Origin of the sequence: Streptomyces verrucosisporus (assembly GCF_017114865.1) — a bacterium.
GTDB classification, from domain to species: Bacteria; Actinomycetota; Actinomycetes; order Streptomycetales; family Streptomycetaceae; genus Streptomyces; species Streptomyces fenghuangensis.
Genome location: NZ_JADEYH010000007.1, coordinates 112,164 through 204,314, shown reverse-complemented (window position 1 = coordinate 204,314; position 92,151 = coordinate 112,164). Strand labels below are relative to the sequence as shown.

Sequence of the window (92,151 nt, the reverse complement as noted above, 5' to 3'; positions counted from 1 at the left end):
TTCAGCGCCGATGGTACTGCATGGGGGACCGTGTGGGAGAGTAGGACGCCGCCGAACAATATTTGAAGGACCCTTGGTCCCAGCGTACATGCTGGGACCAAGGGTCCTTTTTCTGTTTGTGTGCAAGATCGAACGTGTATCACCCCAAGACAGGAGCCACATCAATGTCCAATTCCTCGGAGGAGCAGTCGGGCCGGCCCGAGCGCTCGGACAGGCCGCGTCGCCAGAGCGGTGACGAGAGGCGGGGTGGTTTTCGTCGTGATGATCGGCCGTCGTTCCGGCGTGATGACCGTCGGGAGGAGCGGCCGCGTGGTCCGCGCCGCGACGATGACCGGGTCCAGGGGCGTGGTGACCGTCGTGACGACCGTGGCGGTTTTCGTCGTGATGATCGGCCGTCGTTCCGGCGTGATGACCGTCGGGAGGAGCGGCCGCGTGGTCCGCGCCGCGACGATGACCGGGTCCAGGGGCGTGGTGACCGTCGTGACGACCGTGGTGGCTTCCGTCGTGATGATCGGCCGTCGTTCCGGCGTGACGATCGTCGGGAGGAGCGGCCGCGTGGTCCGCGCCGCGACGATGACCGGGTCCAGGGGCGTGGTGACCGTCGTGACGACCGTGGCGGTTTTCGTCGTGATGATCGGCCGTCGTTCCGGCGTGACGATCGTCGGGAGGAGCGGCCGCGTGGTCCGCGCCGCGACGACGAGCGGGGAAGGCGCCCGTACGGCCAGGACGGTGGCCGGGGCCGCGATGACCGTGGTGGGTTCCGCGGGCGGCGCGAGGGCGGAGGAGCCGGTTACCGGCGTGAGGAGCGTCCGCGCGACCGCGGTCAGGACAGGGAGCCCATCAAGCGGTTGCCGATCCCGGAGGACGTCACCGGACAGGAACTGGACAAGGACGTGCGGCAGGAGCTGATGAGCCTGCCCAAGACGCTCGCCGAGGATGTCGCCAGGAATCTGGTGATGGTGGCGAAGCTGCTGGACGAGGACGCCGAGCAGGCGTACGGCTATGCCAGGGTCGCGCTGCGGCTGGCCTCCCGTGTCGCCGCGGTGCGCGAGGCCGCGGGCTTCGCCGCCTACGGGGTGGGGAAGTACGCCGAGGCGCTGGCCGAGTTCCGGGCTGCCCGCCGGATGACCGGTTCTTCCCACCTGTGGCCTGTGATGGCCGACTGCGAGCGTGGCCTCGGTCGGCCGGAGAAGGCACTCGCCATGGCCGGTGAACCGGAAGTGCAGAAGCTCGACAAGGCCGGACAGGTGGAGATGCGTCTGGTCGCGGCGGGAGCACGGCGAGACATGGGGCAGGCCGAGGCAGCCGTGGTCACGCTCCAGAGCCCTGAGCTGGCGTCGAACTCCGTACAGCCGTGGACGGCCCGGCTGCGTTACGCGTACGCGGACGCGCTGCTGGCCGTGGGCCGTGAGGAGGAGGCCCGTGAGTGGTTCGCCAGGGCGCTGGAGGCGGACCAGAGCGGGATGACCGACGCGTCGGACCGGCTGGCCCAGCTGGACGGTGTGGAGTTCCTGGACGCGCTCGACCCGGAGGCGGACCTGGAGGGCGTGCCCGGGCCGGAGAAGGCGAGCGGGGAGCGCCCCGCCGAGGCTGCCGAGGCCGGCGGTGAGGACCGGGAGAGCGGGTACGGGAGCCGTGGCCGGGACAGTGACCGGAGCGGTGACCACCGGGGCGCGGAGGAAGAGCGCTGAGCGGCTTCTGAGGCGCGTCGTACGGCGAGGGCGGGACCTGTCCAAGGACAGGCCCCGCCCTCGCCGTACGGTCAGGCAGCCTCTTCCGACCGGCCGTCGAGGGCACGCAACACCAGGCCGGTGGCCGGTTTGGGGCCGAAGGACGTTGACTTTCGCGGCATGGTCACGCCCCGGAGGGCCAGCCCGCGTACGGTCTCCTCCGAGACCGCGCGCATCAGGACCGCCGAGCCGCCCAGGCGCTCGGCCTGCTCCACGGCCGCCGCCGCGTCGTGGAGGTAGCCGATCCCTGAGGAGTTGTCCGGTACGTGCCAGACGGCGGCCAGCAGGGCCGAGTGCAGGACCGTGGCGTCCAGCCGCCGCCACTCCTCGGGAAGGCCGTCGCGGACGGTGCGCGCGAGCAGGTCCGGGCCGGGATCGTGCAGCAGGTGGAAGGCACCGTCGCCGGTGAGCAGGAAGGCGTTGCCGGGGGTGGTCTCCAGAGTGCGCAGGGCGTGGGGGAGCGGGCCGTCGACGGTCCGTACGCGGAAGGCGCCCCCCAGCCGGGACAGGGCCTCGGTCACCGGCAGACGGGGCAGCACGCGGTGGATGGCCTGCACCCGCAGCGGGTAGCGGGCGGTGTCCACCAGCAGCACCAGGCCGTGGTCCCAGAAGCCGTGCCGGCCGGCGGACCCTCCGACGTGCTCGGAGCGCAGGCGCAGATAGGTGGCCCAGCGGTGGTGGCCGTCGGCGATGAGCGCCTGGCGGCGGGAGAGGTCGCGCCCTGCCTCGGCGATCTCCTGCTCGTCGGTGACCGCCCACAGCCGGTGCGAGAAGCCGTCCTCGGTGGTGGTGGAGAGCAGCGGGGGTCTGCCGGTGGCGCGCTCGATGACGGCGGTCGCGCCGGTGGCGGTGCCGTCGCCGCGGTAGGACAGCAGCAGTGGTTCGAGGTTGGCGGCGGTCTCGCGCATCAGGGCCGCGCGGTCCTCGACGACCTCCGGCATCACGTCCTCGTGGGGAAGTACGACGCCCTCGTCCGGCGGGGTCAGGCGCAGGGCGCCGATCAGGCCGCGCTGGAGCACGTCGCCCCGGCGCTGCTCGTAGACGTACAGGGCCGGCTCCGGGTCCCGCACGAGGACGCCCTGCGCCTCCCAGCGGCGCAGGGTCCGGGCGGCCTGCGGATGCCGGGCGGCCGGGTCGGCGGCCTCGGGGAGGATCAGCCGCACGATGTTGTGGGGGTCCGCGGTCTGCAGATGGTGCAGGCCGTCGGGCCGGACCACGACGTCGTAGGGGGGCGATGTCACGGCGGCCAGGCTGCCGACCCGGTCGGGGGCGTAGCGCAGGCCGCGGAAGGGGGCGAGGAGGAGGCCGCCCGAGGGGTGTTCGGGGCCCGGGGATCGCAGCATTGGTGCATGTTATGCCGGTGTGCCGGGTGGGAGATGATCGGGGGAGGAAGACCGCCGGCGCGAGGAGCGAGACGACGATGAACGGACACCACCGCCCGATACGCACCCGGCCGGAGGGCTGCGGAGCCCCGCCGAGCCGGGTGTACGACACCGCGCTGCTCGATCTGGACGGTGTGGTCTACGCGGGCGGCGAGGCGGTCGTCCACGCGGTCGAGTCGCTCGCGGCGGCCCGGGTGGCCGGGATGCGGCTGGCGTACGTGACGAACAACGCGGCGCGCACCCCCGGGACCGTCGCCGGGCACCTGACGCGGTTGGGGGTGCCCGCCGAGCCGGGTGAGGTGGTCACCTCGGCACAGGCGGTGGCGCGGATGATCTCCGAGGAGCTGCCGGCCGGCTCACGGGTGCTGTGCGTGGGCGCGGAGGGGCTGCGGGTGGCGCTGCGCGAGCGCGGTCTGGAACCGGTGGAGTCGGCGGACGACGGCCCGGCGGCGGTCGTGCAGGGGTACGGCGGGCCGGAGATGCCCTGGGGGCGGCTGGCGGAGGCGGCGATCGCGGTGGGGCGCGGACTGCCGTGGTTCGCCTCCAACGGGGATCTGACGATTCCCAGCGGCCGGGGCATCGCGCCGGGCAACGGCGCGGCCGTGGAGGTGGTGCGGATCGCGACGCGCTGGATGCGCCCGGCACCGGAGCCGAGGATGGCGGGCAAGCCTCTGCCGCCGATGCACCGCGAGACGATCCTGCGCACGGGCGCGCGGCGGCCGCTGGTGGTCGGGGACCGGCTGGACACCGACATCGAGGGCGCGTGCGCGGGGGGTGTGGACTCGCTGCTGGTGCTCACCGGTGTCACGGACGCGGCGCAGCTGCTGGCCGCTCCCCCCAAGCACCGGCCGACATATGTGGCCGCCGACCTGCGGGCGCTGCACCGGGCGCAGCCGGAGGTGGAAGAGCTGCGCGACGGGGGACGGAGCGGGTTCCTGTGCGGCGGCTGGACCGCTTCGGCGGAGGGCGGCGCGCTGCGGCTGGAGGGCAGTGGGGACGATCCGCTGGACGGGCTGCGGGCGCTGTGCGCGGTCGCGTGGACGCAGGCCGGGGAGGGCGTGTGCCGGGCCGGTGCGGACGGGGCGCTGGCGGCCCTCGGAATGTGATATCGGCCTCCGCGCCAGGGGCTCCGTAACCGCTCCCGCGCGGGCAGGAGGAGCCGGGCGCGGCCACGGGCCGTGGGCCCGGACACGGGGCGGTGCGGTCAGCGCAGGGCGACGCTCGCCGAGGCGGTGTAGGACTCCTCGACCGCACCGTCCGGGAAGAGCGCCGCCAGCCGCTCGCGTTCCTCGTCGAGGAAGGCGGCGGCGCGCTTCCCGCCGAGGACGAGGAAGTCGGAATGGCTGGCGAGGTTGGCCAGATGGGTCTCCAGCGGTACCTGCCGGGACCAGCGCACCTGTCGGCGGGTGAAGCCGGGGCCGGACGGCAGCGAGCGGGCCCGGGCCGCCTCCACCGTCTCCTGGTCGGCGCCGAAGAAGCGGCGCACCCGGGCGGCCTGGCCGGCGATCCAGCCGACGGACTCGTCGGAGTCGTTGCGCAGGACGGCGAGGGCGCCGCCGGGACGCAGGGCACGCATGGCCTCGGGCACCGACCGCCCCGGGTCGGTCCAGTGCCAAGCCTGGGCGTAGGTGACCAGGTCGAAGCGGCCGGAGGCCAGCGGCAGGCGGTCCCCGTCGCCGCGCACCAGGGGGACGCCGGGGAGGGCGCGGCGGAACTCGGCCGCCATGCCGTCACCGGGCTCGACGGCCATGGCGCGGGCGCCGCGGGCGGCCAGGAGCGCGGTGAGGATGCCGGTGCCGGCTCCGACGTCGGCGGCGCGGGCGCCGGTGATGGGGCGGCCCCAGAGTTCCTCGACGGCGTCCAGGAGGGCGGGCGGGTAGGAGGGGCGGTTCGCGGCGTACAGGGCCGCGGCGGAGTCGAAGGAGCGGGCGTGGGAGGCGGTGGTCATGCGGTCATCATCGCCGTCCGGGAACCCGCCCACACCCGGTTCCCGCGGCCTCCCGGCCGGTGCGTCCGGCCGGGAGGTCTCCGGACCGCTCAGAGCAGCGACCGCAGCCGCAGCAGGTCCCGCAGGCCCGCCTCCAGCCTGACGCGGCCCCGGGCCCAGGCCCGGGCGAAGTTCAGCCGTCCGTCCACCAGCGAGACCAGATCGTCGCTGGTCATGGCCAGTCTGATCTGGGCGCGCTCGGAGGGCGGGCCATGGACGGTGGTCATGTCCTCGATGCGGCCGTGGACGAGCCGGCCGGTGAAGGTGGTGTCCAGATCGGTGAGATGGCAGCTGACCGAGCGCTCCAGGGCGGCGGCGCTGCGCACGTCGTCGTCCGCGTCCGCGAGGTTCCTCGCCAGCCGCTCCAGCGCGGTCCGGCACTGCTGTGTGGTCGCCATCGCCTCACGACGGTACCGCAGGGCGAGTGCCCGTCGTCGCCCAGGACGCCGCGCACGGTAGCGTCGTGACCATGGACGAGCCGATGTCCGGCACCGCGCCGGAGACGGAACCAGCAGTACAGGGCCCGGTGGGCGCGGGAACGGCGCCGGGGGAGGAGATCCCGGCCGGGGACGGCGGGCCGAGGCCCCTGGGAGCGGGGGTGACCCCCACCGGGGACGCCGGTGTCGACGCCCGGCTGCGTCGCCTGGCGGACGCCGACCACCTCGCCGTCTCCGGGCATCTGGAGGTGTACGAGGATGTGCACCGCGGGCTGCGTGACACGCTGACCGCGCTCGACCAGCGACCCGGGCCGCCCGCACCGGGCGCGCCGCACAACCCCGGGAGCTGAACCGCACGTGGCAGCGTCACGAAACCAGCGCGGCCGGCGCAACCGGCTCGACGCGGAGCTGGTGCGCCGGGGCCTGGCCCGCTCGCGCGAGCACGCCGGCCGGCTCATCGCCGCGGGCCGGGTCGCCGTCGGCGGCGCCACCGCGACCAAACCCGCCACCCAGGTGGAGACCGGGGCGGCCGTCGTCGTGACCGAGGACGCGGCCGACCCCGACTACGTCTCGCGCGGAGGCCACAAGCTGGCCGGAGCCCTGGAGGCGTTCACCCCGCGCGGGCTGACCGTGGCCGGGCGGCGGGCGCTGGACGCCGGGGCGTCCACCGGCGGCTTCACCGATGTGCTGCTGCGCGCCGGCGCCGCGCGGGTGGTGGCCGTGGACGTCGGCTACGGGCAGCTCGCCTGGTCGCTGCAGAGCGACGAGCGGGTGCTGGTGCGCGACCGCACCAACGTCCGCGAGCTGACCCCGGAGCAGATCGGCGGTGAGCCGGTGGACATCGTGGTCGGCGATCTGTCCTTCATCCCGCTCGGCCTGGTGCTGCCGGCCCTCGCGCGCTGTGCGGCGCCCGGGGCCGATCTTGTGCTGATGGTCAAACCGCAGTTCGAGGTGGGGCGGGAGCGGCTGGGCAGCGGGGGTGTGGTGCGCAGTCCGGCCCTGCGGGCCGAGGCGGTCCGCACCGTCGCCGGCCAGGCCGCGGAACTGGGTTTCGGAGTGCTCGGAGTGACCGCCAGTCCTCTGCCGGGCCCCTCCGGTAATGTCGAGTACTTCCTGTGGCTGCGTGCCGGGGCACCCGAACTGGACCCGGCCGATGTCGACCGAGCCGTGGCGGAGGGCCCCCAGTGACCACGCAGAGCACGAAGCAGAGCACGACCGGACGGACCGCGCCGGCCGCCGGGAGCGCGGAGGACGCCGGACGGACCGTGTTCCTGATCACCCACACGGGCCGTCCGGCCGCTGTCCGCAGCGCCGAGCTCGTCGTCCAGGGGCTGCTGCGCAACGGCATCGGCGCGCGCGTCCTGGCCCAGGAGGCGGCCGACCTGACGCTGCCGCCGTCCGTGCGGACAGTGGCGGACGGCGAGCCCTGCGAGAAGGCCGTGGAGGGCTGCGAGCTGATCGTCGTGCTCGGCGGGGACGGGACGCTGCTGCGCGGCGCGGAGTTCGCCCGCGCCTCGGGGGTGCCGATGCTGGGGGTCAACCTCGGCCGGGTCGGCTTCCTGGCCGAGGCCGAGCGCGACGACCTGGACAAGGTCGTGCGGCGGGTGGTCGCGCGCTCCTACGAGGTGGAGGAGCGGATGACCGTCGACGTGCTCGTCCTCAACGACGGGGACGTCGTCCACCGAGACTGGGCGCTGAACGAGGCCTCGGTGGAGAAGGCCGCCCGCGAGCGGATGCTGGAGGTCGTCGCGGAGGTCGACGGCCGGCCGGTCTCCCGTTTCGGCTGCGACGGTGTGGTGTGCGCCACGCCCACCGGTTCGACGGCCTACGCCTTCTCCGCGGGCGGGCCGGTGGTCTGGCCGGAGGTCGAGGCACTGCTGCTGGTGCCCATCAGCGCTCACGCGCTGTTCGCCAAGCCCCTGGTGACCACGCCCGATTCGGTGCTGGCCGTCGAGGTGCAGCCGCAGACCCAGGGGGGCGTCCTGTGGTGCGACGGGAGGCGCACCGCCGAACTGCCCGCCGGGGCACGGGTGGAGGTGCGGCGCAGCGCGGTGCCGGTGCGGCTGGCGCGGCTGCACCACGCCTCCTTCACCGACCGTCTGGTGGCGAAGTTCGCCCTGCCGGTGGCCGGGTGGCGCGGGGCGCCGCACTGACCGCGCCGCGCCGGCCCGCTTGCCACGCCGACCGCACCCGCCGGGTCGGCCGTGTGTGCGCGCGGTGGGGAGGAGGGGGCGCGCGGGGCGTGTGGTGCGGACCGTGAGTGGGGATCCTGCCGTGGAACCTCGTATGGTCGTATCCGTGTTGGAGGAGATGCGGATTCGGGCCCTGGGCGTGATCGATGACGCCGTCGTCGAGCTGTCCCCCGGCTTCACCGCGGTGACCGGTGAGACCGGCGCGGGCAAGACCATGGTCGTCACCAGTCTGGGACTGCTGCTCGGCGGACGGGCGGACGCCGCCCTGGTGCGGGTGGGCGCCAAGGCCGCCGTGGTGGAGGGCCGGATCGTGCTGCCGCCCGGTGCGCCCGCGGCGCGGCGCGCCGAGGAGGCGGGCGCGGAGCTGGACGAGGGCGCACTGCTGGTCAGCCGGACGATCTCGGCCGAGGGGCGCTCGCGCGCCCATGTCGGCGGGCGCTCGGCGCCCGTCGGACTGCTGGCGGAGCTGGGCGAGGACCTGGTCGCGGTGCACGGCCAGACGGACCAGCAGGGCCTGCTGCGGCCCGCTCGGCAGCGCGAGGCGCTGGACCGGTACGCGGGCGAGGCGGTCTCCGTCCCGCTGGCCGAGTACGGCCGGGCCTACCGGCGGCTGCGCGCGGTCTCCGCCGAGCTGGCCGAGCTGACCACGCGTGCCCGCGAGCGCGCCCAGGAGGCCGATCTGCTGCGCTTCGGCCTGGAGGAGATCGCCGCGGCCGAGCCCCGGGCGGGCGAGGACGCCGAGCTGGCCGCCGAGGCCGAGCGGCTCGGCCACGCCGAGGCCCTGGCGTCGGCCGCGGCCACCGCCCACGGCGCGCTGGCCGGCGATCCGGCCGATCCGGAGTCGGTGGACGCGGGCGCGCTGGTCGCCGGAGCCCAGCGCGCACTGGAGGCCGTGCGGTCGCACGATCCGGCGCTGGCGGCGCTGGCCGACCGGCTGGGTGAGGTGGGCATCCTGCTGGCGGACGTGGCAGGGGAGCTGGCCGGGTACGCGGACGACCTGGACGCCGATCCGGCGCGGCTGGCCGCGGTCGAGGAGCGCCGGGCCGTCCTGTCCCACCTGACCCGCAAGTACGGCGAGGACACCGCCGCCGTCCTGGCCTGGGCCGAGGAGAGCGCCACCCGGCTGGCCGAGCTCGAGGGAGACGACGACCGGATCGGGGAACTGGCCGCCGAGCGGGATGTGCTCCGCGCCGAACTGGCCGCCCTCGCGCAGCGTTTGACCCAGGCTCGGACGGAGGCCGCCAAGCGGTTCGCCGACGCGGTCACCGCCGAGCTGGCCGAGCTCGCCATGCCGCACGCCCGCGTCACCGTGGAGCTGCGCCGGCACGAGACGGCCGACGAGGAGTCGGGGATCGAGGTGGACGGGCGGCCGGTCGCCTTCGGCCCCCACGGCGTGGACGAGGTGGAGCTGCTGCTGGCCCCGCACCCCGGCGCCCCGCCCCGCCCCATCGCCAAGGGCGCCTCCGGCGGTGAGCTGTCGCGGGTGATGCTCGCCGTCGAGGTCGTCTTCGCGGGCACCGCCCCGGTGCCGACCTATCTCTTCGACGAGGTGGACGCCGGTGTGGGCGGCCGGGCCGCCGTGGAGGTCGGGCGGCGGCTGGCGCGGCTGGCGAAGTCGGCGCAGGTCGTGGTCGTCACCCACCTCCCGCAGGTCGCGGCGTTCGCCGACCGGCATCTGGTGGTGGAGAAGACCTCCGACGGCTCGGTGACGCGCAGCGGTGTGAAGACCCTCCGGGGCGAGGACCGGGTGCGCGAGCTGTCCCGGATGCTGGCCGGGCAGGAGGACTCGGAACTCGCCCGCGCCCATGCCGAGGAACTGCTGGAGGCGGCCCGCTCCGGCATCTGACGCCGGGCTTCGGGCCCCGTTCCGGCCGCTGGTGTTTCACCCGTACGGCGTGGCGTCCCGCCGGGGCCGGGGTGGCATCCTGGAGGCGCCGCACCGCCTGTACGCCGTACGCTGCTGTGCGTGATCCGCGGCCCGGCGGGGCGGGCCCGCCGGTCCGAGCCGTCCGAATCCTTCGAGCCCTCACCCCAGGAGCCCCGGCACCCAGTGAAGACCACCCCGGTTCCACCGCACGGCAGGCCGCCGCTGCACGTCGTGCAGGTGATCGGCGGCGGCAGCGCCCGCGTCTGCGCACATGTGCGCTCCCTGACCGCCGGGCTGGTGGCGCGGGGGGTGCGGGTGACCGTCTGCGCGCCGCCGGGCACCGAACCCGACTACGGCTTCACCGGTCTTGGCGCCCACTTCGTTCCCCTGTCCTGCGGCACCGGTCCCGAGGCGGCCGCGGTGCTGCGCGCGGTGTGCGCGGACGCCGCTGTGGTGCACGCCCACGGGATGCGCGCCGGTGCGCCGGCCGCCCTGGCGCTGTGCGGACGGCGCCGGACACCGCTGGTGGTCACCTGGCACGCCCGGGTCCAGCCGGCGGGGGTGCGGGCCCGGCTGATGCGGCTGCTGGAGCGGCGGGTGGTGCGGGCCGCGCGGGTGGTGTTCGGCACGACCTCGGATCTGGTGGACCGGGCCCGCCGCCACGGTGCCCGCGACGCCCGGCTGGCTCCGGTGACCGTGGCCGTGACGGGCGAGAGGTACGGGGGATGGCCGGGCGGGAGGTACGGGGAGGGGCCGGGCGGGGCGGACGACGCGGCGCGGGAGAAGGCCCGGGCCGAACTGGGCGTCACCGGCCGTCCGCTGATCCTCGCCATCGGCCGGCTCGTCCCCCGTCAGGGGCACACCACCTTGCTGACCGCCTCCCGGGCCTGGCGCCGGCTGGAACCGCAGCCGCTGCTGGCCATCGCCGGTGAGGGGCCGACGCGCCCCGCGCTGCAGCGCCGCATCGAGGCCGAGGAACTGCCGGTACGGCTGCTGGGGCGGCGCGAGGACGCCCTGGAACTGCTCGCCGCCGCCGATGTCGCCGTGCTGCCCGCGCGCTGGGAGGGCAGGGCGGTGGTGGCGCAGGAGGCGCTGCGGGCCGGGGTGCCGCTGGTGGCGAGCGCGGTGGGCGGTCTGCCGGAACTGGTCGGCGACGCCGCGCTGCTGGTTCCCTACGGCGACGCGGACGCGCTGGCGGAGGCGGTCGCCGGACTGCTCGGCGACCCCGCCCGGCGCCGCGGGCTGGCCGAGGCCGGGCGCGCCCAGGCCGCCACCTGGCCGAGCGAGGACGACACGGTGGCCCAGGTGCTGAGCGTGTACGACGAGCTGGCACAGGGAAGCTGACCGCCCGGACCTCCGCCGTGTCCGGCCCCCGGCCGGGCTCCGTGCACGGCCGGGTCAGCTGGAGGCGCGGACGACCAGTTGCGCGGGGGTGACGACCGGGGCCGGCCGCTCGCCGCCGGAGGCGCCGCCCAGCCCGAGCCGCCGCAGCAGCAGCTCCGCCATCATCCGGCCCATCCCCTGGATGTCCTGGCGCACGGTGGTCAGCGCGGGCTCGGCCCAGGCGGCCTGCTCCAGATCGTCGTAGCCGACCACCGCCACGTCCTGCGGCACCCGCAGCCCGCGGGCGCGCAGCGTCCGCAGTGCGCCCGTGGCCGTCAGGTCGTTGCCCGCGAACACCGCGTCGGGAACGGGCGAGCGGTCCAGCAGCTCGGCCATGGCCCGCTCGCCGCCCTCGGCCGTGAAGTCGCCGTGGGCGACCAGGGCGGGGTCGGGCTCGGACAGGCCCAGGGCGTCGAGGTAGCCGTCGAGCCGGTCCAGGGCGGAGGTCTGGTCCAGCGGGCCGGTGATCACCGCGATCCGCCGCCGCCCCCGCTGAAGCAGGTGCTCCACCGCCTGCCGGGCGCCGCCCCGATTGTCGGTGTCCACGTACAGCAGCTCGGGGTCGTCCTCGGCGCCGGGCCAGCCCGGCCGCCCGCCGAAGACCGTGGGCAGGCCGGAGGCGTTCGCCATGGACGGCAGCGGGTCGTCCCGGTGCAGCGAGAACATCAGCGCGCCGTCCACGTGCCCGCCCGCCAGATAGCGGCCGATGCGGTCGTAGTCCGTGCGGCCCTCCAGCAGCATGAGCAGCAGTTGCGTGTCGCACGCCGCCAGCTCGCGGCTGATGCCGCGCAACTGCTGGGCGAAGAAGGGGTCGGAGAACACCCGGGTCTCCGGCTCGGCGATCACCACGGCGACGGCTCCGGTGCGTCGGGTGACCAGGCTGCGCGCCGCGCTGTTGGGGATGTAGCCCAGCTCCGCCACGGACGCCTGGACCCGGTCCCGCAGGGACTTGCGGACACCGGCGCCCCCGTTGACCACGCGCGAGACGGTGGCGCGGGAGACCCCGGCGTGGGCGGCGACCGCTTCGAGGGTGGGTCTGGGACCGTGCACGGGCGAACAACTCCTTCTCTCGCGGAATCCCGACGCTACCGCCGGACGCGGGGGGCCGGTCCACTCTGCGAGTGAGAGCGCTTTCACGACCCCGCCGTACGTTCTACAGCACCGTGGCGCGGCACCGCCCGGCGCGTCCGGGAGACGGACGTCACCGGGCGGTGCCGCGCGCGGTCGCGCGGGCGGGCGGGCCGTCAGCCCCCGTAGGCCCCCGAGGCCGTCAGCCGCAGGGCGGTGTCGATCAGCGGAACGTGGCTGAACGCCTGCGGGAAGTTGCCCACCTGGCGTCCCAGGCGGGAGTCCCACTCCTCCGCGAGCAGCCCCAGGTCGTTGCGGAGCGAGAGCAGCTTCTCGAAGAGCCGGCGCGCCTCCTCCACCCGGCCGATCATCGCCAGGTCGTCGGCCAGCCAGAAGGAGCAGGCCAGGAACGCGCCCTCGTCGCCCTCCAGCCCGTCCAGCCCCGCGTGCTCGCCCGAGGTCGGGTAGCGCAGCACGAAGCCGTCCGGCGTGGACAGCTCGCGCTGGATGGCCTCGATGGTGCCGATGACCCGCTTGTCGTCCGGCGGCAGGAAGCCCACCTGCGGGATCAGCAGCAGGGAGGCGTCCAGCTCCTTGGACCCGTAGGACTGGGTGAAGGTGTTCCGCTCGGGGTCGTAGCCCTTCTCGCAGACATCGCGGTGTATCTCGTCGCGCAGCGCGCGCCACCGCTCCAGCGGGCCGTCTGCCTCACCGGACTCGATCAGGCGGATCGTGCGGTCCACCGCCGTCCAGGCCATGACCTTGGAGTGCACGAAGTGGCGGCGCGGGCCGCGCACCTCCCATATCCCCTCGTCCGGCTCGTTCCAGTGGTCCTCCAGGTAGGTGATCAGCTTGATCTGCAGGAGGCTGGCGTAGTCGTTGCGCGCCAGACCGGTCATGTGCGCCAGGTGCAGGGCCTCGATGACCTCGCCGTAGACATCGAGCTGGAGCTGGGAGGCGGCGCCGTTGCCGACCCTCACCGGCTGGGAGTTCTCGTAGCCGGGGAGCCAGGAAAGCTCCGTCTCGCCCAGCTCGCGCTCGCCGGCGATGCCGTACATGATCTGCAGGTTCTCCGGATCGCCGGCGACCGCGCGCAGCAGCCACTCGCGCCAGGCCAGCGCCTCGCTGCGGTAGCCGGTGCGCAGCAGCGACGACAGCGTGATCGCCGCGTCGCGCAGCCAGGTGAAGCGGTAGTCCCAGTTGCGCACACCGCCGATGTGCTCGGGCAGCGAGGTGGTGGGGGCCGCGACGATGCCGCCGGTCGGGGCGTAGGTGAGCGCCTTGAGCGTGATCAGGGAGCGGACCACCGCCTCCCGGTAGGGGCCGTGGTACGTGCACTGGCGCACCCAGTCGCGCCAGAAGTCCTCGGTCGCCGCCAGGGACGCCTCCGGCTCCGCCGGCGCCGGGGGCTCCTTGTGGGAGGGCTGCCAGCTGATGGTCATCGCCACCCGGTCGCCCGGCGCGACGGTGAAGTCGGCGTAGGTGGTCAGGTCCTCGCCGTAGGTGTCGGCCTCGGAGTCCACCCACACGGAGTCGGGGCCGGCCACGGCGACGGTGCGGCCGTCCACCTTGTGCACCCACGGCACCACCCAGCCGTAGGAGAACCGCATCCGCAGCGCCGAGCGCATCGGCACACGGCCGCTGACCCCCTCCACGATGCGGATGAGCTGCGGCGCGTGGTGCTCGCGCGGCGGCATGAAGTCGATCACCCGCACCGTCCCGCGCGGGGTGTCCCACTCGGACTCCAGAACCAGGGAATCGCCCCGGTAGCGGCGGCGGCTGGCCGCCGGCGGCTCCTGGCCGGCGGGGTGGGCGGGACCCAGGCGCCAGAAGCCGTGCTCCTCGGTGCCCAGGAGCCCGGCGAAGACGGCGTGCGAGTCGAACCGGGGCAGGCACAGCCAGTCCACCGAACCGTCCCGGCATACCAGGGCGGCGGTCTGCATGTCCCCGATGAGTGCGTAATCCTCGATGCGCCCGGCCACGAGCATCTCCAGTCGAACAGTGGCTACGCCCCGTGGGACGTGCGGTCTTCCGTCCTGTCCGCACGGGCGGGCCCGCGCGGACAGTCTGAGCAGGATACGACGCGGCCAGATGTTCCGCGCCGAGGTCACCTTAGGGGTGATGGGGCCTTCCGGGTGACAACAATCCGGTGATTGACAACCGCGGTGTACGGCTTCGGCGACGACCGCCGGGACCGTCGCACAAGCGGGCGCCCTGCCAGCCGCCCCGGTAACTGTGCCATGGTCCGGGCCGGCGGTGGGCCGCGCCTCGGCAGCCCGGACGCGCCGCTGATACCCTGGTAGCCCGTGGAGCGGAGGGCACAACAACCCCCGAACCGCAGCGACGGCACCCCCGCCGGCCGAACCGGTCCGGCCGGGGCGGCCGCAGCGCACGTCACCTCGCGACCACGGGAGCCCCCTCTTGGCCATGCCGACTCGATCCTCGACATCCATGACGACCAAGCACCTCTTCGTCACCGGGGGTGTCGCCTCCTCGCTCGGCAAGGGCCTGACCGCCTCCAGCCTGGGCGCCCTGCTCAAGGCGCGGGGACTGCGGGTCACCATGCAGAAGCTCGACCCGTACCTCAACGTCGACCCCGGCACGATGAACCCCTTCCAGCACGGCGAGGTGTTCGTCACCAACGACGGCGCCGAGACCGACCTGGACATCGGCCACTACGAGCGGTTCCTCGACGTCGACCTCGACGGCTCCGCCAACGTCACCACCGGCCAGATCTACTCCACGGTCATCGCCAAGGAGCGGCGCGGCGAGTACCTGGGCGACACCGTGCAGGTCATCCCGCACATCACCAACGAGATCAAGCACCGCATCCGCCGGATGGCCACCGAGGACGTGGACGTGGTGATCACCGAGGTCGGCGGCACCGTCGGCGACATCGAGTCGCTGCCGTTCCTGGAGGCCGTGCGCCAGGTGCGGCACGAGGTCGGCCGCGACAACGTCTTCGTCGTCCACATCTCGCTGCTGCCCTACATCGGGCCCTCCGGCGAGCTGAAGACCAAGCCCACCCAGCACTCGGTCGCCGCCCTGCGCAACATCGGCATCCAGCCCGACGCCATCGTGCTGCGCGCCGACCGCGATGTGCCCGTCTCCATCAAGCGCAAGATCTCGCTGATGTGCGACGTGGACGAGGACGCGGTGGTGGCCTGCAAGGACGCCCCGTCGATCTACGACATCCCCAAGGTGCTGCACACCGAGGGCCTGGACGCCTACGTGGTGCGCCGGATGGGCCTGCCCTTCCGCGACGTGGACTGGACCCAGTGGGACGACCTGCTGCGCCGCGTCCACCAGCCCGACCACGAGGTGACCGTCGCGCTGGTCGGCAAGTACATCGACCTGCCCGACGCCTATCTGTCGGTCACCGAGGCACTGCGCGCCGGAGGCTTCGCCAACAACGCCCGCGTGAAGATCAAGTGGGTCACCTCCGACGACTGCCGCGTCCCCGGCGGGGCGAGGAAGCAGCTCGGCGACGTGGACGCGATCTGCATCCCCGGCGGTTTCGGCGAGCGCGGGGTGGAGGGCAAGGTCGCCGCGATCACCTACGCCCGCGAGAACGGCATCCCGCTGCTGGGCCTGTGCCTGGGCCTGCAGTGCATCGTCATCGAGGCCGCCCGCAACCTGGCCGGCATCGAGGGCGCCAACTCCACCGAGTTCGACCAGGCCGCGCCCCACCCGGTGGTCTCCACCATGGAGGAGCAGCTCGACATCGTCGCCGGTGAGGGTGACCTGGGCGGCACCATGCGGCTGGGGATGTACCCGGCCAAGCTCGCCGAGGGCTCGATCGTGCGCGAGGTCTACGGCGGCGAGCCGTACGTCGAGGAGCGCCACCGCCACCGTTACGAGGTCAACAACGCCTACCGGGCCGAGCTGGAGAAGACCGGTCTGGTGTTCTCCGGCACCTCCCCGGACAACAAGCTGGTGGAGTACGTCGAGTACCCGCGCGAGACCCACCCCTACCTGGTCGCGACCCAGGCCCACCCCGAGCTGCGCTCCCGGCCCACCCGCCCGCACCCGCTCTTCGCCGGCCTGGTCGGCGCGGCCGTGAAGCGGCAGATGGACTCCGGCGCGGCCCCCCGGGCCGCCTCCGCCGCGGCGGGCCGGGAGGCCTGAGCCGTGGTGGACAGGGACGGGAGGGCCGGAGGGCCCGCGGACGGACAGGCGCTGCGGGACGTCCCGCAGCAGTGGCGGGTCACCGCCTCCGAGACGCCCTTCGAGGGTGTCAAGACCAGCGTGCGCACCGACCGTGTGGTGATGCCGGACGGCTCCGTCGCCGCCCGCGACTACCAGGTCCACCCCGGCTCGGTGGCCGTCCTCGCCCTCGACGAGCAGGACCGGGTGCTGGTGATCAGCCAGTACCGGCACCCGGTGCGGCACAAGCTGTGGGAGATCCCCGCCGGCCTGCTCGACGTACCCGGTGAGAACCCGCTGGGCGCCGCCAGGCGCGAGCTGTACGAGGAGGCGCACGTCAAGGCCGAGGACTGGCGGGTGCTGATCGACGTCTACACCTCGCCCGGCGGCTGCGACGAGGCGGTGCGCGTCTTCCTGGCCCGCGGTCTGTTCGACGCCGAGGGCGAGCGCTTCGAGGTCAGCGACGAGGAGTCGGACATGGAGGTGGCCCGCGTACCCCTGGCGCAGCTGGTGCGCGGCGCGCTGGCGGGGGACCTGCACAACAACTGCCTGGTGACCGGTGTCCTGGCGCTGACCGCCGCACGGACCGAGGGCGGCCTGGATGCCCTGCGCCCGGCCGAGGCGCCCTGGCCCGCCAGGCCCTTCGAGGCATGAGGGGCCGGCCGTGACGGCCGGAATGTGAGCGTGCTCGGGGCGCGGAGCGGCCGCTCCGCGCCCCGAGCACGCGGCGCCGGTGCGGACCGTCCGCGGTGAACTACCCTTCCAGCCGTGACGGATCAGGCGGTGCACACCGGCGGGCCGGCCCCGTCCGCCGGAGCCGTGGACGGAGGCGGGGCGGCGGGCGGTCTCCTCGGACGGCGGCGCGAACTGGACCGGTTGCGCGCCGACGCCGAACACGCCGGGCCGGACACCCTCTCCGGCCGCCCTTCGGCCCGCTGCCGTGTCCTGCTCGTCGCGGGCCGGCCCGGCTCGGGCCGCACCGCGCTGGCGGAGGAGTTCGCGCGGCGGGTGGCCGCCGACTACCCCGACGGGATCCTGCGCGCCCGGCTCAGCGATCCGGACGGCACCCCCGTCCCCACCGAACGCACCGCCCGCGATCTGCTCCGCGCTCTGCCCGCCGTCCGCGGCACGGCCGGCGGGCCCGCGGCCGCGTCTGTCGCCGGGGCGGGGGACGCGGAGCTCGCCGAGGCGCTGCGCGCCGCCCTGGCGGACCGCCGCGTCCTGCTTGTGCTGGACGACGTGGCCGCTCCCGAGCAGCTTCACGGCCTGCTGCCCGACAGCCGGGGCTGCCTCGTGCTGGCCGTCTCCCGCGGCCCGATGACCGGCATTTCGGACGTGCGGCCCTGCACGCTGGAGGGGCTCGACACGGCCGCGGCCGTCGCCCTGCTGGAGCAGCGGGCCGGAGACACCCCGCGCATCACCGTCGACCCGCGTGCGGCGGAGGCCCTGGCCGAGGCCTGCGGCGGGCGTCCCGCGGCGCTCGCCCTGGTCGGGGGCTGGCTGGCGGCCCACCCCATGGCGTCCGTGGCCGAGGCGGCCCGGCGGTTCGCGGCCCTCCCCGACGACCTCCCCGGCGGTGCGGCGGACGACGCCCACGAACCCGAGGACGCGTCGGGACGGGTGCCCGGCGGCCATCCCCGCCGTCCTGCCGATGGCCCGCCCGGCCCCGCGCGAGCCGCCGTCCCCGGCCCCCGCACCCGTCCCGCTCCGGTCGCCCGGCCGCTGGCCCGCGCCTTCCACCTGGTCCACGGCTCGCTGCCGCCCTTCGCCGCGCGCTTCCTGCGCCTGCTGGCGCTCGCCCCGGCCGGACTCGCCGACGCCCACACCGCCGCGGCCCTCGCCGGCTGCCGGGCGGACGAGGCCGCGGCCACGCTGGAGGCCTTCACCGGACTCGGTCTGCTGCGCACCACCGCCACCCCGGGGCTGTACACCGTCCCGGGCTGCCTCGCCCCCTTCCTCGCGGCCGTGCTGGAGGAGCGGGAGCGCCCCCAGGACGTGAGACTGGCCCGGGCGCGGGTACTGGAGCGGTCGGTGCGGCTGCTGCGGTCCTGCCGGGCCGCGGCCGAGCCGCCCGGTTCACCGGCCCGCCGGGCGGCGGCCGGGCTGCCGCGCGCCCTGCGTTTCGAAAGCCGCGCCGCCGCTGCGGCCTGGCTCGGCCCCCGGCTGCCGGGCCTGCGCGCGGCCACCCGCACCGCCGTTGCGGACGGGGAACTGGACACCCTGGCCCGGCGGCTGGCCGCCGCCCTCGCCGGGGCCCTGACCGCGCACGCGGGACCCGAGTCGGCCGCCCCGGAGATGTACCGGCTCCACGAACTGCTGCTGCCGGTCACCGAGCGGCGCGGACTGCACGGCGAGCGCGCCGCGATCCTGCTCGACCTCGGCGACCTCGACGCCCATGCGGGCCGCCCGCACCGGGCGCTGACGCGCTACCGCGCCGCGCTGGAAGCGGCCCGGGCCGACGGCGGGCGCGGTGGCGACCGGAGCGCGGCGGCGGCCGCGCGTGCGCTGGAGTCCCTGGGCGACACCTACGCGCGCCTGGGGGACGACCGGCGCGCCGGCGACTGGTACGGCAGGGCGCTGGCGCTGTGCCAGACCCGCGGCGAGCCGGCCGACGAGGCCCGGCTGCACGGGCTGATCGGGGCCGCGTATCTGCGCGAGGGGCGCTGGGAGGAGGCCCTGCGGGCCTGGCGGGCCTGCGCCGCGGCCTGCCGGCGGCTGCGGGACGGCGAGTCGTACGCACGGGCGCTGGAGGAGGTGGCCAGGGTCCAGGAGTACGCGGGCCGCGCCGAGGAGGCCCGGCGCACTCGCCGCCGGGCCCTGAGGTGGGGGCGTCCGGGGACCGGGCACGGGGGCGGGGGAGACGGCGCCCGTTCGCGTCCCGCGGTGGCGCGGTGGATGCTGGAAGAAGCCCCGCGCGCCGCCGAGAGCGACAGTCGGCCTGCGAAATAGATAGCGATCCTCGCAAAAATTGACCCTTTGCAAGGCTGGACAGGGCGAAACCCTTCATTAAACTGGCCGAGCTGCGGCCGCTCGACCGCATCCGACATTTACCCCATGTACCGGTGCGGTGGGGTGGGCCCCGGTCCATTCCGCAACCATGACACCCCATGAGACAAGGACCGTGATCGACGTGAAGGTCGGCATCCCCCGCGAAGTCAAGAACAACGAGTTCCGCGTGGCCATCACCCCGGCCGGTGTGCACGAGCTCGTACGCAACGGGCACCAGGTCCACGTGGAGCGGAGCGCCGGTGAGGGCTCCTCCATCCCCGACCGGGAGTACGCCGAGGCCGGCGCCGTCATCCTGGACGGCGCCGACGAGGTGTGGGCCACCGCCGAACTGCTGCTGAAGGTCAAGGAGCCGGTCGCCGAGGAGTACCACCGGCTGCGCAAGGACCAGACGCTGTTCACCTACCTCCACCTGGCCGCTTCCCGCGAGTGCACCGACGCGCTGCTGCGCTCGGGCACCACCGCCATCGCCTACGAGACGGTGGAGACCGCCGACCGCGCGCTGCCGCTGCTGGCGCCCATGTCGGAGGTCGCGGGCCGGATCGCCCCGCAGGTGGGCGCCTACCACCTGATGCGCTCGGCCGGCGGCCGCGGAGTGCTGCCCGGCGGCGTGCCGGGTGTCGCGCCGAGCCGTGCGGTGGTCATAGGCGGCGGCGTCTCGGGCTGGAACGCCACCCAGATCGCCGTCGGCATGGGCTTCCACGTCACCCTGCTGGACAAGGACGTGCGCAAGCTGCGCGAGGCCGACCGGATCTTCGGCACACGGGTGCGGACGATCACCTCCAACGCGTACGAGCTGGAGAAGGCCGTCCTCGACGCCGACCTGGTCGTCGGCGCGGTGCTGATCCCGGGCGCCAAGGCGCCGAAGCTGGTCACCAACGAGCTGGTGTCGCGGATGAAGCCGGGCAGCGTCCTGGTGGACATCGCGATCGACCAGGGAGGCTGCTTCGAGGACTCGCGTCCCACCACCCACGCGGAGCCGACCTTCGCCGTCCACGACTCGGTCTTCTACTGCGTCGCCAACATGCCCGGCGCGGTGCCGAGCACCTCGACGTACGCGCTGACCAACGCCACGCTGCCGTACATCGTCGAGCTGGCCAACCTCGGCTGGCGCGACGCCCTGCGCCGCGACCCCGTGCTCGCCGGAGGCCTCAACGTCCACGACGGCGAGGTCACCTACGGCCCGGTCGCCGAGGCGCACGGGCTGCCGGCGCGCGAGCTGGCCTCGCTGCTCGGCTGACGGCCCGGCCGGCCGGCCGGCGGTCGGGCCGGTCGGCGGGCTGCCGACGGAGTAGACAAGTCGTCATATGAAGTGCCGGTGACGGTCAACGGTGTGCGTCAACACCACCCGTCAACACCGTCACCGCCGTTCCGCCGACCGGCACCCGGGCCTCCCGGGTGCCGGTCGGCGGTTTCCCTTGTATGACCGGAGTTCGACCCCGAGGCGGGGCCCGTGCCGGGCCGACACGGCGTCAACTCGCCGCGATCGTCGTACTTCGCCCCTTTCGCGCCCCCGGAAGGCCTCGCCCGCGCGGCTGTTACACCCTTGACAGACGGGTACATGGTTGCCGACACATCCGGCCGTCTGCGGCGGATTGTGTTGCTGCGGACGGCCGACACGCCATAGAGTCGCCAATCATCGGCATGGTGCCACGCTGACCTGTCTAGAAGTTTCCTGGTCACCAAGGAGGTAGGACGACTTGTGAATGAGTCGACATTTACTCCCCCAGGTGGACGACCGGGAATGCCTTCGCGGGGCGAAGCCCCCCCGGGACTCGAAGCCGTCGGCTCCGTCGCTGTCCAGACTTTCGCAGCCCACCAGAACCAGGCGAGCATGACAGCCAATCAGAGCATGGACGGCCACCGAGCGAACGCCATGGCCGCCGACCGCAGGGGCGGCGAGACCGGCCGGCCGGCCGACCACGCGGACCCCCACTACGAGGAACTCCCCGAGGGGCACTTCTACGACCCCGACGCGGAGTACGAACCCGACCCCGAGTACGCGGCCACCCTCGCGCCCGACGCCGCCCGCCAGCGCCGTGAGCGCATCGGGCCCACGGGCCGGCCGCTGCCGTACTTCCCGATCCCGGGCCCGGTCACCGAGCACGGCCCGGCGAAGATCATCGCGATGTGCAACCAGAAGGGCGGGGTGGGCAAGACCACCTCGACCATCAACCTGGGCGCCGCGCTCGCCGAGTACGGCCGCCGGGTGCTGCTGGTGGACTTCGACCCCCAGGGCGCCCTCTCCGTCGGCCTCGGCGTCAACCCGATGGAACTGGACCTGACCGTCTACAACCTGCTCATGGAGCGGGGTATGTCGGCGGACGAGGTGCTGCTGAAGACGGCCGTGGCGGGCATGGACCTGCTGCCCAGCAACATCGACCTGTCCGCGGCCGAGGTGCAGCTCGTCAGCGAGGTCGCCCGCGAGTCGACGCTCCAGCGCGCCCTGACGCCGCTGCTGCCCGACTACGACTTCATCGTCATCGACTGCCAGCCGTCCCTCGGCCTGCTCACCGTCAACGCGCTGACCGCGGCGCACAAGGTGATCGTGCCGCTGGAGTGCGAGTTCTTCGCGCTGCGCGGGGTGGCGCTGCTGACCGAGACGATCGAGAAGGTCCAGGAGCGACTCAACCCGGAACTGGAGCTCGACGGCATCCTGGCGACGATGTACGACTCGCGCACCGTGCACAGCAGAGAGGTGCTCGCGCGCGTGGTCGAGGCGTTCGACGACAACGTGTACCACACCGTCATCGGGCGCACGGTCCGCTTCCCGGAGACCACGGTCGCCGGCGAGCCGATCACCACCTACGCCTCCAACTCCGTCGGCGCCGCCGCCTACCGCCAGCTCGCCAGGGAGGTGCTCGCCCGGTGCCACGCCGAGTGAGTCTCCCGGCAGCCGACGAACTGTTCCGTTCCACCGGAGGGTCCCCGGTCCAGCCGTCGACCCCCCAGCAGCACACCGGCGGCGACGCATCCGCCGCCGCCCGGCTCCCCGCCCCGGCGGGCGAGCAGGGCACCGCGGCAGAGCCCGCCCCCACCGGCGACGGCGACGGCGACGGCCCGGAGCGTACGGCGGGCGCCGCCGGAGCCCCGGAGACCGGCGGCCGCGAACTCCGGCAGCCCCCGCTGCCCGGCCAGAACGCCGGGCGCGGCGGCCGCGACACGGCGGAGACCCGCCGGGGCGCCGGCCAGCCCCCGGCCCAGCCCGCCGCGGGCGCGGCCCGGGGCCAGGGCAGGGGCCGTACGGCCGTTGGCGCCGCGGCGCCCCGGCGCGGCAGGCCCGCGGCCCGGCGCCCCAGCGGGCGCGAGCGCCACGACGAGAAGATCACGGTCTACGTCTCCGCCGAGGAGCTGATGGACCTCGAGCACGCCCGGCTGGTGCTCCGCGGCGAGCACGGCCTGGCCGTGGACCGCGGCCGGATCGTCCGCGAGGCGGTCGCCGTGGTCCTCGCGGACCTGGAGGCACGCGGCGACGCGAGCATCCTGGTGCGCCGCCTGCGCGGCCGCTGACCCGCGGGGCGGTAGCCTGCCCGGCGATGCCGACCGCCGACGACCCCGCGCCGACCCCCCGGCGCTCCCGCCGCCCACTGGGCCGGGGGCCGGGGGCGGCGCCGGCCGCTCCGGTATCTCCCGCACCTCCGGTGGCCTCCGGGCCCGAGCCCCCGGGAGAGCCGGAACCGGCCGCTCCGCCCGGCCCGGCCCCCGCCGCCGGACCCGGGCCCGGCCCGCCGCGCGAGCCCGAGTCCGAGCACGTCTCCCCGCGCGGATCCGAGCCCGAGCCCGGACCGGAGGAAGTACGGCAGCCGCCGCCCGGTAAGAGCCCGGGGCACGGAGAGGACGGGGAGCCCGAGGCCCGGGAGGAAGAGGGCACGGACGGGGCCGCAGAACCCGGCGACGGCCGTTTCAAAGTGGTCCTGGACAACTTCGAAGGCCCCTTCGACCTCCTCCTCCAGCTCATCTCCCGGCACAAGCTGGACGTCACCGAGGTCGCCCTGTCGAAGGTCACCGACGAGTTCATGGCGCACATCCGCGCCATGGGCCCCGACTGGGACCTCGACCAGACCACCGAGTTCCTGGTCGTCGCCGCCACCCTGCTCGACCTGAAGGCCGCACGGCTGCTGCCCGCCGCCGAGGTCGAGGACGAGGCGGACCTCGCCCTGCTGGAGGCGCGCGATCTGCTCTTCGCCCGGCTGCTGCAGTACCGCGCGTACAAGCGGGTCGCCGAGATCTTCGACGGCCGCCTGGCCGCCGAGGCACGCCGCCACCCGCGTACGGTGGGACTGGAGCCGCACCACGCCGAGCTGCTGCCCGAGGTGGTCATCAGCATCGGTCCCGAGGGCTTCGCCCGACTCGCGGTCAAGGCGATGCAGCCCAGGCCGGAGCCGCAGGTCTACGTCGACCACATCCACGCCCCCCTGGTCAGCGTGCGCGAGCAGGCGGAGGTCCTGGTCGCCAGGCTGCGGGAGCTGGGCGAGGCGAGCTTCGCCTCGCTCACCGAGGACGCGGCCGACACACTCACCGTCGTCGCCCGCTTCCTGGCGCTGCTGGAGCTCTACCGCGAGCGCGCGGTCGTCCTCGAACAGCAGGAGGCGCTCGGCGGTCTCACCGTGCGCTGGAGCGGCGGGGAGGCGACGCGGCCGCTGGTCACCGACGAGTTCGACGCCGGCGACGGCGCGGGCAGGAGCACAGGCGACGACGGGAAGGACGGCCTCGGATGAGTACGGACACGGGAACGGACCCGGGCGCGGGCACGGAAGCGGCCGGGGAGCCCCACCCGCCGGCAGGCGCCTTCGCCGTCGCCGAGCTGGACCTCAAGCCCGCCCTGGAGGCGGTGCTGATGGTCGTCGACGAGCCGGCCACCGAGGAGCACCTGGCCAAGGTGCTCCGGCGCCCCCGCCGCGCGATCGCCGTGGCGCTGCGCGAACTGTCCGACGAGTACACCCGGCAGGGGCGCGGCTTCGACCTGCGGCTGGTCGCCGGAGGCTGGCGCTACTACACCCGCCCCGAGTACGCAGACGCCGTCGAGGGCTTCGTCCTGGACGGCCGGCAGGCCCGGCTGACCCAGGCCGCGCTGGAGACACTGGCCGTGGTCGCGTACCGTCAACCGGTCAGCCGCTCGCGGGTCTCGGCCGTGCGCGGTGTGAACTGCGACGGGGTCATGCGCACCCTCCTCCAGCGCGGGCTGATCGAGGAGGCGGGCACCGAACCCGAAACAGGTGCGATCCTGTACAGGACGACGAACTACTTCCTGGAGCGGATGGGCCTGCGCGGTCTGGACGAGCTTCCGGAACTGGCGCCCTTCCTCCCGGAGGCGGACGCGGTCGAGGCCGAGAGCCAGGAGGGCGTGCCGTCGTTCGACGTGGACGACAGCGGCGATTCCCAGACTTAGAGACAGTTAGACGGAAACCTTGATGCGAAGCAGCGGCAGGAACAGCAACCGGAACCACCGGGGCGCGGGCAACAGCCGCGACGACAGGCAGAAGCGCGCGGGCCGCCCCCGCCCGGAGGAGCGCCGTTACGACGCCGGCTCCGGCGGAAGGCCCGACAAGCCGGGCAGGCCGGGCGGGCCGGGCAAGTCCGCCAAGCCCGGCGGGGCCAAGGGCCAGGACCAGGGTCGGGAGGGCAGGCAGGGGCAGGGCCCCGGAGGCGCTTCCCGGGGCGGGCCGAAGGCGGGGGCCGGGACGGGAGGCCCCAGGGGCCCCAGGACCGGCTCCAGGCAGGGCCCCAAGACCGGTTCCGGGCAGGGAGGCAAGGGCGGAGCCCGCGGGCGCTCGGTCCCGGCGCGCCCCCGTGAGTACGACGCCCAGATCGAGGAGCGCAACCGCGAACGGCACGCCAAGCCGGCGCTGAAGCTCCCCAAGACCTTCGGCGAGGCGGAGGGCGAGAGGCTGCAGAAGGTCCTGGCCCGCGCCGGCATGGGCTCGCGCCGGGCCTGCGAGGAGCTGATCGACCAGCGCCGGGTCGAGGTCAACGGCGAGATCGTGGTCGAGCAGGGGCTGCGGGTGGACCCGGAGAAGGACGAGATCAAGGTCGACGGCCTGACGATCGCCACGCAGTCCTACCTGTTCTTCGCGCTCAACAAGCCCACCGGCGTCGTCTCCTCCATGGAGGACCCAGAAGGCCGCCAGTGCCTGGGCGACTACGTCACCAACCGCGAGACCCGGCTGTTCCACGTCGGCCGCCTCGACACCGAGACCGAGGGCCTGATCCTGCTCACCAACCACGGCGAGCTGGCCCACCGCCTCACCCACCCCCGCTACGGCGTGGCGAAGACCTACCTCGCCGCGATCCAGGGGCCCATCCCGCGCGACCTGGGCAAGCGGCTCAAGGACGGCGTGAAGCTGGAGGACGGCTACGCCCGCGCCGACCACTTCAAGGTCGTGGAGAACACCGGCAAGAACTACCTCGTCGAGGTCACCCTCCACGAGGGCCGCAAGCACATCGTCCGGCGCATGCTCGCCGAGGCCGGCTTCCCCGTCGACAAGCTGGTGCGCACCCGCTTCGGACCCATCGCGCTGGGCGACCAGAAGTCCGGCTGGCTGCGCCGGCTGACCAACACGGAGGTCGGCATGCTGATGCGGGAGGTCGACCTCTAGGCCGCCGCCCGCCGGATGCCGGCCCCGGCCGGGGAAACCCCTGGCCGGGGCCGGTGCGCACCCGCCAGGATGGGCGCATGACACATTCCGCGGACTCCGTGAGACGTCCGGCGACCGGAACCCTGCTCGGGCTGGCCATCGGGGACGCCATGGGCTTTCCCACCGAGTTCAACGACGTTCCCTCGATCCTCGCCAAATGCGGTCCCTGGCGGTCGATGGAACTGCCCCGGCCCGCTTTCGTCACCGACGACACCCAGATGACACTCGCCCTGGGGCGCGGCCTGCGCACGGCCGCCGAAGACGGCCCCCTCACACCCTCGCGCATGCTCCGCCCGGTGCGCGAGGAGTACGTGGCGTGGTGGCGCTCGCCCGAGAACAACCGGGCTCCCGGCCGCACCTGTCTGGTGGCCTGCGAGCGACTCGGCCACGCCGGACTGCCCTGGCAGGAGGCGAGCCAGCTGGGCTCCAAGGGCTGCGGCGCGAACATGCGGGTCGCGCCACTCGGGCTCGTGCCCGGACTCGACGACGGCCAAAGAGCCGGAGCCGCCCAGTTCCAGTCGGCGCTCACCCACGGCCACCCCACGGCTCTGGCCGCGAGCGACCTGACCGCGTACGCCGTCCACCTCACGGCCGGGGGGACACCGCCCGGCGAGCTGCCCGGCCTGCTGCGCGCCTACGCCCGCGAACAGCGCACCGTCTACCGGGAACAGTGGCTCGGCGACCTGTGGCGACTCGCCCACGACCCGTCCCCGCAGTTCTTCACGGCGCGCGGCTGGGACGAGTGCCTCGGCGTCCTCGACCGGCTGGACGCCGCCCTGCGCACACCCGACCCCGAGACCGACCCGTGCCTGACCACGGGCGAGGGCTGGATCGCCGAGGAGGCGCTGGCCACCGGCCTGCTGTGCTACCTCCTCTTCCCCGACGAACCGGTGATGGCGGTGCGGCGGGCCGCCTGCTCCTCCGGCGACTCCGACTCCATCGCCTGTCTGACCGGTGCCTTCGCCGGCGCCCGTCACGGTGCCGCGGCCTGGCCGCGGGAGTGGACCGAGCGGATCGAGTACCGGGAGGAGCTGCTGGCGCTCGGCGCCCTGTGGGACGGCGCCTGAACCCCGGCCGGGGCGCGGGGACCGGGTGACCGGCTCAGAGGTGGGCGCGGCGGACGCGGACCAGGAAGTCCTCCACCCGGGCGCGGTCCGGCCCGGCGGGCAGCGGGGTGCCGGCGGCGGCCCCGTCCACCTCCTCGCGGAGGCGGGCCAGCCAGGACTCCACCTCGGGCCAGGGCACCTCACCGCGCCGGACGGCCAGCAGACGGTCGCGGTACGGACCGGCGTCCAGGACGAGTTCCCCGGTGCGCAGCAGATCGCGGCAGGACAGCAGCAGCCGAACCAGGTGCATGGCCTGCTTCCAGCGCATCTCGCCGTGGCTTCGCAGCCATGCCCGCAGTCTGCGGTGCTGCCCCTCGGCGTACCCGGAGAAGGTGCGGTGCGCCTCCCGGGAGAGGAACGCGCCGCGCAGGGCCAGAAGCTCCCGGCCGGTTTCGTCCAGGCGCTCGACGACGGGGGAGTGCAGGCACTCCAGGATGTTCGGGTTCGCGGCCAGCGCCAGCGCCAGCGCGCAGAAGCGCTCCAGCTCCCGGGAGAACTCCTCCGGGCGCGGGCCCTCCACATGGGTCGGTGGCTTGTCCAGGCGCCAGAAGAGCGGGGTCGGCACGGCGTACACGCCGCGCCGGTCGGTGTCGCTGCCCTCGGTCGCCAGACCGAAGGCGCGCGAACCCGTCACGCAGGAGTAGACCGTGTGATCGCGTACCAGGTCGTGCGGGGCGGGTATGCCGGGCGCGGAGGACATGGCCGCGATTGTGGCACGCGGCCGTCTCGCAGGGCGGGCGCGGAGGCGGCGGTCGGAGCGGCGCCTCTACGCTGGTCGGGACAGCAGTACGGCCGCGGACGCAGGGGAGCGAGCAGGTGACGGTACGAGCGGTGCGGGGCGCCGTGCGGTTGGACCGGGGTGTGGTCGGGCGGGAGGCCGGACGCGGGGGCGAGCTGGTCCCGCGGCCGCTCACCGGGATTCCGGAGCGCGGCGTGCCGGCGGCCGGTGGTCCGGACGGTGCCCGGCCCACCGCCGCCTTCGGCCCGCGCGGCGGCTTCCCCGCCGCCCAGCGCAGGGGCGTCGCGCGGTGAGGACCGCACTCGTCATCGGCACCGGACTGATCGGCACCTCCATCGCCCTGGCGCTGGCCGGGCGCGGGGTGCGGGTGCATCTGGAGGACCACGACGCCGACCAGGCGCGTACCGCCGCGTCCCTGGGCGCGGGGACCGACCGGCCGCCGGAGGGGCCGGTGGACCTCGCCGTCGTGGCCGTTCCGCCCGCCCACATTCCCGCCGTCCTCGCCGCGGCCCAGCGCCGGAAGGCGGCACGCGGCTACCTGGACGTCGGCAGCGTCAAGGGCGGGCCGCGCAGGGAGGCCGGGGCACTGGGCTGCGACCCGGCCACCTACCTGGGCACGCACCCGATGTCCGGACGCGAGATCTCCGGCCCGCTGGCCGCCACCGCCGACCTCTTCGAGGGGCGGCCCTGGGTGCTGACCCCCACCCCGGAGACCGAGACCGAGGTGCTCAACCTCGCGCTGGAGCTGATCTCGCTCTGCCGCGCCGTCCCCGTGGTGATGGACGCCGACGCCCACGACCGGGCCGTCGCCCTGGTCTCGCACACCCCGCAACTGCTGTCCAGCCTGGTCGCGGCCCGCCTGGAGGGAGCCGACGAGACGGCCGTGCGCCTGTGCGGCCAGGGCATCCGCGACGTGACGCGGATCGCCGCCTCCGACCCGGGCATGTGGATCGACATCCTCTCCGCCAACCCCGGCCCCGTGGCCGACGTCCTGGCCGCGGTGGCCGACGACCTGGGGGAGACGGTGCGGGCGCTGCGCGCGCTGCAGTCGGCCGACGAGTCCGAGCGCACCGGCGGGGCGGCGGGCATCGAGGACGTGCTGCGCCGCGGCAACGGCGGGCGGGCCCGGATCCCGGGCAAGCACGGGCAGGCCCCGGCCGTCTACGAGACGGTGGCGGTGCTCATCAGCGACCGGCCGGGCGAGCTGGCCGGCATCTTCGCCGACGCCGGACGGGTCGGCGTCAACATCGAGGACGTCCGGATCGAGCACGCCACCGGCCAGCAGGCCGGCCATGTCCAGCTCATGGTCGAGCCGAGCGCCGCCCCCGTGCTGGCGGCGGCGCTGCGCGAGCGGGGCTGGGCCATCCGGCAGCAGTAGGGGTCCCCGGCCGACGGTAGCCTTGTGCCGGACGGGGAGGGCGTGCCGGCGTTCCCCTCGCCGGCGCCCCGCGCCCGCGTCCCGACCCGTGCTCCGAGCAGTTCGAGAAAGGTGCCCGACACCGTGGCAGCAACCTCCCGGCAGGCGTCCTCCGTGTCCCCGGACGCCCCGGCCCCCGTCATCGTCGCCATCGACGGCCCCTCCGGCACGGGCAAGTCGAGCACCTCCCGGGCCGTCGCGGCCAAGCTCGGCCTGAGCTACCTGGACACCGGCGCGCAGTACCGCGCGATCACCTGGTGGATGCTGACCCACGACATCGACGTGCGGGACGCCGAGGCCGTCGCCGCCGCGGCGGACCGCCCCGAGATCCTCTCCGGCACCGATCCGGCCGAGCCGACCATCACGGTGGACGGCTCGGACGCCTCCGGCCCGATCCGCACCCAGGAGGTCACCGGCGCGGTCAGCGCGGTCAGCGCGGTGCCCGCGGTGCGCGCCAGGATCACCGAGCTCCAGCGCGCCATCGCCGCGGGGGCACCCACCGGCATCGTCGTCGAGGGCCGTGACATCGGCACCACCGTCCTGCCCGACGCGGACCTGAAGATCTTCCTCACCGCCTCGCCCGAGGCCCGCGCGGCCCGGCGCGGCGGCGAGCTGAAGGGCGGCGGCGGCCGCCCGGTCGACCTGGACGCCACCCGCGAGGCCCTCCTGAAGAGGGACGCGGCCGACGCCGGCCGCAAGACCTCGCCGCTGCGCAAGGCGGACGACGCGGTCGAGGTGGACACCACGGAGCTGACCCTGGAGCAGGTCATCGAGTGCGTCGTCACCCTGGTCGAAGACAAGCAGCAGGCCAGGTGAGCGCGGAGGACAGGGACGGCGACCCGGCGCTGCCCAGCGCACGGGGCGCCGCGGTCGGGCGCCGCATCGGGATCGGCCTGATGTACGGGCTGTGGCGGCCCAGGGTGCTCGGCGCCTGGCGGGTCCCGGTGTCCGGACCGGTGATCCTCGCCGTCAACCACACGCACGCCGTGGACGGCCCGCTGCTGATGGGGACCGCGCCCCGCCCGGTGCACTTCCTGATCAAGAAGGAGGCCTTCACCGGCCCCCTCGACCCCTTCCTGACCGGCATCGGCCAGATCGAGGTGGACCGGAAGACCGCCGACCGCGTCGCGATCACCAGGGCGCTGGGAGTGCTGGGCGCCGGCGGCGTGCTGGGTATCTTCCCGGAGGGCACCCGGGGCGAGGGCGACTTCGCCTCGCTCCGCTCCGGCCTGGCCTACTTCGCCCTGCGGTCGGGAGCGCCCGTCGTGCCCGTCGCGGTGCTGGGGACGGCCGGGAGCCGGGGGCGTGCGGTACCCGCGCTGCCTCCGCTGCGGTCCCGCGTCGACATCGTGTTCGGCGAGCCCTTCGAGGCGGGCGACGGCAGCGGCAGGCGCACCCGGTCGGCGCTGGACGAGTCGACGGTGCGGATCGGCAAGCGGCTGACGGCCCACCTGTCCGACGCCCGGCGCATCACCGGGCGCGGTTAGGCGACACTGGACCTCTGCCCCCGCGGCACTTCCGCGCCCACCGCGCGCGGGGGCGCCGCGGTCCCGGACGGGGACGAGCCCACGGGGGCGCGCAGAGCCACGGACAACACGTACACACGAGGACAGGACTTCATGAACGAGCAGACCCACGTCGGCGACGAGCACGGGCACGGTGAGCTCGGCGACGCCGAGTACGCGGAGTTCATGGAGCTCGCCGCGCAGGAGGGGTTCGACGCCGAGGACGTCGAGGGGGCGCTCGGCGAGGCCGGGCACGGGCCGCTGCCGGTGCTGGCCGTCGTCGGCCGGCCGAACGTCGGTAAGTCGACCCTGGTCAACCGCATCCTCGGCCGCCGCGAGGCCGTCGTGGAGGACCGCCCCGGCGTCACCCGGGACCGGGTCACCTACGAGGCCGAGTGGGCGGGCCGCCGCTTCAAGGTGGTCGACACCGGCGGCTGGGAGCAGGACGTCCTGGGTATCGACGCCTCGGTGGCGGCCCAGGCGGAGTTCGCGATCGAGGCCGCCGACGCGGTGGTCTTCGTGGTGGACGCCACGGTCGGCGCGACCGACACCGACGAGGCGGTCGTCAGGCTGCTGCGCAAGGCGGGCAAGCCCGTGGTGCTGTGCGCCAACAAGGTCGACGGCCCCTCCGGCGAGGCGGACGCCGCCATGCTGTGGTCGCTCGGCCTCGGCGAGCCCCACCCGGTCTCCGCCCTGCACGGCCGGGGCACCGGCGACATGCTGGACGAGGTGCTCAAGGCGCTGCCCGAGGCGCCGCCGCAGACCTTCGGCGGCGGGATCGGCGGGCCGCGCCGGGTGGCGCTGATCGGCCGCCCCAACGTCGGCAAGTCCTCGCTGCTGAACAAGGTGGCGGGGGAGGACCGGGTGGTCGTGGACCAGCTTGCGGGCACCACCCGCGACCCGGTCGACGAGCTGATCGAACTCGGCGGGAAGACCTGGAAGTTCGTCGACACCGCCGGTATCCGGCGCCGGGTGCACCTGACCGAGGGCGCCGACTACTACGCCTCGCTGCGCACGGCCGCCGCCCTGGAGAAGGCCGAGGTCGCGGTCGTCCTCATCGACGTCAGCGAGCCGGTCAGCGTGCAGGACACCCGCATCATCACCATGGCGGTCGACGCCGGGCGCGCGCTGGTCCTCGCCTACAACAAGTGGGACACCCTGGATGAGGAGCGCCGCTACTACCTGGAGCGCGAGATCGAGACCGATCTCGGCCAGGTGAAGTGGGCGCCGCGGGTGAACGTCTCGGCGCGCACCGGCCGCCACATGGAGAAGCTGGTACCGGCGATCGAGACCGCGCTGGCGGGCTGGGAGACCCGGGTGCCGACCGGGCGGCTCAACGCCTTCCTCGGCGAACTGGTCGCCGCCCACCCCCATCCGATCCGCGGCGGCAAGCAGCCCCGCATCCTCTTCGGCACCCAGGCGGGCACCCGCCCGCCGCGCTTCGTGCTGTTCGCCTCCGGCTTCCTGGAGGCCGGCTACCGCCGGTTCATCGAGCGGAGGCTGCGCGAGGAGTTCGGTTTCGAGGGCACGCCCATCCACATCTCGGTGCGGGTGCGCGAGAAGCGCGGGCGCAAGAAGTGAGGTGAGGGGGCGGGGCGGGCGCCGGTGTCCGCCCCGCCCCCGGAAAGCCGGTGAGGACCGGGCCCGTCGCGGGGCACGGTCCTCACCGGTCGTAGGGGCGGCCGTCCCGCGGAGCGGGCGGCAGGACGGCGGGCGCCGGGCCGGCGGGGAGGAAGCCGCCGGCCCGGCGCCCGCCGTGCCAGTGGGCCGTTCCGGTGCCGAAGCCCGTGAACCGCAACTCCTCCTCGCCGCTCCGGTCCCCGGGCAGGGCCCGGAACAGGCGCCGGTACTCGGCGTACAGCGCGTCGTAGATCGGAGTGGCCGGGAAGTGGCCCGAAACGGGCTCGTGGGGGACGCGCATCCCCGGAATCCGGCTGCGGCTGAGATGCGCGTCGTGGGTGCGGGAAGGTTCGTAAGGCTGCACGTCAGTGCCAACGATCACGCCGCCCGGCGGATGCGGGCCCGGCGGGGGGAAACCCCTGTAGGGGGACGCGGGCCGTGGATTCCTCAGGTGCCCGCCAGCGGCATGGCCGCGGCCACCAGGAGGCCGCCCGCCGCGGCCTTCTCCAGTGCGTCGCGCAGCAGATCCTCGCGCGGCTGCTGTCCGATGGTGCCGACCGGCGCGGCGTAGACATGGACCGTCCGGCTCCGGTTGGCCGCCGTCCGCCAGTCGTCGGTGACGGGCAGCGGCTGGTGCGCCTGCCACCAGGAGGTGGGCTGCCCGCCGGCGGGGCCCGGCTGGAGGATGGCGTGGAGCCGGCCCATGGCCAGCAGGACGGACCAGCCGCCGACCGGGGCGGGAGCCCGGGCCACGTCGTTCACCGGCATGAAGCCCTGCTCGATGAGGAGCGGCAGGAAGTCGTCGCCAGGGCCGTCGGAGCCGGGGCGGGTGATGGGCGCGGTGGGTTCGACGACGAGGGCGGGGTGGAGCTGGTCGTCGATGAGCACCTGGCCGCAGGTCACGCCCAGCACCGCCTGGCGCGGGGCGGAGACGGGGGCGGGCCCGGCGGGGGGTGCGCCGGCCGGTGCGGGAGCGCCCCCGTCCTGCCCGCCGGTGATGGTGCGCACGGCGTCCTTGAGCTGCTCCTCGGAGACCGGGACGATCTGGGACGGGATGCAGGTCGCGTGGGCGAAGGCGAGCACGGCCGTCTCCTCGCCGAGGAAGAGCACGGTGCTGGTGCGCTCCTGCTCGGGGTCGCCGGGGGCGCGGCATGAGGTGCAGTCGTAGCTGCCGGGGGCACTGTCACCGGCGATCAGCCGGGCGGCTTCCTCCTCGCCGATCTCGGCGCGGACGTCGTCGCTGACATCGAGCATGGGGGACACGGGGAAACTCCTGGCGTTCGGTTCTGGTTCACATGCACAACGGGGGACCGAGTGCCGTGGTAACGCGCCGGGGGGAGCGCAGGTCGCACAGGCGGATGCGCGGTGCGCGGCGCGCGCCGGTTCGTTCCACTTCCCCCCGGAGGACCGGGAGGCGCGTGGGAGACGGCGTCGGCCAGGAGCCCCCCAGGCGCCCGGCACGCGGTCCGCCGACCGGGTGGGGCCCGGGCCCCGCGCTGGCGCGTTTGCGCCGGTCGTGAGCCTGTACGGCCCTAGCGTGGACAGGTGCCGCACACACGCCTCGGCCCCCGGGCCGCCCCCACCACCGCTTCGCCCCGCGCCGCTCCGCCGGTCCCGGCCGCTGCGCCGTGCCGGCCGAGCGGCCGCTTCGGGCCGGGCGCGGAAGCGGTACCGTCCGACCGCCGCCGGGGCCCCCGCGCCGGTGTGCCCGACAGGACGGAGCCGGCCGGGAGGGAGAACGGCGAGAACCGAGGGGAACTCCCGCGAGCGGAGACGCTTCCCGCACCGGCCCCGGGGCACCGCTTCCCGGCCGGGGCCTTCCGTACCGCCGCCTCACCGGGCGGGAGCCCCGCCGGGGGCGCGCGGACGGCGGAACGAGTCGTTCGGTTCCTGAAAAAGCCTCACAACAGATGAACTTTTCGGGTACAAGGCGATCAAGCGAGCCAACCCGCGGCGGCCTTCCGAGGTCTCTTCCCAAGAGACGCGGCATCAACAGGAGTGCGACACCGGGAAACACGGCGCCGGGACGCTTACCCGCGCGCTTTCGTGGGACATGGAGACGGATGCATATCTCTTTTCTGCTGCATCACGGGTACGGCATGGGCGGGACGATCCGGACCACCTTCAACCTCGCGTGCGCGCTCGCGCAGCAGCACGACGTCGAGATCGTCTCGGTCTTCAGGCACCGCGACCGTCCCGTCTTCGACCTGGACCCCGCGGTGCGCCTGCGCCATCTGGTGGACATGCGCAAGCACAGCCCCGACTACGACGGCGGCGACCCCGAGCACGCCCGTCCGTCCAGGCTGTTCCCGCGCACCGACGGCAACCACCGCAAGTACAGCGCGCTCACCGACCGCCGGATCACCGAGCACCTGGCCGGCGTCGAGGCGGACGTCGTGATCGGCACCCGCCCCGGCCTCAACACCATGCTCGCCATGCACACCAGGCCCGGTCCGGTGCGCATGGGGCAGGAGCACCTCACGCTCTCCACCCACTCGCGGGCCCTGCGGGCGACCCTGCGCGGCGCCTACCCGCGCCTGGACGCCCTCACCACCGTCACCGAGGCCGACGCGCGCGACTACCGGCGCATGATGCGCCTGCCCGGGGTACACGTGCAGGCGGTGCCCAACGGCGTCCCCGCGCCGGCGGTGGAACCATCCGACGGCACCGGGAAGTGGGTGATCGCCGCCGGCCGGCTGGCTCCGGCCAAACGCTACGACGTGCTGCTGAAAGCCTTCGCCAAGGTGGTCGAGCAGCGGCCCGACTGGCGGCTGAGGCTCTACGGGGCCGGACGCGAGGAGGGGAAGCTGCGGGCCATGGTGGAGGAACTCGGCCTGTACAACCACGCCTTCCTCATGGGGCCGGCCCACCCCATCGAGGCCGAGTGGGTCAAGGGCTCGGTCGCGGCCGTGACGTCGAGTCTGGAGTCCTTCGGAATGACGATCGTGGAGGCGATGCGCTGCGGTCTGCCGGTGGTGGCCACCACCTGCCCGCACGGGCCGGGGGAGATCATCGCCGACGGGGTGGACGGGCGGCTGGTGCCCACCGGCGACGTCGACGCCATCGCCGGGTCCCTGCTGGAACTGATCAACGACGACGAACTGCGCCGGAGGATGGGCCGCGCCGCGATCGCGGACGCCGCCCGCTACGACCCCGCGCGGATCGGCGAGATGTACTCCTCGCTCTGCACGGAGCTTGCCGCACGCGGCGGACGCAGCGGCATCGGCCGGCTGCGCTCCTCCCTTCACCGGACCCGGGGAGCCCTGCTGGGCGGGGCGTACGCCACCAAGGACGCCCTGGCACGCGCCCGCCGGGGCGCGCTGAGAAGAGGAAGGACCGCATGACCGCGACCACCAGCAGGCCCGCCGGCGCCCCCGGCGCCCCCGGCACCCCCGGGGAGACGGCACCGCGGGCCGACTGTACGGCGGACAGTGCGGGCGGCCTCAGCTTCGACATCACGCTGCCCGGCGTCGCGGAGCGCTGGGACGCCGCCCTGCTGCTGCGGCTGCGCGACTCCGATCCGGAGGAGTCGGTGCGCCTTCCGCTGGAGCCGCTCTCCGGCGACCCGGACGGCTCCGTGCTGCGCGCCGCCCTGCCCAGTACGGTCCCACTGGCGGAAGGCCGCTGGGACGCCTATCTGGTGATCGGCGAGGACGAGGCGCGGCGGCTGCTGCCCGGGTGCAGCGACCTGCGCCCGCTGGTCGACCGGGTGCCGCGCACCGACCGGACCTGGCTGGGCGTGCGCATCCCGTACGCCACCAAGTACGGCAACCTCTCGGTGTGCTCCTGGCTGCGCTGGCCGCACGCCGAGGCGGGTGACATCTGGCCCGCCGACGGCGGGCTGACCGTCCACGGGAGGCTGTACGGGGCCGAACTGACCCCCACCGCGCGGCTGGAGGCCCGTCCCCGCCGCGCCGCCGCTCCGGACGGCGGGCGGGAGCGGCCCGTCACCGCACCGGTCACCCCGGTCGACGCGCCTGCCGAGGGGCACGGTTTCACCGCGCGGCTGGCGTACGGCGATCTGGCCCGGGAGCCGGGCGCGGAGGGCGACTGGCAGCTGTGGCTGCGTCCCGGCGAGGACGCCGAACCGGTGCGCGTGGCCCGGATCCTGGACGACATCGTCGACAAGCACAGGATCCTGCGCTACCCGGCCCGGCCGGTCGCCGCGGACGGGGCGGACGGAGGCGGGGGGCTGACGGCCCGCCCGTACTACACCGGTGCCAATGATCTGGTCGTGCGGCTGGAGGGCACGGGGCCGGCCGGCTCCTGACCTTCCGAGGCTCGCGGGACCGGCCCGCCGGGGCGAGCCCGCCCGCTCCGGGGAGTTCCGGACGGGCGCGGTGCGCCCGGCGGGCATCGCGGACGATGACTGTCCTCAACGGGTGGCAGAATCGGCCGCATGATGGAGACATCGGCACGACTGCTGCGTCTGCTGTCCCTGCTCCAGGCCCACCGGGAGTGGTCCGGCGCCGAGCTGGCCGAGCGTCTCCGGGTGACCTCGCGGACGGTGCGCCGCGACGTGGAACGGCTGCGGACACTGGGTTACCCCGTCCACTCCACCACCGGAACCGCCGGAGGCTACCGGCTCGGCGCGGGCGCCGAGCTGCCGCCCCTGCTCCTGGACGACGACGAGGCGGTGGCCGTCGCGGTCGGACTGCGCACGGCCGCGCACAACGCGGTGCAGGGGATGGAGGAGTCCTCGGTGCGGGCCCTGGCCAAGCTGGAGCAGGTGCTGCCGGACCGGCTGCGCCGCAGGGTGAGCGCGCTCGCCGCCTTCACCGACCCGCTGGGCGGGCGGCGCGGCCCGGCGGTCGATGTGGAGACCATCACCGAACTGGTGAACGCCTGTCGCGACCGCCGGCAGCTGCGCTTCACCTACCGGGGGCACGACGGTTCCGGTTCACGCCGTACCGTCGACCCGTACCGCCTGGTGTGCAGCAGCCACCGCTGGTATCTGGTGGGCTGGGACGCCGGCCGCGCCGACTGGCGCACGTTCCGCGTCGACCGGCTCGCCCTCACCCCGCCGCACGGCCCCCGCTTCACTCCGCGGCGGCCGCCTGCCGGGGACTGGGCCGCCTACGTCTCCGAGGGCATCTCCACAGCCGCGTATCCACAGCGGGCGACCGTACTGCTGCACGCCCCGGCGGACCTGGTCGCGGAGCGGATCGCACCCACGGCCGGTGTGCTGGAACCGGTGGACGGGCGCACCTGCCTGCTGCGCACCGGCGCTCCCTCCCTGGACGAGATGGCCCTCCACATCCTGATGCTGGGCTTCGACTTCGAGGTGCGCGAACCGGCCGGACTGGGCGAACGGATAGAAGAGCTGGCGGACCGCCTCGGCCGGGCGGCGCGGGCGTGGCGGACGGACGGGGAGGAGCTGAGGGCGGGGCTGTCAGGGCCGTGAGGTCACCGGGCCTGGTCCGCCCCGTCCGTCCCGCCCGCCGGATCTCCGGGCCCGCCCTCACCGACGGCGGCCGCGCCGCCGCCGTCGATCTCGATGCCCAGGCTCACCGAGCGCTGATAATCCGCGAGATCCAGCCGTACGCGCCGGGCCTGGGCGTGCCAGAGGCGCGCCGCCCTCTCCAGCAGGTTCCGCGGGCGGTACTCCAGGACGACCAGCACCCGGGTCAGGTTCCCGGCCGTCTGGTGGAAGGTGGCCACGCCCCTGACCGCCGCCCTGGAGTCGCGGGCCTCCCATACGACGAGGTCGCCCGGGATCCGCTCGGTGACGCGCACCGCCCGGCCGCGCCCGGGCCACAGGATCCGCGCGCCGCGCGGGGCCTCCCCGCCTGGGCCGCTCTCCAGGAACTCCAGCCACCGGTCGTACGCCTCGCGGACCGGTACCCCGACCTCGACGCACTCGCCGACGGTCAGCGGCCGGGACGCGGCGCCGGCCCGTTCCCCCTCCCCGCCCGGCCCGCGGACGGCGGCGAGCAGCAGGTGCCGGGCCCGCACCGCGACCCGGCCGCCGGACGCCTCCTGGAGGCGTCCGGCGGCCGGAACGACGGCGGCGACGGCGGTCCGCCGGCGGTCGCCGACAGCGTCAGCCACGCTCGGAGCCTCCCGTGCGCTTGGCCGTACCGGTGGTCTTCCGGGCACTCCCGGCCGACTTGCCGGTCTGCTTGCCCGCCGAACCCGTGGACTTCCCGGCGGCGCCGGCCGGCTTGCGGGAGGCGGAGGCCGTCTTCTTGGCGGTCCGCGACGCGGTCTTCTTCGCCGGGGCACGCCGGGAGGCGCCCTGCCCGCTCTCCGCCGACTTACCGGAGCCTGCGGACTCCTTGCGCGAACCGCCGTTGCTCCGCGAGCCGTTCGCGTCCTTTCCGGACTTCCCCTCCGGCTTCCTCGCCGAAGCGCCAGAGCCGCCGGTGCTGCCGGAGCCGTCCTGGGCGTCCTCGGCATCCGAGGTGTCCTTGCCGCCGCTCTTCCACGGCGCCCTGCCGAGCTGCCCCCGTACGCCGCCGGTCAGCGCTTCCAGGCGTTCGGTCGGCAGCACGCCGGTGGCGGTCCTGCCGGCCTGCCTGACGTTGTTCCGCAGCCGGCCGGTGGCCTCCGCGAGCTGCGGGGTCCTCTCCCTGAACTGCTCGCCGAGGCGTCCGGGGTCCATCCCGAGCCGCCTGGCCAGCAGCGCCCCGCCCGTGCCGAGGGGCAGTTTGTTCCTGCTGCGCCCCGCCACGTAGCCCGTGGCGAAGGCCAGCGCCAGTGCCGACCGGTTCGTCATGTCAGTAGTCTCCTTGGTTGCGCCGTCCGTGCTCCTGCACGGCCTCCAGCCGGTCGAGTAGTTCGTCCTCCCGGCGGTCGAACTCCTCCTCGCCGATCAGGCCTTCGTCCAACTGCCTGGACAATTCGTGGAGTTCACGCTGGATCGCCGACGGGTCGTAGTACTGCCGCTCCGCCTCGGCGACCACCTGCCGCAGCACCCAGCCGGCGCCGTGGAACGGTGCCGCGGGCAGCTTCAGGAGCCCGCCGATCAGCCCCATGCCGGCTCACCCGGCGGGCGAGCCCGCGGCCTGGGCGGTCCGCCCGGCCTCGTCGGGCCGGCCCACGAAGCTGTACGGCGGAAGCGGGCCCGTGGCGCGGATGTCCAGGTGGGGGTTGGAGCGTCCCAGCTCCTCGACGGCGGCGGTGAACTCCCCGGACCTGTCGCGGCCGAGGAGGAAGGAGAGGTTCGCCAGCCAGCCTGAGCCCTCCGGGCCCGGCACGTACCGCTGTGCCAGGGGCGCGAGCGTCTCCTCGATCAGTCGGCCGTCCTCCGCCTCGCGCTCGCGTACGGCGTTGGCCACGAGCTCGCCCAGGCGCAGCTTGTCCTCCTGGGAGCCGCCGCCGGCGGCGCGGTTGCGCTCCGCCAGGCTCCGCGCCTCGGTGTCCTGCGAGAGCACCAGGCGCAGTACCTCGTCCTCGCGGTGCACGGCCTTGACGTTGTACTCGGAGCGGCCGTCCAGCTCCTCCAACTGCCGGATGTAGTGGGCGGCGTGGTCCGCGAGCACCCCGCGCACGGCCTCCTCGTCGTCGGAGAGGCTGCCGAAACGCAGCGGCAGGACCGGTCCCCTGGCGCCGACCTCGGTCAGCACCTGCTGGTGCGCCAGGAGATCGCGGCGCTTGGGCCGCAGGTCGTCCGGGCAGTCGCTGACGATCGCGGCGAGGTCTCCCTCACGGACGATCCGGACCTCGCGCGGCGGCTGGCCTACGCCGGGAGCCTTCTCGGGCAGCGCCGGGTGGCCCGAGTGCGCGATTCCGTAGACGTAGACGCTCACTCGGTCTCCTCCTTGCGGCGGGCGGAGGCCCGGCGCCTGCGGGGTGCCGACTCCTCCTCGTCGGAACCGCCCTGGCGGAAGGCGTCGGATATGCTCTCGGCGGCCCCGGCCAGGGCGCCCTTGGTCTTGCTGCTGGCGCCGCTCTCGGTGGCGTTCTCCAGCACCTCGGGCAGACCGGGCGACTTCCTGGGCCCGGATTCCAGGTCGAGGCGGTTGCACGCCTCGGCGAAACGCAGATACGTGTCGACGCTGGCGACCACGACGCGTACGTCGATCTTCAGGATCTCGATGCCGACCAGCGAGACGCGGACGAACGCGTCGATCACCAGTCCGCGGTCCAGGATGAGTTCCAGAACGTCGTAGAGGCCGCTGCTGCCGCCCCCACCTCCGGTGGAACGCTGTGCGGGAACTGCCGTAGTCATAGTACGGAGCCACTCCTCTCGGGTGTCGCAGCTCTCAGCCGCGGCGGGACGAATCGGCCCGGCCGCGCTCATAACGGCGGACGCGGCGGTAACCGGTGAGGTGGCCGGCCTCGTCGAGGGTCACCTCGTACGAGGCCATCAGGCTCATCGTGTCCGGAACCCGCTCGAGTTCCATGACCTCCACCTCCAGGGCCCAGCCGTCCCCGGTCCGTTCGAATCGGGAGACGCTCTCGGCGTGCAGGCCGGTGAGGTCGGTGAACTCCGCCCGGGCCGTGCGCATCGCCTCGCCGAGCGGTATGGGGCGGCCTTCGTCCTTCGCCGTCCGCTTGCTGTCGTCGCTTGTCTTCTTCTCTGTCATGGGGCTCCTCTCAACCCCGGATACCGCGAGAGGATTTCCGTAAACATGCCTGTTTTCCAGGGGAATTGAGAGGCTTTTTGAATTCCTCTTCCGGTCTTCCGCGGGGTGGGCCGCGGGATTCCCGCGGAAAGCCCCTCACAAGGCGCCCGGAGAACGGGGCGGGCGGAATCGGGAGCGGTGTGCGCGGGCCGTGCGAACGGCACGGCCGGACGGCGCCCGCGTCACGGGGAGTTGTGACACAGATGTGACGCCGCCATGATCCGGCCGGAACTTCCGGCCCTACCGCCGACGACGTACGGTGCTGCCATGGCACCGGCACCCGTGAATCCGCAGACACCGGACGACGACCCCGACACCTACGTCGGACTCGACGTGGCCACCGCCGAGCGGCGGGCCCGCGAACGCGGCTGGACCACCGTGCGGTCCCTTCCGCCGGACGCGGTCATCACCATGGAGTACCTGTCGGGACGGCTGAACTTCACGGTGGAGGACGGCTCGGTGGTCCGCTGCTGGAAGGGCTGACGCACGCGATGGCCCCGTCCCCCTCGGCCGAGGGGGACGGGGCCATCGCGTGCGCCGGGTTCCGCGGGGAGGGAGAAGGGTGCGTACCGTCCCGCCCCGAGGAGCCGGACCGGCGCTACGGCGCCGTCACTTGCGTGGTCCCATCGGCGCGGTCCGCGACACCGTGCGCTCGCCGTAAGGCCGGCGGCTGCCGGCGGGGGTGACGGGGGAGCGCTCCGAGCGGGCCGCGTGCTGCCGCGCGTGAACGGGGTGGTGGGTGCGCGGCTCCCCGGCCCGGGGCGGCAGGTCGGCGGGCGGTTCGGCGGACAGCGCCGCTTCGCACAGCGCCGCGTCCGCCGGCACCGTTTCGGACAGGACCGGTGCCGGCCTGGAGGCCGGATACACCCCGCCCGCGCCGGGCCGGACGGTGATCGCCGGGACGCGGGCCCCGGCGGGGCGCAGACGCGCCGACAGGGGCGCGACACCTTCCCGGAAGCGGTACCAGTGGCCCAGCAGATACGCCTCCGCGCGGGCGATGAGGGGCTCGAACCAGGGCAGCGCCAGCAGGATGAGCAACCCCGAGGCCCAGCCCAGGAGCACGTCGCTGACCCAGTGGGTGCCGATGTAGACGGTGGTGGTGCCGACGCCGAGTGCGAAGACCGCCGCGACGACCGACAGCCGGCGCCGGGCCCGCGGCGTGGTGGCCAGATAGGCCAGGATTCCCCAGGTGACCACCGCGTTCGCCGTGTGGCCGGAGGGGAATATGTCCCCCGTCAGGAACATCTCGTTGGCGCCTATGCGGTTCGCGTAGTGCGGACCCTCGCGCCCCATGCCGAGTTTCGCCGCCCCCACCGTCACGTTCAGCAACAGCAGGGAGGTGCCCAGGGCCAGCAGCGGGCGCAGCGTCCGCTGCCGCCAGGAGCGCCAGCCGAGCCAGGCGGCGACCAGCACCGCGGTGGGGCCGCGCTGGCCCAGGACCACGAAGTAGTCGAGGAAGGCGTGGAGTTCCGGCCACTGCTTGTAAGGGCGGAAGAGCATGACCTGCCAGTCCAGCCGGACCAGCCGGGAGGTGGTCAGCACCGCCGCCACGATGGCCGCGTAGAGGCCCAGCGTGGTGAGGAAGAGCGCCCTGCGGGTGCCGCTCATCCCCGGTGGAGGGGTGAGCGGCCGCGCTGGCTCCTGTTCCAGGCGGGCGAAGATCCGGTCGGTACGCACTCCAACGAGATTACAGGCGGTGACCGGCGGCACCGAACCGGCCACCTGCTTCGTAATGCCTATGTGATGTGCAACGGGCTTCCATTCGTACGCGGAGAGGCCGTTTTCCCACGTCCGGGAGAAGTCGGCGGATTTTCCGACCGGCGCGCCCCGGAGCTGTTATCGAAGTTGCGCCGTGTGTTCTTTTTCCCCGAGGACGGGTATGGTCCACCGGCCGTTAACCGGTGCGCCGCCGGACCGTGCCGGGGCGGGTCAGGGCGGGCCGGAGCCGTGCAGCCACACCGCCCCGTACACCGCGGCGCCGAACGCCGCCAGGGTCAGGACCGCCGCCGAGGCGGCCGTACGCCACCGCGCCAGGGCGGCCGCGACGGGCAGTAACAGCGGGAAGGCCGGCAGCAGCAGCCGCGGCTTGGAGCCGAAGTACCCCTTGGCGCACAGCGCGAGCACCACGACGGTCCCCGCGTACGCCAGCAGCGGCGGCGGCTGCCCCTGCCGCACGCACAGCACGTACAGCCACACCACCAGGGCCACCCCGGCGAGCAGCCCCACACCGCCGATCACCGATCCGGTGAGGTGCTCCCCGATGAACGCGGCGAAGGCCAGCCCGCCGTCGAAGCCGTTGCCCCACTGCCCCTGCACGTCGAGGTAGCCGACCGGGCTGCCGGTCCGCAGCCCCACCCAGCCCACGTAACCGGACCAGCCCAGCGGGGCGATGAGCACCCCGGCCGCCATACGCGGCTCCCACCGCCGCTCGCGGTGGAACCGCTCGGCGGCGGCCAGCCACACCGCCGCGACCACCGCGGCCCCCACCGGGCGGGTCAGCCCGGCGAAGGCCGCCAGCGTGCCCGCCCACACCCACCGGCCGGTCAGTACGGCGTACACCGCCCAGGCGGCCAGGGCCGTGAACAGCGACTCGCTGTAGGCCATCGACTGCACGATCCCGACGGGCAGCGCGGCCCACAGCACGACGAGCGTGACGCCGGCGCGTCCGCCGTGGAGGCGGTCGCCGATCGCGAACAGCGCGGCGGCGGCGGACAGCGAGGAGACGGCGCTGACGGCCAGACCGGCGTCGGGCACGCTCAGCGCCGACAGAGCGGACAGGGCCCGCTCCAGGGCGGGCAGCAGCGGGAAGAAGGCCAGGTCGGGATGGGTACCGCCGTCCGGCAGGCGGGCGGTGTAGCCGTAGCCGTCCTCGGCTATCCGGGCGTACCACAAGGAGTCCCAGCGCGCGGACAGCAGTGTGTGCGCGCTCTCGCCCTCCGCCGCCGCCCACCCGGCCAGCACCAGCAGGCCCAGCGCCCGCACCCCGGCGTAGACCAGCAGCGCGGGCGCCGCGTACCGCAGGGCCCGGCCGGCGTTCCGCACGGGTGGCGCGTTCCGCACGGGCGGTGCCGGAACCGCACGGCAGGGGCCGGGCTGGCGGCCGATGACGGCCGCCGGCGGGCCGTGCGGCGGGTTCTCGGACCCTCTCGGCGGGGGAGAGGAGGGCAGCAGATCGCTTGCGGGCACGAACGAGGAGGCTATAGGGCCGAGGCGAAGTGATGAGGTGAGTTTCGGACCGGCGTCAACGTGAGGCGCGCCACGTGACCGTCCGGAGGACTCGCGTACGCTGACGCACTACTCGACCCTCCACACCGGGCCGGACGCTCCCCCGGCGTCCCGGCATTCCCCCCGGCGGCGGTGCGAGCGCTACAGGAGGTGCGTACATGTCCGGGACGACCACGGCCGGAGCCACCAGGGCGGCGGACGTCCCCCGGCAGAGACCGCGACGGACGGGAACGGCCGGCCCCGGCGGCGGTTCCCCCGAACCGGGCGGCGGCGCGAGCCGCTGGACCGTGCTGGTCGTGCTGTGCGCCAGCCTGCTCCTGGTGGCCGTCGACGCGACGGTGCTGCACGTCGCCGTCCCCGCGGTCTCCCAGGCACTGCGGCCGGGCGCCATCGAGCTGCTGTGGATCGTCGACGCCTACCCGCTGGTCTGCGCCTCCCTGCTGATCCTCTTCGGCACCCTCGGCGACCGGGTCGGGCGGCGCAGGGTGCTGCTGTGCGGCTACGCCGTCTTCGGCGCGGCCTCGGCGCTGGCGGCGTACGCGCACACCCCCGAGGTGCTGATCGCGGCGCGCGCCCTGCTGGGGATCGGCGGCGCGATGATCATGCCCGCGACCCTGTCGATACTGCGCCAGGTCTTCCCGGACCGCCGTGAGCGGGCGCTGGCCATCGGCGTGTGGAGCGCGGTCGCCGCGGTCGGCGCCGCGGTGGGACCGCTGGTCGGCGGCCTCCTGCTGGAGCACTTCTGGTGGGGCTCGGTCTTCCTGGTCAACATCCCGCTGATGCTGCTGTGCATCCCGCTCGGACGCCGCCTGCTGCCGGAGTCCACCGGCGACCGCGACGGCCCCTGGGACGTGGTCGGCGCCCTGGTGGCCGCCGCCGGGCTGGGGGCGCTGATCCTGGGCGTGAAGCGGGCGGGCGGAGGTGAGGCGCTCCACCCGGGCACGCTGGTGCCGCTGGTGCTGGGCGCGGCCCTGCTCGCCCTCTTCGTACGCCGCCAGCTGCGCCGCCGCCACCCTCTGGTGGACTGCGCGACCCTGGCCCGCCCCGCCTTCGGCACGGCGGTGGCCTGCATCGTGCTGACGGTGCTGGCGCTGGTGGGGCTGGCGCTGATCGCGGCCCAGTACCTCCAGCTGGTCCTCGGGCTCACCCCCCTGCAGACCGGGCTGCGGCTGCTGCCGCTCAGCCTCGCCGCGATCGCCGCCGGGCTGGCCGGCTCCCGGATGCTGCGCCGGCTGGGGCCGCGCCTCATGGTGCTGACCGGCTTCCTGCTCACCGCCGCCGCGGTGCTGGCGCTGACCGGCGTCGGCCTGCGGGACGAGCCCGCCCTGCTCGTCTGCGGCTTCGTCGTGCTGGGCTTCGGACTGGAGACGACGCTGTTCGGCGCGTACGAGTCGATGCTCAGCGAGGCCCCGGCCCACCAGGCGGGCGGCGCCGCGGCGATCGGCGAGACCGCCTACCAGCTCGGCGCGGGGATGGGCATCGCGGTCCTGGGCACCGTCATGAACGCCGCCTACGCACCCGGGGTGCGGGGGGCGACCGGTGTGCCGGAGGCGGCCGGGGAGGACGCCGTCCACTCGCTGGGCGCGGCGTACGAGGTCGCCGAACGGCTCGGCGGGCCGGCCGGCCGGGCACTGCGCGAGGCGGCGCGGGAGTCGTTCGTCCACGGACTGCACGTGGCGCTGCTGGTCAGCGCGGGCCTTCTGCTGCTCGGCGCGCTGGCCGCGCTGCGGCTGCCGCGCGCGATGGGCGCCCCGGGACAGGACGGGGGCCTGGACAAGGCCCAGGACAGGGACCGGGCTCAGGACCGGGCTCAGGAGCAGGGCAGGGGCCCGGACGAGGGCTCCGGGGAGAGGCCGGCGAAGGAGCCGGACCGGACGGACCGGGACGGCGCCGCCCCGGCACGGGCCTGTGCGTCCCCCGGCCCCGCCGAGCTGCCCGGACAGCCGGGCGGCCCCCTCTTGTCCAGCGGGATTACCCGGCCGTAACGTCGGGCGCGACCCTCGAAGATCCCCAGCCGGAGGCCACCGTGTCCAGCTCCGCCCCGCCCCCCTTCGACCCCGCCGACCCCCTCGGCCTGGACGATCTGCTCGCCCCCGAGGAGAGGGCGGTCCGCGACACCGTCCGCTCCTGGGCCGCCGACCGGGTGATGCCGCACATCGCCGAGTGGTACGAGCGCGGCGAGCTGCCCGGCATCCGGGAGCTGGCCCGCGAGCTCGGCTCGATCGGAGCCCTGGGCATGTCGCTTCAGGGCTACGGCTGCGCGGGCGCGTCCGCCGTCCAGTACGGGCTGGCCTGCCTGGAGCTGGAGGCCGCCGACTCCGGCATCCGCTCGCTGGTCTCGGTGCAGGGTTCGCTGGCGATGTACGCCATCCACCGCTACGGCTCCGAGGAGCAGAAGCAGCGGTGGCTGCCGCGCATGGCCTCCGGCGAGGCCATCGGCTGCTTCGGGCTCACCGAGCCCGACCACGGCTCCGACCCGGCCGGGATGCGCACCCACGCCAAGCGGGACGGAGGCGACTGGGTGCTCAGCGGCCGCAAGATGTGGATCACCAACGGCTCGGTGGCCTCGGTCGCCGTCGTCTGGGCCCGCACTGACGAGGGCGTGCGCGGCTTCGTCGTGCCCACCGACACCCCCGGCTTCTCCGCGCCCGAGATCAGGCACAAGTGGTCCCTGCGCGCCTCGGTCACCAGCGAACTGGTCATGGACGGCGTGCGGCTGCCCGCCGACGCGGTGCTGCCGGAGGTCACCGGGCTGCGTGGCCCGCTGAGCTGCCTGAACCACGCCCGCTACGGCATCGTCTGGGGCGCGATGGGAGCGGCTCGCTCCAGTTTCGAGGCGGCCCTTGAGTACTCGCGCACCCGCGAGCAGTTCGGCCGGCCGATCGGCGGTTTCCAGCTCACCCAGGCCAAGCTCGCCGACATGGCGCTGGAACTGCACAAGGGTGTCCTGCTCGCCCACCACCTGGGGCGGCGGATGGACGCGGGCAGGCTCCGTCCCGAGCAGGTCAGCTTCGGCAAGCTCAACAACGTGCGCGAGGCGATCGAGATCTGCCGCACCTCCCGCACGATCCTGGGCGCCAACGGGATCTCCCTGGAGTACCCGGTGATGCGGCACGCCACGAACCTGGAGTCGGTGCTGACCTACGAGGGCACGGTGGAGATGCACCAGCTGGTACTGGGCAAGGCGCTCACCGGCGTCGACGCGTTCCGGTGAACGTCTCGTCCGGCGCCGGCGCCGGACGAGACGCCGGTCAGCTCTGGTTGAAGAAGCCGTCGGGGCTGCGGCGCTCCTGGCCGCTGATCACCTGGTAGTCGGGGGGCGTCAGAAGGAAGACGCGCGTGGCCACGCGCTCGATCGAACCGCGCAGGCCGAAGGTCAGGCCGGCCGCGAAGTCGACGACCCGCTTGGCGTCGGCGGGCTCCATGGCCGTGAGGTTCACGATCACCGGGACGCCCTCCCGGAAGAGCTCGCCGATGCCCCGGGCGTCCCGGAAGCCGTCGGGGGTGACCGTCGCGATCCGGGTGCCCTGGTCCTGGGCGGTCTCGGCGGTCACGCGCACCCGAGGGTCGGTGACCCAGGCGTCGCGGGCGTCCTCGGGCTCGGAACCCTCGGCGTACTCGTCGTCGTAGTAACGCATCTCGCTGTCGTCGACGAGGCCCAGCCAGGCACTCGCCTTGCGCACCGATCCCATGGACGCCTCCTCTCACATGCACGGTCCACCGTGTCTGGCAGCGCCTCCGCCGCGGGGCCCGCACCCCTATCGTCGTCCATGATGCTGACAACGCGCCAAACGGTTACCCGTTCCGCACGGGATTCGTGACGGTTCTGGTGCACAGGGCGCGCGTGGCGCGCCCCCGCGGCGAGGGCCGGGAGCCTGTAGGGGCGGTGACACGGCGCCGAGCCGGGCGCCCCCGCGGCGAGGGCCGGGAGCCTGTAGGGGCGGTGACACGGCGCCGAACCGGGCGGCCCCGCCGGACGAGTGGTCACCAAGGGCATACGGGTGAAGTGCCCGGTATCGTGACGCGCACTCATACATCAGGGGTAACGGGGGGAAACTTGTTCGGCATCATCAGGCCGTGCCGTCACCGGCTGGGCGAGCGGCTGCTGACCGCCTGGACCGCGCATCTGTGCGGCCTCTGCCTCGCGCTGCGCGGCGACCACGGCCAGTTCGCGCGCGTCGTCACCAACTACGACGGGACCGTCGTCTCCGCGCTGACCGAGGCGCAGACGCCGCGCCCGGCGGACGGCTCCGGCGCCCTGCGGCGCACCGCCGGCCCGTGCCCGCTGCGCGGTATGCGCACCGCCTCCGTGGCCCGCGGCGAGGGCGCCCGGCTGGCCGCGGCGGTGTCCCTGGTGCTGGCCTCCGTCAAGGTGCGCGACCACGTCGCCGACGGGGACGGGGCGATGGCGCGCCGCCCGGTCGCCGCGGCGGCCCGCAGGATCGCGGCCGGCTGGGACCGGGCGGGTGCGCGCACCGGGGCCGAACTGGGCTTCGACACCGCGGTGCTGACCGGGGCCGCGCTGCGGCAGCCGCTGGTGGAGGCCGCGGCGGGCCCGGGCGGTTCGCTGGTGGCTGTCACCGAGCCGACCGAGACCGCCACCGCCGCCGCCTTCGCCCACACCGCCCGCCTCGCCGGCCGGCCCCGCAACGCGGAGCCGCTGGCCGAGGCCGGGCGGCTCTTCGGACGGTTGGCGCATCTGCTGGACGCCGTCGAGGACCTGGCCGCCGACGAGGAGGCGGGCGCGTGGAACCCGATCGCCGTCACCGGCGCCCCCCTGCCTGAGGTGCGCAGGCTGTGCGACGACGCCGTCCACGGCATACGACTGGCCCTGTGGGACGTGGAGTTCGCCGACGAGGAGGGCGCCGAACTGGTGCGGGCGCTGCTGGGCCGCGAGGCGGGACACGCGGTGGACCGGGCCTTCGCGGCGGCGCGCGTCCATCCGCCGCGACCGGGGCGTCCCGGAACGCCGTTTCTCGGACCATCGCGCCGCCGGGGCGCGGTGGCCGGATGCATGGTGTGGACGGGGTTGTTCTGCACGGGGCAGGTTTGCTGCCGCAAGGAGTACGAGGACCCCTGGTCGGGGCGCAGGCGCGGAGGGCTGTGCCGTTCCTGCGACTGCTCCGGCTGCGCGGACTGCTGTGAGTGCTGCGGAAACTGCTGCAGGTGCTGCAACAGCTCGGGCGGGTCGGGGAGTTCCGGCGGATCGGGTGGTGGCGACGGAGGGTGCGACTGCAACTGCGGTTGTGGAGGCTGCGACTGACGGCGGTTCATGTCCGTTATATGGGGTGACCGGTGCGCTGAGCGATGCAACTTGGCGCAACGGCACCCTTGCGTGCACCGATCGAACGTGTGAATACTCCGTCCCGGTGCTTGTCAGGGACGCGTCGCACAGCGGGTCCCCGGCGACTCCATGCGCCCGTGCCCCATCGCGGGTTCCCCCCCATTTCCTTCACAGGAGGAACAGCCAGTGAAGACCGAGCGCACCTCTCCCAAGCGCGGCCGTATCCGCATGCTCGCCGCGGTCTCCGCCGTGGCCGCCGCCGCGGCCATGGCTCTGCCGACCTCGGCGAGCGCTGCCCCCGCCCCCTCGCCCGCCGCCCAGGTCGCCATGGCGGACAAGGCGATGAAGACCGCGGACGTCGCAGGGACCGCCTGGTACACCGACAAGGCGACCAACACCCTGGTCGTCACGGTGGACAGCACCGTCAGCAAGGCCGAGATAGCCAAGATCAAGAGGACCGCCGGCGCGGGTGCGGACGCCATTCGCATCGAGCGCACTTCCGGCAAGTTCAACAAGCTGATCTCCGGCGGTGACGCCATCTATCGCAGTGGCGGTGGGCGCTGCTCGCTGGGCTTCAACGTCCGCAGCAGCAACGGGACGGACTACTTCCTGACCGCCGGGCACTGCACCGACGGCTACCCGTCCTGGTCCTCCAGCGCCGGCTACCTCGGTCCGACGGTCGGCTCCAGCTTCCCGGGCAACGACTACGGCCTCGTCCGGCACGACAACTCGCAGTCCAAGCCGGGCACGGTCGGCAGCCAGGACATCACCAGGGCCGCCAACCCGTCCGTGGGTCAGCGTGTCTACCGTCGCGGCAGCACCACCGGCACCCACAGCGGCACCGTCACCGGCCTGAACGCCACCGTCAACTACGGCGGCGGCGATGTCGTCTACGGCATGATCCAGACCAACGTCTGCGCCGAGCCCGGCGACAGCGGCGGCCCGCTGTACTACGGCACCACCGCCTTCGGCCTGACCTCGGGCGGCAGCGGCAACTGCACCTGGGGTGGCACGACCTTCTACCAGCCGGTCGTGGAGGCGCTGAACGCGTACGGCGTGAGCGTTCACTGATCTCACCGCTCCTCGAGCCCCCGTCCGGCCGCGCCGGGCGGGGGCTCCGCCGTGCCCGCCGGACCGGGCGGACGGGCCCGAGGTGCCGGACGGCGCCGGTGCGGGGATGATGACGGAGGCGGTCGTCACCCTAAGGTGCGGCGCGAACACTTTTCGTGTGTGTCCCTGCCGGCCGAGGAGAGGATGACCGGGCCGGACATTACTCCGGGGCCGTTCCCCCCACATGCGGCCCCACCCCCCACGGGAGGCACAGTGCTCAGACACCGACGGACACTCACGCGGCGCATCGCCATCGCGGGCGCGGGCATGGCGGCGATGCTCTCCGTCCCCCTCGCCCCGGCGAGCGCGGACACCCCCACCCCCGTCGCGCCCAGACCGCTCACCCCCACCGCCGCGGGCCAGCTGGCCTCGACCCTCGCCGGAGACCTCAAGGACGACATGGCGGGCGCCTACTACGACGCCGAGGGACGCAAGCTGGTGGTCAACGTCCTCAGCGAGACGAGCGCGGAGAAGGTCCGGCAGGCCGGCGCCGAGCCCCGGATGGTCGAGCACTCCCTCGCACAGCTCGAAGCCGTGCGGAAGGACCTCACGGCCAAGAGCGTCCCCGGCACCGCGCGCGCCGTCGACCACCGGCTCAACAAGGTCGTCGTCACCGCCGACAGCACGGTCGGGGAGGAGGCGCTGGCCGGTCTGAGGAAGCAGGTGGCCGAGCGGGACGACATGGCGGTCCTCAGGCAGGCCGAGGGGGAGTTCACCCCCCTGGCCCTGGGCGGCGACGCGATCTGGCGCGGAGACGGCGCGCGCTGCTCGCTCGGCTTCAACGTGGTCAGGAACGGCATGCCGTACTTCCTCACCGCGGGCCACTGCGCCCGGCTCTTCGACCGCTGGTCCGCCACCCGTTCCGGGCGGAGCATCGGTATCACGGTGGCGAGCGAGTTCCCCCGCGACGACCACGCCCTGGTGCGGTACACCACCCGTACGGACCACCGGAGCCGGGTGAACCTGTACAACGGGTCCAGCCACGCCATCACCCGGGCCGCCGACCCCATCGTCGGCCAGCAGGTGCGGCGCAGCGGCAGCACCACGAAGGTCCACGAGGGCGAGGTCACGGCGGTGAACGTCTCCGTGACCTATCCGCAGGGCAGGGTCGACGGGCTGATCCAGACCGACGTCTGCGCCGAGCCCGGCGACAGCGGCGGCCCGCTGTTCTCCGGCGCCACCGGCCACGGTCTCACCTCCGGCGGGCGCGGGGACTGCTCGCGGGGAGGCGAGACCTTCTACCAGCCGCTGACCGAGGCGCTGCGAGACCATGGCGCCCGTATCGGCTGACGGTCCTCCACCTCCATGGTGACGGCCCGGTCCCGCTCCCCTCGGGGAGCGGGACCGGGCCGTCACCGGGCGGGGCCGCACACCGGGCGACGCCGACCGGTAGCTGTCGGCGGCCCTCCGGCGGCTAGCGGGACTCGGCCGCGACCAGCTCCGCGATCTGGACGGCGTTGAGCGCCGCGCCCTTGCGGAGGTTGTCGCCGGCGCAGAACAGGGCCAGACCGTGCTCGGCGGTCTCGTCGGCGCGGACGCGGCCCACGTAGGTCGGGTCCTGGCCGGCCGCCTGCTGCGGGGTGGGCACGTCGGAGAGGACCACGCCGGGGGCGCCCTCCAGCAGCTCCCGGGCGCGCTCGGGGCTGATCGGACGCTCGAAGCGGGCGTTGATCTGGAGCGAGTGACCGGTGAAGACCGGCACGCGCACACAGGTGCCCGAGACCTTCAGCTCCGGGATGCCCAGGATCTTGCGGCTCTCGTTGCGGAGCTTCTGCTCCTCGTCGGTCTCGCCCAGCCCGTCGTCCACGATGGAGCCGGCCATCGGCAGCACGTTGAAGGCGATGGGCCGCACGTACTTGTCGGGCTCGGGGAACTCGACCGCGGAGCCGTCGAAGGTCAGCCGGGTGGCGTCACCCTCGACCGCCTTGCGGGTCTGCTCGTCCAGCTCGGCGACACCGGCCAGACCGCTGCCGGACACCGCCTGGTAGGTGGCCACGACCAGGGCGGTCAGCCCGGCCTCTGCGTGCAGCGGCCGCAGCACCGGCATGGCGGCCATGGTGGTGCAGTTGGGGTTGGCGATGATGCCCTTGGGGCGCTCGGCGGCGGCCTGCGGGTTCACCTCGGAGACCACCAGCGGGACCTCGGGGTCCAGACGCCAGGCGGAGGAGTTGTCGATGACCACGGGCCCGGCCGCGGCCACCTTCGGGGCCAGGGCCTTCGAGGTCGAGCCGCCCGCGGAGAACAGCACGACGTCCAGCCCGGTGTAGTCGGCCGTGGCGGCGTCCTCGACGGTGATCTCGCCGCCCTTCCAGGGCAGCGTCCGTCCGGCCGAGCGAGCCGAGGCGAACAGCCGCAGCTGCTCCACCGGGAAGTCGCGCTCGGCCAGGATCTCGCGCATCACTGCGCCGACCTGGCCGGTGGCTCCGACGATGCCGATTCTCATGGGGCTCCTTCTGTCGTGCGTGTCCCGCTGCGTCAACCCTCTACCCTGCCCTGCCGGACGCACGTGCGCCAACTTCCTTTGGCGCACGTCACACCCCGGGCGGGCGCGGGGAGAGGTGGCGGAACGCACCGAGGCGGCGGCCGCCCGGGGGCGGCCGCCGCCTCGTCACCGGGCCCCGGCCGTCACTTCGGGGCCCGGCGCCGGCCCGGCGTCAGTGCGGGCAGTTGCCGCGGAACTCCTCGATCTGGAAGTCGGGCCGCGGCAGCGGGCACAGGAACTGCTCGTAGCGGTTGTCGTTGTCCACGAAGCGCTTCAGCCAGGAGATGCTGTACTTCGCGATCTCGGTGTCCGAGGTGTTCGGGGTGAAGTGCGTGGCGTTGTTGAGCTCCATGTACGCCCGGTCCGTGGAGGAGGGCAGGCTCTCGTAGAAGGGCTCGGCGTGGGAGCGCACCGAGGCGATGCTGTCGCCGTCGGCGCCGACGATGAAGGTCGGGACGGTGATCTCGCCCCAGGTCTTGTCGAGGTTCCACGGGGTGAGCGGGATCGCGGCCTTCAGGGAGGGCCGTTCCTTGGCGGCCTCCAGGCTGCCTCCGCCGCCCATGGAGTGGCCCATGACGGCCAGGCGGCTGCTGTCGACGCGGTCGCGGACCGAGCTGCGCTGGGTCAGGTAGTCCAGCGCGGCCAGCAGCTGGTCGCCGCGGCTGCCGGGCTGGTCGTAGCGGGTGATGGTGTCGATGGTGAAGACCACGAAGCCCTGCGAGGCCAGGCGGGGCCCGTACCAGGCCATGCTGGACTGGCTGGCGGTGTAGCCGGGCGAGATCGCGACCGCGCCGAAGGTGCCGTCGCTGGTGTCGGTCGGGTAGTAGATCGTCCCGCCGCCGAAACCGGACACCAGGGAGGAGACCCGGTCCTCGGAGACGGAGTAGGGGCCGCGGACGGCCTCGATGCTCCGCTCGGTCGGATCCGGGCCGCGCTCGTAGGGGTTCTCGGCGGTCTGGGCGGCGGCCGGAGCGGCGCCGGAGTCCTGGGTGGCCTGGGCGGTGGGGAGGGCGACGCCCACGCCGCCCAGGACCATGGCCAGGGCCACGCCCAGCTTCGTCAGGCGGCGGGGGGCGCGGCGGTGTCTGGCGGCCGTGCCCGGGGTCGTGTCGTGCTGCTGCGGCTCCATGCTGACCCTTTCCAGGTGTGTGAGGGGTGACCTTCTGGGGTCGGACGGATGCATCGTGGTGCCGGAGCACGCGGCTCCGCATCGGTGAAACCGCCGGTTCCGGCCGGGGCCGGGTGCTGACACGGCCGGCATCGCGGGCGCGGCGCCGGGGCCATTGACGTACCGGTCGGTATGCCGCGAGGATAAGCAAGCGCTTAGTCGTGGCTCGTGAAGGAGATCCCGTGCCCCCTGCGAACACCCCCGTGACAGACCCGGACGAACTGCGCCGACGCACCCAGGCGCTGCTCGCGGAGCACGATCCGGCCGTCACCGAACCACTCGACTTCCTCCGCGCCCGCTACGACGCGGGCCTGGCCTGGGTGCACTTCCCCCACGGCCACGGCGGACTCGACGCGCCCCGGGCCCTCCAGGCCGTCGTCGACGCCGAACTGGCCGCCGCCGGTGCACCCGGCAACGACCCCGGCCGCAACGGCATCGGCCTGGGCATGGCCGCGCCGACGATCCTGCGCTACGGCACCGAGGAGCAGAAGGAGCGCTTCCTGCGCCCGCTGTGGACCGGCGAGGAGGTGTGGTGCCAGCTGTTCAGTGAGCCCGGAGCCGGCTCCGACCTGGCGGCACTGGCCACCCGGGCGGTACGCGAGGGCGACTCCTGGGTGGTGGACGGCCAGAAGGTGTGGACCTCCAGCGCGCACAACGCCCGCTGGGCCATCCTGATCGCCCGCACCGACCCGGACGTCCCCAAGCACCGCGGCATCACCTACTTCGTCTGCGACATGACCGACCCCGGGGTCGAGGTGCGGCCGCTGCGCCAGATCACCGGCGAGGCGGAGTTCAACGAGGTCTTCCTCACCGGCGTCCGCGTCCCCGACGCCCACCGGCTCGGCGGGGCGGGGGAGGGGTGGAAGGTCGCCCAGACCACCCTCAACAACGAGCGCGTCGCCATCGGCGGCCAGCGCATGCCGCGTGAGAGCGGCATGATCGGCAAGGCCGCCGCCACCTGGCGCGAGCGCCCCGAACTGCGCACCCACGGTCTTCATCAGCGGCTGCTGTCGGGCTGGGTCGGCGCCGAGGTCGCCCGGCTCACCGGTGAACGGCTGCGCCAGCAGCTCACCGCGGGCCACCCCGGGCCCGAGGGGGCCGGGATGAAGCTCGCCTTCGCCCGGCTGGCGCAGGAGCTCAGCGGCCTGGAGGTCGAGCTGCTGGGCGAGGAGGGCCTGTCCTACGACGACTGGACCCTGCGCCGCCCCGAGACCGTGGACTTCACCGGCCGCGAGGCCGGCTACCGCTATCTGCGCGCCAAGGGCAACTCCATCGAGGGCGGCACCTCGGAGGTCCTGCGCAACATCATCGCCGAGCGGGTGCTGGGACTGCCCGCCGAGCCCCGCACCGACAAGGACCTCCCCTGGAAGGAGCTGGCCCGATGACGGACCTTCTCTACTCGGAGATCGAGGAGGAGTTGCGCGCCAGCGTCCGCGCGCTGCTGGCCGACCGCTGCCCGCCGGAGAACACCCTGGCCCGCTGCGAGACGGGCGAGCCCTACGACCGCGCGCTGTGGCAGACCCTCGCCCGCGACCTGGGCGCGGCCTCCCTGGCGGTGCCGGAGGAGGCGGGCGGCGCGGGGGCCTCGGTGCGCGAGGCGGCCGTGGTGCTGGAGGAGCTGGGCCGGGCGGCGGCGCCGACGCCGTACCTGGGCAGCGCCGTCCTGGCCACCACCGCACTGCTCGCCCTGGTGGAGGACGCGGACGGCGGCGACGGCGGAGCGGAGGCGGCGAAGCTGCTCGCCTCCATCGCCGCGGGCGAGCGCACCGCCGCACTGGTGGTGCCGCTCTCCGCGATGCCGGGGACCGGGGCCTTCCCCCCGGCCGTACGGGCCGACAGCGCGGGCACCCTGACCGGAACGGTCACCTCGGTCGCCGACGCCGCGGCCGCCGACGTCCTGATCGTCCCGGCCGAGGGCCGGGACGGGCCGGGGCTGTACGCGGTGGAGGCCACCGCCGCCGCCCTGGCCGTCGTACCGCGCACCTCCCTGGACCTCACCCGCCCGGTGGCCGACGTGGCGTTCACCGGCACCGCCGCCCGGCGGCTGGCCGGTGCGGAGCAGGCGCCCGCCGCACTGGAGCGGGCGCTGCTGACCGGCGCCGGACTGCTCGCCTCCGAGCAGCTCGGCATCGCCGAGTGGTGCCTGACCGCCACCGTCGCGTATCTGAAGGACCGGCGGCAGTTCGGGCGGCAGCTCGGCTCGTTCCAGGCGCTCAAGCACCGGCTGGCCGACCTCTGGCTGGAGGTGGTCGGCGCGCGGGCCGCCGCCAGGTACGCCGCCGACGCCCTGGCCACCGCTGACCCGGACGCCCCCGTGGCCGTCGCGGTGGCCGCCTCCCACTGCGGGGAGCTGGCGGTACGGGCGGCCGAGGAGTGCGTCCAGCTCCACGGCGGCATCGGCATGACCTGGGAGCACCCGGCGCATCTGTACCTCAAGCGCGCCAAGGCCGACCAGATCGCGCTGGGCACCCCCGACCGCCACCGCGCCGCGCTCGCCGCGCTGGTGGACCTGCCGGTGCCGGTGGGCTGAGCCCGGCGGCCGCACGGGGAGGCGGGGAGAGACCGGGGAGGCCGGGGGCGGGAGGGGGGCTCCCGGCCTTTTCGTCCCCGGCCTCCCCGGCGTTCGGACCAGGGGGCGCCGATGTCACAGGGCGGTGCGATGATCGCGCACCATGAGGAGTCTGCGGAGCAGAAGACGGCACAGGGAGATCGTCGACGTCCACCTCGTGCTGCGGCGCGGCGAGGAGGTGCTGCTCGCGCGCCGGGACGGCACCGGTTACGCGGACGGCCTGCTGAACGCGCCGTCCGGCCACGCCGAGGACGGTGAGGACGTGCGGGAGGCGGTGATCCGGGAGGCGTACGAGGAGATCGGGCTGCGCCTCGCGCCCGAGGAGCTGAGGGTCGCCCTCGTTATGCAGCACCGTTCCCCGGCCGGGGATCCCCGGATGGGCTGGTTCTTCGAGGCCTGGGCCGGGGAGGGGCACGAGCCGGTCAACGCCGAGCCCGACAAGTGCTCGGAGCTGGGCTGGTTCCCGCTGGCGGCGCTGCCCGGCGACATGGTCGCCTACTGCCGGGCCGGGCTGGAGGCGTACCGGGCGGGCCACCGCTTCGCGCTGCACTGGCACCGGCCGGGGGACTCCATCGCCTACGACCCGGCCGCTCCCGGCCGGGTCGTGGTGCTTCCGGCCACCTGACGCCCGCGGAGGCGGGCGCGAGACGGGCGCGGTGTCCGGATCGTCCGGCCGGGCACAGCCGGCCGGCCCAGTCGGCCGGACCCGGCCGGACGGAGTCAGCCGAGCTGCACCGAACGCTTGGCCAGTCCGGCCCAGAAGCCGTCGACGACCGTGCGCTGGGCGCCCAGGTCGGCCTCGCCCGCTCCCAGGGAGACGAACAGCGGCGCGAAGTGGTCGGTGCGCGGATGGGCGATCCGGCCCGCCGGGGCCCGGTGCCCGAAGTCGAGCAGGGCGTCGAGATCCGACCTCTCCAGGGCCTCGCCGCCCCACGCGTCGAACTCCTTCGACCAGGACGGAGCCTCGTCGGGCCCGGTGCCCCATGTCAGACCGCGCAGGTTGTGGGTGAAGAAGCCGCTGCCGACGATCAGCACGCCCTCGTCGCGCAGCGGGGCCAGTCTGCGGCCCAGTCGCAGCAGCTCCCAGGGGTCCAGGGTGGGCATCGAGAGCTGGAGCACGGGGACGTCGGCGTCGGGGTACATCTCGGCCAGCGGCACGTACGCGCCGTGGTCCAGGCCCCGGTCCGGCGCGTCGTGCACCGGGGTGCCCGGCCCGGCGAGCAGGGCCCGCACCTTCGCGGCCAGGGCGGGGGCGCCCGGGGCCGGGTAGGCGACACGGTGGTAGCGCTCGGGGAAGCCGTGGAAGTCGTACACCAGGGGGACGGTCCGGGTGGCGCCCAGCGTCACCGGCGCGGACTCCCAGTGGGCGGAGACGATCAGCACGGCCTCGGGCCGCGGCAGCTTCGCGGACCAGTCGGCGAGCTGCGAGGTCCACAGTGTGTCGTCGGCCAGCGGCGGGGCGCCGTGGCTGAGGTACAGCACGGGCATGCGGCCTGCCGCAGGTAGCGGGGCCGACGGGGTGGTCGCGGTCATGGAGGCGTCCTCTTGGGATCGGATCGGTTCATAGTTGTTCAAATTCGAAATAAGTGCTCATGGCGAGCGTACAGCTTGGTTTGAATTTGAACAACCACGTACGATGGGGGCATGAAGGAGCCCCGATGGCTGGACGAGCTGGAGATGGCGGCCTGGCAGGGCTTCCTCGAAGCCGGCAACCGCGTCACCCGAAGGCTTGAGCAGCAGCTCAAGGACGAGGCGGGCCTGTCCCACCCGCAGTACGAGATCCTGGTCCACCTCGCCGATGCCCCCGGCGGCGAGATCCGCATGACCGAACTGGCCGAACGGCTGATCACCTCCAAGAGCGGCCTGACCTACCAGGTCGGCCAATTGGAGAGACGCGGTCTGGTGCGGCGCCGCGCCTGCCCCACCGACGTCCGCGGCGTCTTCGCCGTCCTCACCGAGGAGGGGCGTGAACTGCTGCGCACCGCGGCCCCCGGCCATGTGGCGACGGTGCGCGAGGCGCTCATCGACGTCCTCGACCGCGAGGAACTCGCCGTCCTGGCGCGGGCGCTGGGCGAAGTGGGCCGACGGCTGCGCGACTGAGCTGACGGCGGGCGGAACACCGCGCGGGTCCCGCGCCAGGACGGCGACGGGACCCGCGCCGGCGGCGCCCGGCCCGGTCAGCGGTACAGCTTGTCCACCGCCGTGCGCGTCGTCTCCTTGAAGTCCTTCACCGGAGCGTCCTCGAAGGTGCCCATCCGGCCCCAGACGACGACCGTGACGGTGCGCCCGTCCCCGGCCCGGAGCGCCGCGCCGCGGGCGGACCCGCCGCCTCCGCGCCGGGGACGGGCGGCACCGATGGCTTACTCTCCTCCGCGTCCCCTTCCGTCCCCTCGTCCTCCCGGCCCCCGTCCCCGGCCGGGGGCCGGGAGGACGGAAGAACCGGAGACGGTGCGAAACCGGGCCGTACCCCGAGGGCGGACCCCTCCCGGATGCCGGACGGCGGCGACCGGGAGCGCGAGCACGGCGGTGCGCCGGAAGCGGCTCCGCTGAGCTGGTCCGCCCGCTCCCACGTGTGGCGGCACGGCTGCGGCCATCGCTATCTGATCGACTCGCCGCCCTCCCGGGTCCCCCCGCCGCCGGCTCCGCAGGACGCGCCCTCCTGGGCCGGCGCCCTCGGCGCGGTGCACGGCGGCGAGACCATCGTGGAGGCCACCGTGTACGGCACCGGTACGGCCCCCGTCGTGGTGGAGGCCCTGCACATCCGGGTGGCCGAACGCCGCGCCCTTCTGGACCGGCCGGTCTACCGGATGGACGACGGCTGCGGCGGATCGCTCACCCCGGCCGCCTTCACGGCCGACCTGGACGCCTCGCGCCCGATCGCCGAGCCCGTGGACGGCTACGACGGCGAGGGCGGCCGGCCCCTGCCCACCACCCGTCTGCCGTACCGCGTCACCGCCGACGACCCCCTGGCACTGCGCGTGGAGGCACGGACCGGGGGGTGCGACTGCGACTGGTACATCGAGGTGGAGTGGAGCAGTGGTGACGACAGCGGCACCCTGCGCATCGACGACGGCGGCCGGCCCTTCCGCACCAGCGGCACGGAGGGCCGGCCGGAGTACCGCTGGGCGCCGGAGACCGGGATCTGGGAGCGCGGCTGACGCGCTGGTGCACAATCGACGCACCCCGCGCACCCCGCGCACCCCGCGCACCCCGCGCACCCCGCGCACCCCGCGCCATCCGACGTTCCGATCCGCAGCAGGAGAAGTGCCGTGCCACTGAGCATCACCGTCGACCCGGAAGCCCCCGTCGCCCCCTACGAGCAGGTGCGCGCCCAGATCGCCGAACAGGCCCGCGGCGGCGGGCTGCCGGTCGGTCACCGGCTGCCCACTGTGCGCGGACTCGCCGGGGAGCTGGGGCTGGCGGCCAACACGGTGGCCAAGGCCTACCGCGCGCTGGAGGCCGACGGGGTGATCGAGACCCGGGGCCGCAACGGCAGCTTCATCGCCGCCGGCGGGGACACCGCCGCCCGCGAGGCCGCGGCGGCGGCGCGGTCGTACGCCCAGCGGGCGCGGCGACTGGGCCTGGACCGGGCCGCCGCACTCGCCGCGGCCGAGCAGGCGGTCGCCGCCGAGTACGACCGCCGGGACTGACGTCCTCTCAGCCCGCCTCCAGCCGCTCCCGGGCGGCCATCAGGGCGAAGCCCAGCAGGTTGAGCCCGCGCCAGCGCGCCGGATCGGACGCCCGCTCGTCGTCGGCGGCCAGCCCGATACCCCAGATCCGGTCCAGCGGACTGGCCTCCACCAGCACCCGCCCCCGCGTGGCGAGCAGGAACGCCCGCAACTCCCCGTGCCGCCCGAACTTGTGGACGCAGCCCTCGACCACGACGCCGAAGCGGTGCCGGACCCAGACCTCCTCGTCGAAGCCCCGCACCGCACGGCCGGCGGCCTTGGCCGCGCCCGGCTCCACCGCGGCCGCAATCCGCTCCTCGGCCGCCGCGTCGCCGAACAGCCGTGCCTTGGCGGCCATCATCCAGTGCTCGGCGGTGGGGTAGACGACGCCGTCCACGGTGAACGGCGAGGGCCACCACTGGCTGAGGCACCACGGGCCGGGCGAGCCGCCGTCCCGCCCCCGGGGCGGAGCGTGCCCCCAGAAGTGGAGGTACTTGATCCGCTCCCCGCGCGCCTGCCGCCCGATCAGCTCCGCCGCCGGATCGCCCGCGCGTTCCCCGGCGGCCCGGCGGGGAGGCGTCACAGGTACATACCCTCGTCCGACCGCCCGGGCTGCGGCGGCACCGAGGCCGGGCCCGAACCGCGGCGCAGCGCGTACAGCTCGGCCAGGGTCGCCCCGTCGGGGCCGACGCCCTCCTCGGTGCCGAGCCAGTTCACGGCCTCGGGGCGCGTCAGCGGGCCGACCTCGATGCGGGCCAGGCAGCGTCCGGGGCGGACGACCGCCGGGTGCAGCCGCTCCAGGTCCTCGTTGGTGGTCAGGCCGACCAGGACGTTGCGGCCCTGGCCCAGCAGTCCGTCGGTGAGGTTCAGCAGCCGGGACAGGGCCTGGCCGGTGGCGTGCTTGGCCTCGCCGCGGATCAGCTCGTCGCAGTCCTCCAGGAGCAGCAGCCGCCAGCGTTCCCGGCCCGGCCGGTCCGGGGCGCCGTCGTCCTCGCCGATGGCGATGTCCATCAGATAGCCGACCTCGTTGAACAGCCGCTCCGGGTCGAGCACGCAGTCCACCTGGCACCAGTCCTGCCAGGAGCGCGCCAGTGTCCGCAGGGCGGAGGTCTTGCCGGTGCCCGGCGGGCCGTGGAGCAGCAGCAGCCGCCCGGTGATGTCGTCCGGGCTGGTCTTCATCAGCCCGTCCATGGCCTCGGCGACCGGGGCGGTGTAGTTGCCGCGGATCTCCTCCCAGCTTCCGGCGGTGATCCGGCGGGTGGTGCGGTACGGGCCGCGCCGCGGGGAGTTGTACCAAAAACCCATGGTGACGTCGTCCGGCCGGGGCTCGGGCTCGTCCTCCGCGTCCTCCACCGCGGCCTTCAGCGTCCGCTCCGCCAGTTCCTCGCTGACGGCCGTCACGGTCACGTCGGCGCCGCGGGACCAGCGGGAGACCAGCACCGTCCAGCCGTCGCCCTCGGCCAGCGTCGCGCCGCGGTCGCCGTCGCGGGCCGAGCGCAGCACGGCCGCTCCCGGCGGCAGCAGGGCCATGCCCTTGCGCACCCGCTCCAGGGAGCGGCTGCGGGCGTGCGGCTGCTCACCGGTGGTGAAGCGCCCCAGGAAGAGGGCGTCGATGACGTCGGAGGGGGAGTCGCTGTCGTCGATGTTGAGCCGGATGGGCAGCGACTCCTCGGTCGGCACGGCACGGTGGTCGGCACACATGGCCCCCATGATCGGGCACGGGTGGCCCGTGCGCACGCAGGTTTCCGGCGCCTGGCCGGGATTCGGCGGACGCTCAGCGCAGGGCGACGGCCACGGCGAGGGCGGCCAGCGGCAGGACCAGCAGGCCGGCGACGAGTGCCGGCACCCCGCGCGGCCCCCGGTCGGCGTCCCAGGAGCCCGGCGTGTCCCGGCGTCCGCCGCCTCCGCCGCTCCCGCCCTCACCGGATGCGGGCGAGGGCGAGGGGGAGGAAGAAGAGGAGGCGCGCGGGCCGCCGCCGGCCGCGGCCACGCGCAGCAGCCGTTCGGCTGCGGCGGTGCCCGTGCGCTCGGCGGGGTCCGCCCGCAGCAGCCCCTCCAGCGCCGGCGCCAGCGCGCCCGCCCGCACGCCGCATGGGCGGCAGATCGGCGTCGGTGTACGCGGCGAGGGAGCGCAGGGTCTTCTCGGGGGTGTCGCGGCGGAACGGCGAGACGCCCTCCACGGCCAGGTACAGCACCACACCCAGGGCCCACAGGTCCGCGGCGGGACCCGGGTCCTGGCCCCGTGCGCACTCCGGGGCGAGGAACTCGGGCCGGCCGACCGGCGCACCGGGCCGGTCGTGCGCCGTGCCGGCCTTCACCTGCGCGGTACCGAAGTCGGTGAGGACGCCCCTGTTGTCGTTGCCCAGCAGGATGTTGGACGGCTTGACGTCGCGGTGGGTGATGCCCGCCTCGTGCGCGCTGCGCAGCGCCGAGACGACCTCGGCGCCGATCCGCGCGGCGCCGGCCGGGGACATCGGCCCGTCGGCCTCCAGCACGGCGGCCAGCGACAGGCCCCGCACCAGTTCCATCACCACCCACAGGCGGCCGTCCTCGATCACCACGTCGTGGACGGTGGTGGCGTTGCGGTGGGAGATGCGCCCGGCCGTCATGGCCTCCCGCTCCAGGTGGGAGTAGAGGGCGCGCACCTCGGCCGGGGAGAGCTCCTCCGCCGCCCGCACCTCCTTGACCGCGACCTCGCGGCCCAGAACCTCGTCGCGCCCCTGCCGGACCACGCCCGCCTCGCCGCGGCCCAGCTCGGCGGCGAGGCGGTAGCGGTCGGCGAGCAGCCGCCCGCTGTCACCGGTGTTCATCGTCGTCCCCCGTCCCCGGCCCCGCCGTGGGGCCCGTCGGATGCTGTTGTCTCGTACGGTGTTCGTCAACCCCCTTGCGGGGAAGGCGGATCGAGTGACCGGAATACCCGTGGGTCACGGTCGGGAGATAGGGTTACCCTGCCCGGGCCGGGAGCCCTCGTTTGGGTGGGGAGAGTCATGGAACAGATAACGGTACGCAGCAGGGCGCGGATCCCTGCGATCCAGTGCGGGAGCGGTGCGACCGGTTCGCGCCTGGACCGGCACTTGAGCGTGCTGGCGGGGCCCGCCGTCTCCCAGGATGACACGGCTGAGGCGGCCTTGCTCATGCGCGAACTGACCGCGCGCGACGCGGTGCACATGCGCTCCCGCAGCAGGGGCGCGCGGGTCTCCCTCTTCGCGCCGCTGCGGCGGCTGCGGCGCTCCCTCTTCGGGGGCCACGCCTAGCCGCGTCCGGCCGTGTCCGGGGCACCCGGGCCGGAGCACGAAGGTTTCGGCTCAGGGCTCCGGGAGACCGGCCTCCCCGCGGCGGGCCGGGCGTCGCGGCCCGGCCCCGGCCGCGTCCCCGTACTCTCCCCGCACTCTCCCCGCACTCCGCTCCCGCGACCGGCGGGCTCCCGCCGCCGGCGGGAACCGGTTCCTCACAACAGCGCCAACTGCCCCTCCGGCCCCTCCTCGCGGTGGTCCAGCACGGAGGCCGGGCGCCGCGCCGCCGAAGGCGGCGGCAGCACACCGGCCTCCCGCAGCGCGGACACCCCCACTACCGGACGCCCGGCCAGGCGGTCGGCGAAATCGGCGCGCGCCTCGCGCAGCCCGTCGAGGAGGGTGAGCACGGTGATCAGCTCCAGCAGTTCCGAGGTCCACCGGGGCGGCCAGGTCCTCGGGCGCACCTCCGCCAGCGTGCCGGGCGCGGCCGGGTCCGTACGGCGGGCGAACCAGTCGGCGAGCACCCGGACGCCGCCCGACTCGAACTCCCAGGCCCCACGCGCCACCGGCGCCACCCGGCCCTCTCCAACCCACAGGCTCTCCTCCCGCGCATCGTGGCGCAGCGCGTCCGGGGCCGGGTGTCCGGGCAGCGCGGCCCGCACGTAGGGGCGCCGCCCGCCCGGCAGACGCGGGCGGGAGCCGTCACCGCAACGGGCGCCGCGGGTGTGCGTCCGCAGCACCTCGCGGCCCAGCGCGACGCCCTCCCGCCACATCTCGCGGTCCGCGGTGAGTGGCACGGCATGGCCGCCGGGGCCGCCGGGGGCGGGGCGTACCGCGGCGGCCGTCCAGGCCAGGACGTCCTCGGCCGTCACCGGTGTGCCCAGGGCTCCGGCCAGCAGCCCGGGCAGGCCGGGGGCGAGGTTGGGCTCGCGGCCGCCGGGGCGCCGGTAGAGGGGGCGTACGCGTCCGGTCCGGGAAGCGGCGGCGACCGGGAGCAGTTCGGTGAAGACCGGCTCCGGGGCGGGGGAGCGGGGCGCGGCCGGGGGCTCGACCAGGAGGATCTGCCGATCGTCGGCGACCCGCCACAGCTCCGGCCGGGCGGCGTCGAGCAGCCGGTGGTCCGGTATCAGCCACTGCCGGTCGTAAGGCCCGCACAGCACCCGCACCGGCTCCGGGCACGCCCCGTCCTCCCGGTCCAGCCGGCCGGTTGGGGCGCCGGCGTCCGCCGCGGGGCCGGGCAGCCGGGGGACGGCGGTGCGGGTGGTGCGGGCGCGGGTGGGGACGAACAGCGCCGCGCGCTCGTCGCCGAAGGCCCGCAGCAGGGCGGCCCAGCGGGACCGCAGCGACGCCTCGTCCGGCGCCGTCACCCAGTCCCGGCCCGGCCGGACCGTCCGGACCGACCAGGGCATCAGCTCGTCGAGCGGAACGTCCTGGCCGCTGTCGCCGCCCGTCCCGGCACCCACCGTTTCCCTCCCCGCTGTCCTTCCCGTACGGCCCGCCGCAGGCATGCTACGGACGTGGACCGGCCCGGCGTGGATCAGTCCGCCTCCACGGTGACGGAGAAGGAGAAGCGGTCGCCGCGGTAGTGGATGCGGGCCACGTCCACCACCCGTCCGCTCTCGTCGTAGGTGACGCCGGTGTAGTGCAGGATCGGGCTGAGCAGCGGCACCTGGAGCAGCTCGGCCGTCTCCGGGTCGGCCAGCCGGGCTTGGACGGTGTCGGTGATGCGGCTGATCCGCACGCCCACGGCGTCGCGCAGCACCTTCGTCATGGGCCAGCGCGCCAGGTCCTCCAGGTCGATGCGGCCGGCCAGTTCGGGGCGGACGAGGTTCTCCGCCCAGTTGGTCGGCTCGCCCGTCTCCCGGTCGCGGCGCAGCCGCCGGTAGGCCACCGCCTCGGCGAGGTCCGGGAAGTACTCGGCCAGTTCCCCGGGGACCGGCCCGGCGCCGTGTCCCAGCAGCACCGTCTCCTCGCCCGACTGCTGGGCCACGATGGCGTCCACCGAGCCGAGCAGCCGCACGGGGGACCCGCTGCGGGCGCTCGGCTCGATGAAGGTGCCGCGCCGCCGGTGCCGGGAGATCAGCCCCTCGTTCTCCAGCTCCTTGAGCGCCTGGCGCATGGTCAGCACGCTGACGCCGTAGTGCTCCGCGAGCCGCTCCTCGGTGGGCAGGCGCAGGGGCGCGCCGGGGGAGCGGCCCAGTATCGAGGCGCGCAGGGACTGCGAGACCTGATACCACAGCGGCAGCTTGCGGTTCAGCGCGAGCGAGTCGGGAGCGAAGGTGGTCACGGCGGCCTCCGGACGGCCAGGCTGGGTTGCCGGGTGATGCCGGGCCGCCGCGTCACGGCACCGTGACGCGGCGGCGGTGCGGCGGTACGTCGTGGGTCACGGTACGCGCCATCGCCCTCGGATGCGGCCACTCGCTCCCGGATCACTCCCGTATCACTCCCGGAAGTGGCGCTCCAGGCCCTGCCACACGTCGTCGTAGCCGTGCTGGAGGTTTCCGGCGTCGCGCGCCTGGGCGGTCAGCGTCACCGGCCAGCGGGTCTCGAACATGAACGCCAGCCCGTCGTCCACCTTCTGCGGGACCAGCTCGGCGGCGCTGGCCCGGTCGAAGGTGTCGCGGTCCGGGCCGTGGGCGGACATCATGTTGTGCAGCGAGCCGCCGCCGGGGACGAAACCGCCGGGGCCGGCGGTCTTGGCGTCGTAGGCGCCCTCGATCAGGCCCATGTACTCGCTCATCACGTTGCGGTGGAAGTACGGCGGCCGGAAGGTGTCCTCGCCGACCAGCCAGCGCGGGGCGAAGACCACGAAGTCCATGCCCGCCAGGCCCGGGGTGTCCGAGGGCGAGGTGAGGACGGTGAAGATCGACGGGTCGGGGTGGTCGTAGCTGATGCTGCCGATCACGTTGAAGCGGCGCAGGTCGTAGACGTAGGGGACCAGGTTGCCGTGCCAGGCGACGACGTCCAGCGGGGAGTGGTCGTAGGTGGCCGTCCACAGGCCGCCGCAGAACTTGTTGACCACCTCCACCGGGCCCTCCACGTCCTCGTACGCGGCGGTGGGGGCCATGAAGTCCCGTGCGGCTGCGAGGCCGTTGGCGCCGATGGGGCCGAGGTCGGGCAGGACGAAGGGGCGGCCCATGTTCTCGCAGACGTAGCCGCGCACCACCGCGTCCAGCGGCTCGACGCGGAAGCGGACCCCGCGGGGGATCAGCGCGATGTGGCCCGGGTCGGCGCGCAGCAGGCCGAACTCGGTGCGCAGCAGCAGGCCGCCGCGCTCGGGCACGATCAGCAGCTCGCCGTCGGAGGAGCTGAACACCCGGCGCTTCATGGGGGCGTTGGCGGCGTACAGGTGGATGGCGACGCCCTCGCGCCGGGCGGCGTCGCCGTTGCCGCCCAGGGTCCACAGCCCGTCCAGGAAGTCGGTGCCGGGGGCGGGGTCGGGCAGCGGGTCCCAGCGCAGCCGGTTGGGGTCGGGCTCGGTCTCGGTGAAGGGCGCGCCGCGCAGGGAGCCGCCGTCGGCACGGACGAAGCGGGGGTGGGCGGCCGAGGGCCGGATGCGGTACAGCCACGAGCGGCGGTTGTGGGCGCGCGGCTCGGTGAAGGCGGTGCCGCTGAGCTGCTCCGCGTAGAGCCCCAGGGGTGCGCGCTGGGGGGAGTTGCGGCCGACGGGGAGCGCTCCCGGAACGGCTTCGGAGGCGTGTTCGTTGCCGAAACCGGAGGAGTACGCCAGCCCCTCCGCGGTCTTGCGCGCCTGCTCGAAACCGCTTGTGGTGCCACTCATCGCAACGCTCCCGGTGCTCAGGGTTTCCTGTTGTCAACCATAGGAATGTGGGGGTCCGCACGTCAACGGCGCGTCTTGGACGGGCGTGCCGCCGTTTCGGCTCCCACCCCTGGGCGGCCGGGGGGCCGCGGGGCTAAGGTTCGCTTACCGTCCGGTCGGTATGGAGTCGCCGGACCGCACCGCCCACCCGGACACCGCTCACCAGGGGGACCGATGCCGGAGAGTGTCACCATGCAGCCGAACGAGAAGCCCGGCCCGTCCGCGGGTGCCGGCTCACGTACCGCCCTGCGGATCTGCCCGCTGTGCGAGGCCACCTGCGGCCTGGTCGTCACGGTCACCCCCGGCGACGGCGGACGGGAGCGGATCACCGCGGCCCGCGGCGACCGCGATGATGTCTTCAGCCGCGGCTTCGTCTGCCCCAAGGGCGCCCTTCTCGGCGAGCTGGACGCCGACCCCCACCGCCTGTCCCGCCCGCTGGTCCGCCGTGGCGGCGAGCTGCGGGAGGCGAGCTGGCAGGAGGCGTTCGCGGCGGTCGCCGAGGGGCTGGGCCGTGTCCTGGACGGCGACGGCCCGGCCGGCGGCGACCCCCGGGCCGTCGCCCTCTTCCTGGGCAACCCCAACGTCCACACCGTCGCCGGGGCCCTCTACCCGCCCCTGCTGGTCAAGACGCTGCGCACCCCCAACGTCTTCACCGCCTCCACCCTCGACCAGATGCCCAAGCACGCCTCCGGCGGGCTGCTCTACGGCGACCCCCTGGCCATCCCCGTCCCCGACCTGGACCGCACCGACCATCTGCTGATCGTCGGCGCCAACCCGCTGGAATCCAACGGCAGTCTGTGCACCGCCCCCGACTTCCCCGGCCGGCTGAAGGCCCTGCGGCGGCGCGGCGGCACCCTCACGGTCGTCGACCCGCGCCGCACCCGCACCGCGCGCCTGGCCGACCGGCACGTGGCCGTGCGGCCCGGCGGCGACGCCCTGCTGCTGATGGCGATGGTCCAGGTCCTCTTCGCCGAGGGCCTGGCCGACACCGGCGCGGCCGGGGAGCACCTCGGCGGTGTGGAGGACGTGGCCCGCCTCGCCGCCGACTTCACCCCCGAGGCCGTCTCCGGCGCCTGCGGCGTCGAGCCGGAGGTCGTCCGCGCCCTCGCCCGCGAACTGGCCGCCGCCGAGCGCGCCGCGGTCTACGGCCGCATCGGCAGCACCACCGTGGAGTTCGGCACCACGGCGAGCTGGCTGGTGGACGTCCTGAACGCGCTGACCGGCAACCTCGACCGGCCCGGCGGCGCGATGTTCCCGCTGTCGGCCACCGCCCGCGCCCCCCGCCCGCCCGCCCCGGGACGGGGCTTCGCCACCGGCCGCAGGCACAGCCGGGTCGGCGGGCACCCGGAGGTCAAGGGGGAGTTCCCGGCCGCCGCGCTGGCCGAGGAGATCGACACCCCGGGCGAGGGACGGGTGCGGGCGCTGATCTGCGTCGCGGGCAACCCCGTGCTCTCCGCGCCCGACGGCGCCAGGCTGGAGCGAGCCCTGGCCGGGCTGGACTTCATGGTCAGCGTCGACCCTTACCTCAACGAGACCTCCCGCCACGCCCATGTGGTGCTGCCGCCGCCCCCGCCCTCCCGCTCCCCGCACTTCGACTTCAGCTTCAACGCCCTGGCCGTCCGCAACCAGGTGCGCTACACCCGCCCCGCGATCCCGCCGGGCGAGGGGGAGATGAGCGAGAGCGAGATCCTGGCCCGCCTGGTGCTGTGCGCCTCCGGTGCGCCCGGCGCCGACCCGGAGTCGGTCGACGCCATGGTCGTCGAGCACACCCTGGCCGCCGCCGTCGCCGACCCGCCCTCCCCCGTCCGCGGCCGGGACACCGCGGAGCTGACCCGCTTGCTGAACGGCGAGAGCGGCCCCGAGCGGCGGCTGGACATGATGCTGAGGCTGGGCCCCTACGGCGACGGCTTCGGCGCCGACCCCGGCGGGCTGACCCTGGCGAAGCTGCTGGAGCACCCCCACGGCATCGACCTGGGCCCGCTGCGCCCACGGCTGCCCGAGGTGCTGCGCACCCGCTCGGGCAAGGTCGAGCTGTGCCCGGAGCCGATCGCCGCCGACATCCCCCGGCTGCGACGCTTCCTGGCGGAACGTCAGGCCGAGCCCGGGCCCCTGGTGCTGGTCGGCCGCCGCCATCTGCGCTCCAACAACAGCTGGATGCACAACGTCCCCGGTCTGAAGGGCGGCAGCAACCGCTGCACCCTCCACGTCCACCCCGCCGACGCCGCCCGGCTCGGCCTGGCCGACGGCTCCCCCGCCGAGATCACCGGCGACGGGGGCACGGTCCGGGCACCGGTGGAGGTGACGGAGGAGGTGGCCCGGGGAGTCGTCAGCCTGCCGCACGGCTGGGGCCACGACCGGCCCGGCACCCGGACGCCGGTGGCCTCCGCCGAGCCCGGGGCCAACGTCAACCAGCTCCTGGACGGGCGGCTGCTGGACCCGCTGTCGGGAACGGCCGTGCTCAACGGCTTCCCGGTCCGGGTGGTCCCCGCGCCGGCGGCCGGGGGCGCCGATCCGGGCTCCGCGGCGGCATCCCCGGCCGCCGCCGGGTCCTCCGTGTGATCCACGGCATGCGCCGTCCTGCTGACACCCCAAACTAGCGCCGCTAGTTTGGGGTCATGCAGGCACACAACGGCATGTACATCGACGGACAGTGGCGCCCCGCCGCGGGCACGGAGACGATCGAGGTCGTCGACCCGGCCACCGAGGAGATCATCGGCACCGTCCCGGCGGGCACCGCCGAGGACGTCGACGCGGCCGTGGAGGCGGCCCGCGCGGCCCTGCCGGGCTGGGCCGCCGCACCGCCCGCCGAGCGCGCGGCCCGGCTCGGCGCGCTGCACGACGCTCTGGCCGCCCGCCGCGAGGAGATCGCGGCCACCGTCACCGCGGAGCTGGGCGCCCCGCTGGCCTTCTCGCAGGCCGTCCACGCCGACCTGCCCGTCACGGTCGCCGGGACGTACGCGAAGCTCGCCGCCGAGCACCCCTTCGAGGAGAGGCTGGGCAACTCCCGCGTACTGCACGAGCCGGTCGGCGTCGTCGGCGCCATCACCCCCTGGAACTATCCGCTGCACCAGATCGTCGCCAAGGTCGCCCCGGCCCTGGCGGCCGGCTGCACGGTGGTCCTCAAGCCCGCCGAGGACACCCCGCTGGTCGCGCGGCTGTTCGCCGAGGCCGTGGCCGAGGCGGGGGTGCCGGCCGGGGTGTTCAACCTCGTCACCGGGCGCGGCCCGGTCGCCGGGCAGGCGCTGGCCGAGCACGGCGGCGTGGACATGGTCTCCTTCACCGGCTCCACCGCCGTCGGCCGCCGCATCGGCGCGATCGCCGGCGGCGCGGTCAGGCGGGTCGCGCTGGAACTGGGCGGCAAGTCCGCGAACGTGATCCTGCCCGGAGCCGACCTGGTGAAGGCCGTGAAGATCGGCGTGGGCAACGTGATGGCCAACGCCGGCCAGACGTGCAGCGCCTGGACCCGCATGCTCGTCCACACCGACCACTACGACGAGGCCGTGGAGATCGCCGCCGCCGCGGCGGCCAAGTACGTCCCCGGCGACCCGACCGACCCCGCCACGCGCCTGGGCCCGGTGGTCAACGCCGGACAGCGCGAACGCGTCACCGGCTACATCCGCACCGGGACCGAGGAGGGCGCCACCCTCGTCGCGGGCGGCGCGGACGCCCCCGAGGGAGTGGAGCGCGGCTACTACGTGCGCCCCACCGTCTTCGCCGGCGTCACCCCGGAGATGACCATCGCCCGCGAGGAGATCTTCGGCCCGGTCCTGAGCATCCTGCGCTACGAGGACGCCGACGACGCCGTCCGGATCGCCAACGACTCCGAATACGGGCTGTCGGGCGCGGTGTGGGCCGGTGACGACGAGATGGCCACCGCCTTCGCCCGCCGTCTTCAGACCGGCCAGGTGGACATCAACGGCGGCCGGTTCAACCCGCTGGCGCCCTTCGGCGGTTACAAGCGGTCGGGCGTGGGCAGGGAGCTGGGCCCGCACGGCCTGACCGAGTACCTCCAGACCAAGTCCCTGCAGTTCTGAGCGACACGCCCGGCCGCGCCTTCGGCCGCCCGTCCAGCCGTACAACCGCCCGCCCGATCCCACCACAAGCAGTCCGTCCGCTCCAGGACGTGAGAGGAGACGCCACGTGGTCCGCGCCGTGGTCCTGCCCGCCGTCAAAGCCCCGCTGGAGACGGGGGAGATCGACCTGTCGGAGCCCGGCCCCGGCCGGGTGAGGGTCCGCCTCACCGCCGCCGGGGTCTGCCACTCCGACCTGTCGCTGTCCAACGGCACCCTGCGCCAGCCCGTGCCCGCCGTCCTCGGTCACGAGGGCGCGGGGACCGTGACCGCCGTGGGCGAGGGCGTCACGACCGTGGCACCCGGCGACGAGGTCGTCCTCAACTGGGCGCCCGCCTGTGGGAGCTGCCACTTCTGCGCGAAGCTGGGCGAGCCCTGGCTGTGCACCGAGGCCAACGCGGCCAGCGGTGTCCCCTACGCCCGCTCCGCCGACGGCCGCGACCTGTATCCGGGGCTGGGCACGGCCGCGTTCGCGCAGGAGACGGTCGTCGCCGAGCGCGGTGTGCTGCCGCTGCCCGCCGGCGTGCCGCTGGCCGACGCGGCCCTGCTGGGCTGCGCGGTCCTGACCGGCTACGGCGCGGTCAACCACAGCGTCCGCCTGCGCGAGGGGGAGTCGCTGGCCGTCTTCGGCGCCGGCGGGGTCGGCCTGGCGGTGATCCAGGCGGCGCGGATCGCGGGGGCGGAGCGGATCGTCGCCGTGGACGTCTCCCCGGGCAAGGAGGAGCTGGCCCGCCGTGCCGGGGCCACCGACTTCCTGATCGCCTCCGACACCACGGCCAAGGAGATCCGGAAGATCACCGGAGGACTGGGCACGGACGCCGCGGTCGAGTGCGTCGGCCGCGCGGAGACCATCCGGGCGGCCTGGTCCTCCACCCGGCGCGGCGGGCGCACCTCGGTGGTGGGCATCGGCGGCAAGGACAGCCAGGTCTCCTTCTCGCCGCTGGAGATCTTCCACTTCGCCCGCACCCTGTCCGGCTGCGTCTTCGGCAACTGCGACCCCGCCCGCGACCTGCCCGTACTCGCCGGGCACGTCCGCTCCGGACGGCTGGACCTGGGCGCGCTGGTCACCGACCGGATCGGTCTGGAGGAGGTGCCGGCTGCCTTCGAGGCCATGCTCGCCGGACGCGGCGGCCGGGCGCTGGTGGTCTTCTAGGGCGTGCATGGCGCCGCCCCGCAGACGGGACTTTCACAGCACGCCCTGGCTCTCCCGCACCTCGCCGTCCTCCGCCTCCCCGGGCCGCCCCCGGTCCGGGAACCGGAGCGCCAGCCCGTCGACGAGGGCTCGCAGGCCCGTCTCGAAGGCGCCCTCGTCGACGCGCTGCTGGTGCTCGGCCAGCAGATGGGCCTGGTCCAGATGCGGGTAGTCGCGCTCGTACAGCGCCGCGTCGTCGACGAAGCCGCGGGCGAAGGAGCCCAGCGCGGAGCCGGCCACGAAGTACCGCATCAGCGCGCCGATGCGGGTCGCGTGGGCGCGCGGCCACCCGGCGTCCAGCATCGCGCCGTAGACGGCGTCGGCCATCCGCAGCTGGCTGGGGCGCCGGCCCGGTCCCTGCGCCAGGTACGGGACGATGTTGGGGTGCGCGCTGAGCGCCGCCCGGTAGGAGCGGGCCCAGGCCACCAGCGCCTCGCGCCAGTCGGTGCCGTTCTCGAACATCGACAGGTCGACATCGGCGCACACCGCGTCGGCCACCGCGTCCAGGATCTCGTCCTTGGTGCGGAAGTGGTTGTACAGCGACGGGCCGCTGACGCCCAGCTCGGCGGCGAGTCTGCGGGTGGACACCGCGGGCAGGCCCTCGCCGTCCACCAGCGCGAGCGCCGCCGCCACGATCCGCTCGCGGCTCAGCAGGGGGGTACGTGGGCGTGCCACGGATCACATCCTCGGGTCTCGTCCGGTATCTGTGAAGCTGCAACTAGCGCTGCTAGTTTATTGGGTATGGATCTGGAGCTGTCTCAGGAGCAGGCTGCCGTACGGCAGCTCGCCAAGGAGTTCGTCGACCGGGAGATCGTCCCGCACACCGCCGAGTGGGACCGCGCCGAGAGCATCGACCGGTCCGTGGTGAAGTCCCTGGGCGACCTGGGATTTCTGGGCCTGACCATCGACGAGGAGTACGGCGGGTCCGGCGGCGACCACCTGGCGTACTGCCTGGTCACCGAGGAGCTGGGGCGCGGGGACTCCGCCGTGCGCGGGGTGCTGTCGGTCTCCCTCGGCCTGGTCGCCAAGACGATCGCCGCCTGGGGGAGCGAGGAGCACAAGCGCCGGTGGCTGCCGGGCCTGTGCGCCGGCGAGGCGATCGGCTGCTTCGGCCTGACCGAGCCGGGCACCGGCTCCGACGCAGCCAATCTCACCACCCGCGCCCGCCGCGACGGCGGCCCCGGCGGCGACTGGATCATCGACGGCACCAAGATGTTCATCACCAACGGCACCTGGGCCGACGTGGTGCTGCTCTTCGCCCGTACCGGCGCCGAGCCCGGCCACAGGGGGATCACCGCCTTCCTCGTCCCCACCGACACCCCCGGCCTGACCCGCCGGGAGATCCACGGCAAACTCGGCCTGCGCGGCCAGGCCACCGCCGAGCTGGTGCTCGACGGCGTCCGCGTCCCCGACGACTGCCGCATCGCCGAGGAGGGCAAGGGATTCTCCGTCGCCATGTCCGCCCTCGCCAAGGGGCGCATGTCGGTGGCGGCCGGCTGTGTCGGCATTGCCCAGGCGGCGCTGGACGCGGCCGTCTCCTACGCCGCCGAGCGCGAGCAGTTCGGCAAGCCCATCGCCCGCCACCAGCTCGTCCAGGAGCTGATCAGCGACATCTCCGTGGACGTCGACGCCGCCCGGCTGCTGACCTGGCGCGTGGCCGACCACATCGACCGGGGCCTGCCCTTCGCCACCGAGTCCTCCGTCGCCAAGCTCTACGCCTCCGAGGCCGCCGTGCGCGCCGCCAACAACGCCCTCCAGGTCTTCGGCGGCTACGGCTACATCGACGAGTACCCCGTCGGCAAGCTGCTGCGCGACGCCCGCGTGATGACCCTGTACGAGGGCACCAGCCAGATCCACAAGCTGCTCATCGGCCGGTCGCTGACCGGGGTGTCGGCGTTCTGACGGTCCTCCGGGGTGTCCTGAGCACCCCAGCTCCCTAAGCGGCTGCTCAGCGGCCGTTGTATGGTGTTCGCCCGGTGTAACGAACGGGCGAGGTGCTGATGGCTGCGGAGACGGGAGCGGAGTCCGTGGAGAGCGCGGACACCATGGACGCCGCGGACACCGAGAACGCGGCGGGGAACGCCGCGGACGGCGCCGGAGAGCCCGACGACTCCTGGGGCGAGGTGGCCCCCGACGCCGCCCGCCGGCTGCTGCTGGCGGCCGTCGAGGCCTTCGCCGAGCGCGGCTTCCACGCCACCACCACCCGGGACATCGCCTCCCGCGCCGGAATGAGCCCCGCCGCCCTCTACATCCACTACCGCACCAAGGAAGAACTGCTCTACCAGATCAGCCGGGTCGGCCACGAGCGCTCGGTGCGCATCCTCACCGAGGCCGGCAACAGCGCGGTGACCCCCGCCGACCGGCTCGCCGCCGCGGTACGCGCCTTCGTGCGCTGGCACGCCGAGCGCCACACCACGGCCCGGGTGGTGCAGTACGAGCTGAACGCGCTGGCCGAGGAGCACTACGCCGAGATCGTCGCCCTGCGGCGGCGCAGCGAGGAGATCCTGCGCGGCATCCTGGAGGACGGAGTGGCCGCCGGGGACTTCACCGTCCCCGACACCCGGGGCACGGCCCTGGCCGTGCTCTCGCTCTGCGTCGACGTCGCCCGCTGGTTCCGCTCCGGCGGCGCGCGCACACCCGAGGAGATCGGCGAGCTCTACGCCGGACTGGTGCTGAGGATGGTCGGCGCCCCGGCCGGTCCCGCCGACGGAACCGCGGGCGGGGCCGGCCGGGGCGTGTGAGCCCGGCGGACGGCGGCGGGTGTCACAGGTAGTAGCGCACGACGCTCTCCGCGACACACACCGGCTTCTCCCCGCCCTCACGCTCGACCGTCACCAGTGAGGCGAGCTGAACGCAGCCCTCGCCCACCTCGGAGACCTCCGTGATCCGCGCGGTCGCGCGCACCCGCGAGCCGACCGGCAGCGGGGAGGGGAAGCGGACCTTGTTCACGCCGTAGTTGATGCCCATGCGCACGCCCTCGACGCTGATGAGCTGCGGTACCAGCACCGGCAGCAGCGAGAGCGTCAGATAGCCGTGCGCGATGGTCGTGCCGAACGGGCCGGCGGCGGCCTTCTCCGGATCGACGTGGATCCACTGGTGGTCGCCTGTCGCGTCCGCGAACAGGTCGATCCGCTTCTGGTCGACCTCCAGCCAGTCGCTGGTGCCCAACTCCTCGCCGACAGCGGCCTTCAGCTCGTCGACCGATGTGAAAACCCGGGGCTCCGCCATCGAAGCTCGCCTCCCCAACCATGCGTGGTGTCCGTGTGTCCGTGTGTCCGTGTGTCGGCACACGCTACTAAGCGCTTGCTCAGCATGCTCGGGGGTGTCGGGCCTGTCAACGGCCGGGTGCTTCCCCCGCGTGCACGACGCGTCACGGCGGGCCCCGGAAGATCCGGGACCCACCGTGACGCGTCATGCTCCACCGCGCCGCCAGGGCCGCGCCCGCGCCGAACGCGGGTGTCAGCCGCTGACCGCCATCCTTCCCGTGCCGCCGCCGTGCGCCACCGCGCCCGGCCGACGGGACCGCAGGGACTGCTCGGCGCTGTGCATCGCCTGCGCCGCACGCCGCGCCTCGCGCGCCTCCGCCTCATGGACCAGCCGCCGCAGCACCTCCGCCAGCGGGGCGGGCGGCGCGGCGCCGGGGTCCTCCACGGGCAGCAGCCCGCGACCGCCCCAGCACCGGCGGTGCCAGGCGTCGCCCGGCGGCTGCCGGACGCCGAGGTGCTTCTGCTCCCTGCGCCGCCGCGCGAAGTCGCGTTCGTACGCCAGCCACACCTCCCGGGCCTCCTCCAACTCCTCCAGGGCGGCCATCAGCCGCTCCGGATCGGGGCTGCGGTCGTCGGGGGAGATGCCCGCGCGGGCGCACAGGTGGTGCCAGGTGGCGCGATGCCCGTAGGGGGCGAAGCGCTCCAGGCACTTGCGCAGGGCCTGCCTGCGCTGGGACGGGTCTCTCCCGGGATCACGGACCTGTTCCGCCAGGGCATTGAAACCGGCCAACGCGTACCACCTCCGACGTAATCGACCACAGCCGTCATCGCTGGGACGTACCGGACCCTCCAATGGATCCGTGTGCCCCCGAATCTTCCGATGCCACATACCGACTGGTTAGTCTGTGCAGGAAATCCGTGGACCACCGGGAGCGGGCCGGAAGAGGCCACCGCCGGCGACCGGAACGAGACGAAGGGTGGGCACATGGAGGACCTGAGGGACTCGGGCGTCGTGGTGACCGGAGCGGGCGGCGGCATCGGCGCCGCCCTCGCCCGCGCCTTCGCCGAACGCGGCGCCAGGGTCGTCGTCAACGACCTCGACGCCGGCAAGGCCGAGGCCGTCGCGCGGGAGATCGGTGCCACGGCGGTGCCCGGCGACGCCTCGGGGATCGTCCCCGCCGCCCGCGAGGCCCTCGGCGGTGGCATCGACGTCTTCTGCGCCAACGCCGGCGTCGCCCCGGCCGGCGGCCCCGAGGCCGAGGACGCCGTCTGGGACGCCGCCTGGGACGTCAACGTCATGGCCCACGTCCGGGCGGCGCGCGAACTGCTGCCCGAGTGGCTTGAGCGCGGCCGCGGCCGCTTCGTCGCCACCGTCTCGGCCGCCGGAATGCTCACCATGGTCGGCTCCGCGCCCTACAGCGTCTCCAAGCACGCCGCCCTCGCCTTCGCCGAGTGGCTGTCGCTCACCTACCGCCACCGCGGGATCGATGTCCACGCCGTGTGCCCGCAGGGCGTGCGCACCGACATGCTCGCCTCCGCCTCCACCGCAGGCGACCTGGTGCTCAGGCCCACCGCCATCGAGCCGGAGGACGTCGCCCGCGCCACCCTGGAGGCCGTCGACGCCGGACGCTTCCTGGTCCTGCCGCACCCGGAGGCCGCCCGCTACGCCGTCGCGCGCGCATCCGACACCGACAAGTGGCTGGACGGCATGAATCATGTGCAGCGGAAGCTGGAGACAATCCAGCGGGACCAGCAGGTCCGGTAAGGCCACGAGCAGCAGGAGGAACCGCCATGACGAGCCCGGCGAACCAGCGGCAGGACGACGCCCCCACCCAGCCTGTCCCGCAGCGGCTGCTGGCCGCCGCCACCCGGCTGTTCGCCGACCGCGGCTACGACCGCACCTCCGTCCAGGAGATCGTCGAGGCGGCGGGCGTCACCAAGGGCGCCCTCTACCACTACTTCGGATCCAAGGACGACCTGCTGCACGAGATCTACGGCCGGGTGCTGCGCCTGCAGCAGGAGCGGCTGGACGCCTTCGCCTCCTCCGACGCCCCCGTGGAGCGGCGGCTGCGCGACGCCGCCGCCGACGTCGTCGTCACCACCATCGACAACCTCGACGACGCCTCGATCTTCTTCCGCTCCATGCACCAGCTCAGCGAGGACAAGCAGAAGCAGGTGCGCTCCGAACGCCGCCGCTACCACGAGCGGTTCCGCGCCCTGATCGAGGAGGGGCAGAAGGCGGGAGTCTTCTCCACCGCCACCCCGGCCGACCTGGTGGTGGACTACCACTTCGGCTCCGTCCACCACCTCAGCACCTGGTACCGGCCCGGCGGGCGCATGACCCCGCAGGAGGTCGCCGACCACCTGGCGGACCTGCTGCTGCGGGCCCTGCGGCCGTAGCCCCCCAACTCGCCCCGCGAACCCGGCGCCTCACGGATCCCCGGAGAACCGGAACCACCCACGACCCCACACGACCCACTACCCAAGGCGGAGGCCTCAGTGAAGGCATGGCGCGTCCACAGCAACGGCGAACCGCGCGAGGTGATGCGGCTGGATGAGGTCCCGGACCCCGAGCCGGGCCCCGGCCGCCTCCTGCTGCGCGTACGGGCGGCGAACGTCAACTTCCCCGACGCGCTGCTGTGCCGCGGCCACTACCAGGTACGCCCCCCGCTGCCCTTCACCCCCGGCGTGGAGCTGTGCGGCGAGGTCGTGGCGGCCGGAGAGGGCGCCTCCACCGCCACCGGCACCCGCGTCATCGCCCAGCCCGACCTGCCCCACGGCGCCTTCGCCGAACTGGTGGCGGTCGACGAGGCCCACTGCGCCCCCGCGCCGAAGGCGCTGGACGACGCCGAGGCCGCCGCCCTCCACATCGGCTACCAGACCGGCTGGTTCGGCCTCCACCGCCGCGCCCGCCTCCAGGCCGGCGAGACGCTGCTGGTCCACGCCGCCGCTGGGGGAGTGGGCAGCGCCGCCGTCCAGCTCGGCAGGGCCGCGGGCGCGAAGGTGATCGGCGTCGTCGGCGGCCCCGAGAAGGCCGCGGTGGCCCGGGAGCTGGGCTGCGAGACGGTGATCGACCGGCGCGCGGTCGACGGCGTCAAGGGCCTGGCCCAGGCGATCAAGGAGGCCACCGGCGGCCACGGCGCGGACGTCGTCTACGACCCCGTCGGCGGCGACGCGTACACCGCCTCCACCAAGTGCGTCGCCTTCGAGGGGCGGATCGTGGTCGTCGGCTTCGCCAGCGGCGCCATCCCCAGCCCCGGCCTCAACCACGCCCTGGTGAAGAACTACGCCATCCTGGGCCTGCACTGGGGCCTGTACAACACCCATGACCCGGCCGCCGTCCGCGCCTGCCACGAGGAACTGACCAGGCTCGCCGAACAGGGCGCGGTCAAGCCGCTGGTGAGCGAGCGCGTACCGATGGAGGGCGCGGCCGACGCCGTCCAGCGCGTCGCCGACGGCACCACCACCGGCCGCGTCGTCATCCAGCCCTGAGCCGTTGCCGGCCCACCCGCCGGCGCCGTGTGTCCCCGGACCGCTGGGCGGTCCGGGGACACACGGCCTTCTTGTGCGCGGCCGGACAGGTCAGGGGAAGTTCACCGGTCGCGCTTCTCCGCGTCATGCAGACGCTCGGCATCCTCGACAGCACCCCACTTGCGCGCACGCTCGAAATGGCGGCTGATGCGCACCTCGTGCTCCTGCTGCTCCGGGTGCGGGTCCGTCGCCAGCCGTGCGTGCAGCTCGACGTCGTAGCGGACGCCGTCGTAGGCGAGCTTTCGCCGTTGCAGACCCTCGGGTGCGAACCCCGCCGCGCGGGCCACGCGACAGGAGGCCGGGTTGTCGGTGCGGTGCCCCAACTCCAGGCGGAACAGGCCAAGGTCGGTGAAGCACCAGTCGGCCAGCGCCCGGCAGCCGTGGGCCGCCACGCCCCTGCCACGGGCGGCGGCGGTGGTCCAGTAGGAGACCCAACCGGTACTGTGCTGCGCGTTGACGCCGCCCACCGCGACACAGCCCAGAGCCGTGTCGCCGCCGTCGGCGACGGCGAAGCCGTAGGCCACTCCATGCTGCCACTGGTCCCGTCGCCGCCGGATCCACTGCTCGGTCTCCGCCGCCGTGGCGACGGGCGCGTCGGCCTGCCGCCTCATCACCGGTTCCGCGAACGCCTCCAGTACGGCGGGGGCATCGGACAGCGCCCACGGACGCAGGCACAGCCCGGCCGGTAACCACAGTCGATCACGCATTCCACGGATTCTTCCGCCGAACCGGGCGACGCGGCAACGCCGTCAGTCCCGGGAGGCGCCCTCGGGCCACAGCACCCGGACGGGGACGCCGGTGCGGCGGGCGTAGGCCACCACGTCCGCCGTGCCTCCGTAGCCGCGCGCCGGTTTCCCGTCCCAGACGGCGAGCAGCCGGTCGACCAGGCCGACGAGGATCTCGCTGCCCGCCTGGTGGGCGTGGGAGTCGGACTCGACCAGCCCGGTGCGGTGCACCTCGGCCGCGCTCCCCAGCAGGCCGTCGTACGCCGGGTGGTGCCACTCGGGCAGATCGTCGCGGTACCGCTCGGCGGGCAGGACGGCCTCGACGCGCCCGCCGTGGTCGAGCACGTACTCGGCGAACCATACGTCCGGCCCGTCCGCCAGGCACGACACCCCCACCAGCTCACCTGGCGGGTACTGCCGCACCTCCGCCTCCAGCATGGTCCGTACCCGCTCGGCGACAGGCTCGGGCAGTCCGCGGTGCCCGGTGATTCCCACGCGCATGGGTCTCCTCCGCAGGGTGCGGCTTCAACGCAGGTAGGTGCGCTGCCACTCGGTGATGGACATTCCTTCCGCAGCCTCGGCGAGTGCCTGCGCGGAGGGCGTCTTCAGCTTCGCCCGGGTGGTGTCCACCCACTCCCGGGCGTTGGAATAGCCCTGTTCCAGGTACTCCAGCCCCTGAATCACGCATTCCAGTTTGTCGGCGTCACGCGCGACGAGCACCTCCAGCGATTCACCGTTCTCGTACTCGTGGACCACGGCCCTGATGCCCTCTGCCACGGCGGGGTGCGCGTCCGCGACCTGGTCGGCGGTGACCTCCTCGTTCGAGGCCGCCCGGAGGTAGCGCCGACCGATCCACGGAATGTCACCCACCCGGGTTTCCTGAGTGTCGTGGAAAGTGCACAACAGGGCGACCTTGGCAGGGTCGGCGCCCTCCATCATGGCCAGCACAGCCCCTATGACGGCCGTACGGAACGAGTGCTCGGCGATTGTCTCGGGATCCTTGACCCCGACGATCCACCAACCGCTTCGCTTGCCGCGCTTGAGGGCGCCCATCTCCATCAGATAGCCGACGGTCCCCTTGGCGCCCTGCTCGTCAGTCATGCGACATTCCTCTCAGGCAGATCACTGGCTGCTCAGCCTCAGACCGTAATGCAGCGCCTCCAGTTCACGACGGGCCTGCCGGGATACCGTGCCGCGTTCCAGGAGCGTGGCGACACGCGCGGACAGATTCGCGTGCAGGGACCGGTCGGCCGAGAGGACACCCGGTTTCGACCCGGCCAGCGCCCACACGGAGTGGACGTTCAGGTCGATCGCCCCGAGCTTCGGATCGAGGCGGTCCGCGATGCTCCGCATCAAGGCGACCGGATCCCAAGAACTTGGGGACCGCCGGGTCATGAAGGTGTCGTCGGGGCGCGGCAACGTGTCCAGCCCGAGCCAGTGGGCCCAGTAATTGAGGTTGGCCGCCTCGCCCGCGTCATCGCTCATACCACGAGCGATGAAAGCGCGCAGAGTCTCGACATCGCCGTACCGGGTCAGCGACGTGGCGGTGGAGCGCACGTCCGACCACGCCGGTGTCCAGGTGAGTTGGTGCGCCTTCATCGGTTGTCGGCTTCTCATGTCCGCGAGCCACGCATGGGTGTCCGGGCTCGTGTCGTAGCTGCAAAGGTAGAGCGCCTGACGGCGGAGCAGTGTCCCCTTATCGCCGGCTCGATCGGCGATCTCGGCCGCTCTGCGAAGAGCGGTGAAGAAAGCGCGGCGCTCCGGTTCGGGGAGCAGCGGGGACGTAGGGGCGGGGCCCCTGCGTCGGGGCGTGGATGCCGGTGGCTGCGGCAGGGCGGTCGGTGTGGAGCCGTCGAGTGCCCAGATGATCATGTGTGTGGAGTTCCTGTTGAACACCCATCCGGACAACGGATGGCGAAGCCAGTCGTCGTCGGTCGCTTTGGCGGCCAGCGTGGCAGTGATCACTGAGTCGGCCTCGACAGCCAGGTCGAGCAACGGCAGAAGAACAGGGTCAGCGCCTCGGCGGAGCAGGAGTCGGCGTAGGTCAAGCAGTTGTGTGAAGGCCACTGCGGTGAGAGGACGCCGTCCCGATTCCCAACCCTGGATCGTGGTCAGGTCCGCTCCGAGTTCCTCGGCCAGCGTCCGTTGGGTGAGGGGGATCCGCTCCCTGATGATCTTCAGCATGTGTCCCGCCACGTTGCCACGGGCGGTGGGCCGCTTCGAACGCTGACCAGCGGTCAGCTTTGCTGAGAAGGCATGCGATCGGCCAGTGGCCATGAACACGCTCCGACTGTCTCGCTCGCGGACTACTCGTACTCTGCGTCAGTTTTTTCGCCCGTTTCGTCACCGTAAGTTCAACGCGACTCAAATCTCCACCGGAAGCTTCGGTCAGCTTAGTTGCTCAGAGCGACGATTCGAATACGCGGCGAGGCTGGTGCGGTTTCCGGTAGTGCTGTCAGGAGCGCCCAAGTGAACGAAGAGCACCGAGCCGGATCGCCAGCCAACGACCCACTGGCCTCAACCTCACTCCTCGCCGCCAGGCTTCCCCCTTTGCAGTGCGGGTTCGGGGACAGGCCCGGAGCCACTGGCTTCTCCCAACTCTCCGACGCTCTTGTGGAGTCGGGTGTGTGGTGCGAGGCGGTCACCGCCGCCGAGAGCGAACCGGGCGCGGAGGGGCGACGCGACGCGTACGCCGCCGCGTCACCGGAGACGGCGATCCGGTGGCTGCGGGTCGGGGCGCGGGCGGTGGCACCGTCGCTGGGGCCGTTGCAGGCCGGGTACGTGCTGGACCACTGGGTGCACGGGCCCGGCTCGCTCCAGGACTACGTCCGGCTGTGCCGGGGCCGCACCTGCGCACTGACCGTCTACCGGGACGGGCACCGGCTGACCTGGCGGGCCCACCCGGTGAGGTTCGTGCGCCTGGTGGCGGTCAACGGCAGGCGGCCGTGCATCGCCGCCGCGCAGGCAGGGGAGGCGCGGTGACCGTGAGCGCACAACACCCGAACTGGCCGGACGTGGTGCCGTACATCACCGCCTGGAGCGGCGAGCAGCGCCTCACACCTGCGGTGATCGCCACCGCACGAGGCATCGCCTACTCCGACGAGGTACCCCACGACCGCGACGCCGACGGCGCGCTGTGGGTGCGCCGCGCCCTGCACCCGGGCCGGGGCAGGCCGCGCTACTCCCGCGTCCATCCCCAGCGGCAGCGCCGGGCGATGGCCCGGCTGCTGTGCCAGATCTGCGGATCTCCGGCCGACCGCGACGAGCACGGGGTGCTGTGGCTGCTGGAGGACGACCGCACCGATTGGACCGGCTGGCCGGAGGGCCTGGTCACCGTCCATCCGCCCGTCTGCCTGCCCTGCGCACCGAAGGCCGCCGGGCTCTGCCCCCACTTGCGCGGCACCGGAGCGGTGGCGGTCCGCGTCCGCGACTCCGTACTCGACGGCGTCCACGGCCAGACCCACCGCCTCCACAACGGCCGTCTCGTTCCCGACCTGCAGGCCGTCGTCCTGTACGAACAGCCCGAGATCCGCTGGACACTTGCCGCCCAGGCCGCCCGCACCCTCACCGGCTGCACCCTGGTCGACCTCCACGCCGGGCGGCCCCTGTGAACCGGCCACGGTCCTTCCGCGAGACGCACGTATCCGGGCTGTTCCGCCACCAGGACGTACGCCGACCACCGCGAGACGCCACGGCCACCACCGGACTCCGTCTCCTCGGACCTGCAACCCGTCTCTACCGGTGCCAGGCCGTCGCCCACACCTCCGACGATGGCCGCATCTTCCCCCTCGGCACCCACGCGGCCGGCTCACCCCGCCTGGCCCTGCGCTGGCTCCACCTGCGGGCCCACCACATCGCCGACCAGCTCGACCCACCGGCCGCACGCCCCGTCCTGGGCTGGCTCCACGACGATCAGGCCCACGAACACGCCCTGGCCGTCCTCGCCTCCGGCACGCACTACACCCACACCATCCGCGACGACGCCGTGCGCTACCTGCTCGCCGCCCGACCGACCCCGAGGCCCTACCCGTGACCTTCGACCGTGCTGTCCAGACCGAGCAGTTGTACCGCTACGAGATCACCGCAGCCCTGAACGCCGTGGTCCGCGCCTGCCAGGACATCGTCACCGACCACAGCCACCGCGGCTTCTGGGCACCCCGCACCAGCACCGAGCCGACGCCCAGCCACCGCGAGCTGATCGAGGCCGCCCGCCGCGACGTGCTCAACCGCCTCCAGACGGTCATCCACTGCGCCGAGACGGTCGCCTACACCATCGAGCACGACCGCCGGCGTCGGCCCAGCCGAACCACTGAGTAACAACCTTCACCGAGCGGACGGATCAGTGAGGAAGCCTGGAGGCTCGGCGAACCGCAGTGCATCGGGTAACGGGCCCGGTACGGTCGGCTCATGGCAGTCGACATCGAGGATTTAGCAGTGCTGATCCGTGATCCGCATGTCGATTACGACAGCAGATGGTGGGAGCCGAGCCCGGTCGAACAGGCCTGCGCCGTTCGGATCCCGGAAGTCGTCGTCTCGCATCCCCTCAGTGAGGCGATCGTCCAGGGCATGCGGTGGGCGGCCCCTCTGCCCGAGGAGTCGCGCCTTGCGCCCGTTGCGGTCTCCTACGCTGTGTACCTTCGGCGCTCGGTGGCCCCGTCGCCCGGTGCCGGCCGGCAGGTCGAGGACGCCTTCCTCGACCTGCTCCGGAAGATCACGGGCCACCCGGGGGAGGGCGCGGCAGTCGTGGTGGGGACGGGTGGGCCGTAGACCGTAACCGCCTGCCAGACTCGCTCCATGCGGAGGATCATCGAGGACATGGCCGGCCGCCTGGCCGAGGTGCCGGGCGTGGTCGGGGTGATGCTCGGCGGCAGCCGGGCACGCGGGGAGCACCGGCCCGGATCGGACTGGGACCTCGGCGTCTACTACCGGGGCGATCCCGATCTCGCCGCACTGCGCGCGCTGGCCGGTCCCGGGGTGGAGGTGGTCGGCCCGGGTGGCTGGGGGCCCTGGGTGAACGGCGGCGCGTGGCTGCGCGTCCACGGCGTGGCGGTGGACTGGATCCTGCGGGACCTGGACCGGGTCGGGCGGGTGTGGGCGGACTGCCGCGAGGGCCGGTACGAAGTGGGCGTACAGGCCGGGCACCCGCTCGGATTCTGGTCGCCGTGCTATGCGGGCGAGGTGGCGCTCGGCCGGGTACTGGCCGACCCGTCCGGGGAGTTGACGGACCTTCGGCGCAGGACCGCGGTCTACCCCGAGCCGCTGCGGGAGGCGCTGATCGCGGCGGCCTGGGAGGCGGAGTTCCTGGTCGGTGCCGCGGCGAAGGGCGCGGCGGGAGCGGACACGCTCTACGTCTCGCTCTGCCTGTCCCGGGCGGTCGGTGTGCTGGTGCAGGCGGTGTTCGCCGAGGACCGGCGCTGGTGCCTCAACGAGAAGGGCGCGCTGGCCGTCGCCGAGACGCTGCCGGCCGCGCCGGCCGGCTTCGGCCCGCAGGCCCGACGCCTGCTGGGAGCACCTGGCGAGACCTCCGAGTCGCTGGCGGCGACGGTGGCCGAGGCGCGGGTGCTGGTCGGGGAGACCGTCGCCGCGCTGAGGAGCCGCACCGGGTGACGGCGCCTGCCCTGTCGGGCGCGGCATCTCACTCCAGGTGTTAGGACTACACTCCTAAGGAGTGTAGTCCTAACACCTTCGCGCGCCCTCTGGGCGCGGGGCCTCAGGCCTGAGCGGGCGCGAAGCGCTTCAGCTCGCGGCGGGCCAGGGAGCGCTGGTGGACCTCGTCCGGGCCGTCGGCGAGCTGGAGGGTGCGGGCCCCGGCCCACAGCTCGGCCAGCGGGAAGTCCTGGCTGACGCCGCCCGCGCCGTGCAGCTGCACCGCGCGGTCCAGGATGCCCACGACCGTGCGCGGCACCGCGATCTTGATGGCCTGGATCTCGGTGTGCGCGCCCCGGTTGCCGACGGTGTCCATCAGCCAGGCCGTCTTGAGCACCAGCAGCCGCAGCTGCTCCACCGACACCCGCGCGTCCGCGATCCACTGCTGGACGACGCCCTGCGCGGCCAGCGGCCTGCCGAAGGCGGTGCGGGTGCCGGCCCGGCGGCACATCAGCTCGATCGCCCGCTCGGCCATGCCGATCAGCCGCATGCAGTGGTGGATGCGGCCCGGCCCCAGGCGGGCCTGGGCGATGGCGAAGCCGCCGCCCTCCTCGCCGATCAGGTTGTCCACCGGCACCCGCACGTCGTGGAAGAGGACCTCGGCGTGGCCGCCGTGCCAGTGGTCCTCGTAGCCGTAGACCGTCATCGCGCGGCGCACCTCGACGCCCGGGGTGTCGCGCGGTACCAGCACCATCGACTGCTGGCGGCGGATGTCGTCGCCGTCCGGGTCGGTCTTGCCCATCACGATGAAGACCGCGCAGTCGGGGTTCATCGCTCCGGAGATGTACCACTTGCGGCCGGTGATGACGTACTCGTCGCCCTCGCGCCGGATGCGGGTCTCGATGTTGGTGGCATCGGAGGAGGCGACCTCCGGCTCGGTCATGGCGAAGGCCGACCGGATCTCCCCGGCCAGCAGCGGCTTCAGCCACCGCTCGCGCTGCTCGGCGCTGCCGAACTGGGCCAGCACCTCCATGTTGCCGGTGTCGGGCGCGGCGCAGTTGGTGGCGGTCGGGGCGAGCTGCGGGCTGCGGCCGGTGATCTCGGCCAGCGGCGCGTACTGGAGGTTGGTCAGTCCGGCGCCGTGCTCGGCGTCGGGCAGGAAGAGGTTCCACAGGCCGCGCTCGCGGGCGGCGGCCTTCAGCTCCTGAACCACCGGCGGGGTGCGCCACGGCGAGTCCAGCGCCGCCCGCTGCTCCTCGGCCACGGCCTCCGCCGGGTGGACGTGCTCGTCCATGAAGGCCAGCAGCTTCTCGCGGAGCTCCTCGGTGCGTGCGTCGAATCCGAAGTCCATGGCGGATCAGCCCTCCTGCAGGGTGGTGAGGCCTTCTGAGACGAAGAGGGGGACGAGCGCGCCGATGCGGTCGAAGCCCGCGCCGACGGTCTGCCCGAGGGTGTAGCGGTAGTGGATGCCCTCCAGGATCACGGCGAGCTTGAAGTAGGCGAACGCCGTGTACCAGGCGATGTTCGAGACGTCGCGGCCCGATGAGGAGGCGTACCGCTCGATCAGCTCCCGCGCGTCGGGGTGGCCGGGCGCCTCGCGGGTGGTGGCGATGGGGGCGCCGGGGATGCGCTGCTGGCTGCTGTACATCACCAGCAGGCCCAGGTCGGTCAGCGGGTCGCCGAGAGTGGACATCTCCCAGTCGAGGATGGCGGCGATCCCGTCGTCCGCGCCGACGAGCACGTTGTCCAGCCGGTAGTCGCCGTGGACGATCGCGGGGGCGGGGGAGTCGGGCAGCCGGCTGCCGAGCAGGGCGTGGAGCTCGTCGATGCCGGGCAGTTCGCGGCTGCGGGAGGCGTCCAGCTGCTTGCCCCAGCGCCGCAGCTGCCGCTCCAGGAAGCCCTCGGGGCGTCCGAAGCCGTCCAGGCCGACGGAGGCCGGGTCCACCGAGTGCAGCTTCACCAGGGCGTCGGACAGGCCGAGGACCAGCTCGCGGGTGCGCTCGGGGCCGAGCGGGGCGAGCTGCTCGGCGGTGCGGTAGGGGGTGCCCTCCACGTACTCCATCACGTAGAAGGGCGCGCCGAGGACGGATTCGTCCTCGCACAGCAGCACCGCGCCGGGCACGGGCACGTCGGTGGGGCCCAGGGCGTTGATCACCCGGTGCTCGCGGGCCATGTCGTGCGCGGTGGCCAGGACGTGGCCCAGCGGAGGGCGCCGCACCACCCAGCGCGAGGTCCCGTCGCTCACCTTGTAGGTCAGGTTCGAGCGGCCGCCCTCGATCAGCTCCGCGCTCAGGGGCCCCTGGACGAGCCCCGGGCGCTCGCCGTCCAGGTACGCGCGCAGCCGCGCGGGATCGAGGCCCGGTGGGTGGTGCTCGGTCATCGGCAGGCTCCTCGGCGGGAAGAGGGTGGTCGTGCGTACCGGGTAATGATGCCGACCAGTCGGTATGGAGTCCAGGGAAGGGCGCGAAAAGAGAGCCCCGACACCGCGTGGAGGCGGTGCCGGGGCCGCGGTACGGATCAGCGGGGGACGGCGGCGACGGCCAGCCCCGTGACCTCCTGCGGCGTCCCGTCGATGGGAACGACCGCGCCCGCCTCGTCCGCGTCCAGCGCCTCCAGCGTCTCGAACTGGGACTTGAGCAGCGCGGACGGCATGAAGTGCCCGGTGCGGCCCGTCAGCCGCTCGCCGATCAGCTCGGGCGAGCCGTCCAGGTGGAGGAAGAACACATCCGGCGCGGCCCGGCGCAGCCGGTCGCGGTAGACGCGCTTGAGGGCGGAGCAGGTCACCACGCCGCCGTCGGCGCCCTGGGCCTTGAGCCAGGCGGCGATCGCGTCCAGCCAGGGCGCGCGGTCGGTGTCCGTCAGCGGGACGCCCGAGGCCATCTTCGCCACGTTCTCCGGCGGGTGGAAGTCGTCGGCCTCCGCGTACGGCACACTCAGCCGCTCCGCCAGGGCCGTGCCCACCGTCGTCTTCCCGGACCCGGACACACCCATCACCACGACGAGCGGACTCACAACAGCCACACCACCACTCCAAAGATCGGCACGGCCAGCGTACAGACGGCCGCCGCGTACGCCGTGCGCATACCCAGCGGGCCCGGCCGGGGCACATCCAGCGCGCGGATGCGGCGGTGGGCCAGGCCCAGGAACGCCAGCCACACCAGCGCCCCCAGCGCGGTCAGGGCGTAGACCTGCGGCGGCCCGCCGTCGTGAACCACCCCGCGGGCCAGTAGTGCCACCACGGCCGCGAAGGCCAGGGTGGTGCGCCGCCACGCCATCCGGGTGCGCTCCGGCTGCGCGGCCGGATCGCGGACGGCCGCCCCGACCGCGTACGCCCCGTTCCCGCGCGTCCCGTTCCGGTGCGTCCCGTCCCCGCGCGGCCGGCGGTCCGCGCTCACCTGCCCAGCTCCCCCAGCAGCACTCCGGCGACCACCACCAGCGCGGCCACCGCCGTGCCCAGCGCCAGCAGCACGGGGAAGCGGGACAGCGGCAGGTCCTCGCCGCGCCGCATGGCCCGCTCGGTACGCAGCCAGTGGTTGACCGCCCGCACCGCGCACAGCGCGCCGCCCGCCAGCAGCACCACGGCGATCGCCGCCCGGGGGCCGGGGCGGATCCCGGTCAGGAGCTGGTCCACCGCCAGGCCGCCCGCCACCAGCGCCAGCGCGGTGCGGATCCACGCCAGGAAGGTCCGCTCGTTGGCCAGGGAGAAGCGGTAGTCGGGGGTGGTGCCCTCGGCCCGCATCCGCTCCGGCGCCAGCCACAGCCGCAGCGGGTCCCGCAGTCCGTACCAGAGCCGTTTGATCACGCTCCCGACACTACGCCGGGCCCACGCCACGCTCCCGGTGCCACTCCCCCAGCCGCCGGTGGCACTCCAGCCCGTCGGGCACCACGTCCCACCCCTCCAGCCGCCGCTCCACCTCGTCCTCCGGCAGGAAGTCCCACCAGGCGATCTCCTCGGCCTGGGGGCGCACCGGCAGCTCGCACCGCACCTCGTAGACGGCCAGGAACCAGGTGTGCTCCGGCGACTCGTACAGAAACGTCAGCCGGTGCTCGGGATGCGGCAGCCCGCTGACCCCCAGCTCCTCCCCGGCCTCGCGCAGCGCCGCCTCGTCGTAGCTCTCGCCCGCCCCGACCACGCCCCCGACCACCAGGTCGTACATCGAGGGGAAGACCAGCTTCTCCGGGGTGCGGCGGTGGACGAAGATCCGGCCCTCGGCGTCCCGCACCCGCACCGACACGCACCGGTGCCGCATCCGCCGGGCGGTGGCCGTGCCGCGCCGGGCCCGGCCGATCACACGGTCGTACTCGTCCACGATGTCCAGCAGCTCGTCCGCGGATCTGCCCGCCGTCTCCTCGCTCGTCACCCGATCATCAAAGCAGCCGGCCGGGGGGTGCCGCATCCGCCGGGCGGCAGGTTACTCTCCGGTCACCAGCGGGACGGACCGAGGAACGGATGGGCCGATGGCGTACGACGCCGATGTGATCGTGATCGGGGCGGGCCTGGCCGGGCTCGCGGCCACCGCCGAACTGGCCGACGCCGGGCGGAAGGTGATCCTGCTCGACCAGGAGCCCCCGGCCTCGCTCGGCGGCCAGGCGCACTGGTCCTTCGGCGGGCTGTTCCTCGTCGACTCGCCCGAGCAGCGCCGTATGCGCGTGCGCGACAGCCGCGAGCTGGCCTGGCAGGACTGGCTCGGCACCGCCGGCTTCGACCGCGAGGAGGACGCCTGGCCGCGCCGCTGGGCCGAGGCGTACGTCGACTTCGCCGCCGGGGAGAAGCGCGCCTGGCTGCGCGCCCAGGGCGTGCGGCTGTTCCCCGTCGTCGGCTGGGCCGAGCGGGGCGGCTACGATGCCCGCGGCCACGGCAACTCGGTGCCGCGCTTCCACATCACCTGGGGCACCGGGCCCGGCCTGGTCGAGCCCTTCGAGCGGCGGGTGCGGCAGGGCGCCGAACGGGGTCTGGTGGACCCGCGCTTCCGGCACCGCGTCACGGGGCTGGCCCGCAGCGCCGGAGCGGTGGACACCGTCACCGGCGAGGTGCTCGCCCCCAGCGACGCCGCACGTGGCACGGCCAGCGGCCGGGAGGTGACCGGCGTCTTCGAACTGCGTGCCCAGGCGGTGATCGTCGCCTCCGGCGGCATCGGCGGCAACCACGACCTGGTGCGCGCCAACTGGCCCGAGCGGCTCGGCACTCCGCCCAGGCGGATGCTCTCCGGAGTGCCCGCCCACGTCGACGGCGCGATGCTCGGCATCGCCGAGGAGGCCGGCGGCCGGATCGTCAACCGCGACCGGATGTGGCACTACACCGAGGGCATCGAGAACTGGGACCCGATCTGGGCGCGGCACGGCATCCGAATCCTGCCCGGCCCCTCCTCCCTGTGGCTGGACGCCGCCGGCCGCCGGCTTCCGGTACCGCTCTTCCCCGGCTTCGACACGCTCGGCACCCTCGAGCACATCATGGGCACGGGGCACGACTACACCTGGTTCGTCCTCACACAGAAGATCATCGAGAAGGAGTTCGCGCTCTCCGGCTCGGAGCAGAACCCCGACCTCACCGGCCGCAGCGTCCGACAGGTCCTCGGCCGGGCCCGCTCCGGGGCGCCCGGCCCGGTGCGCGCGTTCATGGACAAGGGCGCCGACTTCGTCGTCGAGCGCGACCTGTCCGCCCTGGTGCGCGGCATGAACGCGCTCACCGGTGACGGCCTGATCGACGAGGCCGCCCTGCGCCGCGAGATCACCGCCCGCGACCGCGAGATCGCCAACCCCTTCACCAAGGACCTCCAGATCACCGCCGTCCGGGGCGCCCGCACCTACCTCGGCGACAAGCTGATCCGCGTCGCCCCGCCCCACCGGCTGCTGGACCCGAAGGCGGGCCCGCTGATCGCCGTGCGTCTGAACATCCTCACCCGCAAGACCCTCGGCGGCCTGGAGACCGACCTGTCCTCCCGCGTCCTCACGGCCGGAGGCGAGGCGCTGCCCGGCCTCTACGCGGTGGGCGAGGCCGCCGGCTTCGGCGGCGGGGGCATGCACGGCTACCGCTCCCTGGAGGGCACCTTCCTGGGCGGCTGCCTGTTCTCCGGCCGCACCGCCGGCCGCGCGGCGGCGAAGGCGGTGGGCTGAGGCGAGAGGGACGGCCGGGGCGGGACGGGCGACCGCGCCCGTCCCGCCCCGGCCGTCCCCACCGGTGGACCGGGAACGGCGAAGGCCCCGCGGACGTCCGCGGGGCCTTCGCCTCTTCTGTGTCCGGAGGGGGACTTGAACCCCCACGCCCGATAAAGGGCACTAGCACCTCAAGCTAGCGCGTCTGCCATTCCGCCACCCGGACAGGTGTGTGCCGCCGACCGTGGTCGTGGCGACGTGTAAACCATAGCACTGGAGCGGAGCCGGGCGATCACCCCGGCTCCTGTGCTCCGGACCTCCGAGACGGGAGGATGGGCGCGGACCCCCGCAACACGAGGAGGCAGTGTGAGCGAGCCGAACGCGACCACCACCGCGGCC

The 92,151-nt window shown here is 74.0% G+C and carries 93 protein-coding genes, 1 tRNA gene and 1 pseudogene (1 of these 95 cut by a window edge); 55 read left to right on the top strand and 40 right to left on the bottom strand.

Features of this window, described 5'->3' with window-relative positions; all coding sequences use genetic code 11:
* Nucleotides 1–246: 246 nt before the first annotated feature.
* Both IQ279_RS11440 and IQ279_RS11435 read left to right on the top strand, forming a co-directional pair.
* Complete coding sequence (locus IQ279_RS11440) at nucleotides 247–909, top strand: hypothetical protein (protein ID WP_206348274.1); 663 nt, start codon at nucleotides 247–249, stop codon at nucleotides 907–909.
* Nucleotides 840–1,691 (top strand): tetratricopeptide repeat protein, encoded by an 852-nt coding sequence (locus IQ279_RS11435; RefSeq protein WP_307792311.1) that lies wholly within the window; start codon nucleotides 840–842, stop codon nucleotides 1,689–1,691. The genes IQ279_RS11440 and IQ279_RS11435 overlap by 70 nt, the downstream gene beginning before the upstream one ends.
* A 71-nt stretch (nucleotides 1,692–1,762) precedes the next feature.
* Here IQ279_RS11435 and IQ279_RS11430 read toward each other — a convergent pair whose 3' ends face one another.
* Nucleotides 1,763–3,073: a DUF1015 family protein gene (locus IQ279_RS11430; protein WP_206348273.1), complete on the bottom strand. Its 1,311-nt coding sequence runs from the start codon at nucleotides 3,071–3,073 to the stop codon at nucleotides 1,763–1,765.
* Nucleotides 3,074–3,150: 77 nt separating this feature from the next.
* Between IQ279_RS11430 and IQ279_RS11425 the strand changes: the two genes are divergently transcribed.
* Nucleotides 3,151–4,218 (top strand): HAD hydrolase-like protein, encoded by a 1,068-nt coding sequence (locus IQ279_RS11425; RefSeq protein ID WP_206348272.1) that lies wholly within the window; start codon nucleotides 3,151–3,153, stop codon nucleotides 4,216–4,218.
* 98 nt (nucleotides 4,219–4,316) lie between these two features.
* On the opposite strand, the gene IQ279_RS11420 is transcribed toward IQ279_RS11425, so the two are convergent.
* Nucleotides 4,317–5,060: a class I SAM-dependent methyltransferase gene (locus IQ279_RS11420; RefSeq protein WP_206348271.1), complete on the bottom strand. Its 744-nt coding sequence runs from the start codon at nucleotides 5,058–5,060 to the stop codon at nucleotides 4,317–4,319.
* 89 nt (nucleotides 5,061–5,149) lie between these two features.
* Nucleotides 5,150–5,497, bottom strand: coding sequence for an SCP2 sterol-binding domain-containing protein (locus tag IQ279_RS11415; protein ID WP_101258265.1), 348 nt, complete (start codon nucleotides 5,495–5,497; stop codon nucleotides 5,150–5,152).
* Nucleotides 5,498–5,568: 71 nt separating this feature from the next.
* Between IQ279_RS11415 and IQ279_RS11410 the strand changes: the two genes are divergently transcribed.
* From IQ279_RS11410 to IQ279_RS11390, 5 genes are all read left to right on the top strand, one after another.
* A complete protein-coding gene (locus IQ279_RS11410; protein ID WP_206348270.1) occupies nucleotides 5,569–5,886 on the top strand; it encodes a hypothetical protein in 318 nt (105 codons plus the stop codon).
* Between the two features lie 7 nt (nucleotides 5,887–5,893).
* Nucleotides 5,894–6,724 (top strand): TlyA family RNA methyltransferase, encoded by an 831-nt coding sequence (locus IQ279_RS11405; RefSeq protein ID WP_206348269.1) that lies wholly within the window; start codon nucleotides 5,894–5,896, stop codon nucleotides 6,722–6,724.
* 77 nt (nucleotides 6,725–6,801) lie between these two features.
* Nucleotides 6,802–7,689, top strand: a complete 888-nt coding sequence (locus tag IQ279_RS11400) for an NAD kinase (protein ID WP_206348298.1) — start codon at nucleotides 6,802–6,804, stop codon at nucleotides 7,687–7,689.
* 133 nt (nucleotides 7,690–7,822) lie between these two features.
* Nucleotides 7,823–9,574 carry a DNA repair protein RecN gene (gene recN / locus IQ279_RS11395; protein ID WP_206348268.1) on the top strand — a complete coding sequence of 584 codons (1,752 nt, stop codon included), beginning with the start codon at nucleotides 7,823–7,825 and terminating at the stop codon, nucleotides 9,572–9,574.
* Between the two features lie 204 nt (nucleotides 9,575–9,778).
* Nucleotides 9,779–10,939, top strand: coding sequence for a glycosyltransferase family 4 protein (locus IQ279_RS11390; RefSeq protein ID WP_206348267.1), 1,161 nt, complete (start codon nucleotides 9,779–9,781; stop codon nucleotides 10,937–10,939).
* 54 nt (nucleotides 10,940–10,993) lie between these two features.
* Here IQ279_RS11390 and IQ279_RS11385 read toward each other — a convergent pair whose 3' ends face one another.
* On the bottom strand, nucleotides 10,994–12,028 hold the full coding sequence (locus IQ279_RS11385) for a LacI family DNA-binding transcriptional regulator (protein ID WP_206348266.1): 1,035 nt from the start codon (nucleotides 12,026–12,028) through the stop codon (nucleotides 10,994–10,996).
* Between the two features lie 194 nt (nucleotides 12,029–12,222).
* Complete coding sequence (locus tag IQ279_RS11380; protein WP_206348265.1) at nucleotides 12,223–14,034, bottom strand: glycoside hydrolase family 15 protein; 1,812 nt, start codon at nucleotides 14,032–14,034, stop codon at nucleotides 12,223–12,225.
* Between the two features lie 439 nt (nucleotides 14,035–14,473).
* On the opposite strand from IQ279_RS11380, the gene pyrG reads away from it, so the two are divergent.
* From pyrG to IQ279_RS11330, 10 genes are all read left to right on the top strand, one after another.
* Nucleotides 14,474–16,174 carry a CTP synthase gene (pyrG, locus tag IQ279_RS11375; protein WP_206348264.1) on the top strand — a complete coding sequence of 567 codons (1,701 nt, stop codon included), beginning with the start codon at nucleotides 14,474–14,476 and terminating at the stop codon, nucleotides 16,172–16,174.
* A gap of 51 nt (nucleotides 16,175–16,225) precedes the next feature.
* Complete coding sequence (locus IQ279_RS11370; RefSeq protein ID WP_206348297.1) at nucleotides 16,226–16,846, top strand: NUDIX domain-containing protein; 621 nt, start codon at nucleotides 16,226–16,228, stop codon at nucleotides 16,844–16,846.
* A 114-nt stretch (nucleotides 16,847–16,960) separates the two neighbouring features.
* Nucleotides 16,961–19,141, top strand: coding sequence for a tetratricopeptide repeat protein (locus IQ279_RS11365; protein ID WP_206348263.1), 2,181 nt, complete (start codon nucleotides 16,961–16,963; stop codon nucleotides 19,139–19,141).
* Between the two features lie 181 nt (nucleotides 19,142–19,322).
* Complete coding sequence (gene ald / locus IQ279_RS11360) at nucleotides 19,323–20,438, top strand: alanine dehydrogenase (RefSeq protein ID WP_206348296.1); 1,116 nt, start codon at nucleotides 19,323–19,325, stop codon at nucleotides 20,436–20,438.
* A 504-nt stretch (nucleotides 20,439–20,942) separates the two neighbouring features.
* On the top strand, nucleotides 20,943–22,082 hold the full coding sequence (locus IQ279_RS11355; protein ID WP_206348262.1) for a ParA family protein: 1,140 nt from the start codon (nucleotides 20,943–20,945) through the stop codon (nucleotides 22,080–22,082).
* Nucleotides 22,079–22,708, top strand: a complete 630-nt coding sequence (locus IQ279_RS11350) for a hypothetical protein (RefSeq protein WP_307792309.1) — start codon at nucleotides 22,079–22,081, stop codon at nucleotides 22,706–22,708. Before IQ279_RS11355 ends, IQ279_RS11350 begins: the two co-directional genes overlap by 4 nt.
* Nucleotides 22,709–22,734: 26 nt before the next feature.
* Nucleotides 22,735–23,916, top strand: a complete 1,182-nt coding sequence (locus tag IQ279_RS11345; RefSeq protein WP_206348260.1) for a segregation/condensation protein A — start codon at nucleotides 22,735–22,737, stop codon at nucleotides 23,914–23,916.
* A complete protein-coding gene (scpB, locus tag IQ279_RS11340) occupies nucleotides 23,913–24,587 on the top strand; it encodes an SMC-Scp complex subunit ScpB (RefSeq protein WP_241027932.1) in 675 nt (224 codons plus the stop codon). The genes IQ279_RS11345 and scpB overlap by 4 nt, the downstream gene beginning before the upstream one ends.
* A gap of 22 nt (nucleotides 24,588–24,609) precedes the next feature.
* A complete protein-coding gene (locus IQ279_RS11335; RefSeq protein ID WP_206348259.1) occupies nucleotides 24,610–25,794 on the top strand; it encodes a pseudouridine synthase in 1,185 nt (394 codons plus the stop codon).
* Nucleotides 25,795–25,871: 77 nt separating this feature from the next.
* Nucleotides 25,872–26,900 (top strand): ADP-ribosylglycohydrolase family protein, encoded by a 1,029-nt coding sequence (locus IQ279_RS11330; RefSeq protein ID WP_206348258.1) that lies wholly within the window; start codon nucleotides 25,872–25,874, stop codon nucleotides 26,898–26,900.
* 34 nt (nucleotides 26,901–26,934) lie between these two features.
* On the opposite strand, the gene IQ279_RS11325 is transcribed toward IQ279_RS11330, so the two are convergent.
* On the bottom strand, nucleotides 26,935–27,639 hold the full coding sequence (locus IQ279_RS11325; RefSeq protein WP_206348257.1) for a nucleotidyltransferase domain-containing protein: 705 nt from the start codon (nucleotides 27,637–27,639) through the stop codon (nucleotides 26,935–26,937).
* Between the two features lie 116 nt (nucleotides 27,640–27,755).
* On the opposite strand from IQ279_RS11325, the gene IQ279_RS11320 reads away from it, so the two are divergent.
* The 5 genes from IQ279_RS11320 to der all read left to right on the top strand — a co-directional run bounded on the left by IQ279_RS11320 (nucleotide 27,756) and on the right by der (nucleotide 32,181).
* Entirely contained in the window at nucleotides 27,756–27,971 is a 216-nt protein-coding gene (locus IQ279_RS11320; protein ID WP_206348256.1) for a hypothetical protein, read from the top strand.
* Nucleotides 27,968–29,056, top strand: coding sequence for a prephenate dehydrogenase (locus IQ279_RS11315; protein WP_206348255.1), 1,089 nt, complete (start codon nucleotides 27,968–27,970; stop codon nucleotides 29,054–29,056). Before IQ279_RS11320 ends, IQ279_RS11315 begins: the two co-directional genes overlap by 4 nt.
* Nucleotides 29,057–29,179: 123 nt before the next feature.
* Nucleotides 29,180–29,911: a (d)CMP kinase gene (gene cmk / locus IQ279_RS11310; protein ID WP_307792308.1), complete on the top strand. Its 732-nt coding sequence runs from the start codon at nucleotides 29,180–29,182 to the stop codon at nucleotides 29,909–29,911.
* Nucleotides 29,908–30,582: a lysophospholipid acyltransferase family protein gene (locus IQ279_RS11305; RefSeq protein WP_307792307.1), complete on the top strand. Its 675-nt coding sequence runs from the start codon at nucleotides 29,908–29,910 to the stop codon at nucleotides 30,580–30,582. The genes cmk and IQ279_RS11305 overlap by 4 nt, the downstream gene beginning before the upstream one ends.
* 132 nt (nucleotides 30,583–30,714) lie before the next feature.
* Nucleotides 30,715–32,181: a ribosome biogenesis GTPase Der gene (gene der / locus IQ279_RS11300; RefSeq protein ID WP_206348254.1), complete on the top strand. Its 1,467-nt coding sequence runs from the start codon at nucleotides 30,715–30,717 to the stop codon at nucleotides 32,179–32,181.
* Between the two features lie 82 nt (nucleotides 32,182–32,263).
* On the opposite strand, the gene IQ279_RS11295 is transcribed toward der, so the two are convergent.
* Nucleotides 32,264–32,521 carry a hypothetical protein gene (locus IQ279_RS11295; RefSeq protein ID WP_206348253.1) on the bottom strand — a complete coding sequence of 86 codons (258 nt, stop codon included), beginning with the start codon at nucleotides 32,519–32,521 and terminating at the stop codon, nucleotides 32,264–32,266.
* Between the two features lie 146 nt (nucleotides 32,522–32,667).
* Nucleotides 32,668–33,474, bottom strand: coding sequence for a DUF8842 C-terminal domain-containing protein (locus IQ279_RS11290; RefSeq protein WP_206348292.1), 807 nt, complete (start codon nucleotides 33,472–33,474; stop codon nucleotides 32,668–32,670).
* Between the two features lie 809 nt (nucleotides 33,475–34,283).
* Here IQ279_RS11290 and IQ279_RS11285 point away from each other — a divergent pair.
* The 3 genes from IQ279_RS11285 (at nucleotide 34,284) to IQ279_RS11275 (ending at nucleotide 37,624) form a co-directional block, all read left to right on the top strand.
* Nucleotides 34,284–35,564: a glycosyltransferase family 4 protein gene (locus IQ279_RS11285; protein WP_206348252.1), complete on the top strand. Its 1,281-nt coding sequence runs from the start codon at nucleotides 34,284–34,286 to the stop codon at nucleotides 35,562–35,564.
* Nucleotides 35,561–36,490 carry a hypothetical protein gene (locus IQ279_RS11280; RefSeq protein ID WP_206348251.1) on the top strand — a complete coding sequence of 310 codons (930 nt, stop codon included), beginning with the start codon at nucleotides 35,561–35,563 and terminating at the stop codon, nucleotides 36,488–36,490. Before IQ279_RS11285 ends, IQ279_RS11280 begins: the two co-directional genes overlap by 4 nt.
* Before the next feature lie 129 nt (nucleotides 36,491–36,619).
* A complete protein-coding gene (locus tag IQ279_RS11275) occupies nucleotides 36,620–37,624 on the top strand; it encodes a helix-turn-helix transcriptional regulator (RefSeq protein WP_206348250.1) in 1,005 nt (334 codons plus the stop codon).
* Nucleotides 37,625–37,626: 2 nt separating this feature from the next.
* Here the strand turns inward: IQ279_RS11275 and IQ279_RS11270 are convergent, their stop codons facing one another.
* Genes IQ279_RS11270 through IQ279_RS11245 form a run of 6 tightly spaced genes read right to left on the bottom strand, consistent with a single transcriptional unit; the run spans nucleotide 37,627 to nucleotide 40,751 of the window.
* On the bottom strand, nucleotides 37,627–38,271 hold the full coding sequence (locus IQ279_RS11270; protein WP_206348249.1) for an SRPBCC family protein: 645 nt from the start codon (nucleotides 38,269–38,271) through the stop codon (nucleotides 37,627–37,629).
* Entirely contained in the window at nucleotides 38,264–38,938 is a 675-nt protein-coding gene (locus IQ279_RS11265; RefSeq protein ID WP_206348248.1) for a hypothetical protein, read from the bottom strand. Before IQ279_RS11265 ends, IQ279_RS11270 begins: the two co-directional genes overlap by 8 nt.
* A 1-nt stretch (nucleotide 38,939) precedes the next feature.
* Nucleotides 38,940–39,197: a gas vesicle protein GvpG gene (locus tag IQ279_RS11260; RefSeq protein WP_206348247.1), complete on the bottom strand. Its 258-nt coding sequence runs from the start codon at nucleotides 39,195–39,197 to the stop codon at nucleotides 38,940–38,942.
* 6 nt (nucleotides 39,198–39,203) lie between these two features.
* Nucleotides 39,204–39,971 (bottom strand): GvpL/GvpF family gas vesicle protein, encoded by a 768-nt coding sequence (locus IQ279_RS11255; protein ID WP_206348243.1) that lies wholly within the window; start codon nucleotides 39,969–39,971, stop codon nucleotides 39,204–39,206.
* Nucleotides 39,968–40,393: a gas vesicle structural protein GvpA gene (locus tag IQ279_RS11250; protein WP_206348242.1), complete on the bottom strand. Its 426-nt coding sequence runs from the start codon at nucleotides 40,391–40,393 to the stop codon at nucleotides 39,968–39,970. The genes IQ279_RS11255 and IQ279_RS11250 overlap by 4 nt, the downstream gene beginning before the upstream one ends.
* 34 nt (nucleotides 40,394–40,427) lie before the next feature.
* Complete coding sequence (locus IQ279_RS11245; RefSeq protein WP_206348240.1) at nucleotides 40,428–40,751, bottom strand: gas vesicle protein GvpO; 324 nt, start codon at nucleotides 40,749–40,751, stop codon at nucleotides 40,428–40,430.
* A 306-nt stretch (nucleotides 40,752–41,057) separates the two neighbouring features.
* On the opposite strand from IQ279_RS11245, the gene IQ279_RS11240 reads away from it, so the two are divergent.
* On the top strand, nucleotides 41,058–41,273 hold the full coding sequence (locus tag IQ279_RS11240) for an I78 family peptidase inhibitor (protein WP_206348239.1): 216 nt from the start codon (nucleotides 41,058–41,060) through the stop codon (nucleotides 41,271–41,273).
* A gap of 126 nt (nucleotides 41,274–41,399) precedes the next feature.
* On the opposite strand, the gene IQ279_RS11235 is transcribed toward IQ279_RS11240, so the two are convergent.
* Together IQ279_RS11235 and IQ279_RS11230 are read right to left on the bottom strand one after the other, a co-directional pair.
* Nucleotides 41,400–42,467, bottom strand: coding sequence for a phosphatase PAP2 family protein (locus IQ279_RS11235; RefSeq protein ID WP_307792306.1), 1,068 nt, complete (start codon nucleotides 42,465–42,467; stop codon nucleotides 41,400–41,402).
* A gap of 252 nt (nucleotides 42,468–42,719) precedes the next feature.
* Nucleotides 42,720–43,832, bottom strand: coding sequence for a mannosyltransferase family protein (locus tag IQ279_RS11230; protein ID WP_307792305.1), 1,113 nt, complete (start codon nucleotides 43,830–43,832; stop codon nucleotides 42,720–42,722).
* Between the two features lie 341 nt (nucleotides 43,833–44,173).
* On the opposite strand from IQ279_RS11230, the gene IQ279_RS11225 reads away from it, so the two are divergent.
* Together IQ279_RS11225 and IQ279_RS11220 are read left to right on the top strand one after the other, a co-directional pair.
* Nucleotides 44,174–46,000: an MFS transporter gene (locus IQ279_RS11225; RefSeq protein WP_206348236.1), complete on the top strand. Its 1,827-nt coding sequence runs from the start codon at nucleotides 44,174–44,176 to the stop codon at nucleotides 45,998–46,000.
* A 41-nt stretch (nucleotides 46,001–46,041) separates the two neighbouring features.
* Entirely contained in the window at nucleotides 46,042–47,229 is a 1,188-nt protein-coding gene (locus IQ279_RS11220) for an acyl-CoA dehydrogenase family protein (protein ID WP_206348235.1), read from the top strand.
* A 37-nt stretch (nucleotides 47,230–47,266) separates the two neighbouring features.
* Here IQ279_RS11220 and IQ279_RS11215 read toward each other — a convergent pair whose 3' ends face one another.
* Nucleotides 47,267–47,707: a cell division protein SepF gene (locus IQ279_RS11215; protein ID WP_093662885.1), complete on the bottom strand. Its 441-nt coding sequence runs from the start codon at nucleotides 47,705–47,707 to the stop codon at nucleotides 47,267–47,269.
* 365 nt (nucleotides 47,708–48,072) lie between these two features.
* On the opposite strand from IQ279_RS11215, the gene IQ279_RS11210 reads away from it, so the two are divergent.
* The 3 genes from IQ279_RS11210 (at nucleotide 48,073) to IQ279_RS11200 (ending at nucleotide 51,699) form a co-directional block, all read left to right on the top strand.
* Nucleotides 48,073–49,278 carry a DUF5685 family protein gene (locus IQ279_RS11210; protein WP_206348234.1) on the top strand — a complete coding sequence of 402 codons (1,206 nt, stop codon included), beginning with the start codon at nucleotides 48,073–48,075 and terminating at the stop codon, nucleotides 49,276–49,278.
* A 207-nt stretch (nucleotides 49,279–49,485) separates the two neighbouring features.
* Complete coding sequence (locus IQ279_RS11205) at nucleotides 49,486–50,370, top strand: S1 family peptidase (protein ID WP_206348233.1); 885 nt, start codon at nucleotides 49,486–49,488, stop codon at nucleotides 50,368–50,370.
* A 306-nt stretch (nucleotides 50,371–50,676) separates the two neighbouring features.
* Complete coding sequence (locus IQ279_RS11200; protein ID WP_206348290.1) at nucleotides 50,677–51,699, top strand: S1 family peptidase; 1,023 nt, start codon at nucleotides 50,677–50,679, stop codon at nucleotides 51,697–51,699.
* Nucleotides 51,700–51,823: 124 nt separating this feature from the next.
* Here IQ279_RS11200 and IQ279_RS11195 read toward each other — a convergent pair whose 3' ends face one another.
* On the bottom strand, nucleotides 51,824–52,852 hold the full coding sequence (locus IQ279_RS11195; RefSeq protein WP_206348232.1) for an aspartate-semialdehyde dehydrogenase: 1,029 nt from the start codon (nucleotides 52,850–52,852) through the stop codon (nucleotides 51,824–51,826).
* A gap of 211 nt (nucleotides 52,853–53,063) precedes the next feature.
* The gene (gene bdeA / locus IQ279_RS11190; protein WP_206348231.1) at nucleotides 53,064–54,020 is read right to left on the bottom strand and encodes a bis(hydroxyethyl) terephthalate hydrolase; all 957 of its coding nucleotides are present in this window, start codon (nucleotides 54,018–54,020) and stop codon (nucleotides 53,064–53,066) included.
* 242 nt (nucleotides 54,021–54,262) lie between these two features.
* Here bdeA and IQ279_RS11185 point away from each other — a divergent pair, with 242 nt between their 5' ends.
* From IQ279_RS11185 to IQ279_RS11175, 3 genes and pseudogenes are all read left to right on the top strand, one after another.
* A complete protein-coding gene (locus tag IQ279_RS11185; RefSeq protein ID WP_206348289.1) occupies nucleotides 54,263–55,444 on the top strand; it encodes an acyl-CoA dehydrogenase family protein in 1,182 nt (393 codons plus the stop codon).
* Entirely contained in the window at nucleotides 55,441–56,589 is a 1,149-nt protein-coding gene (locus tag IQ279_RS11180) for an acyl-CoA dehydrogenase family protein (RefSeq protein ID WP_206348230.1), read from the top strand. Before IQ279_RS11185 ends, IQ279_RS11180 begins: the two co-directional genes overlap by 4 nt.
* Before the next feature lie 166 nt (nucleotides 56,590–56,755).
* Nucleotides 56,756–57,253, top strand: a pseudogene (locus IQ279_RS11175) (NUDIX hydrolase); the annotation flags it as partial.
* A 95-nt stretch (nucleotides 57,254–57,348) separates the two neighbouring features.
* Here the strand turns inward: IQ279_RS11175 and IQ279_RS11170 are convergent.
* Nucleotides 57,349–58,161, bottom strand: coding sequence for a dioxygenase family protein (locus IQ279_RS11170; protein WP_206348228.1), 813 nt, complete (start codon nucleotides 58,159–58,161; stop codon nucleotides 57,349–57,351).
* A 111-nt stretch (nucleotides 58,162–58,272) separates the two neighbouring features.
* Here IQ279_RS11170 and IQ279_RS11165 point away from each other — a divergent pair, with 111 nt between their 5' ends.
* The 3 genes from IQ279_RS11165 to IQ279_RS11155 all read left to right on the top strand — a co-directional run bounded on the left by IQ279_RS11165 (nucleotide 58,273) and on the right by IQ279_RS11155 (nucleotide 60,278).
* Nucleotides 58,273–58,728, top strand: coding sequence for a MarR family winged helix-turn-helix transcriptional regulator (locus IQ279_RS11165; RefSeq protein WP_206348227.1), 456 nt, complete (start codon nucleotides 58,273–58,275; stop codon nucleotides 58,726–58,728).
* A gap of 389 nt (nucleotides 58,729–59,117) precedes the next feature.
* Nucleotides 59,118–59,786: a hypothetical protein gene (locus IQ279_RS11160; protein ID WP_206348226.1), complete on the top strand. Its 669-nt coding sequence runs from the start codon at nucleotides 59,118–59,120 to the stop codon at nucleotides 59,784–59,786.
* Nucleotides 59,787–59,897: 111 nt separating this feature from the next.
* The gene (locus tag IQ279_RS11155; protein WP_206348225.1) at nucleotides 59,898–60,278 is read left to right on the top strand and encodes a GntR family transcriptional regulator; all 381 of its coding nucleotides are present in this window, start codon (nucleotides 59,898–59,900) and stop codon (nucleotides 60,276–60,278) included.
* A gap of 7 nt (nucleotides 60,279–60,285) precedes the next feature.
* Here IQ279_RS11155 and ybiA read toward each other — a convergent pair whose 3' ends face one another.
* The 3 genes from ybiA to IQ279_RS11140 form a co-directional block, all read right to left on the bottom strand.
* Nucleotides 60,286–60,825: a riboflavin biosynthesis intermediates N-glycosidase gene (ybiA, locus tag IQ279_RS11150; RefSeq protein WP_206348288.1), complete on the bottom strand. Its 540-nt coding sequence runs from the start codon at nucleotides 60,823–60,825 to the stop codon at nucleotides 60,286–60,288.
* A gap of 50 nt (nucleotides 60,826–60,875) precedes the next feature.
* A complete protein-coding gene (locus IQ279_RS11145; RefSeq protein ID WP_206348224.1) occupies nucleotides 60,876–61,997 on the bottom strand; it encodes a DUF5925 domain-containing protein in 1,122 nt (373 codons plus the stop codon).
* A gap of 218 nt (nucleotides 61,998–62,215) precedes the next feature.
* Nucleotides 62,216–63,106: a serine/threonine-protein kinase gene (locus IQ279_RS11140; RefSeq protein WP_241027931.1), complete on the bottom strand. Its 891-nt coding sequence runs from the start codon at nucleotides 63,104–63,106 to the stop codon at nucleotides 62,216–62,218.
* Nucleotides 63,107–63,283: 177 nt separating this feature from the next.
* Here IQ279_RS11140 and IQ279_RS11135 point away from each other — a divergent pair, with 177 nt between their 5' ends.
* Complete coding sequence (locus IQ279_RS11135; protein WP_206348223.1) at nucleotides 63,284–63,550, top strand: hypothetical protein; 267 nt, start codon at nucleotides 63,284–63,286, stop codon at nucleotides 63,548–63,550.
* 194 nt (nucleotides 63,551–63,744) lie between these two features.
* Here the strand turns inward: IQ279_RS11135 and IQ279_RS11130 are convergent, their stop codons facing one another.
* From IQ279_RS11130 to hmgA, 3 genes are all read right to left on the bottom strand, one after another.
* On the bottom strand, nucleotides 63,745–64,938 hold the full coding sequence (locus IQ279_RS11130; protein ID WP_241027965.1) for a type ISP restriction/modification enzyme: 1,194 nt from the start codon (nucleotides 64,936–64,938) through the stop codon (nucleotides 63,745–63,747).
* A gap of 128 nt (nucleotides 64,939–65,066) precedes the next feature.
* Nucleotides 65,067–65,816, bottom strand: a complete 750-nt coding sequence (locus tag IQ279_RS11125) for a GntR family transcriptional regulator (RefSeq protein WP_206348221.1) — start codon at nucleotides 65,814–65,816, stop codon at nucleotides 65,067–65,069.
* A 153-nt stretch (nucleotides 65,817–65,969) separates the two neighbouring features.
* Nucleotides 65,970–67,310 (bottom strand): homogentisate 1,2-dioxygenase, encoded by a 1,341-nt coding sequence (gene hmgA / locus IQ279_RS11120; protein WP_206348220.1) that lies wholly within the window; start codon nucleotides 67,308–67,310, stop codon nucleotides 65,970–65,972.
* Nucleotides 67,311–67,541: 231 nt separating this feature from the next.
* Between hmgA and IQ279_RS11115 the strand changes: the two genes are divergently transcribed.
* The 3 genes from IQ279_RS11115 to IQ279_RS11105 all read left to right on the top strand — a co-directional run bounded on the left by IQ279_RS11115 (nucleotide 67,542) and on the right by IQ279_RS11105 (nucleotide 72,572).
* Nucleotides 67,542–69,908 (top strand): molybdopterin oxidoreductase family protein, encoded by a 2,367-nt coding sequence (locus IQ279_RS11115; RefSeq protein WP_206348287.1) that lies wholly within the window; start codon nucleotides 67,542–67,544, stop codon nucleotides 69,906–69,908.
* A 56-nt stretch (nucleotides 69,909–69,964) separates the two neighbouring features.
* Nucleotides 69,965–71,383 carry an aldehyde dehydrogenase family protein gene (locus IQ279_RS11110; RefSeq protein WP_206348219.1) on the top strand — a complete coding sequence of 473 codons (1,419 nt, stop codon included), beginning with the start codon at nucleotides 69,965–69,967 and terminating at the stop codon, nucleotides 71,381–71,383.
* A gap of 106 nt (nucleotides 71,384–71,489) precedes the next feature.
* The gene (locus IQ279_RS11105; protein ID WP_206348218.1) at nucleotides 71,490–72,572 is read left to right on the top strand and encodes a Zn-dependent alcohol dehydrogenase; all 1,083 of its coding nucleotides are present in this window, start codon (nucleotides 71,490–71,492) and stop codon (nucleotides 72,570–72,572) included.
* Between the two features lie 33 nt (nucleotides 72,573–72,605).
* Here the strand turns inward: IQ279_RS11105 and IQ279_RS11100 are convergent, their stop codons facing one another.
* On the bottom strand, nucleotides 72,606–73,286 hold the full coding sequence (locus tag IQ279_RS11100; protein ID WP_206348217.1) for a TetR/AcrR family transcriptional regulator: 681 nt from the start codon (nucleotides 73,284–73,286) through the stop codon (nucleotides 72,606–72,608).
* A gap of 66 nt (nucleotides 73,287–73,352) precedes the next feature.
* Between IQ279_RS11100 and IQ279_RS11095 the strand changes: the two genes are divergently transcribed.
* Both IQ279_RS11095 and IQ279_RS11090 read left to right on the top strand, forming a co-directional pair.
* Nucleotides 73,353–74,513: an acyl-CoA dehydrogenase family protein gene (locus IQ279_RS11095; RefSeq protein WP_206348216.1), complete on the top strand. Its 1,161-nt coding sequence runs from the start codon at nucleotides 73,353–73,355 to the stop codon at nucleotides 74,511–74,513.
* Nucleotides 74,514–74,656: 143 nt separating this feature from the next.
* On the top strand, nucleotides 74,657–75,352 hold the full coding sequence (locus tag IQ279_RS11090) for a TetR/AcrR family transcriptional regulator (protein WP_206348286.1): 696 nt from the start codon (nucleotides 74,657–74,659) through the stop codon (nucleotides 75,350–75,352).
* 22 nt (nucleotides 75,353–75,374) lie between these two features.
* On the opposite strand, the gene IQ279_RS11085 is transcribed toward IQ279_RS11090, so the two are convergent.
* Together IQ279_RS11085 and IQ279_RS11080 are read right to left on the bottom strand one after the other, a co-directional pair.
* A complete protein-coding gene (locus IQ279_RS11085; RefSeq protein ID WP_206348215.1) occupies nucleotides 75,375–75,839 on the bottom strand; it encodes a MaoC family dehydratase in 465 nt (154 codons plus the stop codon).
* A 231-nt stretch (nucleotides 75,840–76,070) separates the two neighbouring features.
* Nucleotides 76,071–76,607 (bottom strand): hypothetical protein, encoded by a 537-nt coding sequence (locus IQ279_RS11080; RefSeq protein ID WP_241027930.1) that lies wholly within the window; start codon nucleotides 76,605–76,607, stop codon nucleotides 76,071–76,073.
* A 195-nt stretch (nucleotides 76,608–76,802) separates the two neighbouring features.
* On the opposite strand from IQ279_RS11080, the gene IQ279_RS11075 reads away from it, so the two are divergent.
* The 3 genes from IQ279_RS11075 (at nucleotide 76,803) to IQ279_RS11065 (ending at nucleotide 79,309) form a co-directional block, all read left to right on the top strand.
* A complete protein-coding gene (locus tag IQ279_RS11075) occupies nucleotides 76,803–77,582 on the top strand; it encodes an SDR family oxidoreductase (RefSeq protein ID WP_206348214.1) in 780 nt (259 codons plus the stop codon).
* Nucleotides 77,583–77,608: 26 nt separating this feature from the next.
* Nucleotides 77,609–78,217, top strand: coding sequence for a TetR/AcrR family transcriptional regulator (locus IQ279_RS11070; RefSeq protein WP_206348213.1), 609 nt, complete (start codon nucleotides 77,609–77,611; stop codon nucleotides 78,215–78,217).
* Between the two features lie 99 nt (nucleotides 78,218–78,316).
* Nucleotides 78,317–79,309: an NADPH:quinone oxidoreductase family protein gene (locus tag IQ279_RS11065; protein WP_206348212.1), complete on the top strand. Its 993-nt coding sequence runs from the start codon at nucleotides 78,317–78,319 to the stop codon at nucleotides 79,307–79,309.
* 101 nt (nucleotides 79,310–79,410) lie between these two features.
* Here IQ279_RS11065 and IQ279_RS11060 read toward each other — a convergent pair whose 3' ends face one another.
* The 4 genes from IQ279_RS11060 to IQ279_RS11045 are packed head-to-tail and all read right to left on the bottom strand — an operon-like array spanning nucleotide 79,411 to nucleotide 82,356.
* Nucleotides 79,411–80,055, bottom strand: a complete 645-nt coding sequence (locus IQ279_RS11060; protein WP_206348211.1) for a GNAT family N-acetyltransferase — start codon at nucleotides 80,053–80,055, stop codon at nucleotides 79,411–79,413.
* 42 nt (nucleotides 80,056–80,097) lie between these two features.
* Nucleotides 80,098–80,574: a hypothetical protein gene (locus IQ279_RS11055; RefSeq protein WP_206348210.1), complete on the bottom strand. Its 477-nt coding sequence runs from the start codon at nucleotides 80,572–80,574 to the stop codon at nucleotides 80,098–80,100.
* A 24-nt stretch (nucleotides 80,575–80,598) separates the two neighbouring features.
* Nucleotides 80,599–81,174 (bottom strand): HD domain-containing protein, encoded by a 576-nt coding sequence (locus IQ279_RS11050; protein ID WP_206348209.1) that lies wholly within the window; start codon nucleotides 81,172–81,174, stop codon nucleotides 80,599–80,601.
* Nucleotides 81,175–81,195: 21 nt separating this feature from the next.
* A complete protein-coding gene (locus IQ279_RS11045) occupies nucleotides 81,196–82,356 on the bottom strand; it encodes a helix-turn-helix domain-containing protein (RefSeq protein WP_206348208.1) in 1,161 nt (386 codons plus the stop codon).
* Between the two features lie 330 nt (nucleotides 82,357–82,686).
* On the opposite strand from IQ279_RS11045, the gene IQ279_RS11040 reads away from it, so the two are divergent.
* The 6 genes from IQ279_RS11040 (at nucleotide 82,687) to IQ279_RS11015 (ending at nucleotide 85,680) form a co-directional block, all read left to right on the top strand.
* Nucleotides 82,687–83,055, top strand: a complete 369-nt coding sequence (locus IQ279_RS11040; protein WP_206348207.1) for a hypothetical protein — start codon at nucleotides 82,687–82,689, stop codon at nucleotides 83,053–83,055.
* Nucleotides 83,056–83,057: 2 nt separating this feature from the next.
* Nucleotides 83,058–83,684 (top strand): hypothetical protein, encoded by a 627-nt coding sequence (locus IQ279_RS11035; protein WP_206348206.1) that lies wholly within the window; start codon nucleotides 83,058–83,060, stop codon nucleotides 83,682–83,684.
* A complete protein-coding gene (locus tag IQ279_RS11030) occupies nucleotides 83,681–84,106 on the top strand; it encodes a hypothetical protein (protein ID WP_206348205.1) in 426 nt (141 codons plus the stop codon). Before IQ279_RS11035 ends, IQ279_RS11030 begins: the two co-directional genes overlap by 4 nt.
* Nucleotides 84,103–84,390 carry a hypothetical protein gene (locus tag IQ279_RS11025; protein ID WP_206348204.1) on the top strand — a complete coding sequence of 96 codons (288 nt, stop codon included), beginning with the start codon at nucleotides 84,103–84,105 and terminating at the stop codon, nucleotides 84,388–84,390. Before IQ279_RS11030 ends, IQ279_RS11025 begins: the two co-directional genes overlap by 4 nt.
* A 90-nt stretch (nucleotides 84,391–84,480) precedes the next feature.
* Nucleotides 84,481–84,840, top strand: coding sequence for a hypothetical protein (locus IQ279_RS11020; RefSeq protein ID WP_206348203.1), 360 nt, complete (start codon nucleotides 84,481–84,483; stop codon nucleotides 84,838–84,840).
* A gap of 27 nt (nucleotides 84,841–84,867) precedes the next feature.
* A complete protein-coding gene (locus IQ279_RS11015) occupies nucleotides 84,868–85,680 on the top strand; it encodes a DUF4037 domain-containing protein (RefSeq protein WP_206348202.1) in 813 nt (270 codons plus the stop codon).
* Nucleotides 85,681–85,783: 103 nt separating this feature from the next.
* Here the strand turns inward: IQ279_RS11015 and IQ279_RS11010 are convergent, their stop codons facing one another.
* From IQ279_RS11010 to IQ279_RS10985, 6 genes are all read right to left on the bottom strand, one after another.
* Complete coding sequence (locus tag IQ279_RS11010; protein ID WP_206348201.1) at nucleotides 85,784–87,010, bottom strand: acyl-CoA dehydrogenase family protein; 1,227 nt, start codon at nucleotides 87,008–87,010, stop codon at nucleotides 85,784–85,786.
* Between the two features lie 6 nt (nucleotides 87,011–87,016).
* Nucleotides 87,017–88,039, bottom strand: a complete 1,023-nt coding sequence (locus IQ279_RS11005; protein ID WP_206348200.1) for a phosphotransferase family protein — start codon at nucleotides 88,037–88,039, stop codon at nucleotides 87,017–87,019.
* 137 nt (nucleotides 88,040–88,176) lie between these two features.
* Nucleotides 88,177–88,650, bottom strand: a complete 474-nt coding sequence (locus IQ279_RS11000; RefSeq protein WP_206348285.1) for a gluconokinase — start codon at nucleotides 88,648–88,650, stop codon at nucleotides 88,177–88,179.
* A 17-nt stretch (nucleotides 88,651–88,667) separates the two neighbouring features.
* Nucleotides 88,668–89,054, bottom strand: coding sequence for a DUF202 domain-containing protein (locus IQ279_RS10995; protein WP_307792303.1), 387 nt, complete (start codon nucleotides 89,052–89,054; stop codon nucleotides 88,668–88,670).
* Complete coding sequence (locus tag IQ279_RS10990) at nucleotides 89,051–89,398, bottom strand: YidH family protein (protein ID WP_206348283.1); 348 nt, start codon at nucleotides 89,396–89,398, stop codon at nucleotides 89,051–89,053. The genes IQ279_RS10995 and IQ279_RS10990 overlap by 4 nt, the downstream gene beginning before the upstream one ends.
* A gap of 73 nt (nucleotides 89,399–89,471) precedes the next feature.
* Entirely contained in the window at nucleotides 89,472–90,056 is a 585-nt protein-coding gene (locus tag IQ279_RS10985; RefSeq protein WP_206348199.1) for an NUDIX domain-containing protein, read from the bottom strand.
* 61 nt (nucleotides 90,057–90,117) lie between these two features.
* On the opposite strand from IQ279_RS10985, the gene IQ279_RS10980 reads away from it, so the two are divergent.
* Nucleotides 90,118–91,773, top strand: a complete 1,656-nt coding sequence (locus IQ279_RS10980; RefSeq protein WP_206348198.1) for an FAD-binding dehydrogenase — start codon at nucleotides 90,118–90,120, stop codon at nucleotides 91,771–91,773.
* Nucleotides 91,774–91,893: 120 nt separating this feature from the next.
* On the opposite strand, the gene IQ279_RS10975 is transcribed toward IQ279_RS10980, so the two are convergent.
* Nucleotides 91,894–91,978 (bottom strand) — tRNA-Leu (locus IQ279_RS10975).
* A 140-nt stretch (nucleotides 91,979–92,118) separates the two neighbouring features.
* Here IQ279_RS10975 and IQ279_RS10970 point away from each other — a divergent pair.
* On the top strand, nucleotides 92,119–92,151 hold the 5' portion of the coding sequence (locus tag IQ279_RS10970) for a M20/M25/M40 family metallo-hydrolase (protein WP_206348197.1). It continues 1,305 nt past the right edge of the window; 33 of the gene's 1,338 nt are visible here — the first part of the coding sequence; the start codon lies at nucleotides 92,119–92,121; its stop codon lies beyond the right edge, outside the window.

What these genes read in the sequence shown, in the direction of transcription:
- IQ279_RS10985 (WP_206348199.1), bottom strand. Translation starts at nt 90,056, where the DNA reads ATGCGGCACCCCCCGGCCGGCTGCTTTGATGATCGGGTGACGAGCGAG.
- IQ279_RS11015 (WP_206348202.1), top strand. Translation starts at nt 84,868, where the DNA reads ATGCGGAGGATCATCGAGGACATGGCCGGCCGCCTGGCCGAGGTGCCG.
- IQ279_RS11180 (WP_206348230.1), top strand. Translation starts at nt 55,441, where the DNA reads ATGACGGACCTTCTCTACTCGGAGATCGAGGAGGAGTTGCGCGCCAGC.
- IQ279_RS11290 (WP_206348292.1), bottom strand. Translation starts at nt 33,474, where the DNA reads ATGCTCGATGTCAGCGACGACGTCCGCGCCGAGATCGGCGAGGAGGAA.
- scpB (WP_241027932.1), top strand. Translation starts at nt 23,913, where the DNA reads ATGAGTACGGACACGGGAACGGACCCGGGCGCGGGCACGGAAGCGGCC.
- IQ279_RS11335 (WP_206348259.1), top strand. Translation starts at nt 24,610, where the DNA reads ATGCGAAGCAGCGGCAGGAACAGCAACCGGAACCACCGGGGCGCGGGC.
- IQ279_RS11010 (WP_206348201.1), bottom strand. Translation starts at nt 87,010, where the DNA reads ATGGACTTCGGATTCGACGCACGCACCGAGGAGCTCCGCGAGAAGCTG.
- IQ279_RS11295 (WP_206348253.1), bottom strand. Translation starts at nt 32,521, where the DNA reads ATGCGCGTCCCCCACGAGCCCGTTTCGGGCCACTTCCCGGCCACTCCG.
- pyrG (WP_206348264.1), top strand. Translation starts at nt 14,474, where the DNA reads ATGCCGACTCGATCCTCGACATCCATGACGACCAAGCACCTCTTCGTC.
- IQ279_RS11020 (WP_206348203.1), top strand. Translation starts at nt 84,481, where the DNA reads ATGGCAGTCGACATCGAGGATTTAGCAGTGCTGATCCGTGATCCGCAT.
- IQ279_RS11355 (WP_206348262.1), top strand. Translation starts at nt 20,943, where the DNA reads ATGCCTTCGCGGGGCGAAGCCCCCCCGGGACTCGAAGCCGTCGGCTCC.
- IQ279_RS11000 (WP_206348285.1), bottom strand. Translation starts at nt 88,650, where the DNA reads ATGGGTGTGTCCGGGTCCGGGAAGACGACGGTGGGCACGGCCCTGGCG.
- IQ279_RS11145 (WP_206348224.1), bottom strand. Translation starts at nt 61,997, where the DNA reads ATGTGTGCCGACCACCGTGCCGTGCCGACCGAGGAGTCGCTGCCCATC.
- IQ279_RS11110 (WP_206348219.1), top strand. Translation starts at nt 69,965, where the DNA reads ATGCAGGCACACAACGGCATGTACATCGACGGACAGTGGCGCCCCGCC.
- IQ279_RS11090 (WP_206348286.1), top strand. Translation starts at nt 74,657, where the DNA reads ATGGACGCCGCGGACACCGAGAACGCGGCGGGGAACGCCGCGGACGGC.
- IQ279_RS11275 (WP_206348250.1), top strand. Translation starts at nt 36,620, where the DNA reads ATGATGGAGACATCGGCACGACTGCTGCGTCTGCTGTCCCTGCTCCAG.
- bdeA (WP_206348231.1), bottom strand. Translation starts at nt 54,020, where the DNA reads ATGGAGCCGCAGCAGCACGACACGACCCCGGGCACGGCCGCCAGACAC.
- IQ279_RS11085 (WP_206348215.1), bottom strand. Translation starts at nt 75,839, where the DNA reads ATGGCGGAGCCCCGGGTTTTCACATCGGTCGACGAGCTGAAGGCCGCT.
- der (WP_206348254.1), top strand. Translation starts at nt 30,715, where the DNA reads ATGAACGAGCAGACCCACGTCGGCGACGAGCACGGGCACGGTGAGCTC.
- IQ279_RS11130 (WP_241027965.1), bottom strand. Translation starts at nt 64,938, where the DNA reads ATGCCCTGGTCGGTCCGGACGGTCCGGCCGGGCCGGGACTGGGTGACG.
- IQ279_RS11070 (WP_206348213.1), top strand. Translation starts at nt 77,609, where the DNA reads ATGACGAGCCCGGCGAACCAGCGGCAGGACGACGCCCCCACCCAGCCT.
- IQ279_RS11240 (WP_206348239.1), top strand. Translation starts at nt 41,058, where the DNA reads ATGGCACCGGCACCCGTGAATCCGCAGACACCGGACGACGACCCCGAC.
- IQ279_RS11250 (WP_206348242.1), bottom strand. Translation starts at nt 40,393, where the DNA reads ATGACTACGGCAGTTCCCGCACAGCGTTCCACCGGAGGTGGGGGCGGC.
- IQ279_RS11200 (WP_206348290.1), top strand. Translation starts at nt 50,677, where the DNA reads ATGGCGGCGATGCTCTCCGTCCCCCTCGCCCCGGCGAGCGCGGACACC.
- IQ279_RS11265 (WP_206348248.1), bottom strand. Translation starts at nt 38,938, where the DNA reads ATGACGAACCGGTCGGCACTGGCGCTGGCCTTCGCCACGGGCTACGTG.
- IQ279_RS11380 (WP_206348265.1), bottom strand. Translation starts at nt 14,034, where the DNA reads ATGCTCGTGGCCGGGCGCATCGAGGATTACGCACTCATCGGGGACATG.
- IQ279_RS11285 (WP_206348252.1), top strand. Translation starts at nt 34,284, where the DNA reads ATGCATATCTCTTTTCTGCTGCATCACGGGTACGGCATGGGCGGGACG.
- IQ279_RS11245 (WP_206348240.1), bottom strand. Translation starts at nt 40,751, where the DNA reads ATGACAGAGAAGAAGACAAGCGACGACAGCAAGCGGACGGCGAAGGAC.
- IQ279_RS11410 (WP_206348270.1), top strand. Translation starts at nt 5,569, where the DNA reads ATGGACGAGCCGATGTCCGGCACCGCGCCGGAGACGGAACCAGCAGTA.
- IQ279_RS11425 (WP_206348272.1), top strand. Translation starts at nt 3,151, where the DNA reads ATGAACGGACACCACCGCCCGATACGCACCCGGCCGGAGGGCTGCGGA.
- IQ279_RS11215 (WP_093662885.1), bottom strand. Translation starts at nt 47,707, where the DNA reads ATGGGATCGGTGCGCAAGGCGAGTGCCTGGCTGGGCCTCGTCGACGAC.
- IQ279_RS11420 (WP_206348271.1), bottom strand. Translation starts at nt 5,060, where the DNA reads ATGACCACCGCCTCCCACGCCCGCTCCTTCGACTCCGCCGCGGCCCTG.
- IQ279_RS10990 (WP_206348283.1), bottom strand. Translation starts at nt 89,398, where the DNA reads ATGCGGGCCGAGGGCACCACCCCCGACTACCGCTTCTCCCTGGCCAAC.
- IQ279_RS11170 (WP_206348228.1), bottom strand. Translation starts at nt 58,161, where the DNA reads ATGACCGCGACCACCCCGTCGGCCCCGCTACCTGCGGCAGGCCGCATG.
- IQ279_RS11160 (WP_206348226.1), top strand. Translation starts at nt 59,118, where the DNA reads ATGCCGGACGGCGGCGACCGGGAGCGCGAGCACGGCGGTGCGCCGGAA.
- IQ279_RS11095 (WP_206348216.1), top strand. Translation starts at nt 73,353, where the DNA reads ATGGATCTGGAGCTGTCTCAGGAGCAGGCTGCCGTACGGCAGCTCGCC.
- IQ279_RS11135 (WP_206348223.1), top strand. Translation starts at nt 63,284, where the DNA reads ATGGAACAGATAACGGTACGCAGCAGGGCGCGGATCCCTGCGATCCAG.
- hmgA (WP_206348220.1), bottom strand. Translation starts at nt 67,310, where the DNA reads ATGAGTGGCACCACAAGCGGTTTCGAGCAGGCGCGCAAGACCGCGGAG.
- IQ279_RS11325 (WP_206348257.1), bottom strand. Translation starts at nt 27,639, where the DNA reads ATGTCCTCCGCGCCCGGCATACCCGCCCCGCACGACCTGGTACGCGAT.
- IQ279_RS11165 (WP_206348227.1), top strand. Translation starts at nt 58,273, where the DNA reads ATGAAGGAGCCCCGATGGCTGGACGAGCTGGAGATGGCGGCCTGGCAG.
- IQ279_RS11430 (WP_206348273.1), bottom strand. Translation starts at nt 3,073, where the DNA reads ATGCTGCGATCCCCGGGCCCCGAACACCCCTCGGGCGGCCTCCTCCTC.
- IQ279_RS11055 (WP_206348210.1), bottom strand. Translation starts at nt 80,574, where the DNA reads ATGCGCGTGGGAATCACCGGGCACCGCGGACTGCCCGAGCCTGTCGCC.
- IQ279_RS11330 (WP_206348258.1), top strand. Translation starts at nt 25,872, where the DNA reads ATGACACATTCCGCGGACTCCGTGAGACGTCCGGCGACCGGAACCCTG.
- IQ279_RS11005 (WP_206348200.1), bottom strand. Translation starts at nt 88,039, where the DNA reads ATGACCGAGCACCACCCACCGGGCCTCGATCCCGCGCGGCTGCGCGCG.
- IQ279_RS11345 (WP_206348260.1), top strand. Translation starts at nt 22,735, where the DNA reads ATGCCGACCGCCGACGACCCCGCGCCGACCCCCCGGCGCTCCCGCCGC.
- IQ279_RS11260 (WP_206348247.1), bottom strand. Translation starts at nt 39,197, where the DNA reads ATGGGGCTGATCGGCGGGCTCCTGAAGCTGCCCGCGGCACCGTTCCAC.
- IQ279_RS10980 (WP_206348198.1), top strand. Translation starts at nt 90,118, where the DNA reads ATGGCGTACGACGCCGATGTGATCGTGATCGGGGCGGGCCTGGCCGGG.
- recN (WP_206348268.1), top strand. Translation starts at nt 7,823, where the DNA reads ATGGTCGTATCCGTGTTGGAGGAGATGCGGATTCGGGCCCTGGGCGTG.
- IQ279_RS11075 (WP_206348214.1), top strand. Translation starts at nt 76,803, where the DNA reads ATGGAGGACCTGAGGGACTCGGGCGTCGTGGTGACCGGAGCGGGCGGC.
- IQ279_RS11195 (WP_206348232.1), bottom strand. Translation starts at nt 52,852, where the DNA reads ATGAGAATCGGCATCGTCGGAGCCACCGGCCAGGTCGGCGCAGTGATG.
- IQ279_RS11060 (WP_206348211.1), bottom strand. Translation starts at nt 80,055, where the DNA reads ATGCGTGATCGACTGTGGTTACCGGCCGGGCTGTGCCTGCGTCCGTGG.
- IQ279_RS11140 (WP_241027931.1), bottom strand. Translation starts at nt 63,106, where the DNA reads ATGAACACCGGTGACAGCGGGCGGCTGCTCGCCGACCGCTACCGCCTC.
- IQ279_RS11050 (WP_206348209.1), bottom strand. Translation starts at nt 81,174, where the DNA reads ATGACTGACGAGCAGGGCGCCAAGGGGACCGTCGGCTATCTGATGGAG.
- IQ279_RS11115 (WP_206348287.1), top strand. Translation starts at nt 67,542, where the DNA reads ATGCAGCCGAACGAGAAGCCCGGCCCGTCCGCGGGTGCCGGCTCACGT.
- IQ279_RS11280 (WP_206348251.1), top strand. Translation starts at nt 35,561, where the DNA reads ATGACCGCGACCACCAGCAGGCCCGCCGGCGCCCCCGGCGCCCCCGGC.
- IQ279_RS11415 (WP_101258265.1), bottom strand. Translation starts at nt 5,497, where the DNA reads ATGGCGACCACACAGCAGTGCCGGACCGCGCTGGAGCGGCTGGCGAGG.
- IQ279_RS11225 (WP_206348236.1), top strand. Translation starts at nt 44,174, where the DNA reads ATGTCCGGGACGACCACGGCCGGAGCCACCAGGGCGGCGGACGTCCCC.